108 protein-coding genes and 1 tRNA gene (2 of these 109 cut by a window edge) are annotated in these 113,211 nt (G+C 70.1%); 72 read left to right on the plus strand and 37 right to left on the minus strand.

Translation table 11 applies throughout. The features are described 5' to 3' along the window. From H7694_RS05580 to H7694_RS05590, 3 genes are all read left to right on the plus strand, one after another. Nucleotides 1–34: the final stretch of a GuaB1 family IMP dehydrogenase-related protein gene (locus H7694_RS05580; RefSeq protein WP_193598540.1), read on the plus strand. 1,424 nt of this gene lie to the left of the window's left edge; 34 of the gene's 1,458 nt are visible here — the last part of the coding sequence; its start codon lies beyond the left edge, outside the window; it ends in the stop codon at nucleotides 32–34. A gap of 137 nt (nucleotides 35–171) precedes the next feature. Beyond that, on the plus strand, nucleotides 172–1,497 hold the full coding sequence (locus H7694_RS05585) for a hemolysin family protein (RefSeq protein ID WP_193598541.1): 1,326 nt from the start codon (nucleotides 172–174) through the stop codon (nucleotides 1,495–1,497). Beyond that, nucleotides 1,494–2,555, plus strand: a complete 1,062-nt coding sequence (locus tag H7694_RS05590; RefSeq protein ID WP_193598542.1) for a hemolysin family protein — start codon at nucleotides 1,494–1,496, stop codon at nucleotides 2,553–2,555. Before H7694_RS05585 ends, H7694_RS05590 begins: the two co-directional genes overlap by 4 nt. 63 nt (nucleotides 2,556–2,618) lie before the next feature. On the opposite strand, the gene H7694_RS05595 is transcribed toward H7694_RS05590, so the two are convergent. Beyond that, nucleotides 2,619–3,686, minus strand: coding sequence for an NADH:flavin oxidoreductase/NADH oxidase (locus H7694_RS05595; RefSeq protein WP_193598543.1), 1,068 nt, complete (start codon nucleotides 3,684–3,686; stop codon nucleotides 2,619–2,621). A 50-nt stretch (nucleotides 3,687–3,736) separates the two neighbouring features. On the opposite strand from H7694_RS05595, the gene H7694_RS05600 reads away from it, so the two are divergent. From H7694_RS05600 to H7694_RS05615, 4 genes are all read left to right on the plus strand, one after another. Continuing rightward, a complete protein-coding gene (locus tag H7694_RS05600) occupies nucleotides 3,737–4,597 on the plus strand; it encodes an NAD(P)H-hydrate dehydratase (protein WP_193598544.1) in 861 nt (286 codons plus the stop codon). A gap of 58 nt (nucleotides 4,598–4,655) precedes the next feature. Further along, nucleotides 4,656–5,939, plus strand: a complete 1,284-nt coding sequence (locus H7694_RS05605; protein ID WP_193598545.1) for a glycosyltransferase 87 family protein — start codon at nucleotides 4,656–4,658, stop codon at nucleotides 5,937–5,939. Nucleotides 5,940–5,954: 15 nt separating this feature from the next. After that, on the plus strand, nucleotides 5,955–6,272 hold the full coding sequence (locus tag H7694_RS05610; protein WP_193598546.1) for an MTH1187 family thiamine-binding protein: 318 nt from the start codon (nucleotides 5,955–5,957) through the stop codon (nucleotides 6,270–6,272). Nucleotides 6,273–6,344: 72 nt separating this feature from the next. Next, complete coding sequence (locus H7694_RS05615) at nucleotides 6,345–7,028, plus strand: NUDIX hydrolase (RefSeq protein ID WP_193598547.1); 684 nt, start codon at nucleotides 6,345–6,347, stop codon at nucleotides 7,026–7,028. A 31-nt stretch (nucleotides 7,029–7,059) separates the two neighbouring features. Here the strand turns inward: H7694_RS05615 and metX are convergent, their stop codons facing one another. The 4 genes from metX to H7694_RS05635 all read right to left on the minus strand — a co-directional run bounded on the left by metX (nucleotide 7,060) and on the right by H7694_RS05635 (nucleotide 12,247). Then, the gene (gene metX / locus H7694_RS05620) at nucleotides 7,060–8,265 is read right to left on the minus strand and encodes a homoserine O-acetyltransferase MetX (RefSeq protein ID WP_193598548.1); all 1,206 of its coding nucleotides are present in this window, start codon (nucleotides 8,263–8,265) and stop codon (nucleotides 7,060–7,062) included. Between the two features lie 161 nt (nucleotides 8,266–8,426). Continuing rightward, complete coding sequence (locus tag H7694_RS05625) at nucleotides 8,427–9,410, minus strand: hypothetical protein (protein ID WP_193598549.1); 984 nt, start codon at nucleotides 9,408–9,410, stop codon at nucleotides 8,427–8,429. A gap of 230 nt (nucleotides 9,411–9,640) precedes the next feature. Then, nucleotides 9,641–10,699, minus strand: coding sequence for an IS110 family transposase (locus tag H7694_RS05630; protein WP_193597519.1), 1,059 nt, complete (start codon nucleotides 10,697–10,699; stop codon nucleotides 9,641–9,643). Between the two features lie 228 nt (nucleotides 10,700–10,927). Continuing rightward, the gene (locus tag H7694_RS05635) at nucleotides 10,928–12,247 is read right to left on the minus strand and encodes a bifunctional o-acetylhomoserine/o-acetylserine sulfhydrylase (RefSeq protein WP_193598550.1); all 1,320 of its coding nucleotides are present in this window, start codon (nucleotides 12,245–12,247) and stop codon (nucleotides 10,928–10,930) included. Between the two features lie 149 nt (nucleotides 12,248–12,396). On the opposite strand from H7694_RS05635, the gene H7694_RS05640 reads away from it, so the two are divergent. From H7694_RS05640 to H7694_RS05650, 3 genes are read left to right on the plus strand one after another with little or no spacing between them, the layout of a single operon-like run. Beyond that, complete coding sequence (locus H7694_RS05640; protein WP_193598551.1) at nucleotides 12,397–13,182, plus strand: SDR family oxidoreductase; 786 nt, start codon at nucleotides 12,397–12,399, stop codon at nucleotides 13,180–13,182. Further along, nucleotides 13,182–13,880: a uracil-DNA glycosylase gene (locus H7694_RS05645; protein ID WP_193598552.1), complete on the plus strand. Its 699-nt coding sequence runs from the start codon at nucleotides 13,182–13,184 to the stop codon at nucleotides 13,878–13,880. Before H7694_RS05640 ends, H7694_RS05645 begins: the two co-directional genes overlap by 1 nt. Beyond that, nucleotides 13,877–14,377, plus strand: coding sequence for a GNAT family N-acetyltransferase (locus H7694_RS05650; RefSeq protein WP_193598553.1), 501 nt, complete (start codon nucleotides 13,877–13,879; stop codon nucleotides 14,375–14,377). Before H7694_RS05645 ends, H7694_RS05650 begins: the two co-directional genes overlap by 4 nt. 12 nt (nucleotides 14,378–14,389) lie before the next feature. Here H7694_RS05650 and H7694_RS05655 read toward each other — a convergent pair whose 3' ends face one another. The 6 genes from H7694_RS05655 to H7694_RS05680 are packed head-to-tail and all read right to left on the minus strand — an operon-like array spanning nucleotide 14,390 to nucleotide 20,339. Beyond that, a complete protein-coding gene (locus tag H7694_RS05655; protein ID WP_193598554.1) occupies nucleotides 14,390–15,184 on the minus strand; it encodes an ABC transporter ATP-binding protein in 795 nt (264 codons plus the stop codon). Further along, nucleotides 15,181–16,041 (minus strand): ATP-binding cassette domain-containing protein, encoded by an 861-nt coding sequence (locus tag H7694_RS05660; protein WP_193598555.1) that lies wholly within the window; start codon nucleotides 16,039–16,041, stop codon nucleotides 15,181–15,183. The genes H7694_RS05655 and H7694_RS05660 overlap by 4 nt, the downstream gene beginning before the upstream one ends. Beyond that, entirely contained in the window at nucleotides 16,038–16,904 is an 867-nt protein-coding gene (locus H7694_RS05665) for an ABC transporter permease (protein WP_193598556.1), read from the minus strand. The genes H7694_RS05660 and H7694_RS05665 overlap by 4 nt, the downstream gene beginning before the upstream one ends. Then, nucleotides 16,904–17,857, minus strand: coding sequence for an ABC transporter permease (locus H7694_RS05670; RefSeq protein WP_193598557.1), 954 nt, complete (start codon nucleotides 17,855–17,857; stop codon nucleotides 16,904–16,906). Before H7694_RS05670 ends, H7694_RS05665 begins: the two co-directional genes overlap by 1 nt. Nucleotides 17,858–17,860: 3 nt before the next feature. Next, the gene (locus H7694_RS05675; protein WP_227468309.1) at nucleotides 17,861–19,390 is read right to left on the minus strand and encodes an ABC transporter substrate-binding protein; all 1,530 of its coding nucleotides are present in this window, start codon (nucleotides 19,388–19,390) and stop codon (nucleotides 17,861–17,863) included. A gap of 34 nt (nucleotides 19,391–19,424) precedes the next feature. Continuing rightward, entirely contained in the window at nucleotides 19,425–20,339 is a 915-nt protein-coding gene (locus H7694_RS05680; RefSeq protein ID WP_193598559.1) for an alpha/beta fold hydrolase, read from the minus strand. Between the two features lie 159 nt (nucleotides 20,340–20,498). Here H7694_RS05680 and H7694_RS05685 point away from each other — a divergent pair, with 159 nt between their 5' ends. Further along, nucleotides 20,499–21,203 carry a tyrosine-protein phosphatase gene (locus H7694_RS05685; RefSeq protein ID WP_193598560.1) on the plus strand — a complete coding sequence of 235 codons (705 nt, stop codon included), beginning with the start codon at nucleotides 20,499–20,501 and terminating at the stop codon, nucleotides 21,201–21,203. Nucleotides 21,204–21,278: 75 nt separating this feature from the next. Then, nucleotides 21,279–21,740: an SIP domain-containing protein gene (locus tag H7694_RS05690; RefSeq protein ID WP_193598561.1), complete on the plus strand. Its 462-nt coding sequence runs from the start codon at nucleotides 21,279–21,281 to the stop codon at nucleotides 21,738–21,740. 60 nt (nucleotides 21,741–21,800) lie between these two features. Here the strand turns inward: H7694_RS05690 and H7694_RS05695 are convergent, their stop codons facing one another. The 4 genes from H7694_RS05695 to H7694_RS17780 all read right to left on the minus strand — a co-directional run bounded on the left by H7694_RS05695 (nucleotide 21,801) and on the right by H7694_RS17780 (nucleotide 25,944). Then, complete coding sequence (locus H7694_RS05695; RefSeq protein ID WP_193598562.1) at nucleotides 21,801–22,253, minus strand: Fe-S oxidoreductase; 453 nt, start codon at nucleotides 22,251–22,253, stop codon at nucleotides 21,801–21,803. Then, nucleotides 22,250–23,056, minus strand: coding sequence for an arginase family protein (locus H7694_RS05700; protein ID WP_193598563.1), 807 nt, complete (start codon nucleotides 23,054–23,056; stop codon nucleotides 22,250–22,252). The genes H7694_RS05695 and H7694_RS05700 overlap by 4 nt, the downstream gene beginning before the upstream one ends. Nucleotides 23,057–23,116: 60 nt before the next feature. Continuing rightward, nucleotides 23,117–23,854 carry a PspA/IM30 family protein gene (locus H7694_RS05705; protein ID WP_193598564.1) on the minus strand — a complete coding sequence of 246 codons (738 nt, stop codon included), beginning with the start codon at nucleotides 23,852–23,854 and terminating at the stop codon, nucleotides 23,117–23,119. Nucleotides 23,855–23,925: 71 nt separating this feature from the next. After that, entirely contained in the window at nucleotides 23,926–25,944 is a 2,019-nt protein-coding gene (locus H7694_RS17780; protein ID WP_264674913.1) for a TPM domain-containing protein, read from the minus strand. 122 nt (nucleotides 25,945–26,066) lie between these two features. Here H7694_RS17780 and H7694_RS05715 point away from each other — a divergent pair, with 122 nt between their 5' ends. From H7694_RS05715 to sufU, 5 genes are all read left to right on the plus strand, one after another. After that, nucleotides 26,067–26,906, plus strand: coding sequence for a DUF3097 family protein (locus H7694_RS05715; RefSeq protein WP_193598566.1), 840 nt, complete (start codon nucleotides 26,067–26,069; stop codon nucleotides 26,904–26,906). Nucleotides 26,907–26,983: 77 nt separating this feature from the next. After that, nucleotides 26,984–27,709: a tRNA (guanosine(46)-N7)-methyltransferase TrmB gene (gene trmB, locus H7694_RS05720; RefSeq protein WP_193598567.1), complete on the plus strand. Its 726-nt coding sequence runs from the start codon at nucleotides 26,984–26,986 to the stop codon at nucleotides 27,707–27,709. Beyond that, nucleotides 27,706–28,575, plus strand: coding sequence for a CPBP family intramembrane glutamic endopeptidase (locus H7694_RS05725; protein WP_227468310.1), 870 nt, complete (start codon nucleotides 27,706–27,708; stop codon nucleotides 28,573–28,575). Before trmB ends, H7694_RS05725 begins: the two co-directional genes overlap by 4 nt. A gap of 83 nt (nucleotides 28,576–28,658) precedes the next feature. Next, nucleotides 28,659–29,957, plus strand: coding sequence for an aminotransferase class V-fold PLP-dependent enzyme (locus tag H7694_RS05730; protein ID WP_193598569.1), 1,299 nt, complete (start codon nucleotides 28,659–28,661; stop codon nucleotides 29,955–29,957). Then, nucleotides 29,957–30,397: a Fe-S cluster assembly sulfur transfer protein SufU gene (gene sufU / locus H7694_RS05735; RefSeq protein WP_193598570.1), complete on the plus strand. Its 441-nt coding sequence runs from the start codon at nucleotides 29,957–29,959 to the stop codon at nucleotides 30,395–30,397. The genes H7694_RS05730 and sufU overlap by 1 nt, the downstream gene beginning before the upstream one ends. Nucleotides 30,398–30,422: 25 nt before the next feature. On the opposite strand, the gene H7694_RS05740 is transcribed toward sufU, so the two are convergent. Next, complete coding sequence (locus tag H7694_RS05740; protein ID WP_193598571.1) at nucleotides 30,423–31,022, minus strand: CueP family metal-binding protein; 600 nt, start codon at nucleotides 31,020–31,022, stop codon at nucleotides 30,423–30,425. A gap of 257 nt (nucleotides 31,023–31,279) precedes the next feature. After that, nucleotides 31,280–31,352 (minus strand) — tRNA-Arg (locus H7694_RS05745). Between the two features lie 127 nt (nucleotides 31,353–31,479). Between H7694_RS05745 and H7694_RS05750 the strand changes: the two genes are divergently transcribed. Together H7694_RS05750 and H7694_RS05755 are read left to right on the plus strand one after the other, a co-directional pair. After that, nucleotides 31,480–31,695: a DUF2945 domain-containing protein gene (locus H7694_RS05750; RefSeq protein ID WP_193598572.1), complete on the plus strand. Its 216-nt coding sequence runs from the start codon at nucleotides 31,480–31,482 to the stop codon at nucleotides 31,693–31,695. A gap of 11 nt (nucleotides 31,696–31,706) precedes the next feature. Further along, complete coding sequence (locus H7694_RS05755) at nucleotides 31,707–32,285, plus strand: DUF488 family protein (RefSeq protein WP_193598573.1); 579 nt, start codon at nucleotides 31,707–31,709, stop codon at nucleotides 32,283–32,285. Here the strand turns inward: H7694_RS05755 and H7694_RS05760 are convergent. The 6 genes from H7694_RS05760 to H7694_RS05785 all read right to left on the minus strand — a co-directional run bounded on the left by H7694_RS05760 (nucleotide 32,245) and on the right by H7694_RS05785 (nucleotide 38,273). Beyond that, on the minus strand, nucleotides 32,245–33,039 hold the full coding sequence (locus H7694_RS05760; RefSeq protein WP_227468311.1) for an SGNH/GDSL hydrolase family protein: 795 nt from the start codon (nucleotides 33,037–33,039) through the stop codon (nucleotides 32,245–32,247). The two genes, H7694_RS05755 and H7694_RS05760, sit on opposite strands and share 41 nt — an antisense overlap. Nucleotides 33,040–33,157: 118 nt before the next feature. Continuing rightward, the gene (locus H7694_RS05765; RefSeq protein WP_193598574.1) at nucleotides 33,158–34,066 is read right to left on the minus strand and encodes a carbohydrate ABC transporter permease; all 909 of its coding nucleotides are present in this window, start codon (nucleotides 34,064–34,066) and stop codon (nucleotides 33,158–33,160) included. After that, entirely contained in the window at nucleotides 34,063–35,085 is a 1,023-nt protein-coding gene (locus H7694_RS05770) for a carbohydrate ABC transporter permease (RefSeq protein WP_193598575.1), read from the minus strand. Before H7694_RS05770 ends, H7694_RS05765 begins: the two co-directional genes overlap by 4 nt. After that, on the minus strand, nucleotides 35,082–36,500 hold the full coding sequence (gene ngcE / locus H7694_RS05775; protein ID WP_193598576.1) for an N-acetylglucosamine/diacetylchitobiose ABC transporter substrate-binding protein: 1,419 nt from the start codon (nucleotides 36,498–36,500) through the stop codon (nucleotides 35,082–35,084). The genes H7694_RS05770 and ngcE overlap by 4 nt, the downstream gene beginning before the upstream one ends. An 85-nt stretch (nucleotides 36,501–36,585) precedes the next feature. Continuing rightward, the gene (locus H7694_RS05780; protein ID WP_193598577.1) at nucleotides 36,586–37,338 is read right to left on the minus strand and encodes a sugar isomerase domain-containing protein; all 753 of its coding nucleotides are present in this window, start codon (nucleotides 37,336–37,338) and stop codon (nucleotides 36,586–36,588) included. Further along, nucleotides 37,335–38,273 carry a MurR/RpiR family transcriptional regulator gene (locus H7694_RS05785; RefSeq protein WP_193598578.1) on the minus strand — a complete coding sequence of 313 codons (939 nt, stop codon included), beginning with the start codon at nucleotides 38,271–38,273 and terminating at the stop codon, nucleotides 37,335–37,337. Before H7694_RS05785 ends, H7694_RS05780 begins: the two co-directional genes overlap by 4 nt. A 90-nt stretch (nucleotides 38,274–38,363) precedes the next feature. Between H7694_RS05785 and H7694_RS05790 the strand changes: the two genes are divergently transcribed. Genes H7694_RS05790 through H7694_RS05800 form a run of 3 tightly spaced genes read left to right on the plus strand, consistent with a single transcriptional unit; the run spans nucleotide 38,364 to nucleotide 41,828 of the window. After that, nucleotides 38,364–39,347 (plus strand): N-acetylglucosamine kinase, encoded by a 984-nt coding sequence (locus tag H7694_RS05790; protein WP_193598579.1) that lies wholly within the window; start codon nucleotides 38,364–38,366, stop codon nucleotides 39,345–39,347. A 44-nt stretch (nucleotides 39,348–39,391) separates the two neighbouring features. Further along, complete coding sequence (argS, locus tag H7694_RS05795) at nucleotides 39,392–41,059, plus strand: arginine--tRNA ligase (RefSeq protein ID WP_193598580.1); 1,668 nt, start codon at nucleotides 39,392–39,394, stop codon at nucleotides 41,057–41,059. Between the two features lies 1 nt (nucleotide 41,060). Continuing rightward, nucleotides 41,061–41,828, plus strand: a complete 768-nt coding sequence (locus H7694_RS05800; RefSeq protein WP_193598581.1) for a DUF2993 domain-containing protein — start codon at nucleotides 41,061–41,063, stop codon at nucleotides 41,826–41,828. 257 nt (nucleotides 41,829–42,085) lie between these two features. On the opposite strand, the gene H7694_RS05805 is transcribed toward H7694_RS05800, so the two are convergent. Together H7694_RS05805 and H7694_RS05810 are read right to left on the minus strand one after the other, a co-directional pair. Beyond that, nucleotides 42,086–42,406: a GIY-YIG nuclease family protein gene (locus H7694_RS05805; protein WP_193598582.1), complete on the minus strand. Its 321-nt coding sequence runs from the start codon at nucleotides 42,404–42,406 to the stop codon at nucleotides 42,086–42,088. Nucleotides 42,407–42,587: 181 nt separating this feature from the next. Continuing rightward, complete coding sequence (locus H7694_RS05810; RefSeq protein WP_193598583.1) at nucleotides 42,588–43,631, minus strand: YhjD/YihY/BrkB family envelope integrity protein; 1,044 nt, start codon at nucleotides 43,629–43,631, stop codon at nucleotides 42,588–42,590. A gap of 120 nt (nucleotides 43,632–43,751) precedes the next feature. Here H7694_RS05810 and lysA point away from each other — a divergent pair, with 120 nt between their 5' ends. From lysA to prfA, 5 genes are all read left to right on the plus strand, one after another. Then, entirely contained in the window at nucleotides 43,752–45,140 is a 1,389-nt protein-coding gene (gene lysA, locus H7694_RS05815; RefSeq protein ID WP_193598584.1) for a diaminopimelate decarboxylase, read from the plus strand. 77 nt (nucleotides 45,141–45,217) lie between these two features. Further along, nucleotides 45,218–46,531, plus strand: coding sequence for a homoserine dehydrogenase (locus tag H7694_RS05820; protein WP_193598585.1), 1,314 nt, complete (start codon nucleotides 45,218–45,220; stop codon nucleotides 46,529–46,531). A 29-nt stretch (nucleotides 46,532–46,560) separates the two neighbouring features. Further along, nucleotides 46,561–47,523, plus strand: a complete 963-nt coding sequence (gene thrB, locus H7694_RS05825) for a homoserine kinase (RefSeq protein ID WP_193599097.1) — start codon at nucleotides 46,561–46,563, stop codon at nucleotides 47,521–47,523. 163 nt (nucleotides 47,524–47,686) lie between these two features. After that, the gene (rho, locus tag H7694_RS05830; protein ID WP_193598586.1) at nucleotides 47,687–49,777 is read left to right on the plus strand and encodes a transcription termination factor Rho; all 2,091 of its coding nucleotides are present in this window, start codon (nucleotides 47,687–47,689) and stop codon (nucleotides 49,775–49,777) included. Between the two features lie 22 nt (nucleotides 49,778–49,799). Then, a complete protein-coding gene (prfA, locus tag H7694_RS05835) occupies nucleotides 49,800–50,879 on the plus strand; it encodes a peptide chain release factor 1 (RefSeq protein WP_193598587.1) in 1,080 nt (359 codons plus the stop codon). Between the two features lie 46 nt (nucleotides 50,880–50,925). On the opposite strand, the gene epsC is transcribed toward prfA, so the two are convergent. Both epsC and cysK read right to left on the minus strand, forming a co-directional pair. Further along, on the minus strand, nucleotides 50,926–51,495 hold the full coding sequence (gene epsC / locus H7694_RS05840; protein WP_193598588.1) for a serine O-acetyltransferase EpsC: 570 nt from the start codon (nucleotides 51,493–51,495) through the stop codon (nucleotides 50,926–50,928). A 38-nt stretch (nucleotides 51,496–51,533) separates the two neighbouring features. Further along, nucleotides 51,534–52,481, minus strand: a complete 948-nt coding sequence (cysK, locus tag H7694_RS05845; RefSeq protein WP_193598589.1) for a cysteine synthase A — start codon at nucleotides 52,479–52,481, stop codon at nucleotides 51,534–51,536. 102 nt (nucleotides 52,482–52,583) lie between these two features. On the opposite strand from cysK, the gene prmC reads away from it, so the two are divergent. From prmC to H7694_RS05930, 17 genes are all read left to right on the plus strand, one after another. Continuing rightward, nucleotides 52,584–53,441 carry a peptide chain release factor N(5)-glutamine methyltransferase gene (prmC, locus tag H7694_RS05850; protein WP_193598590.1) on the plus strand — a complete coding sequence of 286 codons (858 nt, stop codon included), beginning with the start codon at nucleotides 52,584–52,586 and terminating at the stop codon, nucleotides 53,439–53,441. A 99-nt stretch (nucleotides 53,442–53,540) separates the two neighbouring features. Continuing rightward, complete coding sequence (locus H7694_RS05855) at nucleotides 53,541–54,284, plus strand: L-threonylcarbamoyladenylate synthase (RefSeq protein WP_193598591.1); 744 nt, start codon at nucleotides 53,541–53,543, stop codon at nucleotides 54,282–54,284. Continuing rightward, entirely contained in the window at nucleotides 54,281–55,474 is a 1,194-nt protein-coding gene (locus H7694_RS05860; RefSeq protein WP_193598592.1) for an MraY family glycosyltransferase, read from the plus strand. The genes H7694_RS05855 and H7694_RS05860 overlap by 4 nt, the downstream gene beginning before the upstream one ends. Then, nucleotides 55,474–55,983 (plus strand): hypothetical protein, encoded by a 510-nt coding sequence (locus H7694_RS05865; RefSeq protein WP_193598593.1) that lies wholly within the window; start codon nucleotides 55,474–55,476, stop codon nucleotides 55,981–55,983. Before H7694_RS05860 ends, H7694_RS05865 begins: the two co-directional genes overlap by 1 nt. 182 nt (nucleotides 55,984–56,165) lie before the next feature. Further along, entirely contained in the window at nucleotides 56,166–56,906 is a 741-nt protein-coding gene (gene atpB / locus H7694_RS05870) for a F0F1 ATP synthase subunit A (RefSeq protein WP_227468312.1), read from the plus strand. Between the two features lie 43 nt (nucleotides 56,907–56,949). Further along, nucleotides 56,950–57,186: an ATP synthase F0 subunit C gene (gene atpE / locus H7694_RS05875; protein WP_025103147.1), complete on the plus strand. Its 237-nt coding sequence runs from the start codon at nucleotides 56,950–56,952 to the stop codon at nucleotides 57,184–57,186. A gap of 27 nt (nucleotides 57,187–57,213) precedes the next feature. Then, nucleotides 57,214–57,756: a F0F1 ATP synthase subunit B gene (locus tag H7694_RS05880; protein WP_193598595.1), complete on the plus strand. Its 543-nt coding sequence runs from the start codon at nucleotides 57,214–57,216 to the stop codon at nucleotides 57,754–57,756. Then, nucleotides 57,756–58,544, plus strand: a complete 789-nt coding sequence (locus tag H7694_RS05885) for a F0F1 ATP synthase subunit delta (protein ID WP_193598596.1) — start codon at nucleotides 57,756–57,758, stop codon at nucleotides 58,542–58,544. The genes H7694_RS05880 and H7694_RS05885 overlap by 1 nt, the downstream gene beginning before the upstream one ends. A gap of 51 nt (nucleotides 58,545–58,595) precedes the next feature. Next, nucleotides 58,596–60,236: a F0F1 ATP synthase subunit alpha gene (atpA, locus tag H7694_RS05890; protein ID WP_193598597.1), complete on the plus strand. Its 1,641-nt coding sequence runs from the start codon at nucleotides 58,596–58,598 to the stop codon at nucleotides 60,234–60,236. Nucleotides 60,237–60,254: 18 nt separating this feature from the next. Beyond that, nucleotides 60,255–61,151, plus strand: coding sequence for a F0F1 ATP synthase subunit gamma (locus H7694_RS05895; protein ID WP_193598598.1), 897 nt, complete (start codon nucleotides 60,255–60,257; stop codon nucleotides 61,149–61,151). A 26-nt stretch (nucleotides 61,152–61,177) separates the two neighbouring features. After that, nucleotides 61,178–62,632 (plus strand): F0F1 ATP synthase subunit beta, encoded by a 1,455-nt coding sequence (atpD, locus tag H7694_RS05900; RefSeq protein WP_193598599.1) that lies wholly within the window; start codon nucleotides 61,178–61,180, stop codon nucleotides 62,630–62,632. Between the two features lie 2 nt (nucleotides 62,633–62,634). Beyond that, on the plus strand, nucleotides 62,635–62,895 hold the full coding sequence (locus tag H7694_RS05905; RefSeq protein WP_193598600.1) for a F0F1 ATP synthase subunit epsilon: 261 nt from the start codon (nucleotides 62,635–62,637) through the stop codon (nucleotides 62,893–62,895). A gap of 73 nt (nucleotides 62,896–62,968) precedes the next feature. Continuing rightward, a complete protein-coding gene (locus H7694_RS05910; RefSeq protein WP_193598601.1) occupies nucleotides 62,969–63,709 on the plus strand; it encodes a YaaA family protein in 741 nt (246 codons plus the stop codon). 103 nt (nucleotides 63,710–63,812) lie between these two features. Beyond that, nucleotides 63,813–64,430: a DUF4870 domain-containing protein gene (locus tag H7694_RS05915; protein WP_193598602.1), complete on the plus strand. Its 618-nt coding sequence runs from the start codon at nucleotides 63,813–63,815 to the stop codon at nucleotides 64,428–64,430. A gap of 88 nt (nucleotides 64,431–64,518) precedes the next feature. Beyond that, a complete protein-coding gene (locus tag H7694_RS05920; protein WP_193598603.1) occupies nucleotides 64,519–65,502 on the plus strand; it encodes an aldo/keto reductase in 984 nt (327 codons plus the stop codon). A gap of 72 nt (nucleotides 65,503–65,574) precedes the next feature. After that, entirely contained in the window at nucleotides 65,575–66,369 is a 795-nt protein-coding gene (locus H7694_RS05925) for a PP2C family protein-serine/threonine phosphatase (RefSeq protein ID WP_193598604.1), read from the plus strand. A 58-nt stretch (nucleotides 66,370–66,427) separates the two neighbouring features. After that, nucleotides 66,428–69,118 carry an FtsK/SpoIIIE domain-containing protein gene (locus H7694_RS05930; RefSeq protein ID WP_193598605.1) on the plus strand — a complete coding sequence of 897 codons (2,691 nt, stop codon included), beginning with the start codon at nucleotides 66,428–66,430 and terminating at the stop codon, nucleotides 69,116–69,118. Between the two features lie 42 nt (nucleotides 69,119–69,160). On the opposite strand, the gene H7694_RS05935 is transcribed toward H7694_RS05930, so the two are convergent. Further along, complete coding sequence (locus H7694_RS05935; RefSeq protein WP_193598606.1) at nucleotides 69,161–70,156, minus strand: asparaginase; 996 nt, start codon at nucleotides 70,154–70,156, stop codon at nucleotides 69,161–69,163. Nucleotides 70,157–70,235: 79 nt separating this feature from the next. Here H7694_RS05935 and H7694_RS05940 point away from each other — a divergent pair, with 79 nt between their 5' ends. Continuing rightward, complete coding sequence (locus tag H7694_RS05940; protein WP_193598607.1) at nucleotides 70,236–70,733, plus strand: OsmC family protein; 498 nt, start codon at nucleotides 70,236–70,238, stop codon at nucleotides 70,731–70,733. A gap of 12 nt (nucleotides 70,734–70,745) precedes the next feature. Here H7694_RS05940 and H7694_RS05945 read toward each other — a convergent pair whose 3' ends face one another. After that, the gene (locus tag H7694_RS05945; protein ID WP_193598608.1) at nucleotides 70,746–71,522 is read right to left on the minus strand and encodes a lysophospholipid acyltransferase family protein; all 777 of its coding nucleotides are present in this window, start codon (nucleotides 71,520–71,522) and stop codon (nucleotides 70,746–70,748) included. Between the two features lie 122 nt (nucleotides 71,523–71,644). On the opposite strand from H7694_RS05945, the gene H7694_RS05950 reads away from it, so the two are divergent. Both H7694_RS05950 and dxr read left to right on the plus strand, forming a co-directional pair. Further along, entirely contained in the window at nucleotides 71,645–72,598 is a 954-nt protein-coding gene (locus tag H7694_RS05950) for an FKBP-type peptidyl-prolyl cis-trans isomerase (protein WP_193598609.1), read from the plus strand. 62 nt (nucleotides 72,599–72,660) lie between these two features. Next, on the plus strand, nucleotides 72,661–73,743 hold the full coding sequence (gene dxr / locus H7694_RS05955) for a 1-deoxy-D-xylulose-5-phosphate reductoisomerase (protein ID WP_193598610.1): 1,083 nt from the start codon (nucleotides 72,661–72,663) through the stop codon (nucleotides 73,741–73,743). Nucleotides 73,744–73,794: 51 nt separating this feature from the next. Here dxr and H7694_RS05960 read toward each other — a convergent pair whose 3' ends face one another. Next, a complete protein-coding gene (locus H7694_RS05960; RefSeq protein WP_193598611.1) occupies nucleotides 73,795–75,411 on the minus strand; it encodes a Mur ligase family protein in 1,617 nt (538 codons plus the stop codon). Nucleotides 75,412–75,506: 95 nt separating this feature from the next. On the opposite strand from H7694_RS05960, the gene H7694_RS05965 reads away from it, so the two are divergent. Beyond that, a complete protein-coding gene (locus tag H7694_RS05965; RefSeq protein ID WP_193598612.1) occupies nucleotides 75,507–76,823 on the plus strand; it encodes a M50 family metallopeptidase in 1,317 nt (438 codons plus the stop codon). Nucleotides 76,824–76,841: 18 nt separating this feature from the next. On the opposite strand, the gene H7694_RS05970 is transcribed toward H7694_RS05965, so the two are convergent. Then, the gene (locus H7694_RS05970) at nucleotides 76,842–78,719 is read right to left on the minus strand and encodes a chorismate-binding protein (protein WP_193598613.1); all 1,878 of its coding nucleotides are present in this window, start codon (nucleotides 78,717–78,719) and stop codon (nucleotides 76,842–76,844) included. A 261-nt stretch (nucleotides 78,720–78,980) separates the two neighbouring features. Here H7694_RS05970 and ispG point away from each other — a divergent pair, with 261 nt between their 5' ends. From ispG to H7694_RS05990, 4 genes are all read left to right on the plus strand, one after another. Further along, complete coding sequence (ispG, locus tag H7694_RS05975; RefSeq protein ID WP_193598614.1) at nucleotides 78,981–80,111, plus strand: flavodoxin-dependent (E)-4-hydroxy-3-methylbut-2-enyl-diphosphate synthase; 1,131 nt, start codon at nucleotides 78,981–78,983, stop codon at nucleotides 80,109–80,111. A gap of 42 nt (nucleotides 80,112–80,153) precedes the next feature. Beyond that, a complete protein-coding gene (locus tag H7694_RS05980; RefSeq protein WP_193598615.1) occupies nucleotides 80,154–81,011 on the plus strand; it encodes a hypothetical protein in 858 nt (285 codons plus the stop codon). Nucleotides 81,012–81,132: 121 nt separating this feature from the next. Next, the gene (locus H7694_RS05985; protein WP_193598616.1) at nucleotides 81,133–82,467 is read left to right on the plus strand and encodes an FAD-binding oxidoreductase; all 1,335 of its coding nucleotides are present in this window, start codon (nucleotides 81,133–81,135) and stop codon (nucleotides 82,465–82,467) included. A gap of 23 nt (nucleotides 82,468–82,490) precedes the next feature. After that, the gene (locus H7694_RS05990; RefSeq protein ID WP_193598617.1) at nucleotides 82,491–83,327 is read left to right on the plus strand and encodes a sigma-70 family RNA polymerase sigma factor; all 837 of its coding nucleotides are present in this window, start codon (nucleotides 82,491–82,493) and stop codon (nucleotides 83,325–83,327) included. 105 nt (nucleotides 83,328–83,432) lie between these two features. On the opposite strand, the gene H7694_RS05995 is transcribed toward H7694_RS05990, so the two are convergent. Beyond that, entirely contained in the window at nucleotides 83,433–84,851 is a 1,419-nt protein-coding gene (locus H7694_RS05995; RefSeq protein ID WP_193598618.1) for an RNB domain-containing ribonuclease, read from the minus strand. A 103-nt stretch (nucleotides 84,852–84,954) separates the two neighbouring features. On the opposite strand from H7694_RS05995, the gene H7694_RS06000 reads away from it, so the two are divergent. The 10 genes from H7694_RS06000 (at nucleotide 84,955) to rbfA (ending at nucleotide 96,459) form a co-directional block, all read left to right on the plus strand. Beyond that, entirely contained in the window at nucleotides 84,955–85,725 is a 771-nt protein-coding gene (locus H7694_RS06000) for an isocitrate lyase/PEP mutase family protein (RefSeq protein ID WP_193598619.1), read from the plus strand. Between the two features lie 35 nt (nucleotides 85,726–85,760). Continuing rightward, complete coding sequence (locus H7694_RS06005) at nucleotides 85,761–85,994, plus strand: hypothetical protein (RefSeq protein ID WP_193598620.1); 234 nt, start codon at nucleotides 85,761–85,763, stop codon at nucleotides 85,992–85,994. Nucleotides 85,995–85,997: 3 nt separating this feature from the next. Continuing rightward, nucleotides 85,998–86,402 (plus strand): TA system VapC family ribonuclease toxin, encoded by a 405-nt coding sequence (locus tag H7694_RS06010; RefSeq protein WP_193598621.1) that lies wholly within the window; start codon nucleotides 85,998–86,000, stop codon nucleotides 86,400–86,402. Between the two features lie 58 nt (nucleotides 86,403–86,460). Then, on the plus strand, nucleotides 86,461–88,215 hold the full coding sequence (locus H7694_RS06015) for a proline--tRNA ligase (protein WP_193598622.1): 1,755 nt from the start codon (nucleotides 86,461–86,463) through the stop codon (nucleotides 88,213–88,215). A 106-nt stretch (nucleotides 88,216–88,321) separates the two neighbouring features. Continuing rightward, nucleotides 88,322–89,356, plus strand: coding sequence for a TIGR00730 family Rossman fold protein (locus H7694_RS06020; protein WP_193598623.1), 1,035 nt, complete (start codon nucleotides 88,322–88,324; stop codon nucleotides 89,354–89,356). Between the two features lie 147 nt (nucleotides 89,357–89,503). Continuing rightward, on the plus strand, nucleotides 89,504–91,558 hold the full coding sequence (locus tag H7694_RS06025; protein ID WP_193598624.1) for a PhoX family protein: 2,055 nt from the start codon (nucleotides 89,504–89,506) through the stop codon (nucleotides 91,556–91,558). 202 nt (nucleotides 91,559–91,760) lie between these two features. Continuing rightward, nucleotides 91,761–92,750, plus strand: coding sequence for a transcription termination factor NusA (gene nusA / locus H7694_RS06030; protein ID WP_193598625.1), 990 nt, complete (start codon nucleotides 91,761–91,763; stop codon nucleotides 92,748–92,750). Between the two features lie 72 nt (nucleotides 92,751–92,822). Continuing rightward, nucleotides 92,823–93,095: a YlxR family protein gene (locus H7694_RS06035; protein ID WP_193598626.1), complete on the plus strand. Its 273-nt coding sequence runs from the start codon at nucleotides 92,823–92,825 to the stop codon at nucleotides 93,093–93,095. Nucleotides 93,096–93,189: 94 nt separating this feature from the next. After that, nucleotides 93,190–95,946: a translation initiation factor IF-2 gene (gene infB, locus H7694_RS06040; protein ID WP_227468313.1), complete on the plus strand. Its 2,757-nt coding sequence runs from the start codon at nucleotides 93,190–93,192 to the stop codon at nucleotides 95,944–95,946. A 63-nt stretch (nucleotides 95,947–96,009) separates the two neighbouring features. Then, entirely contained in the window at nucleotides 96,010–96,459 is a 450-nt protein-coding gene (rbfA, locus tag H7694_RS06045) for a 30S ribosome-binding factor RbfA (protein WP_193598627.1), read from the plus strand. Between the two features lie 121 nt (nucleotides 96,460–96,580). Here the strand turns inward: rbfA and H7694_RS06050 are convergent, their stop codons facing one another. Beyond that, the gene (locus tag H7694_RS06050) at nucleotides 96,581–97,477 is read right to left on the minus strand and encodes an A/G-specific adenine glycosylase (protein WP_193598628.1); all 897 of its coding nucleotides are present in this window, start codon (nucleotides 97,475–97,477) and stop codon (nucleotides 96,581–96,583) included. A 131-nt stretch (nucleotides 97,478–97,608) separates the two neighbouring features. Here H7694_RS06050 and truB point away from each other — a divergent pair, with 131 nt between their 5' ends. From truB to H7694_RS06080, 6 genes are all read left to right on the plus strand, one after another. Continuing rightward, on the plus strand, nucleotides 97,609–98,502 hold the full coding sequence (gene truB / locus H7694_RS06055; protein WP_193598629.1) for a tRNA pseudouridine(55) synthase TruB: 894 nt from the start codon (nucleotides 97,609–97,611) through the stop codon (nucleotides 98,500–98,502). Beyond that, entirely contained in the window at nucleotides 98,499–98,867 is a 369-nt protein-coding gene (locus H7694_RS06060) for a hypothetical protein (RefSeq protein ID WP_193598630.1), read from the plus strand. Before truB ends, H7694_RS06060 begins: the two co-directional genes overlap by 4 nt. Nucleotides 98,868–98,894: 27 nt before the next feature. After that, complete coding sequence (locus H7694_RS06065; protein WP_193598631.1) at nucleotides 98,895–99,332, plus strand: hypothetical protein; 438 nt, start codon at nucleotides 98,895–98,897, stop codon at nucleotides 99,330–99,332. After that, nucleotides 99,329–100,276 (plus strand): bifunctional riboflavin kinase/FAD synthetase, encoded by a 948-nt coding sequence (locus H7694_RS06070; RefSeq protein ID WP_193598632.1) that lies wholly within the window; start codon nucleotides 99,329–99,331, stop codon nucleotides 100,274–100,276. The genes H7694_RS06065 and H7694_RS06070 overlap by 4 nt, the downstream gene beginning before the upstream one ends. A gap of 172 nt (nucleotides 100,277–100,448) precedes the next feature. Further along, nucleotides 100,449–102,608, plus strand: coding sequence for a DEAD/DEAH box helicase (locus tag H7694_RS06075; RefSeq protein WP_193598633.1), 2,160 nt, complete (start codon nucleotides 100,449–100,451; stop codon nucleotides 102,606–102,608). 220 nt (nucleotides 102,609–102,828) lie between these two features. Then, on the plus strand, nucleotides 102,829–103,857 hold the full coding sequence (locus H7694_RS06080) for a 6-phosphofructokinase (RefSeq protein WP_193598634.1): 1,029 nt from the start codon (nucleotides 102,829–102,831) through the stop codon (nucleotides 103,855–103,857). Between the two features lie 238 nt (nucleotides 103,858–104,095). Here H7694_RS06080 and H7694_RS06085 read toward each other — a convergent pair whose 3' ends face one another. Further along, nucleotides 104,096–104,875 carry a hypothetical protein gene (locus H7694_RS06085; protein WP_193598635.1) on the minus strand — a complete coding sequence of 260 codons (780 nt, stop codon included), beginning with the start codon at nucleotides 104,873–104,875 and terminating at the stop codon, nucleotides 104,096–104,098. 502 nt (nucleotides 104,876–105,377) lie between these two features. Further along, complete coding sequence (locus tag H7694_RS06090) at nucleotides 105,378–107,468, minus strand: S9 family peptidase (protein ID WP_193599099.1); 2,091 nt, start codon at nucleotides 107,466–107,468, stop codon at nucleotides 105,378–105,380. A 197-nt stretch (nucleotides 107,469–107,665) separates the two neighbouring features. Between H7694_RS06090 and H7694_RS06095 the strand changes: the two genes are divergently transcribed. From H7694_RS06095 to H7694_RS06110, 4 genes are all read left to right on the plus strand, one after another. Next, nucleotides 107,666–109,132, plus strand: coding sequence for an inorganic phosphate transporter (locus H7694_RS06095; protein WP_193598636.1), 1,467 nt, complete (start codon nucleotides 107,666–107,668; stop codon nucleotides 109,130–109,132). Next, complete coding sequence (locus H7694_RS06100) at nucleotides 109,129–109,464, plus strand: peptidase (RefSeq protein WP_193598637.1); 336 nt, start codon at nucleotides 109,129–109,131, stop codon at nucleotides 109,462–109,464. Before H7694_RS06095 ends, H7694_RS06100 begins: the two co-directional genes overlap by 4 nt. Nucleotides 109,465–109,566: 102 nt before the next feature. Continuing rightward, nucleotides 109,567–110,484 carry a phosphodiesterase gene (locus tag H7694_RS06105; protein WP_193598638.1) on the plus strand — a complete coding sequence of 306 codons (918 nt, stop codon included), beginning with the start codon at nucleotides 109,567–109,569 and terminating at the stop codon, nucleotides 110,482–110,484. A 50-nt stretch (nucleotides 110,485–110,534) separates the two neighbouring features. Further along, nucleotides 110,535–111,995 (plus strand): aspartate ammonia-lyase, encoded by a 1,461-nt coding sequence (locus H7694_RS06110; RefSeq protein ID WP_193598639.1) that lies wholly within the window; start codon nucleotides 110,535–110,537, stop codon nucleotides 111,993–111,995. A gap of 93 nt (nucleotides 111,996–112,088) precedes the next feature. Here H7694_RS06110 and H7694_RS06115 read toward each other — a convergent pair whose 3' ends face one another. Continuing rightward, nucleotides 112,089–112,958 (minus strand): fumarylacetoacetate hydrolase family protein, encoded by an 870-nt coding sequence (locus H7694_RS06115; protein WP_193598640.1) that lies wholly within the window; start codon nucleotides 112,956–112,958, stop codon nucleotides 112,089–112,091. A 164-nt stretch (nucleotides 112,959–113,122) separates the two neighbouring features. Next, nucleotides 113,123–113,211, minus strand: partial view of a hypothetical protein gene (locus H7694_RS06120; protein ID WP_193598641.1) — the 3' portion only. The gene runs 88 nt beyond the window's last position; only the last 89 of its 177 coding nucleotides appear in the window; its start codon lies beyond the right edge, outside the window; it ends in the stop codon at nucleotides 113,123–113,125.

Consider the following 113,211-nt stretch of genomic DNA (forward strand, 5'->3'; position numbering starts at 1 on the left):
GTACGAGGAGGGCAAAGCCGTCCCGCTGATGTGATCGGGGCGGTTCACCGCTCGGGTCGCGGCGCGCGTCACAGTCGGATTCTGTAAGATCGTGCGCACCATGGACGACCCTCCTTCTTGCAGTATCTCGCCCCACCGCCCGATCCTCCGCTTCTGTGAGGACCACAGCTGATGGAATACCTGCTTCTGGGCGTGGGGCTTCTGCTCATCGTGGGGACGGGTCTGTTCGTCGCCAGCGAGTTCGCGCTCGTCAATCTCGACCGGGCCGATCTGGAGGCGCGTCAGGCGCGGGGCGAGACCCGGCTGGCGCTGACGATCAGCGCACTCAAGATCACCTCGACCCACCTCTCCTCGGCGCAGCTGGGCATCACCCTGACGACGCTGCTCACCGGCTACACGATGGAGCCGGCGATCTCGACGATGCTCGAGCCGCTCCTCGAGGCCTGGAACGTACCCGAGGCCGTCGCCGTGCCGGTGTCGGTGACCGTGGCGATGCTCATCGCGACGATCCTGTCGATGATCATCGGCGAGCTCGTGCCGAAGAACTTCGCCCTGGCGCTGCCGCGGGCCACGGCCAAGGTCGTGATCCCGTTCCAGACCGTGTTCACCATCGTCTTCAAGCCCGCGATCCTGCTGCTCAACGGCAGCGCCAACGCGGTGCTGCGCGGCATGGGGATCGAGCCGAAGGAAGAGCTCTCGGGTGCGCGCAGCGCCGAGGAGCTCTCCTCTCTCGTGCGCCGCTCGGCGAGCCAGGGAGTGCTCGAGAAGGACACCGCGACGCTGCTCGATCGCAGCCTCACCTTCGCCCGTCTCACCGCGGATGACATCATGACGCCGCGCCCGAGCATGCACGCGATCTCGGTCGGCGACTCGGCCGACGACGTCATCCGGCTGGCGCGCAGCACCGGCCACAGCCGCTTTCCCGTCTACGACGACGACCTCGACGACATCACCGGCGTCGTGCACGTGAAGGCCGCCGTCTCCGTGCCGCGCGAGAAGCGTCGTGAGGTTCCCGTCGGCGCGCTGAGCACCGAGCCGCTGCGGGTGCCCGAGACCGTGCACCTGGACGTGCTCGTCGCAGAGCTGCGCTCGAAGGGCTACCAGATGGCGGTCGTCGTCGACGAGTACGGCGGCACCGCCGGCATCGTCACCCTCGAGGACCTCATCGAGGAGATCGTCGGCGAGGTGTTCGACGAGCACGACCGCTCGCGCGCGGGCATCGTGCGCCGAGTGGACTCCATCACGTTCCCCGGCGGACTGCGCCCCGACGAGCTGCTCGCCCGCACCGGGATCGCCGTCCCCGAAGGGGATGTCTACGACACCGTGGGCGGATACGTCATGAGCCTGCTCGAGCGGGTCCCTGTGCTCGGTGACGAGGTGCGCGTGGAGACCGGGACGCTGGCCGTCGTGCGGATGGACGGACGCCGCGTCGACCGCATCCGCTACACCGCCGACCCCCTCGACACCGAGGACGACGAGACGGAGGCCGGCCGATGAGCGACTGGATGGGAATCGTCTGGCTGGTCGTGCTGCTGCTGGCCAACGCCTTCTTCGTCGGCGCCGAGTTCGCCGTCATCTCGGCGCGGCGCTCGCAGATCGAGCCGCTCGCCGAGCGCGGTTCGCGTGCGGCGAAGACCGCTCTGTACGCCATGGAGCATGCGACGCTCATGCTCGCCACCTCGCAGCTGGGCATCACGATCTGCTCGCTGCTGATCCTGAACGTCTCGGAGCCGGCGATCCATCACCTGCTCGAGGTCCCGATGCACGCGGTCGGCTGGGATCCGGCGGTCATCACCGTGGCCGCGTTCGTGATCACACTGTCGCTGGTGTCGTTCCTGCACGTGGTGTTCGGCGAGATGGTGCCGAAGAACCTCGCGTTCTCGATCCCCGACCGCGCGGTGCTGCTGCTGGCGCCGCCGCTGGTGTGGGTCTCGCGGGTGTTCCGGCACGTGATCTGGGCTCTGAACGGTTCCGCGAACGCCGTGCTGCGCCTGTTCCGCGTCGAGCCGAAGAACGAGGCCGCGTCGACCTTCACCCTCGACGAGGTCGCGACGATCGTCGACCGCTCCCGCCGGGAGGGCGTGCTGATGGACGCCTCCGGTGCGGTCGCCGCGGCCGTGGAGTTCACCGACAAGAAGGCCCGCGACATCGCCGTGCCGCTCGCCGAGCTGATCACCCTGCCCGAGTCGGCAACGCCCGGCGACGTCGAGCGTGCCGTGGCGCGCTACGGCTTCTCGCGCTACGTGATCGTCGACGACGAGGACGCCCCGATCGGCTACGTGCACCTCAAGGACGTGCTGCGGGCATCCGAGGGCCCCGAGGACGACGAGCACGTGGACGAACCGCTGCCCTCCAAGCGCATCCACCACATGGTGCCGGTGCAGGAGGACACCGATCTCGAGGATGCACTGGCGGTGATGCGACGCGCCGGCCGCCACCTGGCGAAGGTGCGCGACGCCGCGGGTGAGACCACCGCGGTGCTGTTCCTCGAGGACATCCTCGAGGAACTCGTCGGCGAGGTGCAGGACGCCACTCGCCGCGGTCACGGTCGCTGAGACCGGGCACCCCGCATTCCACGCGCGCGGGCATCGCAGCAAGCGGTACCCGCGCGCGCACGTTCAGCGCCAGTGGGCGCGCAGGTACTGCGGCGGCCAGGCGACCTCGGCATCCAGCTCGTGTGCGGCCCGCAGCCCGAAGTGCGGGTCGCGCAGCCATTCGCGGCCGGCGAAGACGGCATCCGCCGCCCCCGACGCCAGCGCCTCCTCGGCGTGTGCGCCCGAGGTGATCAGACCGACTGCGGCGGTGCGCACCCGGCCGCCGGCGCGGACGGTCGCCGCGAGCGGCACCTGATACCCCGGCCGGTAGTCGATGCGGAGACCGGCGACGATCCCGCCGCTGGAGACGTCGACGAGGTCGGCGCCGTGCTCGGTCGCCCACACGGCGACCTGCGCCGCCTCCTCGGGCGTGAAGCCACCCTCGGCCCAGTCGGTCGCCGACAGGCGCACGAACACCGGCAGTGCGTCGCCGGCGGCCGCCCGCACGGCATCGACCGCGCGCAGCAGCATCCGGGCGCGGTTCTCCAGCGAGCCGCCGTACTCGTCGTCGCGCGTGTTCGACAGCGGGGAGAGGAACTCGTGCAGCAGATAGCCGTGCGCGCCGTGCACCTCGAGCACGTCGAACCCGGCCTCCACCGCGCGACGGGCGGCATCCGCGAACGCGGTGACCACCCGTTCGATGCCCTCGGCATCCAGCGCGGCCGGTGCGGCCAGCCCGTCGAAGGCGATCGCCGAGGGGGCGACGGTGGGCCAGCCGCCCTCATCGCGCGGCACCGAGCCGCGGTTCTCTGCCCACGGCCACCAGGTCGACGCCATGCGCCCGGCGTGCGCGAGCTGGATGCCGATCAGTCCGCCCCGCTCGTGGACGTCGGCGACGACCTCCGCCCAGGCGTCGCGCTGCTCGTCGGACCACAGGCCGGTGTCGCGCGGCGAGATGCGCCCCTCGGGGACGACCCCGGTGGCCTCGGCGAGCACAAGGCCCGCCCCGCCGGAGGCGAACTGGGCCAGGTGCGTGCGGTGCCAGCGCTGTGGAACGCCGTCCACGGCGCTGTACATGCACATGGGCGAGACCCACAGCCGGTTTCGGAAGGTGCGCTCGCGCAGAGCGAGAGGGGAGAAGAGCAGACTCACCCTATGACGCTACCGCCGCGGGGAGCGGAGGGGCGCGCTAGCGTTGAGGGATGATCCGCGCGTGGACGAGGGGTGACACCATCGCGTTCCTGCGTGTGCCCACGGCGGCGGACGACAAGTACTCCCGCGGCGTCGTCGCCCTGCACACGGGGTCGGCCGCCTACCCGGGCGCCGCTGTGCTCGGTGTCGAGGCGGCGTGGCGCGCCGGGGCCGGGTACGTCCGGTACACGGGTGGAGCGGCGGATGCCGCGCTCGCGCGCCGCCCCGAGACCGTCGCGGGCTCCGACATCGGCCGCACCCGGGTGGGGGCGTGGGTGATCGGCTCGGGAACGGATGCCGCCGGCCGCACCCCCGACGAGCGGGCGATGCTGCTGCGGATCCTGGCAGGCACGGCACCGGTCGTCGTCGACGCGGGGGCACTCGACCTGGCGCGCGAAGCGGCGGCGCCGACCGTGCTCACCCCGCACGCCGGAGAGCTGCGCCGGCTGCGCGAGGAGCTCGGGCTCACGGCGCGATCCGGGGTCGACGGGCGGGGGCCGGCAGCGGAATCGTCCGAGGCCGCGCTCGCTACCGAGGCCGAGGAGACGGCGCAGGCGCTCGGGTCCGTCGTGCTGCGCAAGGGCGCCGTCACCCTCGTCGCCGCGCCGGGTCAGCAGACGATTCGCGTCGACAACGGACCGGCCTGGCTGTCCACCGCGGGCACCGGAGACGTGCTCGCCGGTGTCATCGGGGCGCTGCTGGCGGCGAATCCCGGGCGCGAGCTCTCCGAGACCGCGGCAGCGGCGGCCTGGCTGCACGGGCACGCGGCGACCGTGGCATCCGGGGCACGTGACGGTGCGCCCGGGCATCCGATCGTCGCGCTCGACGTGGCAGAGGCGCTCCCGGCCGCCATCGGGGAGCTGCTCTCGTGATCGCTGCTCTCGTGACCTCTACTTTCGTGTCCTCGCTCTCCACCGCGGTGCGGCGCGGATGAGCCGGACGAGGGGCCGTATCGCTCTGCTGTGGGGAGGCTTTCTCGCCGCGCACGCGATCGTCGCCGTCCTGGGCTGGGTGCTGCCCAGCCAGCCGATGGGCGACGTCGTGCTCGTCTACCTGCCGTGGTCATCCTCGGCGCTCGGCGGCGGTGCCGTCGTCGGGCTGACCGAGGCATGGGTGTACCCGCAGCTGGCGCTCGCACCGATGCTCATCGCGCAGCTGCTGGCCGTGCCGTTCATGTCGCTGCTGGGCGCAGAGGGCGCCTACCTGGTCGGCTGGGCCGCGCTGGCGACTCTCTGCGATCTGCTCGGCTTCGCCGCACTCGTGGGAAACGGCCGGACCCGCAGGCGGCGCACGGCCGCCTGGTTCTGGACGGCGGCGCTGCTGCTGCTCGGTCCGATCGCCCTGTACCGGATCGACGCCGTCACCGTGCCGCTCGCGGTGGCCGGCGGGCTGTGGCTCGCGCAGCGTCCCCGCGTCGGCGCGGCCGTGCTGACCATCGGCGCGTGGATCAAGGTGTGGCCGGGCGCCCTCGTACTGGCGGCCCTGGCCGTCGGCCGCCGCGCCGGACAGGTGGCCCTGTTGGCGGCATCCGTCACCGCCGCGATCGCCGTGATCCTGCTGATGCTCGGAGCCGGTGAGAACCTGCTGGGATTCCTCACCGCGCAGACCGGGCGCGGCCTGCAGATCGAGGCCGTCGCCGCCACACCGTTCCTGTGGCTCGCGGTCGCCGGGCTCGCCACGATCGACTACAGCTTCGACATCCTCACCTACCAGATCACCGCACCCGAGGCGGATGCCGTCTCGGCACTCCTCACACCGCTCATGGTGCTCGTCGTCGGGCTCATCGTCGCCCTCGGGGTGCTCCGCGCGCGGCGCGGCGCTGCGTGGCAGCGGCTGCTGCCGCCCCTCGCCCTCGCGCTGATCGCGGCGCTCATCGTCACGAACAAAGTCGGATCGCCGCAGTTCCAGACCTGGCTCATCGTGCCGGTGATGCTGTGGATCGTGTTCGACCGGCCCCGTGCCCGCACGGCCGTCGTACTCGTGCTCATGCTGTGCGCGCTGACCTTCGCGGTGTACCCGCTGACCTACGACGAGCTGCTGGCAGCCGACTTCTGGGCGGTGCTCATCGTGACGGTGCGCAACATCCTGCTCGTCGCGCTGCTCGTGCATGCCCTGCGCGTCGTGCTGCGCGTGCCCGGCGCTGCCGCCGCAACCGAGACCACCCGCCGATCCGTCGCCGCGGACCGGCCGACTGAGCGGCCCAGAGGCCGCTGACCCACTGGAGGACCCATGCTCGTCGCCTTCTCCGTCGCCCCGTCAGGTACCGGCCGGGAGGACGGCTCGGTTCACGACGCCGTCGCCGCCGCCGTGCGCGTGGTGCGCGAATCCGGTCTCGCGCACCGCACCACCAGCATGTTCACCGAGATCGAGGGACCCGACTGGGACACCGTCATGGACGTCGTCAAGCGCGCGACCGAGGCCGTGCTGCCCTTCGGATCACGCGTATCGCTCGTGCTGAAGGCCGACATCCGCCCCGGCTTCGACGGTGAGCTCGACGGCAAGATCGAGCGGCTGGAGGCCGCGATCGACGCGGCACGTGAGGACTGAGCGCCGATGAGTGCGGACGTTCCCGCGGCTGGGATGCCGGGGGTGCCCGGGCCGGGGGCGTCTGGGTCGGGTATGCCTGGGCTGGGGGAGCCTGGGCCGGGGAAGCCGCCGCCGGAGAAGCCGATCCGCGTCGCCGGCACCGCCGTCGTGTTGCGCGACGGGCCCGCAGGGCCGGAGGTGCTGCTGATGCGCCGGCCGCGTGCGGGTTCGTTCCCCGATGCCTGGGTGTTCCCCGGGGGCAGCCTCGAACCCGCCGATCGTGCGGGAGCTGCGACCGAGGCGGATGCCGCTCGCAATGCGGCCGTGCGGGAGACGTTCGAGGAGGCCGGCATCCGCATCCGCGATCTCGTCGCTCTGTCGCGGTGGACACCGCCGGCCGGGACACCCGTCAGGTTCCGCACCTGGTTCTTCCTGGCGCGGGAGTTCGGCGACGAGGTGGTCCCGAACGCCGGCGAGGTCGAGGAGGTGGCGTGGCTGACCGCGGGCCAGGTCTTCGACGGGCATGCCGCCGGTTCGATGATCCTGCTGCCACCCACCTGGGTGACCCTGCACGCGCTGCTCGCGCACCGGACGGTCGACGACGCGTACGCGGCAGTCGGCGAGCCCGAGCACTTCGCCACGCACATGCAGACCTCTGCGGAGGGGACCTTCGCCGTCTGGCACGGCGACGAGGCGCATCCCGAGGCGCCCGGTGCTGCAGGCGCACGGCACCGGCTGCTGATGGGCGCGCTGCCGTGGACGTACCAGCGCGGCTGAGCCCGCGCGCGCGACCGGGTCTGCGCCGGTGTCAGGCCGCGAAGAGGCGCTCGAGGTGGGTGCTCACGGCATCCGTCTCGATGAGGAATCCGTCGTGCCCGAAGTCGCTGGAGAGCACGACGGCCTCGTCGTCGATGAGGTTCGGGATGCTGCGCGCGATGCGCTGCTGCCCGTCGACGGGGAAGAGCCGGTCGGTGTCGATGCCGACGACGAGGGTCTTCGCGGTGACGGCGTGCAGGGCCTCTTCGACGCCGCCGCGGTCGCGACCGACGTCGTGCGAGTTCATCGCCTCGACGACCGTGAGATAGCTGTTCGCGTCGAAGCGGCGGGTGAACTTGTTGCCGTGGAAGTCGAGGTACGACTCCACCGCGAACCTTCCGCCACGTCCGAGGGGTGACACGCCGGACTGCCAGGAGCGCTGGAAGCGCTGGTTGAGTTCGATCGGGCTGCGGTAGTTCAGCAGCGCCATCCGTCGCGCCAGCGCCAGCCCGCGGTGCGGGCCCTCGCCGAGTCCGGCGTCGTAGTATTCGCCGCCGGCGAAGCGCGGGTCCATCCGCACCGTCTCGAGCTGCACGAAGTTCAGGGCGAGCTGATCGGCCGTGGTCACCGGGGGAGAGGACAGCACAGCCAGCCGTTCCACCCGCTCGGGTTCCATGACCGCCCACTCCAGGGCGTGCATGCCGCCCATCGAGCCGCCGATCACGGCCGCCCAGCGGCCGATGCCCAGTTCGTCGGCCAGCCGGATCTGCGCGGAGACCTGGTCGCGGATGGTCAGGTACGGGAAGCGCGAGGCCCACTCGCGGCCATCCGGGGCGATGCTGGCCGGACCGGTCGATCCCTGGCATCCGCCGAGCATGTTCGGGGCGATGACGAACCACCGGTCGGTGTCGATCGCGGCCCCCGGACCGACAACCGGCTCCCACCAGCCGGCGGTGGGATGTCCCGCGCCGGCGGCGCCGCGCACGTGGCTGTCGCCCGTGAGGGCATGCAGGATCAGCACGGCGTTGTCGCGGGCCTCGTTCAGCTCACCCCACGACTCCCAGGCCAGGCGCGTGGCGGGCAGCACCTGTCCGTTCTCGGTGTGGAAGTCGCCCAGGAACGTGAACCGCCGATCGCCGGCGGGATCGCCGTCGCGCCAGGCGCCGGTCGCCGGCGGGCGTGCACGCAGCAGACGTTGATCGGCTTCGGTCACGAGCGCCGACGGCACCGTGTCCTCAGAGGTCGTCTGCCAGTCCATGCTCCCATTCTCGCCGGTGCGCCGCCCCCGCACCCGCACGTTACACACCCCGCCTTCCGCCGAAACCCCTCATGATTGTCGAAACCCCTCGTGAGCGGCGTAAATCACGAGGGGTGTGGACGCTCAGGTGGGGTTTCGGCGGAGTGGGTGGGATGGGGGATTCAGCCGGGCGGGCGGATGCCGAACGCCTGAAGTCGTCGTGCGAATCCGTCGAGGGTGCCGATGTGCTCGGATCCCCACCGCGTCGTGCGCCGTCCGGTCACGCCGCGGACGATGTCCTCCCGGATCTTCTCGTCGAAGACGATCTGCTCGGGTGCGCGGCCGCCGGTCATGTCGGCGCGGACGTACTTGCCTCCGCCGTCGAACTCGCCGAAGGCCTGCGAGCGGGGGAAGCCGAAGTCCATCCAGTAGTCCTCCTGATCGGGTCCGACCACGTGCACCTGCAGTTCGATGTCCCGGTAGCCAAGGCGGTTGAGCTGCAGGCGGCTGACGCTCTCACCCGGCAGCTGCGCGCGGCCGTCGGCGAATTCCACGATCCGCCGGGCCTGCCGGATGCCGCGGGTGTGTCGCATGTCGGCGCGATCGGTCAGCCGTCGGCGCCACTCCGCGGCGCGATCCTCGTCCTGGACGTGACCGGCCACCGCCTCGCGCCGCAGGGCGGCATCGGTGACGGACAGCCCGACCTCCTCGCGAGCGAAGCACGCCATATCGAGCACGGTGCGATCCAGAGAGGTGCAGCGGATGCCGTCGATCTCGACGATGTCGGCGTCGGAGATCGCGACGTCATGCCACGACACTCCCGTGCGTGTACGGGTGTGGCGTTCGCCGAGGATGACCACGTGCACCGCGGTCGGGGCGAGCCGGTACAGCGGGAGCCCGTGCAGCACCGCGGCCGATGGCCCCCAGAAGACCGGCCCGGCCGCATCCGCGTTGAGGTCGAACGCGAGCACCTGCAGCAGATGGCGACCTTCGTTCCAGAGCCCGTGCCATTGCGCAGCATCCACGTACCTGCCCCGCCGGACGCGGATCAGCAGTTCCGCGGCGACCCGTGCTGAGATCTCCCGATCTGTGAGACCGTCGCGCAAAAGGTCGTCGCGCGTGCGCAGCATCCTGCGCGCCGTGATGAGGTCGAGCTCGTTCGCCATGCCCGACACCCTGCCCCCGGCGCCGGTGCTTCAGCGGCCCGATCCCGCCCATTGTGGACAACTCATCCACGTCCCGCACCTGTGCAGAGCGAATCTCCCGCCCCCGCCGAAACCCCTCAGCAATGTCGAAACCCCTCCTGAATCACGCGATTCAGGAGGGGTTTCGGCAACCACGAGGGGTTTCGGCGGAAGGCGCCGGGGTGGAGAGGGTGGGGATGCTCCTATGGATGTCAAGTCCGGATCAGGGTGTAGTAGATCTCTCGGGCGATGAGGCGTTTGAGGCAACGGATGATGTCTTTCTTGGTGAGGCCTTCTTCGGTGCGTCGGCGTGCGTAGGCCTGGGTTCTCGGATCCCAGCGCAGACGGCAGAGGACGATGCGGTAGAGGGCCGCGTTCGCTTGTCGATCGCCGCCGCGATTGAGTCGGTGTCGGTGGGTCTTCCCGGACGATGCGGGGATCGGAGCGGCCCCGCAGAGCATCGCGAACGCGGCCTCGGAGCGGAGACGGTCGACGTTCTCCCCTGCAGTAACGAGCAGCTGCCCGGCGACGTCAGCACCGACGCCGTTCAGCTCCAGCAGGGCGGGGTTGATCGCGGTGACGAGGGGTTCGATGATCGCGTCGAGTTCGACGATCTCCTCGACCAGCGAGGCGTGCCGTCGCGCCAGCGCGCGTAGGGCGATCTTCGTCGCCTGCTCAGGCTCGCCCGCACGGGCCGTGTCGGGGCGTAGCGCCGCGCAGGTGCACAGCAGCTCCCGATCCGAGAGGTGCCGAAGACGCTCGCGGAGCTCGTCGGGTGCAGTGACCAGCAGGGTCTTGATGCGCCGGGTGCAATCAGCGCGCTGGTCGACCGCACTCCGTCGCGCGACACGCAGATTTCGGAGCGCTTCGACCTTCCCGGTGCGGTCTTTTGGAACTCCGGTGCGGACCCGAGCCAGCCCTGCACGGGCTGCAGCCTCCGCATCCAGCGGGTCGGACTTCCCCGCGAACCGACGGGCCTTCCGGTCAGGCCGGTCGATCTCCAACAGATCAACCCCAGCACCGCGCAGATACCGGGCAAGCCCGGCACCGTATGCGCCGGTGCCCTCGATCGCTGCCAGCAGCACGACCCCGAACGCCACGGCCCAGCTCAGCAGCGCCGCATACCCAGTCATGTCAGCAGGGAATTGCTGGCAACCCAGCAGCCGGCCAGTCGTATCGATCACCGCGGCCGTATGCGTGTCCCCGTGGGTATCGACTCCGACAGTTACCTCGATCTGGTCATCTTCGACTTCTCGTGCGATGGTGGTCATCGCCGTTCCTCTCACTCAATCGGACAGAACGGCACGCACCGCCGAGAGCGAGTGGACAAGACAGTGATGGGTGCCTGCTGGCACAGGCTCCTATGAGGTCACAACCCTCGCACGGTGAGTGCAAGGCAGCCCCGCAGCGAACGACCGACAGATCCCGTTCAAGACCCGAAGTCAGTCAGACGCAGAGTCAGGACGACCGCTGCGGGGCTCCCACCACCATCATCACTGTCAGACGCGGGCGGCCTCGGCGACCGCGCGCGCGGCGGCGAGCGCCTGCTCGAGGTCGGACTTGAGGTCCTCGACGTTCTCCAGGCCCACCGACAGGCGCACCAGGCCCGGGGTGACGCCGCTGGAGAGCTGCTCCTCCGGGGTCAGCTGCGAGTGCGTGGTCGACGCGGGGTGGATGACCAGCGAGCGCACGTCACCGATGTTGGCGAGGTGGCTGAACAGCTTGAGGTTGTCGACGAACGCACGGCCGACGTCGACGCCGCCCTTGAGCTCGAACGACAGCACCGCGCCGACGCCCTTCGGGGCGTACTTGTTCGCGTTCGCGTACCAGGGCGACGAGGGCAGGCCCGCGTAGCTCACCGAGGCGACGTCGTCGTGGTTCTCGAGCCACTCGGCGATCTCCTGCGTGTTCTGCACGTGACGCTCGATGCGCAGCGACAGGGTCTCGATGCCCTGGATGAGCTGCCAGGCGCTCGCCGGGGCGATCGCCGGACCCGTGTCGCGCAGCAGCTGCACGCGCGCCTTGATGATGTACGCGATGCCGTCGCCCAGCACACCCGAGTAGCTGACGCCGTGGTACGAGGGGTCGGGCTCGGTGAGGCCGGGGAACTTGTCGGCGTGCTCGGACCACGGGAAGGTGCCGCCGTCGACGATCGCGCCGGCGATGACCGTGCCGTGCCCGCCGAGGAACTTCGTGGCGGCGTGGATGACGATGTCGGCGCCGTGCTCGAACGGGCGCACGAGGTACGGGGTGGCGATGGTGTTGTCGATGACCAGGGGCACGTTGTTCTCGTGCGCGATGTCGGACACCGTGCGGATGTCGAGCACGTTGATCTTCGGGTTGCCGATGGTCTCGGCGAAGAACAGCTTCGTGTTCGGGCGCACCGCGCTGCGCCACGCCTCGGGGTCGTCCTGGTCCTCGACGAAGGTGGTCTCGATGCCGAGCTTGGCCAGCGTGTAACGCAGCAGGTTGTAAGTGCCGCCGTAGATCGCGGACGAGGCGACGACGTGGTCGCCCGCACCGGCGATGTTCAGGATCGCCAGCGTCGCGGCCGACATGCCCGAGGCGAGCACGAGAGCGCCGGTGCCGCCCTCGAGAGCGGCCAGGCGCTGCTCGACGACATCCTGCGTGGGGTTCTGGATGCGCGTGTAGATGTTGCCGCTCTCGGCGAGCGAGAACAGGTTCGCGGCGTGCTCGGTGTCACGGAACACGTACGAGGTCGTCTGATAGATCGGGGTGGCACGCGAGCCGGTCACGGGGTCCGGAGCGGCGCCGGAGTGGATCTGCTTGGTCTCGAAACGCCATTCTGCTGCGCTCATCGGAACTCCCAGGGGGCGAGGATGTCGGGTGGAGGGCGGATGCCCTTCCAGCGACAGTACGGAAGCAGCATGAAGCGGACAAACGGCGGGAAATGTTACGTAACACACCGAATGCCCGGTCTGCGACCGGAAAGTCGTACGGTGGAGGCATGCTGAACAGACGTGCCGTGGTGACCGGGGCGAGTACCGGAATCGGAGAGGCCACCGTGCGTGCCCTGCGCGCGCAGGGCTGGGAAGTCGTCGGAGTCGCGCGCCGCGCGGACCGGCTGGAGGCGCTCGCCGTCGACACCGGCGCCTCAGCGATCGCCTGCGATCTGACCGATGCGGATGCCGTGCAGGCGCTGGTCGCCGAGCTCGAGCGGAGCGGGCCCGTGCACGCGCTCGTGCAGGTCGCCGGCGGCGCCCGGGGCACCGACAGCGTCGAGGGCGGCTCGATCGAGGACTGGCAGTGGATGTACGACGCCAACGTGCTGTCCACGCAGCGCCTGGTCGCGGGTGTTCTTCCGCTGCTGCGGCGTGCCGCGGCCGAGACCGGCCACGCCGACACCGTCTTCGTCACCTCGACGGCCGCACAGGTCGCCTACCCGGGCGGGGCCGGCTACAACGCGGCGAAGGCCGCCGAGGCGATGCTGGTCAAGGTGCTGCGCCAGGAACTGAACGGCGAGCCGATCCGGGTGGTCGAGATCGCCCCGGGACTGGTGCACACGGAGGAGTTCACGCTCAACAGGCTCGGCGGTGACCGAGTCGCCGCCGACGCGGTGTACGCCGGCGTCGATGAGCCGCTGCTCGCCGAGGATGTCGCCGACATCATCGCCTACGCGCTGAACGCGCCGCGCCGCGTGAACCTCGACCTCGTGACGATGCGTCCGGTGGCGCAGTCCGCCCAGCACCTGCTGGCGCGCGGTCCGCTGCACGTGCGCACCGACGTCGACTGATGCCGCACACCCTCGCCGAGCTCGCCGGTACCGGGCAGATCGATCCGGGCTGGGCGGCGGCGCTGGCGCCCGTGCAGCCGCTGATCTCCGAGCTCGGGGAGCGGCTGCGCGCAGAGCAGGCCGCCGGGCGCGGATACCTCCCGGCCGGGGCGAACGTGCTGCGAGCCTTCCAGCGACCGCTGGACGACGTGCGCGTGCTGATCACCGGCCAGGACCCCTACCCCACGCCCGGCCACCCGATCGGCCTGTCGTTCGCCGTGGACGCCCATGTGCGCCCGCTGCCACGCAGCCTGGGCAACATCTACAAGGAGCGGCACACCGATCTCGGCATCCCTCCCGCACCGCACGGCGACCTGACCGCATGGAGCGACCAGGGCGTCATGCTGCTGAACCGCGTGCTCACCGTGCGACCGGGCACGCCCGGGTCGCACCGCGGCTGGGGGTGGGAGACGATCACCGAGCTCGCGATCCGCACCCTCGTCGAGCGCGAACGCCCGCTGGTGGCGATCCTGTGGGGCGCGGACGCACGCGGCCTGCGGCCGCTGCTGGGCGCCACGCCGGTGATCGAGTCGGCACATCCCTCACCGCTGTCCGCGAGCCGCGGCTTCTTCGGCTCGCGTCCGTTCTCCCGCGCCAACGCGCTGCTCGAGCAGATGGGCGCACAGCCGGTGGACTGGCGCGTGGGCGGTGAGGAGTGAGCGCGCTGCACGTGCGGCCGGTGGCAGATGCCGATCTGCCTGGCATCCGCGACATCTACAACCACTACGTGCGCACCTCCACCGTCACCTATGACGAGGTCGAGTCGACCACCGAGGGCTGGGCGCACAAGAAGCAGCAGATCATCGCCGCCGGCATCCCGTTCCTCGTGGCGGAGTCCGGTGGCGAGCTGCTCGGGTACGCGCTCGGCCAGCCCTGGTCGCCGAAGTCGGCCTATCGCTTCACGATCGAGAACTCGATCTACCTCGCCCCGTCCGCGGCCGGTCGCGGCATCGGCTGGGCGCTGCTGGCCGAGTTCCTGGAGGCCTGTCGTGCCGCCGGGCTGCGCCAGGTCGTCGCGGTGATCGCCGATCGGGGAGCGGATGCGTCGATCGCCCTGCACCGCAAGGCCGGCTTCACCGATGCCGGCAGGCTGACGGATGTGGGCGTGAAGTTCGGCGAGTCGCAGGGCGTGTACTTCCTGCAGAAGGCGCTCTGACCGCCGCGGCCATCAGTCCCCGGGATGCGGGATGACCGGGATCGCCGCCAGCAGCGCCTTCGTGTAGTCCTCGGACGGATGCCGCAGCACGGCATCCGTCGTCCCGCGCTCGACGATCCGGCCGTCCTTCATGACCGCGACCGTGTCGGCGAGGTTCTGCACCACGCCGATGTCGTGCGAGACGAGGATCAGGGTCAGGCCCTCTTCGCGGCGCAGCCGCTCGAACAGGCCGAGGATCTGGGCGCGCACGGTGACATCGAGCGCAGACAGCGGCTCGTCGCCGACGAGGATGCGGGGCCGGTGCGCGATGGCACGGGCGAGGGCGACCCGCTGACGCTGGCCGCCGGAGAACTCGTGCGGATGCCGTTCGGCCATCTCGGCCTCGAGCCCCACCTGCCGCAGCACCTCGCGCACGCGGGCGCGCCGGTCACCGGGGATATCGAGCGCCCACAGCGGCTCGGCGATGATCTGGCCGGCGGTCATGCGCGGGTCCAGCGACGCGTACGGGTCCTGGAAGACGAGGCCGGTCTGCCTGCGCAGCCAGTGCAGGCTGCGTGATCGCGCGGTGGCGTCGACCTCGCGCCCGTCGACGATCACGCGGCCGCTCGTCGGCCGGTCCAGGCCGAGCAGCAGCCGCATCAGCGTCGATTTGCCCGAGCCGGACTCGCCGATGATCCCCACCGACTCGCCGGCCTCGATGGTCAGGTCGGTGGGATGCAGCGCGACGCTGCGGCTGCTGCGCTCGAACAGGGTGCGCTTGGGCACGGGGAAGCTGCGGCTGAGCCCTTCGGTGACGATCAGGCTCATGACGCACCTCCGCCCTCGCCGCCGGCATCCGGCTCGCCGCCGGCATCCTGCTCGCCCCCGGAATCCGGCGCGCCGCCGGCATCCGGCCGCCACAGGGTCGCGGTGGCGTCGCGCAGCAACGCCTGCGTGATGGGGGAGGCCGGCGCACTCAGCAGCTGCGCGACCGGGGCCTGCTCGACGACGCGGCCGTGCTCGAGCACGACGGCGTGGGTCGCGACCTGCGAGAGCACGGCGAGGTCGTGGGTGATGAACACCAGCGACATGCCCTGCTCCTCGACCAGTGACAGCAGCAGCGCGAGCACCTCGGCCTGGATCGTGACGTCCAGGGCCGTGGTCGGCTCGTCGGCGATGAGCAGCTTGGGCCGGCACGCCAGCGCCATCGCGATGGCGACCCGCTGCCGCTGTCCGCCGGAAAGCTGGTGCGGATAGCGGTCGACGATCGTCTCGGGGTCGGGCAGGCGCACCCGGGCGGCCTCGGCGATGGCCCGTCCGCGGGCCTCGCGCCGGCCGATGCCCTCGTGGATGCGCACCGACTCGGCGATCTGCCTGCCCGCGGTGCGGATCGGGTTCAGCGCCGTGCGCGGCTCCTGGAACACCATGCCGATGTCGTCGCCGCGCAGCTTCGCCAGCTCGCGGTCCGGCATCCCGATCAGCTCCACGCCGTTCCACCGGATGCTGCCGCTCGCGGCCGCTCCCTCCGGGAGCAGTCCCAGCAGGGCGAGCGCGGTGAGCGACTTGCCCGAACCCGATTCGCCGATCAGCCCGAACCGCTGTCCGTCGGCGACGGCGAAGGAGACGCCGTCGACGACGCGACGGCCACCGATCTCGATGACGAGGTCGTTCACCTCCAGGCTCACGCGACCACCTCCGGTACGTGCACCTGCGCGGCCCGGCGCGACAGCGTCGGATCGGTCGCCTCGCGCAGCGCGTCGCCGAGCAGATTCAGCCCGAGCACCGTGAGGGTGATGGCCAGCCCCGGCCAGACGACGGTCAGGGGATGCACGCCGATGTAGCGCTGCAGATCGGCCAGCAGCGTGCCCCACGACGCCTCGGTGAGCGAGGCGCCGAAGCCGAGGTACGACAGGCCCGCCTCGGCGAGCACGGCGACCGCCATCGACCACGACAGCTGCACGATGAACACCGGGGCGACGTTGGGCAGCAGGTGCCGCACGAGGTTCTGGCCCGTGGTCAGCCCGCTGGCCCGGCCGGCGACGACGAAGTCGCTGCGCTGCACGTGGCGCAGCTCGGGGCGGGTGACCCGGGCGATGCTCACCCCGAAGCCGATGCCGACCGAGAACACCACCACCCAGAGGGATCCGCCCCACACCGCGGAGATCATCATGGCGATCATCAGCACGGGGAACGCGATGAGGATGTCGACGAGTACGGCGACGGTCTCGCGCATCCACCGGGCCGTCAGCGCGCCGAGCGCCGCGAGCGCGACGCCCACGAGCGTCGCGACGATGCCGGAGCCGACCGCGACGAACATCGTGGTGCGGGCACCCGCCATGATGAGGCTGAGGATGTCGCGGCCTGTGCCGTCAGTGCCGAGCAGGTGCGGCCAGCCCGGTGCACCCCAGCGCGAGCGGACATCAGAGAGCATCGGATCGAACGGCGTCCAGAACAGCGACACGAGGGCGGTCAGGGCGATCAGCAGCACGACGGCGACACCGAACCTGCCGGTCGCCGACGAGAGCAGCGTGCGCAGCCAGCGGGGCATCAGACGGCCTCCTCGCGCTGGCGCGGATCGACTGCGTGATGGATGAGGTCGACGATGAAGCCGATGATCAGCACGAACGCGGTCAGCACGAGCAGCTCGCTCTGCACCTTCACCAGGTCGCGGGTGCCGACGTCGGCGACGAGCATCCGCCCGATCCCCGGCAGCGTGAACAGCTGCTCGATCACGACCGAGCCGACGATGATCCCTGCCACCTGCAGTCCCAGCACCGTCACGATCGACAGTCCGACGGCGGGGATGCCGTGCCGCACGAGCGCCTGGCGGCGGGTGAGCCCCTTGGCGGCGGCCGTGCGCACGAAGTCCTGTCCTGCCGCCTGCAGGGTGGCGCTGCGCACGAAGCGCATGAGCATGGCGCCTTCGATGATGCCGATGGTCAGTGCCGGAAGCAGCAGCGACTCGACCGCCCGGTCGGGCGTCGACCAGCCCGTGCGGGGAAAACCCTGCGCGGGCAGCCAGCCCAGCCAGTGCGCGAAGACGACCACGAGCATCATGCCCGCCCAGATCACCGGCACCGCCGCCACCGCCTGGGCTCCGACGCTCATCGCGGTGCCGCCTGCGCGCCCGCGCAGCATGGCGGAGAGGATGCCGAACGGCACGGCGATCAGCAGCGCGATCGCGAGGGCCATCAGACCCAGCGGGACGGTCACCTGCGACTTCTCGATGAGCTCATCGCTCACCGAGGCGCCGCTGAGCTGCGAGGTGCCGAGGTCGCCGCGCAGGATGCCGCCGATCCAGTCCGCGTACTGGGTGGTCAGCGGCCGGTCCAGGCCGAGCGACTCGCGCAGGGCCTCGACGGTCTCACGGCTGGCCTGCGTGCCGGCGATCAGCTGCGCGACATCGCCGGGGAAGACGCGCAGGGTGAGGAAGATGATCACGCTCGACACGAGGAGCCCTGCGATCAGCAGGGCCCCCCGTGTGAGCGTGTACCGGAGCACCGGTCAGCCGGCGGTCTTCGTGACGCCCGCGAGGTCGATGCGCGAGTTGATCGAGTCCTGCGGGAAGCCCTCCACACCCGGCACCAGCGCGGTAAGCGTCGCGCCGTTGTACAGCCAGTCCGCGGCGTGGTCCTCCGAGACGATGCGGGCGGCCTCGGCGAGCAACTCGGCGGATGCCTCGGGATCGAGCTCGGCACGCGCCTGGGCGTAGAGCTCCTGCACCTCGGCGTCGTCGTAGCCGAAGTAGTAGTCGGGGTTCGCCCAATTGCCGAAGTCGCGCGGCTCGACGTGCAGCACGAAGCTCAGCTCGTAGTCGTGGTTGGTGTAGACGTCCTCCAGCCAGGTCGCGAACTCCACCCGGTCGACCTCGAGGGCGACGCCCACCTTGGCGAAGTCCGAGACGAGCACCTGTGCGACGGTCGTGCCGTAGAACGAGGGGATCGTCAGGGTGAGATCGAGCTCGTCGTGACCGGCCTCCTTCAGCAGCTCCGTGGCGCGGTCGGGGTCGTAGGGAGCGACCTCGGAGAGGTCCTCGTAGCCGGGGTCGAGCTCGGGGATCGGCCCGTAGAGGGTCTGACCGGCGCCGATCGCCTCGATGAGGGCCTCGTGGTCGATGGCCAGGCGCAGCGCCTCGCGCACCCGGACGTCGTCGAGCGGCGCCTTGGCGTTGTTGAACGCGAGCGTGGCCTTGTCGGTGGTACGCCCCGTCGTGATGGTGAACTCGCCGGTGTCCTCGAGCTGCGAGACGAGCGTGGGGTCGACGGCGGTGAGCACGTCGAGGGTGCCGTCGAGCGCGGCGTTCACACCGGCGGTGAAGTCGTCGATGTACTGCAGCGTGACCTCGGCGACGCCGGCCTTCTCGCCCCAGTACTCGTCGTACCGGTCGAAGGTGATCGCGCTGCCCTTGGTCCACCGGCTGAGCGTGAACGGACCGGTGCCGTTCTCGGCCGTCTTCAGATCGGTCGTGTCACCGGTCTTGAACACCAGGCCCGCCGGTCCGGTCAGCGAGAAGAGGAAGTTCTGGTCGGGGGCCGTCAGCGTGATGACGACGGTGGTGGCATCAGGTGCGGTGATCGCCGACACGGCGGCGAACTCGGCGTTGCCCTGCAGGGCGGCATCCGTCCTGACCGCCTCGTAAGACGACACGACGTCGGCGGAGGTGAGGGCGGTGCCGTCGTGGAAGGTGATGCCCTCGTTCAGTGTGAAGGTGTACGTCAGTCCATCCGCCGAGATCTCGTACGAGCTGGCGAGCCGCTCGACGATCTGGTTGTCCTGCGTACGGGTGACCAGTCCCTCGTAGATGTTGTCGACGAGGATCTGCTCGAGCGCGGCACCGCTGGTGCGGCGGATGTCGAGGTTCGTCGGCTCGAGCACGAGTCCGACGGTCAGGCTCGCGTCAGGGTCGACCTCGCCGGTGGCGGTGGCGGCCGGCTCGGGAGTGCTCGTGCACGCGCTGAGCACGAGGACGCCGACGGCGAGGATGCCGACAGCGGCCAGGCGGGCCGAGCGGCGAGCGGTGCGGAAGGGAGACAAGGAGTGTCCTCTCGGAGGGGCGGAGGCTCCGCGGTCAGCGGAGAGTTCGGGTGAGGGCGTCGGAGGCCGCGGATGCCAGGGAGGCGGGATCGGTCTCCTGCACGTTGTGTCCGGCATCGACGGTGATCACAGTGGCGGACGGGATGCGGCGGGTCAGCTCGGCGACGTCGGCATCCTGCAGGAAGCCCTTCGTGCCGCGCACGAGGGTGACGGGGGCGCTGACGGCGGCGAGTGCGGCCCAGGGGTCGGCGATGTCGCGCGCACGGTTCGCGGCGTTGAGCGCGTCGAAGGCGTGCCCGATGATCTGCGCGAAGTGGTGCTTCCACTCCACCCGGCCGTCCTCGCGCACGCGCGTGTTGAGGAAGACGCCGCGTTCGGTGTCCTCGCGGCTGCCGCCGAATCCGAAGCTCTCGGCGCGGGCGACGGCCTCGTCACGCGATTCGAAGTCGGTCACGGTGTAGAACTCGCGCAGCACCGACGGCGCAGCGTCGGTGTCGAGTCCGGGCACGACGTCGACGAGCACGAGCTCGCCGACCAGCTCGGGGTTCCGGGCCGCGACGACGGCGGCGGTGAGTCCGCCCAGGGAGTGGCCGACGAGCACCTGCGGCTGCGTCGTCCACTCGGTCATCGCCAGGATGACGTCGGATGCCAGGGATGCGGGGGAGTAGTCGTGATCGGCACGCCAGGAGGAGTCGCCGTGACCGGCCAGGTCGATGACCAGCGCGGGGCGTCCGAGCAGCACCACGACGGCATCCCAGGTGTGGGCGTTCAGGCCCGCGCCGTGCAGGAAGGTCACCTCGGGGGCGCCCTCGCCGAAGCGCAGGGCGCTGAGCGAGCGGCCGTCGGCCAGGGGCAGTGCGATGCGCTCGACCGCGGGAGCGGGAACGCTGAATCTGGCGGCCTGCGCGGGCAGGTAGCGGAACTCGCTGGTGTCTGTTGCCACGGCCATATTCTGCTATTACGGCGGTGTGCGCAGGAAATCTCCGGGCAGAACGACAGCCCGGAAGGTGAGTATCTGAGCAGAAGAACGACACATTTGTTCCCACGCTTCGCGATCTGCATTTGATGGCGTCCCCGTGGTATTCGTGACCTCGAATAGGCTGGAGGCATGACCGTTCTCGCGATTCCCGGTGCGGCCAATGTGCGCGATGTGGGCGGCATCCCGGTCGGGTCCGCGCGTGTGCGCGAGGGGCGCCTGCTGCGATCGGGGCAGCTCGCCGCGCTCACACCGGAGGGCCGGCGACTGCTGCGGGAGCGGGTGCGGCACGTGGTGGATCTGCGCGACGATGCCGAGGTGAGAAATGAGCCGTCGGCGCTGACCGAGGTGAACACGACCCGCATTCCACTCTTCCTGGGCTCGGTCGGCTCGTTCTTCGAGCAGAACATGGATCTCGCGGGCATGTACCGCCACCTCGTCGACGAGTCGGCATCCCGGCTGGTAGATGCCGTCCGCATCATCGCCGCCGGCGAGCCGACCCTCGTGCACTGCACGGTCGGCAAGGACCGCACGGGCGTCACGATCGCGCTCGCGCTGAGCGCGGTCGGCGCGGATCGGGATGCCGTGGTCGACGACTACGCGCTGACCGCGTCGCAGCTGCCCGTCGAGCGCAATCGCGCCGTCGTGTCGTATCTGCGCGCGCACATGCCGGATGCCACCAACGCCGTGGAGCTGGCCACCAAGTCTCCGGCGCCGGTGATGGCCGGTCTACTGGCCGACATAGACCGGCGCTTCGGATCGACCGCCGACTACCTGCTCGGCGCCGGTCTGTCCGCCGCCGAGCTGGATGCGCTGCACGAGACGCTCCTCGGATAGCGACGGCCGGTCCGGGCGGAGACATCGCCGGGGAAGGTTAGGCAACCCTTCATCGGGTGTTATGATGAATGCATCATGAGCACCGTCGACACGTCCGCAGGCACACGAGCCGCACGCCGGGCATCACGTCGACCCCAGGTGCACCACCTCATCGCCGCCGACGAGAACTCGTTCGCCGAGCTCGAGGTCGCACTCGCCACGCTGCCGCTGTGCGCCGTCGGCCGTGTGTTCATCGAGGTGCCCGAGGCCGCCGACATCCGCACCGTCACCGCTCCGCCGCGCATGACCGTCACCTGGCTGCCGCGGCTGCGCCGCAGCGGCGCACGTCGTGCGACCGGCGAGGCACTCACCTGCGCTGTGACGGCATGGGCCGACGAGATGCTGTGTGATGACTCGGAGTCGGCGCTGCGCACCGAGGCGACGCTTCTCGGCGGGTACGTGGGCACGGCCGACATCGTCGAGCACCTCACCGAGCGTCACGGCGTCTCGCCGGCGCTGATCCACGCTCCTGCGCGGTACGGGCTGCCGGTCTTCTGAGCAGTCAGGGCTTCTGATCCGTCAGCGCTTCTGATCCGTCAGCGGCTCGGCGTCTGATCCTCAGCCGTGCGATGCCGGGCGCGAACGGCGCACGTAGCCGCCGTCCTCGAGCCCCGCTTCGATCTCGAAGCGGTTGCGCAGCGGATCGCGACCGGCGAACAGGTACAGCACCGGCATGAGGAACCCGTAGCGCAGCCACTGCTGCTGATGCACGGACTCGTGCCGCAGCACCGCCTCCGACGGTTCGACGTCGCCGGTCAGGTAGCAGCCGCCCACGCACACGCCGCCGCGCGCGAAGGTCCAGTTCGGCAGCCCGCGGAACACCCAGAGTCCATTGCGGCGCTCCACGGCGCCGGTGCTCCACAGCGAGCCCCACACCCAGCCGACCGTCGTGCCCCACCAGTAGCCGAGGCGGCTGATCGGGGAGCGGAGCAGGATCCGCGGGATGCGGCGGTCGAAGCGCCGGCCGCGCTCGAGGATGCGGTCGGCGTCGGCGCGCCAGCCGGCGTTCACGCCACCGCGCCGATGAGCCGCAGGATCGAGCCCATGTCCTGCACGGCATCCGCGGGGCTGCGAGGCGCGAACCCGGCGATCGTCGCTCCCGCCAGCGGCAGTTCGGCGCGGACCTGCTTGATCGCCGCGACCAGCTCGGCGGTCGAGATCCCGAACGGCGCTGCCTCCGAGACGCCCTCCAGCTCCGAGGGATCGATGACGTCGACATCGATGTGCACCCACACACGCGACGCACCGGTGGCGCGGACGGCGGAGAGCACGGCATCCGCATCCGCCGCATCGGCGGCGGACAGGCTGGTGACGCGAGCGAGCGGCTCCTGCTCACCGACGTCGATGCTGCGCGCGCCCAGCAGGACGATCCGCTCGGGAGGGATGCCGGGGGAGAGGGCGAGGTGCGGTTCTCCCTCGCCCATCACGGCGCGCAGCGCCATGCCCGAGAACGCACCGGAGCGCGACGAGCCGGGGTCGTGCAGGTCGGGGTGCGCGTCGCACCACAGCACGGCCACGTCAGCGGTGTCGATCGCATCGAGGGCGAAGACGCTCACACTGCAGTCGCCGCCCACGACGACGCTGTGATCAGCCGTATGCGTGAGGTTCTCGCCGATCAGCTGGCGGACGCGCTGCAGCGAGCTGAGCCTGCGCACGCCCGTGCCGAGCGACTCTCCTGCTTCGAGCGGCACGTCGAGGATCGTGGTGTCCCTGCTCGGCAGGTCACCGGCGATCGCGGTGGCGCCGTCGACGAGCAGCATGGCGCGGGGTGCGGGCGAACCCTGCCATTGCGGGGCGATGAGGAATCGGGTCATGGTCTCTCCCGGGCGGAGAAAAGGGGGTGGATGCCGGCGCACCGGCATCCACCCACCGGGTCATTCTGCTTCGAGCGCAGCCTGCGGGCGGCCGGACTTGAGCTCGGCGAGGCGGGCCTCGACCTCGGTGAGCTCACCGAGGTCCTCGAGGCTCTCGAACTGGGCGTCCAGCGACGAGGCGGCAAGCTCCGCCTTGCCCTGGGCGAGGGCCTCCTGACGACGGATCTTGTCCTCGAAGCGGCCCAGTTCGCTGGTCGGGTCGAGCACGTTGATCGAGCCGATCGCGTCCTGCACCTTGGTCTGCGCCTCGGCGACCTTGGCGCGCGCGAGCAGTTCGCTGCGCTTGGCCCTGAGCTGCTCGAGCTTCTCCTTCATGCCGTTCAGGCCGCTCTTGAGCTTGTCGACGATCTCGGTCTGTGCGGCGATCTGCGGCTCGGCGGCGCGGGCGTCGCGCTCTTCGCCGATCTGACGCTGCAGGGCGATCTTGGCGAGGCTGTCGAACTTGTCGGCGTCGGCGGTGCTGCCGGCGGCGCGCAGCTCGTCGGCCTTACGGCTGGCAGCGAGGGCCTTGTTGCCCCACTCACGGGCGGCGCGGACGTCCTCTTCGTGGTCGCGCTCGAGCAGGCGCAGGTTGCCGATGGTCTCGGCGATGGCCGACTCGGCATCCGCGATGTTGTTCGTGTAGTCGCGGACCAGCTGGTCGATCATCTTCTGCGGGTCCTCGGCCTGGTCGAGGAGGGAGTTGATGTTGGCACGGACGAGCGTGGAGATGCGTCCGAAGATGGATTCCTTGGCCATGGTGTTGGTTCCTTTGTCTTCTCGGATGGATGTCTTGCCGTGGTCGTGTGGAGAGGGCTGATCGGGTCAGGTCAGAAGCGGCCCCCGCCTCCGCTGCTGCCGATGCTTCCGCCTCCGCCGCCGAAGCCGCCGACGGAGAATCCGCCTCCGCCTCCGCCGCCGAAGAAGCCGCCGCCACCGCTGCTGCCGCCGCCCCAGCCGCCTCCGCCGCCGAAGCCGCCGCCGCCCCAGCCGCCTCCGCCACGGTGGCCGCCGGTCACCTGGCCGATCAGGATGCCGCCGAGCAGTGCACCGAGTGTGTCGCCGCCGCCCCGGCCTCCGCCGCCGAAACCGCCGCCGCCCCAGCTGTTCACGTCGTTCTCGGCCAGCCGCAGCGCGTGAGCGGCGAGGGTGTCGGCCCGCTGAGCGAGGGCGAGTGCCTGCACCGGGTCGGCATCGGCGAGGCTCCGGGCCTGGCTCTGCGAGTTCTGCGCCTCGACCAGGCGCGTGCGCGCCTGGGAGCCGACGGCACCGCGCCGGTTGAGGATGAAGCGCTCGGCCGCGGAGATCTGCAGATCGGCGCGGTTGATGACGTCGGCGAGCATGGTGCGGGCATGCTGGATGCGGGCCTGCTCGTCGCGCACCCGCGCGATGACGCCGTCGATGGTCGTGTTCGCGGCATCGAGTGCGCGCAGAGCGGCGAGCGGGTCGCGCCCGGTGCCGCCCAGTCGGGTCCGCGCCTGCTGGATCGCCTGTCCGCTGGCTTCGACGGCCCGTGCGAGCGAGCCGTCCCTGTCGGGGAGGGCGGCGGCGGCCCGCATGTCGGCATCCAGTTCGGCGATCAGCGCCGTCGCCCGCTCATCGGCGCCGCGCAGGTCGCCCTGCAGGCGCTCGACGGCATCCTCGAACTGGGTGGCCTGCTGCACCGCACCCTCGGCGGCGCGCACCGCGACGGCGGCATCACCGGTGTCGCCGGCGGCGATGTGCTGCTCGGCCGCCTGGATCTGCTCGTCGGTGAACGCCATCCGCGACCGCGCCTGTGCGGTGTTGTCGCTGACCGACGAGATCGCGTCGGGTGAGTAGGAGGAGGCGAGCTCGGCGAGGATCGCATCGGCGCGGTCGATCTCGGCGCCTGCGGCGGCGCGGAGCCGGCGCACGTTCTCCAGCGCGGCGGGTGCGTTCTGCTCGAGGCGACGCAGCTCGTCGAACTCCGCCTTGCGGTCCTCGAGCGCCTGAGTGGACTCCGAGCACAGCTGCAGGACGCGCTGGTTCCACGCGAGCCTGTCCTGGTCGGAATCGGGGATCTCGTCGTCGAGCTGCTGCTTGAGCGAGAACGCCTCGTCGAGGTTCGTCCGGGCGGTCTTGAGAGCTGCGACGAACGGGCCGATCACGTCGTCGCCGAACTGCGCCCGCGCGTACTCGAGCTCCTGCTCGCTGGAGCGCACCAGGTCGTCGGTGCGCACCAGGGCGATGTCGGCCTGCTGCGCCACCTCGTCGATCTGCGCCTGTCGTTTCGCCGCCTCGGCGGCACGCCGGCGTGCTCGCACGACGAGGAGCACGATCATGATCACGACGACAGCGACCGCGACGACGACGCCGACGATCATCCATGTCTGCGAGGTGCGCTGCGGGCCGAGCACGTAGATGTCGTACGCCTCGTCGGCTGCGGCGACCACCGCGCCGCTGAAGTCGCTCTCGCGCAGATCCGGGATCATCGCGTCGAGGATGCGGTCGCGCTCGGCCTCGGTCATCACACCGTCGTTCGGCCGCCACATCGTGAAGGTGCGTCCCTCGGTGGCGACGGAGATGAGGTACTGGGTGGTCGAGAGGCCGTTGCCCTGAGCAGTGGCATCCGTCCAGGCCTCGGTGTCAGAAGGATCGGTGAACTCGGGCACCAGCACGATGAACAGGTCGACGCGGGCCTCGTCGCGCAGCCGCTCCAGCGTGCTCTGCGCCTGGGCCGCGTCGACGTCGGAGACGACGCCGCTGTGGTCGGTGATGTACCCCTCGCCGAGAGGTGCGGGTGCGGTCGCGGATGCCGTTGCGAGCGAGAGTCCGCCGAGAACGGCGCCCAGCGCGATCGCGGCCACCGTCAGCCACCGTCTCCGCATAGTGATCCCTCCGACCGGCAGCCGATCCCCCATGGGACGAGTCTAAGCATTCGTGCCGACACGCGACAGCATCAGGAGGGGATCGCCGTTCGCCCTCAGCGCAGACGCATACGCTGGAAGGCATGGACGACAGGTACGGCAGTGACGTTCTCGCGGCAGGATGGCGCGACCGCGGCTCCGTGAAGGCGGTCGAGGTCGCCGCCGTGGCGGATCTCGTCGTCGAGGTGGCCGACGACGGCTATTGCGGTGCGATCACCCGCGTCGAGTCCGGGCTGGTCGAGCTCGAGGACTGGAAGGGCAGGCGGCGCAGCTTCCCGTTGGGCGGGGGTTTCCTCATCGAGGGGCGGCCGGTGCGACTGGTTGTGCCCGCGGCGAAGCAGCAGGGTCGGCGCCGCACGGCATCCGGCTCGTTCGCCGTCGCCGACGACCGGGCGAAGACGGCGCTGCCCAGCCGCATCCTCGTCGAGGGGCGTCATGACGCCGAACTCGTCGAGAAGGTCTGGGGTGCCGATCTGCGCGTCGAGGGCGTGGTCGTGGAGTATCTGCAGGGGATCGACCTGCTCGACGAACTGCTGGCGGAGGCGCCGCCGAACGCGACGCGCCGCTACGGGGTGCTCGTCGACCACCTCGTGCCCGGCTCGAAGGAGACCCGCATGGTCGAGAAGATCCTGCGCGGTCCGCACGGTGCGCACCTGAGGATCGTCGGACACCCGTACATCGACGTCTGGCAGTGCGTGACGCCCGCCGCCATGGGCATCCGCGCCTGGCCGCAGATCCCGCGCGGCACCGACTGGAAGACCGGCATCTGCCGCGCCTTCGGCTGGCCGGCCGAGGATCAGGCCGACATCGCCCGCGCCTGGCAGCGCATCCTGTCTCGGGTGACGACGTTCCGCGACATCGAGCCTGCGCTGCTCGGACGGGTCGAGGAGCTCATCGACTTCGTCACGGCGCCGGCATCATGAGCGGCCGCTCGCGCGGTCCGGCTCCCGAACCCGTCGGAGGGCCCGGTGCGGCAGGAAGGCGCCGGTACCCTGGAGGGATGCCAGAACCCCGCACCTTCCGCGACGAGCCGGTCTCGTTCGTGCGCCGCAGCGGCCGCATGTCCGACGCCCAGGAGCGGGCCTTCGCGGAGCTCGCGCCCCGCTACCTGCTGACCGTGCCGCGTGACGTCGCCTTCACCTCGGTGCACCCGGACGCCCGCCTCGACCCGGCATCCGCCTACGGACGCACCGCCCCGCTGATCGTCGAGATCGGCTCCGGCCAGGGCCACGCGATCGTCTCGGCGGCATCCTCTCGCCCCGACCACGACTTCCTCGCCGTCGAGGTCTTCCGCGCCGGTCTCGCGCGCACCATGCTCGACGCCGACAAGGCGGGTGCACGGAACCTGCGCCTGATCGAGGCGAATGCCCCCGAGGTGCTCTCGACGTTCCTGCCCGAGGGTGCGGCGTCGGAGGTGTGGATCTTCTTTCCCGACCCGTGGCACAAGAAGCGTCACACCAAGCGGCGCCTGGTGCGGGCCGGTTTCCCGGCCACGGCGGCACGTGCCATCGCCCCGGACGGGCTGCTGCGGCTGGCCACCGACTGGGAGGACTACGCGCTGCAGATGCGCGAGGTGCTCGACGAGGCGCCCGAGTTCGAGCGCGCCTTCGAGGGCGAATGGGCCGAGCGCTTCGACGGCCGGGTCATGACCGCCTTCGAGCGCAAGGGCATCGCCAAGGGCCGCGACATCCGCGACCTCGTCTACCGCAGGATCCAGCCGGCGTGACACCCGACGCGTGGCGACGGATCGGTGCGGCCTTGCTCGTCTGCCTGGCGGCTCCCGCGTTCTTCGTGCTCGGCTGGGACGTCGTCGGGTGGGTGCTGCTCGCGGCCGCCGTCGGCGCCGCGGCGCTGATCGAACGCGGCGCCCCCGCGACCGTCACGGTCTCGGCCGGTGCACGGCCGGGGCGGATGCCGCTGGGCACCACGCGCCGCCCTTCACTGACCCGCGATCTCGCCCTCATCGCCGTCGGGATGCTGATCGTGCACGCGATCTCGCTCGAGGCGAAGCTCGACGACCTGTCGATGCTGCGGTTCACGCTCGCCCTCGGCGGTGCGGTGCTCGTGCCGTACCTCGTCTCGCGGTTCGTGTTCCGCGACCGGGCGATCTCGTTCCCGTGGCGCGCACGCCGGCGCTGGAACCGCTGGCAGTGGGCCTGGCTGATCGGCGTGCTCGTGCTGGGCTGGCTGATCCTGCCGTTCTACTTCATCACCAGCGGCGTCTACCAGAACTGGCCGGTGGTCGACAGTCCCGACCTCATCGCCCGGTTGTTCGTCGGCGTCGGCGCGGTGGGCATCTGGGACGAGCTGTTCTTCATCTGCACGGTGTTCGCGCTGCTGCGCCGCCACATGCCAGACGGCGCCGCCAACGTGCTGCAGGCGATCGTGTTCGTGTCGTTCCTGTGGGAGCTCGGCTACCGCGCCTGGGGGCCGGCGCTGACCATCCCGTTCGCCCTGCTGCAGGGGTGGATCTTCCTGCGCACGCACTCGCTGGCCTATGTGGTCGCTGTGCATCTGCTCTTCGACGCGGTGGTGTTCGCCGTGCTCGTGCACGCGCACAACCCCGGTCTGCTGCCGTTCTTCCTGGTCTGAGCGCCTGTTCGGGTCCGTCTGGCGACGATCTTCTCCGGCCTGCGGGCGGCGCCGTCACCGCCCGCAGGTGGGATGCTGGAAGCATGCAGAATTCCGCCGTGACGGTCGACGCCCTCAGCGAGACGGAGGTCCGTCGCATCCGTGAGGACTTCCCGATCCTGAGCACGCAGGTGAACGGGCATCCGCTCACCTATCTCGACTCCGGGGCGACGTCGCAACGGCCCCTGGCGGTGCTGGATGCGGAGCGGGACTACCTCACCACGCTCAACGCGGCCGTTCACCGCGGCGCGCACACCCTTGCCGCCGAGGCGACCGAGGCGTTCGAGGACGCCCGCTCCGCGCTCGCGCGATTCGTGGGCGCCGACGACGACGAGATCGTGTGGACCTCGAACGCGACCGAGGCTGTGAACCTGGTCGCCTACGCGCTCTCGAACGCGTCCGTGGGGCGAGGCGGGGCAGCCGCCGAGTCGCTGCGCCTGCGTGAGGGCGACGAGATCGTCACCACCGAGATGGAGCACCACGCCAATCTCATCCCGTGGCAGGAGGTCGCCGCGCGCACCGGTGCCACGCTGCGCGTGATCCCGCTCGACGACGACGGTGCGCTGCGCATGGATGAGGCGGCCCGCCTGATCGGCCCGCGCACCCGCCTGGTCGCCGTCACCCACGTCTCCAACGTGCTCGGGGTGATCAACCCCGTCGAGGACATCATCGCCGCCGCCCGCGCCGTCGGCGCCCTGGTGCTGCTGGACGCCTGCCAGTCCGCACCGCACCTGCCGCTGGACGTGCGCGCGCTCGACGTCGACTTCGCGGTGCTGTCGGGGCACAAGATGCTCGGCCCCACCGGCATCGGAGCACTGTACGGCCGGCGCGAACTGCTCGAGATCATGCCGCCGTTCCTGACCGGCGGGTCGATGATCACGACCGTCACGACCACCGAGGCGCAGTACCTGCCGCCGCCCCAGCGCTTCGAGGCGGGCACGCAGCGGGTCTCGCAGGCCGTCGCGCTCGCCGCTGCCGTGCGCTACCTGGAGGGGATCGGGATGCCGCGCATCGCCGCCCACGAGCACGAGCTCGGCACGCGCCTGGTCGAGGGGCTCTCGGCGATCGACGGGGTGCGCGTGCTCGGAGCCGGCATCGACCGGCCGCGGGTGGGCCTGGCGAGCTTCGACGTCGCCGGCATCCACGCGCACGACATCGGTCAGATCCTCGACGACTCCGGCATCGCGGTGCGCGTCGGCCACCACTGTGCGCAGCCGTTGCATCGCCGTCTGGGCATCACCGCCTCGACCCGCGCGAGCACCTACGTGTACACCACGCGCGACGAGGTGGATGCCGTGATCGCCGGTGTCGCGCGCGCCATCGACTTCTTCCGGAGGGCATGATGTCCGCATCCGACATGCAGGGGCTCTACCAGGAGCTCATCCTCGATCACTCGCGCACACCGCACGGCTTCGGGCTGCGCGGTGAGATCGCCGCGCAGTCGCATCAGCTCAACCCCACCTGCGGCGATGAGATCACCCTGCAGATGCACCGCGCCGCCGACGGCACGATCGAGGCCGTCGCCTGGGAGGGACACGGCTGCGCGATCTCGCAGGCCTCGGCATCGCTGTTCGCAGAGCTCGTCGAGGGGATGCAGGAAGCCGACGTGTCACACCGCATCGATGTGTTCCGCGAGGCGATGCGCTCGCGCGGGAAGATCGAGCCCGACGCCGAGCTGCTGGGCGACGCCGCAGCCCTCGGCGGAGTCTCGAAGTACGTCGCCCGGGTCAAGTGCGCGATGCTCGCCTGGGTCGCCGCCGAGGACGCCCTGCGCAAGGGCTGACGGGGGCGGCGTCCCGCCGCCTCGCTCAGCTGAGCTGCAGCGTCGTCAGGCAGGTGGGAGAGTCGGCGTCGGTCGCGAACGCCTGACTCGCCCGCAGCCCCTCGCTCTCGACGGTGATCGTGCCCTGGATGCCGCGCGGCAGCCACAGTCCCACGAAGCCGTTGTCGTTGGTGGTGCGCATCTCGTCGAGCACGACCGTGCCGTCGGAGGCGGTGACGATCACCCGGACGTCGGCGTTCGACAGCTCGCCGAGGCAGGTCGTCAGGCTGTGGAAGAAGCAGTCATGAGTGCGGTCGGCGTACGGCGCGACCGACGTGTAGAACACGTCGTCCGGTAGGGGCAGGGATGCCGTGCGCCCCTGGTCGTCGGAGAGCTCGACGTGATCCGGTCGAACCGAGGCGATCAGATCCGCCGGACGGCCGGCCACCGGGAGTGCATCGAGCCGGTCGACGACCTCGCGGGCGTCCAGGCCGTCCAGGTCGTGCGCGGCCAGCAGCTCGGATGCGGCGGACGCGGTGGATGTGGCATCCGGTTCGCTCTGCGCGGCCGGCGCCGCGCACCCGGCGAGGAACAGGGCCGCCAGCGCGGCGACGGTGACGGCGGGGACGAAACGGCGAGCGGTCATGCTGGGAACGTAGCCGGGTACCCTATGAGGGTATTGGGAGATGTTGTAGGCGGGGCAGGTGCATCGGTTTGTGAGGCGGGGTTCGTGCCCCTCGCGTCCCTCGGCGCCCCTCCACGCGCCGCTTGTCACGGAGGATTGTCGCGTCTCCGAGGTCGGCGGCGCGTGGAGCCTCCTGGCCGGCGGGGCCCGTCTGACGGTGGGGGTAGAACGCGCAAGAGGGGGACGACCCTTCGGGCCGTCCCCCTCTTGCGCGTTCGTGCCCCCGACAGGAATCGAACCTGCGACCTACGGTACCGGAAACCGGCGCTCTATCCGCTGAGCTACGGAGGCGAACCGTACGAGCCTATCATTCACCGGGCGAGGCTCCGTGCCGCGACGCGTCCTGTCAACCGGGTGGCCACAGACCCCCCGGAGGACGAGAATCCAGGGCAGAGACAGCGATCGAGAGGAGCACGGAATGTCGCATCGATTCCACAAGGGAGATCACGTCTCGTGGAACTCCGAGGCCGGGCGCGTGCGGGGCCGCATCACGAAGGTGCACACCGCCGACTTCGACTACAAGGGCCATACACGGCGCGCCAGCGACGACGATCCCCAGTACGAGATCAAGAGCGACAAGACCGACCACATCGCCGCACACAAGGGCGACGCCCTGACCCTGCTCGATGACTGAGACGCTGCTCGATGACTGAGCCGCGCTTCCTCAGCGTCGGGCACTCCACGCATCCGATCGACGAGTTCCTCACCCTCCTCACCGGTGCCGGTGTGCAGGCGCTGGCAGACGTGCGTCGTCTTCCCGGCTCCAACCGGTATCCGTGGTTCAACGAGGACGCCCTCGCTGAGAGCCTCGCCGGTGCAGGCATCCGCTACCGCCGCATCCCCGGCCTCACCGGGCGCCGGAGGCGGCAGCGCGACGTCCCCGACGACGTGAACGGCTTCTGGACGAACCGCAGCTTCCACAACTACGCCGATCACGCCCTCGGTGAGGAGTTCGGCGAGGGCCTCGACGCGCTCCTCCGCTTCGCCGACGACGGCGACCCGGTGGCGGTGATGTGCTCCGAGGCGGTCTGGTGGCGCTGCCACAGGCGCATCATCGCCGACCACCTGCTCGCCCGCGGCATCCCGATCGGCCATCTCATGCCGGAAGGGCACGTGGCCCCCGCCGAGCTCACCCGGGGAGCCGTGGCGCGCCACGGAACCGTCGAGTACCCGGCGGCGGAGGCTACTTCGCCGGCTTCTGCGGAGTCCCGTCAGCCTCGGTGACCGGAGCCGAGCTGAACTCGTCCAGCGCGGCGGCGACCTTCTGCGCGAGGTAGGCGTGCCCGGCGTCGGAGGGATGCTTGCGCCCCGCACCCACATCGATCAGCCGCAGGTAGTTCGCCTCGGTGATCCAGTCGGCCTGGACGGGCGAGATGTACCACCAGCCGCGCGCCGCCGCGAGCCGCGCGAGGTCGCGGTCGATGCGTGCCGTCGATGCCCCGACGGGGAGCTCGTGGGGCGCGGGCCCCAGCACGACGATGGGGGTCTGCGGGAAGACCGTGATCAGAGCGTCCCAGGCGGCGTTCACCGCGGCGGGGAAGCCGGCGGCATCCTCACGCCTGTCGTTGATCGACCCCTGGATGATCACGAGGTCGGGCGCGATCCCGGCATCCAGCGCGCGGATGCGCGTGCCGAAGTCGGGACCGTCGACGCCCGGCTTCTGGTAGCCGCTCGCCCGCACCCCGTCGACGACGGTCTCGCCGCCGATGAGATCGGCGAGCAGGTAGGCGTAGCCGCCCGTGGGCTCGGTCGCCGCGGAGCCGTAGGTCCACGAGTCGCCGAACACGAGCACCTTCGGCTGCTCCGGAAGCACCAGCGGCGCGGGGGAGACACCGCCCTGCGCCGCAGCGATCGGCACGGTCTCGGCCGGCGGCATCCAGGGTCGCACGATGCCGAGCACGATGGTGAGGAACACCACCGCCGCGCCCGCGACTGCGAGGGCCATGCGGCGCCGTCGGGTCGGCGGATGCAAAGTCATGGGACGAGAGTAGGCGAAGTCATCGCGGATGCGAATTCCGATCGTGTCACGATGCGCGAACACGATCGCCCCTCCGCCGCGTGGGCGGGGAGGGGCGATCGGGCGGGCATCACGGAGGTTACTTCGAGGTGCCCTGCGCGACGGATCCCTGCAGCTGACGCTGGAACAGCACGTAGACGATCAGCACCGGGATGATCGTGATCATCACGGCGGCGAACATCTGCCCGAAGTCCAGCGCGTAGCCCGCGGACGACGCATAGGACGCCATTCCCTGCGAGAGCACGTAGCTGTCCTTGTCGGTGTTCAGCGAGATCGGCAGCAGGAACTGGTTCCACAGGCCCAGGAAGTTCATGATGGCCACCGCCGCCATGCCGGGCTTGGCCATCGGAAGCATCACCTGGAAGAAGGTGCGCCACTCGCTGGCACCGTCGACGTAGGCGGCCTCCTGGATCTCGTACGGCAGCGACTTGAAGAACGAGAACAGGAAGAACACGGTGAACGGCAGGGCGAACGCCACGTACGTGATGATCAGACCGGTCAGGGTGTTCAGCAGGCCCATGTTCTGCAGGATGAAGAACAGGGGCACGATGGCGAGGAAGATCGGGAACGTGAGCCCCGCCAGCATCAGGTAGTAGATGAGCCGGCTGCCGGGCAGCGAGAACCGCGCCAGCACGTAGGCGCACATGGCGCCGAGCATCATGACCAGCACCAGCGAGACGCCCACCACGATGACCGTGTTCAGGAACATCAGGCCGAAGGAGTTGTCCACCCACGCGCTGATGTAGTTGTCGAAGTTCCACTCAGCCGGCAGGCCGAACGGTGAGGCGAAGATCTCGGTCGTCGACTTGAACGACCCGATCAGCGTCCACACCATCGGCAGGATCACGACGATCGACCAGAGCGCCATGACCACGTGCGAGACGCCGCCGACGACCTTGTCGCCAGTGGTCGACTTCACCGTACGGGTGGGCGTCGGCGTCTTCGAGGTGCGGTCGATCGTGACCGCGGCGCGCGTCTGCGTGCTCATGCGCGTACTCCTTCATCCTTGCCGCCGATCAGGCGGAACGCGCCGATGACGAGAGCGGCGAACAGCAGGGTGACGACCGCGAGGATCACGCCCATCGCGGTGGCCAGGCCGAACTGACCTTTCTCGAACGCGGTGCGGAACAGGTACTGGCTCATCACCAGGGTGCTGTTGCCCGGTCCGCCGGTGGAGTTCAGGCCGGCCATGTAGACGAAGGCGTCGAGGGCGAGGATGCCCAGGTAGATGTACGCGGTCTGCACGTTGTCGCGGATCTGCGGCAGCAGGATCGAGATCACGGTGCGGAATCGTCCTGCGCCGTCGATGCGGGCGGCTTCGAGCGTCTCGGCGGGGATCCCCTTGATCGCGGCGATGAACAGGATCATGTAGAACCCGACCATGCTCCACACGATCACGAAGATCGTCGCGCCCATGGCGGTGCGCTCGTCGCCCAGCCACGCGGGCAGGTCGGTGACGCCGAACAGGGCCAGGATGCCGTTGAGCAGGCCGCCTGAGGGGGTGTAGATCATGTTCCACAGGATCGCGATGACGATCGCGGGGATCACGTAGGGGAAGAAGGAGACGACGCGGTAGAAGCTCGACCCCTTCAGACCTCGCACCTGACCGTGGCTCGGGCCGCCGACGGTGATCATGCTGGCGAAGATCAGCGCGATCACGATGGTGATCAGCGGCACGACGATCGCGAGGACGATGTTGTTGCGCATCGCCAGGAGGAAGGTGGAGTCCTGGAACAGCCGGACGTAGTTGTCGAAGCCGACGAAGTCCATCGTCGCGGAGAAACCGGTCCAGTTCGTCATGCCGTAGTACAGGGCCTGCAGGAACGGCGAGATCACGAAGATCAGGAAGATCGCCAGGGGCAGGCCCAGGAACACGACGAGGAACGAGACGAAGTCGAAGGTCAGCCGGCGCCGCCCGAGGCGGGACGGCTTGCGCCGTCCCGCCTGGGCTGCGGTGACCGCGGCCGTCTCAAGCCCCGGTCCACCGCTGACGGTGGAGTAGCTCACTTGATCTCGATCTTCTCGATGGAGCTGTCGTTGCGGATCTTGTCGGTGAGGTCCTGCAGCTGCTTGGTGATCTCGGCGACCGTCATCTTGCCGTCGAGGAACGAGTTCCAGATCGGCAGCTGGTCGGAGTTCATGCCGTACAGGTTGAAGGACTTGATCGTGAAGACGTTCTCACCGGCCGCCGCGAGCATCTCGGACTGCGAGACGAGAGCGGTCGAGCCGAAGCCGTCGGCGGGGACGGTGCCCTTGACGATGGTCGGCGCGAGCTTCGACTTGGCGAACGCGGTGGCGGACTCCTTCGACAGCATCGTGCGCAGCAGCTCCTTGCCGCCGGCGACGTTCTTCGCCTTCGAGGGGACGATGAACGGCTCGCCCGCCTCGGCGCGCATGGTGCCCGCCGGGGTGCTCTGGTTGCCGTCCAGGGGAAGCTCGGCGATGCCCTTCATCTTGAAGTTCTCGGCCGTGGTCTTCTTCATCTCGTTCTCGATCCACGAGCCCGAGGGGTACAGCAGCGCCTCCTGGTCGAGGCTCCACTGCGCCTGGGCCTGCGTGAACTGCGTGCCCGCGCCGCCCGGCTTGACGTAGCCGGACTGGATCAGCTCGTGCAGGACGGTGAGGATGCCCTGCAGCGCCGGGTGCGACCAGCAGCCCTCTTCGAGGTTCTCCAGCGGGATGCGCACGTCGTCGCCGGCCTGGATGACCGCGGAGTCCACGACCATGGTCTGGTAGTAGGTCGCCGCCTCCTTGCCCCAGAGGAAGAGGTACTTGCCCTGCTCCTTCGCCGCGGCACCGAGCGTCTTGAGGTCCTGCCACGAGGTGGGCACCTCCCAGCCGTTCGCCTCGAACAGGCTGGAGGAGTACCAGATGCCGTACACGGTCATCACGTAGTTCAGTGCCACGAAGCGGCCGTCGAACGTGCCGGGCGCCTCGACGCCGCCGAAGAGCGTGTCGCGGATCTTCTCGCCCTCGAGGTTGTCCGAGTCGAGCACGTCGTCGAGCTCCTCGAGCTGCTCGAGGATGGTGCTCCAGCCGATCGAGTTGGCACCCGAGTTGTCGATGAGGTCCGGCGGGTTGCCGCCGACGAAGCGCGGCTGCAGCTCCTGCGCGATCTTCGTCGAGGACGACACCTTCACGGAGACGCCGCCGAGCTTGTCGTTGCCCTCCATGATCTTGGCCGAGTTCTCGACGTAGTCGATGCCGTAACCGCCGTCGAAGATGACCGCGTCGACCTTCGAGTTCGCCGCGACGCCGAACGGGTTGTCGGCGGTGACCTCGCCGGCCGGGGTGTCATTGCCACCCCCGCCGCCGGGGGCGGCGCAGGATGCGAGGCTCATGCCGAACGGCAGCAGCAGCGCCGCCGTCGCGGCACCGCGCAGCAGGTTGCGGCGACTGATGGATGCTTCGTTGAGGTCCATCTTCATACCTTCCGTAGTGATTGTTGATCGGTGTGTTGGGTTGTCGGGCCTCGGCGAGCTCAGGGTCCCAGGTGAGCTCGGAGGATCAAGCTCCCCGTCGGATGCGGCCCGCGTAACGGTCCTCAAGGACGGAGTTGTGGTCATCGCCGCCGGGGATGTTGGCGGAGATGTACATCGGGGGAGTGTCGCCGCGATCGGCGATCGTGCGCGCGACGCCGAGCGTCAGCAGCTGCGCGATGAAGGCGGCGGTGATCGACGAGATCGCGCCGGCGGCGATGCCGTCGCCGATCTCGAGCGTCGCGTCGCCGTAGGGGGCGAGGTTGTCGATCACGACGTCGGCGACCTCGCTGAGGCGCTTGCCGCTGGGGTGCTTGGGCTGCACGCGCGTCGTGTGCTCGAGGCTGGTGACGGCGATGACCTTGTGACCGCGCTCTTGCGCCCACAGTGCCGTGCCGACGATCGAGCCGTTCACGCCCGAGTTCGAGGCGATGAGGAAGACGTCGCCTTCGCCGACCGGGACGGTCGCCATCAGCTCGTCGACCACCCACGGCTCGCGCTCCAGTGAACCGGTGAGCACGTCGAGTTCGCGCTCGCCGTGCAGGACGATGTCGCGCAGTGCGAACTTGTTGGTGGGGATGAGTCCCCCGGCACGGCCGGCGATCTCCATGGCGAAGGCCTCGGAGTGGCCGGTGCCGAACGCCTGGATGACCCCGCCCGCGTCGAGCGCGTCGACCATCAGTGCGACCGCGGCATCGAGCGCACCGGACTCGGCGTCGGCGGCGAGACGCTCGAGGCGCCTGCTGGCCTCGCGCAGCAGGTCGGTCGGGGTGGCGGTCATCGGTTCTCCTCTGCGACGGCGACGGGCTTCGGGGCGGGAGCGCGAGGCGGCCGGCGGTGGCCGGAGACAGCCATGGCGCTGGCGGCGAGGTGCGTGGAGGCCTCGCCGAACATCCGCTGCGCGACGAGCAGGTAGAGCAGGTCGAGCACGAGCAGCTGCGAGTGCTTGACCGAGAGGTCATCCGGTCGCAGGTAGTGCGAGGGCTCGGCGGTGGCGAGCGAGACATCCGCGAGGCCCGCCAGCCACGAGTCGACGTCGTGGGTGATGGCGACGGTGAACGCGCCGGCCGCACCCGCCTGAGAGAGCATCTGCACGGTCTCGTCGGTGCGGCCGGTGCTCGAGATCCCGATGGCGACGGATGACGTGTTCTGCATCACCGCACTGGTGAGACCGTCGTGCACGTCGGACCACGCGTGTGCGCTCACGCCGATGCGGTACAGCCGGCCCTGGAACTCGCGCGCGATGACACCGCTGCCTCCGACGCCGTAGATGTCGACGTGCTTGGCGGCGGCGATGGCGTTGGCGACCTGCATCACGCTGTCGAGGTCGAGGCGGGCCGCCGTGCTCTCCAGGCTCTCCACATGCAGGGCCACGAGGGTCTGCAGCACCTTGCCGGGGGCGTCGTCGACGCCGAACTCCTCGCCGATGTCGGCCTGCCAGCTCTCATCGGCGTCGCCGCGGCCGATCTCGCTCGCGACGCCGACGCGGAACTGCGTGTAGCCGTCGAAGCCGAGTGCGCGGCAGAAGCGTGTGACGGTGGCGGGGGAGGTGCCGGCGCGCTCGGCGAGCTCGGTGATGGTCAGCTCGACCGGAGCGGCGGGGTGCACCGTGACGACGTCGGCGATCCTGCTCATCGCCGCAGGCATGGTGTGACGACCGGCCGCGATGCGGCGCGCGATCGTCATTCCGTTGCCGAACTGTCTGGTCCGTGGCACCATTGCCTCCTGAATTCCCACCCGGGTTTTCGTCGTTGTGATGAAAACTATTCTCATGCGACGAAAACGTCAAATAGGACAACATCACGAATGAGTCACGAAGCGCTCCTGCTCGGAATCGACGCCGGCGGGACGTCCACCCGGGCGGTGCTCGCCGACCTGACCGGCCGGTGCCTCGGCTACGGCCGGGGCGGGCGTGGCAACCCGATCTCGGCCGGTCCCGACCGCGCCGCGGACGGGGTGCTGGATGCCATCGGCGTCGCCCTGTCCGGTACTGAGCACTCCCTCTCCGACATCACGGTGATCGTCGCGGCGATGGCGGGGATGCGGGCCTCCGGCGGTGCCGACTGGCTGCTCGACAGACTCGTCGCGAACGGCTTCACCGGACGGCTCGTGTTCGAATCCGACCTGCTCGCGACCTACTTCAGCGGCGCGGCATCCGTCTCGGGATACGCACTGGTGTCGGGCACCGGTGCGTGCGTGATCCGGGTGCGGGACGGCCGGATCGATGACGTCGCCGACGGTCTGGGCTGGCTGCTCGGCGACCGGGGGAGCGGGTTCTGGATCGGCCGGGAGATCGCCCGCGCCGCCGTGCAGGACCTCGACGGCACCGGCCCCGCCACCGGTCTCACCGACCGGGTGCTCGCGCACTACGGACTGTCGCGCTCCGGCGCCCGCATCGACGGCCGGCCGCGCGAGCTCGAGGAGCTCGTCGGGGCGCTGTACGCCCGCCCGCCGATCGAGCTCGCCGTCCTCGCCCCGTTTGCGTTCGAGGAGACGGATGCCGTCGCCGACGGCATCCTCTCCGCCGCCGGAGTGCACCTCGCCGACAGTCTCAGCGCCGTGCTGGCGGGCCCGGGGCCCCTCGTGATCGGCGGCAGCGTGCTGTCGCGCACCGGACCGGTGCGCGACGCGTTCCTGACCAGGCTCGGTGACGCCGCAGCGGAACTCGACCTGCGCCCTGTCGGCGACGGGGCCGTGGGAGCTGCCGTACTGGCCATCCGGGCGGCCGGCGGCACCCCCGACGAGGCCGTGCATGCGCGCCTCACGGAGACGATCGCCGCCTTCCGCTGACCGGCGCCGGAGCCGCGGGGCGCGGGCCGTAGACTTGAGGGTCTATGAACCCTGAAACCCTCGCCGCAGCCGTCCTCGCCGTTCTGTCACCCATCGCGGCATCGCGGCGACCCGGTGAGGAGCTGGGGCTGACGGCATCCGATGTCGTGCTCGAGCGCCCGCGCAACCGGGACCACGGCGACTGGGCGTCGAACATCGCGATGCGCCTGGCGAAGCGGTTCGGAACGAACCCGCGCGAGCTCGCCCAGGAGATCGCCGACGGGCTGACGGCCGTCGAGGGGATCGCGGCCTCCGAGGTGGCAGGGCCCGGGTTCATCAACATCCGGCTGGATGCCGCGGCCGCGGGTGCCCTCGCGAAGACCATCGTCGATGCGGGAGCCGCCTACGGGACCAACGACTCGCAGGTCGGGGTCTCGGTGAACGTCGAGTTCGTCTCGGCGAACCCCACCGGCCCGCTGCACATCGCGCACACCCGCTGGGCGGCGCTCGGCGACTCGATCGTGCGGCTGCTGCTCGCCAGCGGCGCCAACGCCGTGCGCGAGTACTACATCAACGACGCCGGCGCGCAGATGGAGCGCTTCGGCCGCTCGGTGCTCGCCGCGGCCAAGGGCGAGCCGACCCCCGAGGACGGCTACCCGGGCGAGTACATCGCCGAGCTCGCGCAGCGCGTGCTCGCCGCACACCCCGGCCTGCTCTCGCTGCCCGAGGACGAGCAGCTCGTCGTGGCACGCGATCAGGCCTACGAGTACCAGCTCGCCGAGATCGTCCACTCCCTCGAGCGCTTCAACGTGCCCTTCGACGTGTGGTTCTCCGAGCGCACCCTGCACGCCGCATCCGAGGACGGCGGACCGAGTCTGATCGACCAGGCCGTCGACCGTCTGCGCGTGCAGGGACACGTGTTCGACGAGGAGGGCGCCGTCTGGGTGCGCACCACCGACTTCACGGACGACAAGGACCGCGTCATCCGCCGCTCCAACGGCGAGTACACCTACTTCGCCGCCGACGCCGCCTACTACCTGAACAAGGGTGACCGCGGGTTCCAGAACAAGATCTACCTGCTCGGCGCCGACCACCACGGCTACGTGAACCGGCTGAAGGCCGTGGCGGGGGCCGCGGGCGATGACCCCGAGACGAACATCCAGGTGCTGATCGGCCAGATGGTGTCGATCAACGGCGCCCGGCTGTCCAAGCGCGCGGGCAACATCATCGAGATGGACGACCTGCTCGACTGGCTGGGGTCGGATGCGCTGCGGTACTCGCTGGAGCGCTCTCCGGCGGACTCGCCGCTGGACCTGGATCCCGAGCTGCTGCAGAAGCGCACCAACGACAACCCGGTCTTCTACGTGCAGTATGCGCACGCGCGCACCCACAACGTCGCCCGCAACGCCGCCGACTCGGCGGTGGACCGCTCGGAGTTCGCGCCCGAGCTGCTCACGCACGAGACCGAGAGTGCGCTGCTGGGCGCCCTGCAGGAGTTCCCGCGCCTGGTCGCCTTCGCCGCCGAGGTGCGCGAACCGCACCGCATCGCCCGCTACCTGGAGGAGCTGGCCGGGCTCTACCACCGCTGGTACGACAACTGCCGGGTCATCCCCAAGGGCGACGACCCGATCGAGTCGGTGCACCGCACCCGCCTGTGGCTGAACGACGCCACCGGCCAGGTGCTGCGCAACGGTCTGGAGCTGCTGGGCGTGTCCGCACCCGAGCGGATGTGACATGACGGGCGAGCCGATCGGGACGGCGAAGCGGCGGCGGGCGCGCTGGCCGTGGGTCCTCCTGATCGTCGTCGTGCTGCTGGCGGCGCTCGTCGTGGTGGCGGAGGCGGTCGCCCGCACGGTGGTTCCGTCCACCGTGCGATCGCTGGTCATCTCGGAGCTCGAGCTGCCGGCGGATCAGCAGCTCGACGTCGAGGCCCGCGGCATCCTTCTTCCGCAGCTGATCGGCGGCAGTCTCGATGAGCTGCGACTGTCGTCGGATGCCGTGACCATCGGCGGTATCACCGGCGCCGCGGATGTGACGGCGACGGGTGTGCCGCTGCGCGGCGGCGAGCTCGGATCGGCGACCGGCACGGTGGCGATCGGGCAGGGTCAGTTCGCCCGCCTGCTGGAGAACTCGCAGCTGCCGGGCGCCGAGCTCACGCTGGATGAGCCGAACGTGACGCTGCAGGGCAGCGTCCCGCTGTTCGCCCGTGACATCCCGTTCGGGTTCACCTTCACACCGGGAGCGGACGGTGGTGACCTGCTGATCATGCCCGTCTCGGTCACGCTTGGCGGCAGTGAGATCGAGCTGAGCCGCCTGGCGACGCTGCTCGGTGAGGCGGGGAAGCGTCTGGCCGAACCGCAGCGCGTGTGTATCGCCGACCGGCTTCCGGCCGGGATCACCCTCACCGGTCTGCGCATCGAGGGCACCCGCGCGGTCGCCGACATCAGCGCCGACGGCCGCATCGCCGTCGACCCCGCCCTCCTAGACCCCGGCACCTGCTGACCCACGTGTGAGATTGGATGCAGCGGTTGGGTCCCTGAGGCTCTCGAAGGGCCCCAACCGCGGTGTGGGCGTCCGTGTGTGCGACTGGGTGCTTCGAGAGCCTCAGCATCCCAGTCTGCTCAGTGCGGCATCTGTTGGGTCCCTGAGGCTCTCGAAGGGCCGTGCTCGTGGGTTCGGCTGGGTGCTTCGAGAGCCTCAGCATCCCAGCCTGCTTGGGTTCCTGAGGTTCTCGAAGGGCCCTAACCGACAAAGGGCCGTCAGTCAGGGGTATCGCGAACAGACGGTTCTCGATCCCGCATCGCGATCGCCAAGGCCGGCAATTGATCTCCGCGGAGACGAATCAGCGCTTCCTTCTTCTTCCGATTCCATCCCTGGATCTGCTTCTCGCGGACGAACGCAGCGTCGACGGTCTCGAACTCTTCGGCGTAGACAAGGCTGACCGGCCGTCGCTTGCGGGTGAATGCCGCCGCGCGCTCATCGTCATGGTTGTGCTCCCACACTCGAGAGTCCAGCTCGCCGTTGGTGCTGCCGGTGTAATACGCACCGTCGCGGCACTTGAGAATGTAGGTCCACGGCATCTGTCCATCGTCCTACCGGTGGCGGATGCTGCGGGAGGCTGTGGATAACTGCCTGGGGCCCTTCGAGAGCCTCAGGGACCAGGTCGGCCCTTCGACAGGCTCAGGGACCCAGGTGGGACGGGGTTTTTGAGGGATGGGTTGCTGAGCCTGTCGAAGCATCCCATCCCGACGCACGTGAGGGTCAGCGGGCTCGCTCTTGGGCGACGTCATGCTGTGCGTCGCGCAGCGCGGCGGTGGCGACACGGACGTCCTGCTCCGCCTGGTGCAGCGCGTTCTCAGCCAGCGTCTCGGCGCTGTACCGTGCGGCGACCCGGTCGCCGCGCTCCGCGACCGAGACGACGATGAACGCACTCGCGAACAGGATCACCTGAGCCGACAGGTTCAGCCACAGCAGCAGTGCCAGCAGCGAGGCGAATGACGCGAGCAGGGGATTGGCGCGAGCCCCGCCGACGAACAGCCCGGACAGCTCCTGCAGCACCAGCAGTGCGCCACCGCCGAGCAGGGCACCGGCCCACAGCGCGCGGCCCGTCGCCCGCACGCCGGAGAGGATGCGGAACGCTGCAGCGATGACCACTGCGTTCAGCGCCAGCACGATGAGCAGCGAGAGAAGCCGCACCGTCCAGAACACGACCGGCGAATCCTCCGGCAGCCCCACCCACGCGGCGACCTGCCGCACCACCAGCTCTCCGGCGAAGGTCACGCCGGCTGCCCCGACGAACACGCCGCCCACCAGCACTGCGAGAAGCAGGTTGCGCAGGATCAGCTTGTACCAGGTGATGTCGGCGGCGGAGGTGCCCGCGATGATGCGCATCGCGATGCGCAGCGCACCGATCGCTCCGAGAGCGGACGCGATCAGACCGACCAGCGAGATCGTCCCGGCGATCGACAGGCCGGTGGGAGCCCCGAGCTTGTCGAGATCGACGATGCCCTCTTCGCCATCGGTCGAGATGAGCCCGGGAACCGCCGAGTTGACGGCGGACACCACCGCGGTCCACGCCTCGTCATCTCCCGTCAGCCACAGCGCCGCGACCGAGAACCCCAGCAGCACGCCCGCGAAGACACTGAAGAGCGTGCGGTAGGTGACGGCATCCGCCAGCGCCGGCCCGCGTTTGCCGCTGTACAGCAGGGCGGCTCGCACGATGCGCCATCTCAGGGCCCACCGGATCACGGCGGACGAGGTCCGGGCGAAGAAGCCCTCACGACGAGTACCGGTTGAGCCGTTCATCTGCCTCACCCTAGCCACGGGACGTGATCTTGGCAGGGGGTTGACCGGGGGTGCCTTAGAATCGGGGCAACCTCGCCGTGCGCGCTGCGCCCGAGATTCCCGCCCCACGATTGGTGCCCTGTGCATTCAGCTGTCTCCTCCATCGCCCCCGAGTGGCTCGTCGTCCCGGACGACGCCAACGACCTCGTCCCCGGCGTCTGGCCGGCCTCGGCCGTGCGCGACGCGGACGGCGAACTGGTCATCGGCGGCGTCACCGCGGGCGAACTGGCCCGCACCTTCGGCACCCCGCTGCAGGTGCTCGACGAGACCGAGGTGCGCCGCCGCGCCGCGCAGACCCGGTCCGCCTTCGACGCGGCCGCCGCCGCGCACGGCACCACCGCCCGCGTCTACTACGCGGGCAAGGCGCTGCTGAACACGACGATCGTGCGCTGGGTGACGGATGAGGGACTGAACGTCGACGTCTGCACCGGCGGAGAGCTCGAGGTCGCCCTGGCAGCCGGAGCGGATGCCGCGCGGCTGGGCTTCCACGGCAACAACAAGTCCGTCGCCGAGCTGGAGCGGGCCGTCGAGGTCGGCATCGGCACCATCGTCATCGACAGCGAGATCGAGATCGAGCGCCTCGCAGCGATCGTCTCGCGCACCGGCACCACCCAGCGGGTGATGCTGCGCGTGAACAGCGGCGTGCACGCCGAGACCCACGACTTCCTCGCCACCGCCCACGAGGACCAGAAGTTCGGCACGCCCCTGGCACTGGCTCCCACCCTGGTGGCGCGCATCCGCGACATCGAGGGGCTCGAGTTCGCCGGCCTGCACTGCCACATCGGCTCGCAGATCTTCGGCGTCGCCGGATTCCGCGAGTCGGCCTCCCGCGTGCTCGACCTGCACCAGGAACTGCTCGCCGGCGGCGACATCCCGCAGCTCAACCTCGGCGGCGGCTTCGGCATCGCCTACACCCGCGCCGACACCCCGACGCCGATCGCCGAGCTCGCCGAGGGCATCGTCGCGGCGGTCGCCGAGGGCTGCGCGGCACGCGGCATCCCCGTGCCCGCGCTGTCGTTCGAACCCGGCCGAGCGATCGTCGGCAACGCCGGCGTCACGCTGTACGAGGTCGGCACGATCAAGGACGTCGCGCTCGACACCGGCAGCCGTCGCTACGTGAGCGTCGACGGCGGCATGAGCGACAACGCCCGCCCCGCACTGTACGGGGCGCAGTACTCCGCCCGGCTCGCATCGCGCGCCGGCTCCGGCGAGCCTGCGCTGACGAGGGTGGTCGGCAAGCACTGCGAGTCCGGCGACATCGTCGTCGACCATGAGCACCTGCCCGCCGACGTCGCACCGGGCGACCTGCTCGCCGTCGCCGCGACCGGCGCGTACTGCGCGCCGCTGTCGAGCAACTACAACCACGTGCCCCGCCCGCCCATCGTCGCCGTCGCAGACGGCGCGGCCCGTGTGATCGTGCGCGGCGAGACACTGAACGACCTGCTGGGCCGCGACGCCGGAATCGAATGACCCGGCCCGGGGAGCGACGCGGCTGCGACGCATCCCGAAACCGACAAGACCTGTACCCGACGTGCTGAGGAGCGCAGATGACTGAGTACCGACGACTTCGCGTGGCGCTGCTGGGCGCCGGAGCCGTGGGCTCCCAGGTGGCATCCCTGATGCTGCGACACGGTGACGAGCTGGCTGACCGCGCCGGTGCGCGCCTCGAGCTCGCAGGCATCGCCGTGCGCGACGTTAACGCCCCCCGCGACGTCGACCTGCCCCGCGAGCTGTTCACCACCGACGTCGAGTCGCTCATCACCGGAGCCGACATCGTCATCGAGCTAATGGGCGGCATCGAGCCGGCCCGCTCGCACATCCTGCTTGGCCTGGGCTCCGGCGCCGACGTCGTCACCGCCAACAAGGCGCTGCTCGCCACCCACGGCCCCGAGGTGTTCGAGGCCGCCGACCGGGTCGGCGCGTCCGTCTACTACGAGGCGGCAGCCGCCGGCGCCATCCCGATCATCCGGCCGCTGCGCGACTCACTCGCCGGCGACCGCGTGGTGCGCATCATGGGCATCGTCAACGGCACCACCAACTACATCCTCGACCGGATGGACAGCGAGGGCGCCGACTTCGCCGACGTGCTCGCCGACGCCCAGCGCCTCGGCTACGCCGAGGCCGACCCGACCGCCGATGTCGAGGGCTACGACGCCGCGCAGAAGGCGGCGATCCTCGCGAGCCTCGCCTTCCACACCGCCGTCCCACTCGAGGCCGTGCACCGCGAGGGCATCACCTCGATCACCGCCGCGATGATCGAGCAGGCCCGCGAGGCCGGTTTCGTCATCAAGCTGCTCGCCGTGTGCGAGCGACTGAACGGCGAGGATGCCGAGTCCATCTCGGTGCGCGTCTACCCGGCACTCGTGCCTCGGACCCACCCGCTGGCCTCCGTGCACGGTGCGAACAACGCCGTGTTCGTCGAGGCCGAGGCCGCCGGCTCGCTGATGTTCTACGGCGCCGGTGCCGGCGGCGTGCAGACGGCATCCGCCGTGCTCGGCGACGTCGTCTCGGCGGCCCGCCGCCACATCGCCGGCGGTGTCGGCGTGGGCGAGTCGACGCGCGCCAACCTGCCGGTCGTCTCGATCGGGCACGTCGTGACCCGGTACCAGATCACCCTCGAGGTCTCCGACGAGCCAGGCGTGCTCGCCACGATCGCCGGACTGCTCAGCGAGGGCGGCGTCTCGGTCGCGAGGCTCGTGCAGACCGTCGTTCCCGTCGCCGAGGGCGAGGAGGAGACCGCACGGCTCATCATCGGCACGCACCGCGCCGCCGACAGCGCCCTGAGCGCCGCCGTCGCACGCCTCGCCGGCAGCGATGTCGTCGAGCGCGTCGTGTCGGTGCTGCGCGTCGAGGGGGAGTGAGGATGGGCGTCACCGTCGTGCCGGCGGACATGGAGCCGGTCGTCACCGCCGCTCCCGCGATCGACGGCGCCGTGCGCACCGTCATCGTCACCGTCCCCGCGACCAGCGCGAACCTCGGCCCCGGCTTCGACACTCTCGGCCTCGCGCTGAGTATCTACGACACGCTCACCGTCTCGTCCTTCCCGGATGACCGGCTCGACATCGAGGTGGCCGGTTCCGGCGCCGATGAGATCCCGCGGGATGCGAGCAACCTCGTCGTCCGCACCATCGCGCATGTCTACGCCGACGTCGAGCGGAAGATGCCAGGGCTGCACGTCCACGCCGAGAACGGCGTGCCGCACGGCCGCGGACTTGGCTCGTCGGGCGCCGCGGTGACGGCAGGCATCCTCATCGCGAAGGGCCTGCTCGCCGGTGACGTCGACCTCGATGACGAGGCGCTGCTGCGCCTGGCGACCGAGCTCGAGGGGCACCCCGACAATGTGGCGCCGGCGCTGTTCGGCGGCCTGACCATCGCGTGGATGGGCGAACGAGGCCCGCAGCACAAGAAGCTGCTCGTGAACCGCGGCGTCGCACCCCTGGTCTTCGTGCCCGGGTTCACGATGTCGACCTCGCTGGCCCGCTCGCTGCAGCCGCCGCACGTGCCGCGCGAGGACGCCGTGTTCAACGTGTCGCGCTCGGCGCTGCTGGTCGCCGCGCTCACCCAGAGCCCCGAACTGCTGCTCGACGCCACCGCCGACCGCCTGCACCAGGACTACCGCGGTGCGGCGATGCCCGAGACGCTGCGTCTCGTGCAGGCGCTGCGCGCCGAGGGCTTCGCCGCCGTCGTATCGGGTGCCGGCCCCAGCGTGCTGGTGCTCGCCGACGGCCCGGGTGCGCGGCAGACGGCCGTCGAGATCGCGGATGCCGTCACGGACACTCCGTGGGACGCGCACATGCTCGCCGTCGACGTGCGTGGTGGTACAGTTAGGGATCGAGCGGAGGGCTCCACGTAACTGCGTGAATCTGGCCCCATCGCACTTCTGCGAGATCCGCACGCGATCCCCAGCACCACCCAGGTTCTGGCCGGCAGACGCTCTGCGTCGGCGCGTGTGATACGCGCAGCTTCCGCTGCGCTCTCTGGATTGCTCTTTTCCCACGACATATGAGGGAGTACTCGTGGAGAACTTCTCCGAGACCCAGAACGACCAGCCGACCGCTGAGACGGTCGCACCCGAGACCACCACGGCTCCGGCACGCAAGCGCGCGCCCCGCCGGGCCACGTCGGCGTCCACCGCCGCTGCGGCGGCCGAGACCGCCGCCACGGCATCCGAGGCCCCGGCTGCTGCCGCCGCTGCCCCGGCCGCTGAGGCACCGGCCGCCGGCTCGGAAGCCGCCGCCGAGAAGCCGAAGGCCCCGCGTCGCAGCCGTGCCAAGAAGGCGGATGCCGAGACCCTCGACATCCCCGCAGCCGACGCGCCGGCGGAGTCCGGTGAGGAGGCCGCACCGGCCAAGCCCGCCCGCAAGCGCGCCTCGCGCGCCGCGAGCAAGGACGCCGCCAAGGATGCCGCAGGCGCCGAGGCGCCCGCCGCGGATGCCGCACCGGCAGGCAAGCCCGCCGACGCGAAGTCCGACGGCACCGCGTCCACCGAGGCCAAGACCACCAAGGGCGACGAGAACGCGGATGCCGCAGAGCCGGCCAAGCGCCCGGCGCGCGGTCGTCGCGGATCCAAGGCCGCCGATGCCGCCGCATCCGACTCCGGTGCCGAGACGCCTGCCGCCGAGCCGGCGCAGAAGCCCGCCGAGCAGGCGAACGCCGAGCAGAACTCCGCCCCTGCCGAGCAGGGCGGCTCCTCCGAGGGTGACTCCTCGGACGGCGAGGGATCCGGCCGTGGCCGCAGCCGCAGCCGCAGCCGCAGCCGCGGACGCGGCAACGGCAGCCAGAGCGGCCAGGGTGGCCAGAGCGGCCAGGGCGCGCAGGACAGCGGGCACGGCGATGACGAGCAGTCCTCGGGCCGCAGCCGGCAGCGCAACAAGCGTCGCGGCGGCGGCAACACCACCGCCGACGAGTTCGAGACCGAGATCGGCGAGGACGACGTCCTCATCCCGGTCGCCGGCATCCTCGACGTGCTCGACAACTACGCGTTCGTGCGCACCACCGGGTACCTCGCCGGTGCCAGCGACGTCTACGTCTCGCTCGCCCAGGTGAAGAAGTACAACCTGCGCAAGGGCGACGCCGTCGTCGGCGCCATCAAGCAGCCGCGCGAGGGCGAGCAGCAGGGCCGCCAGAAGTACAACGCCCTCGTCAAGGTCGACTCGATCAACGGGCTCTCGCCCGACGACGCCGCCAATCGTGTCGAGTTCGGCAAGCTCACTCCGCTGTACCCGCAGGAGCGCCTGCGCCTGGAGACGGCCCCCGAGAAGCTGACGCAGCGCATCATCGACCTGGTCGCACCCATCGGCAAGGGCCAGCGCGGCCTCATCGTCGCGCCCCCGAAGGCCGGCAAGACCATCGTGCTGCAGCAGATCGCCAACGCCATCGCGCAGAACAACCCCGAGGTGCACCTCATGGTCGTTCTCGTCGACGAGCGTCCCGAAGAGGTCACCGACATGCAGCGCACGGTCAAGGGCGAGGTCATCGCTTCGACCTTCGACCGTCCCGCCGAAGACCACACCACGGTCGCCGAGCTCGCCATCGAGCGCGCCAAGCGCCTGGTGGAGCTCGGCCGCGACGTGGTCGTGCTGCTCGACTCCATCACCCGTCTGGGCCGTGCGTACAACATCTCCGCACCGGCTTCCGGCCGCGTGCTCACCGGTGGCGTGGACGCCTCGGCGCTGTACCCGCCGAAGCGCTTCTTCGGCGCCGCGCGCAACATCGAGAACGGCGGCTCGCTGACCATCCTCGCCACCGCGCTCGTCGAGACCGGATCCAAGATGGACGAGGTCATCTTCGAGGAGTTCAAGGGCACCGGCAACAGCGAGCTGCGCCTGTCGCGTCAGCTCGCCGACAAGCGCATCTTCCCGGCCGTCGACGTCAACGCGTCGAGCACCCGCCGCGAGGAGATGCTGCTCTCGGCCGACGAGGTCAAGATCACCTGGAAGCTGCGCCGCGCCCTCGCGGGCCTCGACCCCCAGCAGGCGCTGGAGGTCGTGCTCGGCAAGCTGAAGGAGACCAGCTCGAACGTCGAGTTCCTCTTCCAGATGCAGAAGTCGATCCCCGCGCCGCAGTCGTCGGGCTCGAGCCACGGCCACGAGAACAACATCCGCTGACCTTCCCGGAAAGGAAAGCGGCGTGTTCGAGTCCGTCCAGTCGCTGATCGACGAGCATCGCCGGGTGCAGGAGGAGCTCTCCGACCCGGCGGTGCACGCGGACGCCGCGCGGGCGAAGCGCGTCAACCGTCGCTACGCCGAGCTGAGCCGCATCGTCGCCGCGCACGAAGCGTGGGTCACGGCATCCGACGATCTGGATGCCGCCCGCGAGCTCGCGCGCGAGGATGACGCGTTCGCCGCCGAGGTCCCCGCGCTCGAGGAAGGGCTGCGCACCGCACAGGAGAAGCTGCGCCGTCTGCTCATCCCGCGGGATCCGGACGATGCCCGCGACGTGATCATGGAGATCAAGGCGGGGGAGGGCGGCGCCGAATCGGCGCTGTTCGCCGCCGACCTGCTGCGGATGTACGTGCAGTACGCGGCACACCGCGGCTGGAAGACCGAGCTGCTCGAGCGCAACGAGTCCGACCTGGGCGGTTACAAGGACGTGCAGGTCGCGATCAAAGGCGCCACGAGCGACCCCTCGCAGGGCGTCTGGGCGCACCTGAAGTACGAGGGCGGCGTGCACCGCGTGCAGCGGGTTCCCGCGACCGAGTCGCAGGGCCGCATCCACACCTCGACGACCGGCGTGCTGGTCTTCCCCGAGGTGGATGAGCCCGAGGAGATTCAGATCGACCCGAACGATCTGAAGATCGACGTCTACCGGTCATCGGGCCCCGGCGGACAGTCCGTCAACACCACGGACTCGGCCGTGCGCATCACGCACGTGCCCACCGGAATCGTCGTGTCGATGCAGAACGAGAAGTCGCAGCTGCAGAACCGCGAGGCGGCCATGCGCGTGCTGCGCGCACGGCTGCTGGCCAAGCAGCAGGAAGAGCTGGATGCCGCGGCATCCGACGCCCGTCGCTCGCAGATCCGCGGCATGGACCGCTCCGAGCGCATCCGCACCTACAACTTCCCCGAGAACCGCATCGCCGATCACCGCACGGGATACAAGGCCTACAACCTCGACCAGGTGATGGACGGCGCGCTCGACCCGATCATCGAGTCGGCCATCCAGGCCGACGAAGAGGCCCGTCTGGCCGCACTCGGCGACGAGTCCTGACACCACCCGCACTGCGGGTGGTGTCAGGTTGGAGTGGAAACTCGGCTCAGATCGAGTACTCGGGTGCGGCGAGCAGCGCGCGCATGTGCTCCTCGCTGCCGCGCGGGCGTGGCTTGGCGGGCACGCCGACCAGCACGCTGTCGGCGGGCGAGTCCTTCGTGACGACGGCGTTCGCGCCGATGACCGTGCGAGCGCCGATCGTCACCGGACCGAGGATCTTCGCCCCGGCTCCGACGGCGACGCCGTCCTCGAGGGTCGGATGCCGCTTGCCGGAGTCGCGGGTGCGTCCGCCCAGCGTCACGCCGTGGTAGAGCATGACGTCGTCGCCGATCTCGGCCGTCTCGCCGATTACGACGCCCATGCCGTGGTCGATGAAGAACCGTCGCCCGATGCGCGCGCCGGGGTGGATCTCGATGCCGGTCAGCCAGCGGGAGATCTGCGAGCCGGCCCGCGCGAGGAAGCGCAGGCGCCGTCGCCACAGCGCGTGCCATACCCGGTGCGCCCAGATCGCGTGCAGCCCCGGGTACAGCACAGCCACCTCGAACGCGGTGCGCGCTGCGGGATCCCGCCTGCGCGCGGCCGCGATGTCCTCACGGAGGCCGGCGACGACGCCCATGCCACTCTCCTCGTCAGACCGTGCGACTGAAGCGCGCGTCAGGCCTTGGGCTCGTCGCGCAGGTCCTCGAACAGGGCGGTGGAGATGTAGCGCTCACCGGTGTCGGGCACCACGACGACGATCGTCTTGCCGTTGTTCTCGGGGCGCGCGGCGACCTGCAGAGCAGCCCACACGGCGGCGCCGGCGGACATGCCCACGAGCAGGCCCTCCTTGGTGGCGAGCTCGCGCGCCGTGCGGATCGAGTCGTCGAACTCGACGGGGATGACCTCATCGAGCACGTCGCGGTCGAGCACGTCGGGGACGAAGTTCGGCCCGATGCCCTGGATCTTGTGCGGCCCGGGGTGACCCTCGGTGAGCACGGGGGAGTCCTTCGGCTCGACGGCGATGACCTGCACGCCGGGCTTGGCGGCCTTCAGCGCCTGACCGGTGCCGGTGACGGTGCCGCCGGTGCCGATGCCGGCGACCAGGATGTCGACCTCGCCGTCGGTGTCGCGCAGGATCTCCTGCCCGGTGGTCTCACGGTGGATCCGCGGGTTGGCCTCGTTCTCGAACTGACGCACCCAGACGGCCCCGGGGGTCTCGGCGATGATCTTCTGCAGCTCGTCGATCGAGCCGGTCATGCCCTTGGTGGGGTCGGTGAGCACGATCTCGGCGCCGAACGCCTTCAGCAGCACGCGACGCTCCTTCGACATGGAGGCAGGCATCGCGAGGATCACGCGGTACCCGCGGGCTGCGCCCACCATCGCCAGCGCGATGCCGGTGTTGCCGCTGGTCGCCTCGACGATGGTGCCGCCGGGCTTGAGCTCGCCCGACGCCTCGGCGGCGTCGACCATGGCGATGCCGATGCGATCCTTCACGCTCGATGCCGGGTTGTAGAACTCCAGCTTCGCGAGGACCGTCGCGCCCGCGCCTTCGGTGACGCGGTTCAGCCGCACCAGCGGGGTGTTGCCGAACGCGGTGGTGATGTCGGAGTGGATGCCGGGCATGGCGGACCTTTCGTCTACGGGATCAGCGAGTTCAGCCTACGGTGTGAGCCATTCGCAGCCGCCGAATATGTCCGACTGTGCCCGCACTTTACGCTGGGTGTCATGCCCGTGACTCTCGCCGCGCGTCTGCGCGCCATCGCACAGCAGCTCGCCGAGGCGGGTGTGCCCGACCCGCTCGTGGACGCCGAGCTGCTGCTCGGGCATGTGCTGGGGCTGCGCCGCGGCGAGCTGCAGGCCGCGGTCATCCGCGGTGATGCGCTGCCGGATGCGGATGCCGGACGACTCGACGCGCTCGTCGCGCGCCGGGCCGCGCGCGAGCCGCTGCAGCACCTCACCGGCGTCGCCGCGTTCCGCCACCTCGAGCTGGCCGTCGGGCCCGGCGTCTTCGTGCCTCGGCCGGAGACCGAGACCGTCGTGCAGTTCGCCATCGATGCGCTCATGGAGAATCCGTCTCCGGCGCCGATCGCGATCGATCTCGGCACGGGCAGCGGGGCGATCGCACTGGCCATGGCGACCGAGGTGCCGCACGCCAGGGTCCACGCCGTCGAGCGGTCGCCGCAGGCGCACGCCTGGGCGGCCCGCAACATCGCCGACGTGCCGAACCTCGCTCTCGTTCTCGGTGACCTGGCGACGGCCTTCGACGAGTTGCGAGGTCTCGTGGACGTCGTGATCTCCAACCCCCCGTACGTCCCTGACGACGCGGTGCCGCGCGACCCGGAGGTGCGCCTGCACGACCCCGAGCAGGCGCTGTACGGCGGGCCGGACGGGCTCGACGTCGTCCGGGTGATCAGCCGCCGTGCCCAGGATCTGCTGCGCCCGGGCGGGCTGCTCGTGCTCGAGCACGGAGAGCAGCAGGGTCCGCCGATCAGGGAGCTGCTGCAGGAGGACGGGTGGCGTGCGGTCGCCACGCACGAGGACCTCACCCGCCGCGACCGCGCCACGACAGCGCTGCGCGGCTGACACCTGCTCGTCGTCCGACGGACTCCGGCCGCTCGTCGTGACCGGGCGGGCCGATCGTCGTGACGCGCTCAGAGGCGACCACCGTAGAATGGGAACGCCATGTCTACTGTCTTCGACTGCCGCGACGAGGGTCAGCTCCTCGCCGGCATGCGCCACGCCCGCCAGGCCATCGCCAGGGGCGAGCTGGTCGTCCTGCCCACCGACACCGTCTACGGTGTCGCCGCCGACGCGTTCTCGCCCGCCGCGGTGCAGCGGCTGCTGGATGCCAAGGGCAGGGGCCGTGAGATGCCGCCGCCGGTGCTCGTCGCCGGTCAGGACATGGTCGCAGCGCTCGTCGAGGAGATCCCCGTCCCCGTCCAGCAGCTCATTGACGCCTTCTGGCCGGGTGGCCTGACCATCGTCCTGCCCGCACAGCCCTCGCTGACCTGGGATCTGGGCGAGACCAAGGGCACGGTGGCCGTGCGCATGCCCGACCGCCGGGTGGCGCTCGAGCTGCTGGCCGAGACCGGGCCGCTCGCCGTCTCCAGCGCCAACCTCACCGGCCGCGACGCGGCGGTCATCGCCTCGGACGCCCAGGAGATGCTCGGCGACAGCGTCGCGGTGTACCTCGAGGAGGGGTACAGCGAGAACGGCATCCCCTCGACGATCGTCGACGCGACCTCTCTGGTCGGCACCGCCGACGACGAGCACGCCGTGGTGCGCATCCTGCGCGAGGGCGCGGTGAGCCGCGAGCAGCTCGAGGAGGTGCTCGGCGACCTTCTGGAGCCGGCCGAGCAGCCCGGCGACGTCACCCCTGAGGACGTCGCGGTCGACTCGGGCGGGAAACCGGTCGACGCAGAGTGAAGCAGTATCTGTTCACGATCATCCTCACGGCGTCGATCACCTTCGCGCTGACGTGGGCGGTCTGGCGGCTGAGCCTGCGGTTCAAGCTCTACCCGGGCATCCGTGAGCGCGACGTGCACAAGACCCCGACGCCGCGGCTCGGGGGAGTGGCGATGTTCCTCGGCATCGCCTGCGCCATCCTCATCTCTGCGGCCAACCCGTTCTTCGAGCGGATGTGGTCCCCGCCGCAGGCGCTCTGGTCGATCCTCGCCGCGGCCCTGCTCATCGCGATCGTCGGAGTCATCGACGACCTGTGGGATCTCGACTGGATGATCAAGCTCGCCGCGCAGTTCCTCGCGGCCGGCGTCATCACCGCGGGTGGCGGACTGCAGGTGCTCTCACTGCCGGTGGGCGACATGATCCTCGTCTCACCGTGGGTGAGCATCTCGATCACGATGGTCGCGATCGTCGTCGTCATGAACGCCGTGAACTTCATCGACGGGCTCGACGGTCTGGTCGCCGGTGTCTGCCTGATCGCGAACGGCATCTTCTTCGTCTACTCCTACGTCCTCACGCGTGACTCCGGCGCGACCAGCTACTTCAACCTGGCCACCTTCCTCGCCGCTGTGCTCATCGGGGCCTGCGTCGGATTCCTCCCGTTCAACTGGAGCCCGGCGAAGCTGTTCATGGGCGACTCGGGTGCGCTCGTGCTCGGACTGCTTATGGCGACGTCGGCGATCGCCGTCACCACGCAGGGCGACGTCAACGCCTTCGACCCCGAGCGCTTCGGACGCTCGCAGCTGCTGGGTGCGTTCATCCCGATCGTGCTGCCGCTGGTGATCGTCATGCTGCCGCTGCTCGACTTCGGCCTCGCGGTCTTCCGCCGCATGCGGGCGGGCAAGTCGCCGTTCGCCCCGGATCGCAAGCACCTGCACCATCGGATGCTCGACCTGGGCCATCGCGACCGCGACGCCGTGCTCGTCTTCTACTCCTGGACGGCGATCATCTCGCTCGCCGTGCTGCTGATGTACATCGCCACGCGCCAGGACTGGCCGGGCGGGTACCTGGTCGGGATCGTCTTCGGCGTCGTGGGCATCGCCGCCTGCCTCGTGGTCACCCTGCTGCCCTCGCACGGTCGCCGGAGGCACGCCGATCTCGACGACTCGCACCCGACCGAACCCCAGCCCGCCACGACACACCTGGAGCCCTGATGACCCCGAGCCCCGTATCCAGCACGCCGATCCTGCGCCGCACCCTGATCTGGTCCGCCGTCGCCGCCGCCGTGCTCGCCGTGATCGCCGCGGTCATCGGCCTGGCCACGGCCGGGACGAACGGACTGTGGAGCGGGCTGACCGGTGTCCTGCTGGCCTTCCTGTTCCTCGGGATCACCGGCGGCAGCATCCTGTTCGCCAACCGCTGGTTCGGCGACCCCCTCTACGTGCAGCTGTTCTTCGCGATCGTGCTGGGCGGCTGGCTGCTGAAGATCGGCGTCTTCGTGGTGCTGATGATCGTGCTCCGCGGGCAGCCGTGGATCGAGCCGCTGGTGTTCTTCCTCTCCCTGGTCGCGGGCATCGCGATGTCGCTGATCGTCGACGTGATCGTGCTCACCCGCATGCGCCTCCCCAACGTCAGCGACATCTCCCTGCCGACCTCGAATCCCGAGGATGACGCGGAGCAGTCGACCGGCGACGCATTTGGTACACCAAAGCAGCCGGGATGAATCTGATAGTGTTTACGCGTGCCCGCCGCTCGTTTTGCGAGCGCTTGCGCCGTGATGCACACCGTCCCTCGTCGCCCCGGTCCTGACCGGTGACCCCGAAGCTGGAGCCCGCGCTGTTGAATCCCGTTGCGACAATGATCCTTCGTCCGATTGCCGGTGACGGTGAGTTCCACGGTCCTTCGATGGAAGACTTCTTCCCGCCGATCCTGTTCGAGGTCTTCGGCGTCCCGATGCACCGCATCCACCTGATCCAGCTGCTGTCGGTCATCGCCGTCGTGCTGATCATGTGGCTCGGCACGCGCCGCATGCAGGTCGTGCCCGGCCGGTTCCAGAGCCTGGTCGAGCTCGGCATCGGCTTCGTGCGCAACGGCATCGCGCACGATCTGCTCGGCCGCAAGGACGGCGAGCGGTTCGCCCCGCTGCTGGTGACGATCTTCTTCATGATCCTGTTCATGAACATCACGGGCATCATCCCGTTCCTGAACATGCCCGGCACCGCGATCATCGCCGTGCCGCTCACCCTCGCGGTGATCAGCTACGTGACCTTCATCTACGCCGGCATGAAGAAGAGCCCGCTCGGGTTCTGGAAGAACTCCCTCTTCCCCTCCGGCGTGCCGTGGCCGGTGTACATCATCGTCACCCCGCTCGAGTTCATCTCGACGTTCATCATCCGCCCCGTGACGCTCACGCTGCGACTGATGATGAACCTGGTCGTCGGGCACATGATCCTCGTGCTCTGCTTCTCGGCCACAGCCTTCTTCATGTTCACCGCAGGCGGCGGCTGGGCGGCGCTCGGCGTCGGCACGCTCGCCTTCGGCGGCGCGTTCACGATCTTCGAGATCCTGGTCGTCGTCCTGCAGTCCTACGTCTTCACCGTCCTCACCGCGATCTACATCCAGCTCGCGGTCGCAGAAGAGCACTGAACGGGTCAGCCCACAAGCTGACCAGAATCGAAAGGAAAAACCCGTGGACGCAACTACGGTTCTCGCTGAAATCAACGGCCACCTCGCAGCGGTCGGCTACGGCCTCGCCGCCATCGGTCCCGCCATCGGCGTGGGCATCGTCGTCGGAAAGACGATCGAGGGTGTCGCCCGTCAGCCCGAGCTCGCCGGTCGCCTGCAGGTCCTCATGTGGATCGGTATCGCCTTCACCGAGGCGCTGGCGTTCGTCGGCATCGCCGTCGGATTCATCCCCTTCCCGTAATCCGCAGCGACTTCTGAAGGAGACAGGATGCTGAACGCTCTTGTCACGAACTTCGCAGTGGAGGAGCCGCAGAACCCGCTCCTCCCTGCGTGGTACGACATCGTCTGGTCGGCGCTGTGGTTCCTCATCATCCTCATCGTGGTCTGGAAGGTCGCCCTTCCGCGCCTGACCGCGATGCTCGATGAGCGCTCCGCCGCCATCGAGGGCAACATCGCCAAGGCGGATGAGGCGCAGAAGCAGGCCGAGGCCGCTCTCGACGAGTACACCCGCCAGCTCGCAGAGGCGCGCACCGAGGCGGGCACGATCCGCGACGCCGCCCGTGAGGACGGCAAGAAGATCGTCGCCGAGGCCAAGGAGTCCGCCTCCGCCGAGGCCGCGCGCATCACCGCCGCAGCTCACACGCAGATCGAGGCCGAGCGCCAGGCGGCGTTCGTCTCGCTGCGCAGTGAGGTCGGCACGCTCGCGATCGACCTCGCCGGCGGCGTGGTGGGGGAGTCCCTCACCGATGACGCTCGTGCGACGGCCGTCGTGGACCGTTTCCTCGCCGACCTCGAGAAGGCAGCCAAGTAATGGGAAGCGCGACCACTCAGGCACTCGCGGCATCGACGGACGCGCTTGCCGCAGCGTCGGGCCTGACCCTCGACAGCGCGGCCGAGCTGTTCGCAGCCGCCCGCGCACTCGGGGAGTCGGCCCAGCTGAGCGGCGCGCTCGCAGATCCCGCGGCACCGGCTCAGGCACGCACCGCGCTGGTCTCGAGCGTGTTCGCCGGCGCCTCCGCGCCGGTGCGCTCGGTGCTGACCGCCGTCGCGGGCGAGCGCTGGTCGAGCGCATCCGATCTCGTCGACGGTGTCGAAGAGCTCGCGATCCGCACCGCGGCCATCGCCTCGGCGAACGACGACGTGGCGGGGGAGCTCTTCGGCTTCTCGCGCGTCGTCGCCGCGAACCCCGAGCTCGAGCTCGCCCTGGGCACCCGCCTCGGCGACTCATCGGCCAAGGCCGCTCTGGTCGAGAACGTGCTCGGCGCGTCGGCGGTCCCCGCCACCGTGCTGATCGCCGCCTCGCTGGTGCGCCAGCCGCGTGAGCGCCGCGTCCGGCAGCTCCTCAGTCGCGCCATCGGCATCGTCTCCGCGCAGGCCGGCCGTACGGTCGCGACCGTCTACACGGCCGCGCCCATCGCGGCTGCGCAGCAGACCCGTCTTCGTGACGCTCTGGCACGCCGTTACGGGGGAGAGATCTCCATCAACCAGGTGGTCGACCCCTCCATCGTCGGAGGCCTGCGCGTGCAGATCGCCGATGACGTCATCGACGGCAGCATCTCCGCCCGCCTCGCAGACCTTCGCCAGAAGCTCGCGAGCTGACACAGACTGACGCGGGGAACCGCGCACACCCAGACACACAAAGGGAAGACAATGGCAGAACTATCGATCAGCCCCGACGTCATCCGTGACGCGCTGAAGAACTTCGCAGCCGCCTATGAGCCCACCGGCGCCGCGGCGACCGAGGTCGGCACCGTCATCGACGCGGCCGACGGCATCGCGCACGTCGAGGGGCTGCCCGGCGTCATGGCCAACGAGCTCGTCACCTTCGCCGACGGCACCAAGGGCCTCGCGCTGAACCTCGACGAGCACGAGATCGGCGTCGTCGTCCTCGGCGACTTCACCGGCATCGAGGCGGGCCAGGAAGTCACCCGCACGGGCGAGGTCCTCTCGGTCCCCGTGGGCGACGGCTACCTGGGTCGCGTCGTCGACCCGCTCGGCAACCCGATCGACGGCCTGGGCGCCATCGCCACGGACGGCGTGCGCGAGCTCGAGCTGCAGGCACCCGGCGTCATGCAGCGCAAGTCGGTTCACGAGCCGCTGCAGACCGGCGTCAAGGCCATCGACGCCATGATCCCCGTCGGCCGCGGCCAGCGTCAGCTCATCATCGGCGACCGCCAGACCGGCAAGACCGCCCTGGCGATCGACACGATCATCAACCAGAAGGCCAACTGGGAGTCGGGCGACGCCAACAAGCAGGTCCGCTGCATCTACGTCGCCATCGGTCAGAAGGGCTCCACCATCGCGTCCGTGAAGGGCGCGCTGGAGGAGGCGGGCGCGCTGGAGTACACCACGATCGTGGCGGCTCCCGCATCCGACCCGGCCGGCTTCAAGTATCTGGCGCCCTACACCGGTTCGGCCATCGGCCAGCACTGGATGTACGACGGCAAGCACGTCCTGATCATCTTCGACGACCTGTCGAAGCAGGCCGAGGCCTACCGTGCCGTGTCGTTGCTGCTGCGTCGCCCGCCGGGGCGTGAGGCCTACCCGGGCGACGTGTTCTACCTGCACTCGCGTCTGCTCGAGCGCTGTGCGAAGCTCTCCGACGAGCTGGGCGCCGGCTCGATGACCGGTCTGCCGATCATCGAGACCAAGGCGAACGATGTGTCGGCGTACATCCCGACCAACGTGATCTCGATCACCGACGGCCAGATCTTCCTGCAGTCCGACCTCTTCAACGCCAACCAGCGTCCCGCGGTCGACGTGGGAATCTCGGTCTCGCGAGTCGGTGGTGACGCTCAGGTCAAGTCGATCAAGAAGGTCTCCGGAACGCTGAAGCTCGAGCTCGCGCAGTACCGTTCGCTCGAGGCGTTCGCGATGTTCGCATCCGACCTCGACGCCGCTTCGCGTCGCCAGCTGGCACGCGGTGCGCGCCTGACCGAGCTGCTCAAGCAGCCGCAGTACTCGCCGTACCCGGTGGAGGAGCAGGTCGTCTCGATCTGGGCAGGCACCAACGGCAAGCTCGACTCGATCGAGGTCGCGGACGTGCTGCGCTTCGAGCGCGAGCTGCTCGACTACCTGCGTCGCAACACCGGCATCCTGGACACGCTGCGCGAGACCAACGTCCTCGACGACGACACCGTCGCCGAGCTCGACAAGCAGACGGACGCGTTCATCCTGGAGTTCCAGGGCGGCAAGGGGCAGTCCATCAGCGCCCCGGGCAACGAGCAGGTCTCGGCTGCCGACGCCACCGAGGTCAGCCAGGAGAAGATCGTCAAGGGTCGTCGCGCGTAACGCGCGGGGTACGCATCCATGGGCGCACAACTCCGGGTCTACAAGCAGAAGATCTCTTCTGCTCAGACGACCAAGAAGATCACGAAGGCGATGGAGCTCATCGCGGCTTCGCGCATCCAGAAGGCGATGGCACGCGTCACGGCGTCCACCCCCTTCGCGCGTGCCGTGACCAGGGCCGTATCCGCCGTCGCGACGCACTCGAGCGTCGACCACCCGCTCACCCGAGAGCCCGACACGATCCGCCGCACGGCGGTCGTGATCTTCTCGAGTGACCGTGGTCTGGCCGGCGCGTTCAACTCCCAGGTGATCCGCGAGGGCCTGGAGCAGGGCGAGCGGCTGCGCGATCTGGGCCGTGAGCCGGTGTACTACCTCGTCGGCCGCAAGGCCGTCGGCTACTTCCAGTTCCGCGGCATCACCGCGGCCTCGGAGTGGACCGGCGACACCGACACGCCGTCGTTCCACACCGCCGAGGAGATCGCGCACACGCTGCGCGAGGCCTTCCTGCGCGGTGGCGAAGAAGGCGGCGTCGACGAGATCGTGCTCGTGTTCAACCGTTTCGTCAGCATGATGACGCAGGAGCCGACCGCACTGCGGCTGCTCCCGCTCGAGATCGACGAGGCCGACGAGAGCGCGGCGGGCAGGACCGTCTACCCGCTGTACGAGTTCGAGCCCGACGCCGAGACCGTGCTGGACGCGATCCTGCCGGTGTACATCCAGAGCCGCGTGTTCAACGCGCTGCTGCAGTCGTCCGCTGCGAAGCAGGCGGCTACGCAGAAGGCGATGAAGTCGGCGAGCGACAACGCCGACAAGCTGATCACCGACTACACCCGCCTGCGCAACAACGCGCGTCAGGCCGAGATCACCCAGCAGATCGCCGAGATCGTCGGTGGCGCCGACGCCCTCGCATCGAGCTGACAGACCCTCAGGAAAGAGACGAAGAAATGACCCCCACCGCTACGGCTGACCAGCCCGCGACCGCGGTCGTCGGGCGCGTCGCGCGCGTCAACGGTCCGGTTGTCGACATCGAGTTCCCGCACGACTCGATCCCCGACATCTACAACGCGCTCAAGACCACCATCACCATCGGCGAGGACTCCACCGAGATCACGCTCGAGGTCGCCCAGCACCTGGGTGACGACCTGGTGCGCGCCATCGCCCTCAAGCCGACGGACGGCATCGTCCGCGGCCAGGAGGTCCGCGACACGGGCGAGGCCATCTCGGTTCCCGTCGGTGACGTCACCAAGGGCAAGGTCTTCAACGTGATCGGCGAGGTCCTCAACGCCGAGCCCGGCGAGCAGATCGAGGTCACCGAGCGCTGGCCGATCCACCGCAAGGCGCCCAACTTCGACCAGCTCGAGTCGAAGACCACGATGTTCGAGACCGGCATCAAGTCGATCGACCTCCTCACCCCGTACGTGCTGGGTGGAAAGATCGGTCTGTTCGGCGGCGCCGGCGTCGGCAAGACGGTCCTCATCCAGGAGATGATCCAGCGCGTCGCGCAGGACCACGGTGGTGTGTCGGTGTTCGCCGGTGTCGGTGAGCGCACCCGTGAGGGCAACGACCTGATCCACGAGATGGAGGAGGCGGGCGTCTTCGACAAGACCGCCCTCGTCTTCGGCCAGATGGACGAGCCGCCGGGGACGCGTCTGCGCGTCGCGCTGTCGGCTCTGACCATGGCGGAGTACTTCCGCGACGTGCAGAAGCAGGACGTGCTGCTCTTCATCGACAACATCTTCCGCTTCACGCAGGCCGGTTCCGAGGTGTCGACGCTGCTGGGCCGCATGCCCTCCGCCGTGGGTTACCAGCCGAACCTGGCCGACGAGATGGGCCTCCTGCAGGAGCGCATCACCTCGACCCGTGGTCACTCGATCACCTCGCTGCAGGCGATCTACGTGCCGGCCGACGATTACACCGACCCGGCTCCGGCGACCACCTTCGCGCACCTCGACGCCACCACCGAGCTCTCGCGTGAGATCGCATCGAAGGGTCTGTACCCGGCCATCGACCCGCTGACCTCGACGTCGCGCATCATGGACCCGCGCTACCTGGGCGAGGACCATTACCGCGTCGCCACGACGGTCAAGCAGATCCTGCAGAAGAACAAGGAGCTGCAGGAGATCATCGCGATCCTCGGTGTCGACGAGCTCTCCGAAGAGGACAAGATCGTCGTCGCCCGTGCGCGCCGCATCCAGCAGTTCCTCTCGCAGAACACCTACATGGCGAAGAAGTTCACCAACGTCGAGGGCTCGACCGTGCCGCTCAAGGACACCATCGAGTCGTTCGACGCGATCTGCCGTGGTGACTTCGACCACGTCGCCGAGCAGGCGTTCTTCAACGTCGGTGGCATCTCCGACGTGGAAGAGGCCTGGGCGAGGATCCAGAAGGAGAACGGCTGACCATGGCGCTGCATGTCAGCCTCGTCTCCGCCGACGCGGAGGTCTGGACGGGAGAGGCGTCGCTCGTCGTCGCCAAGACCGTCGAGGGCGAGATCGGCTTCATGTCCGGTCACGAGCCGGTGCTGGCCATCCTCGCCGAAGGCCAGGTCCGCATCACCCAGGCCGACGGCACCAAGGTGCTGGCCAACGCGCAGGACGGGTTCCTCTCCATGGAGGACGACGTCCTGACCATCGTGGCCGGCAACGCCGCCCTGGTCGCCTGACACCCAACCGCTGACGCGCCCGGTGGGGTCCCGAGAGGGACCCGCCGGGCGCGTCGCCGTCTGCGTGGAGCACATGAAGATCCTCCTTCCACCCTCCGAGACCAAGCGGCCGGGCGGCACCGGTGCGCCGTTGCGGCTCGATGAACTCGCGCTGCCCGCCCTGCAGCCCCAGCGCGAGCAGGTCGTCGATGCGCTCGTCGCCCTGGCAGCGGATCCGGATGCCGCGCGCCGGGTTCTCAAGCTCAGCGAGCGTCAGCTCGGCGACATCGAGAACAACCGGATGCTGCGCACCGCACCCACCATGCCGGCGGTCGACCGCTACACCGGGGTGCTCTACGACGCCCTGGGGGCGGCTGACCTGGACGGCGCCGCACGGCGCTGGCTGGGCGGGCATGTGCTCATCCACTCGGCGCCCCTCGGCCCGGTCGGTGCGCTGGACGGCATCCCCGCCTACCGTCTGGCGGCGGGCACCTCCCTTCCCGGTCTCGCGTCGCTGCGCCGGCTCTGGGCGGAGGCGACGGCCGGCACCCTGGAGGACGAGGGATTCCTGCTCGATCTGCGCAGCGAGGCGTACGTGGCTCTGGGGCCGGTGGCGCAGTCGGGCGCCTCGGCCTACGTGCGGGTGGTGACCGGAACCGGTCGCGCACTGAACCACTTCAACAAGAAGTCGAAGGGCGAGCTCGTGCGTCTGCTGGCGCAGACCCGGCCCCGGATCAGCGGTGTGCCCTCGCTGCTGCGCTGGGCGGACGAGCACGGTGTGGTGCTGCGACACGCCGCCGAGCAGAACGAGCTCGAACTCGTCGTCGAGGGGTGAACAACCAGCGGCGAACAGCCAAAATGTGCTGGCCGCGCGGGCATGGCTATGCCAGAGTGGAGCATGCTCCGGCAAGGCCGGGGCTCCCAAGGAAGGACATCACATGTCGAACGACGCACCCGGCGCCCCCGAGCCGAACAGCGGAGAGCCGAACGAGGCCGCTCAGACTCGTCCCCCCGCTCCTCCCGCGCCGCCCGCAGCGCCCACCGGACAGCCCCAGGCAGGCTCCCCGGTTCCGCCGCCGCCCGCCGGCGGCCCGAGCGGCGCTCCTGCCTACGGCGCTCCCGGCACGCCCCCGCAGCCCGGCTACGGCGCCCCGCAGCAGGGATACGGCGCTGCGCAGCCCGGTTATGGCGCACCCGCGGGTGCCCCCTATGGCTACGGCGCGCCCGTGCAGAGCAACATCACCCTGAACCTCTGGCTCTCGGTCTTCTTCAGCTGGATCCCTGCGCTGATCTTCTACCTGATCGAGAAGGACAAGGTCGCGCCCCAGTACCACCGCGCGAACGCGAAGAACCTGAACTATCAGCTGATCGTCACCATCGCGTACGCCGCCGTCGGCGTGCTCAGCGTGATCACCTTCGGCCTCGCCTCGCTGCTGTACCTGGTGCTGCCGATCGCCCAGCTGATCATCGGCATCATGCACGCCGTGAACGTGCCGCCGCAGCTGGCCGCGGGCCAGGAGGGCAAGTTCTACCTCGCCCCCGACTGGGTGAAGTGATCTGACGCACAGCATCCGCGCAACGCATGGAGGGCCCCGACTTCGGTCGGGGTCCTTCATGCGTTCCGGCATTCGATACGGTGGATGCATGGGAACTCCGCAGCGTCGCGTCGGCGCCTCCGGTCTCGTCGTGTCCGCGACCGGCCTCGGGTGCAACAACTTCGGCCGGGCCGGCACGGTGACCGAGACGCTGCAGGGCACGAGGGCGGTGATCGACGCGGCTCTGGCGAACGGCGTCTTCTTCTTCGACACCGCCGACATGTACGGCGCTGAGGCCGGCCGCAGCGAGGAGCTGATGGGCGAGGTGCTCGAGGGGCGCCGTGACCGCGTGGTCCTTGCCACGAAGTTCGGCCACGAGCGCGACATGGGCTACGACTTCCCCGGCGGGCGCGGTTCCCGGCGCTACGTGCGGCATGCCGTCGAGCATTCCCTGCGGCGGCTGCGCACCGACTGGATCGACCTGTACCAGCTGCACCTGCCCGACCCTCTGACCCCCATCGCCGAGACCATCGACGCCCTCGACGAGCTGGTCGCCGAGGGAAAGATCCGCTACTACGGGCACTCCAACCTCGACGGCTGGCAGATCGCCGAGGCCGAATTCACCGCGCGTGCGCGCTCGACGGGTCGATTCATCTCGGCGCAGAACCATTACTCCCTGCTGGCACGCGCCGCCGAGCGTGAGGTGCTGCCCGCCGCCGAGCGCTACGACCTCGGATTCTTCCCGTTCTTCCCGCTGAAGAACGGACTGCTCACCGGCAAGTTCACCCGCGAGGGCGGTCCCGCCGGCAGCCGCATCATGGACACGCGCCGGCACATCTGGGCGGATGCTCCGTGGGATGCGCTCGAGGCGTACCAGGCGTTCTGCGACGAACGGGGCATCACGATGCTGCAGGCCACCTTCGGGTGGATGCTCGCACGGACCGCCGTCTCGAGCGTGATCGCCGGTGCCACGACGCCCGAGCAGATCGAGGCCAACGCCGCGGCCGCCGATGCCTGGACGCCCACCGCCGCAGACCTCGACGAGATCGACAGGCTGTTCCCGCTGCCCGACGACCCCGCTACGCGGATGTGAGCACCGGCTCCCTTACGATGAACCTGTATCCCCAGGACGCCTCGACGTCCGCGCATTCGACGGAGATCGACCGTGCCTGAGACGACAACGCAGACGTATCGCGTCAGCGACGACCTGCAGCTCGCGTGGGCCGGCACGACCGACCGCGGTCGCCGCCGCGAGAACAACCAGGACGCCTACCTCGCCGTCTACCCGCTGTTCGTCGTCGCCGACGGCATGGGAGGGCACGCGGGCGGGGAGATCGCCAGCCAGAGCACGATCACGCGCCTGCAGGAGGTCGTCGACGCAGGGGACGTCTCCGAGGCGTCCATCGAGGCCGCGCTGCACCTGGCCGTCGACGACATCCACAGCCACCCGGAGACGACCGACGAGGGCACCGGCACGACGCTGACCGGGGTTTTCCTGCAGCACGCGGATGACGGCGCCTGGCAGTGGGCGGCCCTCAACATCGGTGACTCGCGGGTATACCTCAAGCGCGACGACCGCCTCGTGCAGGTGACCACCGACCACTCGGTGGTGCAGGAGCTCATCGCGTCGGGCAAGATCAGCCCGGAGGAGGCCGACGGGCATCCCTACAGCAACGTCATCACGCGGGCGGTCGGCGCGAGCGAGCTCGTGCCGCCGGACTACATCACGGTCGATCTGCGCGACGAGGACCGGCTGGTGATCTGCTCGGACGGGCTGACCAAGGAGCTCACCGACTACGGCATCCTGCACTTCCTGCGCGAGAACGACGATCCCGGTGACGCCGTCGACGCCATGCTCGACGCCGCGCTCGAGAACGGCGGCCGCGACAACGTCACGCTGATCGTGCTGCGCGTGCTGCTGACCGGTTCTCCCTCCACAGGAGCCGATTCCGAGGATTGACGCGTTCGGCCTGTGGACAGGGCCGATCCGGGCACCCGGATGCGCTCGAATGGAGCGCATGGATGCCACCACGATCGTGCTGCCCTCGCCGCCTGCCGATGCGCGTCGCCCGCCGCTGCCGCTTCTCGCGGCTGTCGTGCCCGTCGCGGCAGGGATCGTGCTGTGGCTGGTCACCGGATCGCTGCTCGCGCTCTGCTTCGCCGCGCTCGGACCGCTGATGCTCCTCGCCTCGTACTTCGACGGCCGTCGGGCGCGCGGGCGCGAACGACGCAGGGCGGATGCCGAGGCCGATGCCGCGTGGCAGCGCGCTGAGACCGAGCTCGAGCGCCTTCATGCCCAGGAGCACGCCGCCGCGTGGCGGCACGACCCGGACGTCCTCGAGTGCCTGCGGGAGGCGCCGTTGCGCGGTCCGGAACCGCCGCACGGCGAGACCGCGCTCGTGGTCGGCCGCGGCGAGCGTGCCAGTCGCGTACAGGCCACGGGCGGGGAGGACGAGCGCTCGCGCGAGTTTCGGGGCCGCGCGAGGCGGCTCGAGGATGCGCCGGTGACGGTCGCGTTGGGCGGCGGTGTGTGCATCCGCGCTGCGGCCCCGGTGGCGGGGGCCGTCGCGCGCGCCATCATCGTGCAGCTGTGCCTGCGGTTCGGTCCGGCGCAGCTCGGGCTGCGGGGCGATGGGGTGACGAGATGGGGTCTGGACGCCTTCCCGCACGCGGGTCGCCGGCGTGCGACGTTCCGGCTGCGGCTCGGTGACGGCGACGAGAACGCCGATGCGGTCATCTGCATCCGGATGCCGGGGGAGGAGCCGCCCGAGGGCGTCACGACGGTCGTGGACTGCACGGTGCCGGGGAACGCCCGCGTGCGCACGCCGGACGGCAGCAGGGGTGTCGCGGCGGAGGCGCTGTCCGTGCAGCAGGCTCGTGTCATCGCGGCAGGGATCGCCGCACGGGTGGGCGACGAGGCGGTGATCCCGGATCGGATCGGCCTCGACGAGCTGGGCGCGGCCGATCGCGCCGGACTCGCGGCGGTGTTCGGCCGCGGCGAACGGGGTGATCTCGCCGTGGACCTGGTCGATGATGGACCGCACGCGATCGTCACCGGGATGACGGGCACGGGGAAGAGCGAGCTGCTGACCAGCTGGATCGCGGGGGTCGCCGCGGTCCACCCGCCTGAGGAGGTCGCGTTCGTGCTCATCGACTTCAAGGGCGGCACGGCGTTCGAGCCGCTGCGCCGGCTGCCTCACGTCGTGGCCGTGGTGACCGACCTGGATGCCGAGGGAGCACGACGCGGTGTCGGCAGCCTCACCGCCGAGCTGCGCAGACGCGAGGCGGCGCTGGCCGCCGCAGGGGCGCGGGACATCGGGGAATGCCCGCAGCCGGCCAGGCTGGTCATCGTCGTCGACGAGTTCGCCGCACTGCTGCAGGAGCATCCCGATCTCGGTGCCGTGTTCACCGACGTCGCCGCACGCGGGCGTGCCCTCGGCATGCATCTGATCCTGGGCACGCAGCGGGCCAGCGGCATCATCCGCGACGCGCTGGCCGCCAACTGCCCGCTGCGGATCAGCCTCCGCGTGGCCGAGGCAGCGGACAGCCGGTTCGTGATCGGCTCGGACGCCGCAGCCGAGCTTCCCGGCGGCGCCGAGTCCCGCGGGCTCGCGTTCGTGCGACGACCGCGCGACGCCGATGCGCAACCGGTCCGGATCGCCCTGACCGCCGAGGCGGACCTGTCCGCCATCGCCGCGCGCTGGCAGGGACACGGCGCGCAGCCGAGCCCTTGGCTCCCGCCACTGCCGACTGTGCTGCCGCTCCCGGCCATGTGGGACGACGGGCGGGCTCTGCTCGGGCGCGCGGACGAGCCGCATGCTCAGCGGCAGCCCTGGGTCGCGCTGGAGCCAGGGGATGGGCTGGCGATCATCGGCGGCCCAGGATCCGGCAAGAGCACGGCGATCGCGACGCTCGCCGCACAGCTGGAAGATGCGGTGATCGTCCCCGACGATCCGGAGGAGGCCTGGGATGCCGTGGCCGAACTGGCATCGGGGCGGCACGGTCCGGTGCTGTGCGACGATCTGGACGTGCTCGTGGGCGTGTACCCGCCGGACTACGCGCAGCTGTTCCTGAGCAGGTGGGAGAGCATCGTCCGCGCTCCGGCGAGTACCGTCATCACCCTCTCGCGCACTTCCGGTCCGCTCGGCCGGCTCATCGACGGGCTGAGCAGGCGCGCTCTGCTGAGGCTGACCAGCAAGGTGGAGCACATCGCCGCCGGAGGCGAGGCCGGCGCCTTCGACAGGACACGGCCGTCCGGCCGGGCCTGGCTGGACGGCGACGAGGTGCAGCTGTGCATCGCGGACACCGCCGCCGATGCACAGCAGCGCACCGAGCCCGCTGATCCGGAGCGCTGGACGCCGGCGGGGCCGGTCACCGGGGTCGTCACCACCGCCGCCGGGGTAGTGCGCACCGTACTCTCCGCCGCGCACCCGGCGTATCGCGTCCTGAGCCTGTCCGAAGCGCAGGCGGATGCCACCACGGCGAGCGATCGCCTGATCATCGTCGGCGATCCCGAGGACTGGCGCAGCCAGTGGGGCAGGCTTCAGGCCGTGCGGACCTCCGGGGAGCTGGTCATCGCCGCGGAATGCGCGAGCGAGCTCCGCCAGCTCGCCGGCGTCCGCGAACTTCCGCCCTACGCCCGACTGCACGCCGACCGCGCCTGGAGTGTGCTGCCCGGCCGGCCGCCCCGCCGCGTGCTGCTGGGTTGAGTCCGCCCAGAACGACGAGCCGGCTCAGAACGGCCGCCCGGCTCAGAGCGAGGCGCTGGGGCGGATGCTGCCGACCGGCTCGCCGCCGCCGAGCACGTCGAGCGGAAGCGCCGCAGTCAGCGTCGCGACCTCGGCGTCGGTGAGGGCACCTGCGCGGGCCAGCAGCGTCGCCGCCACCACGGTCGCGGCGCGTCCGCTGCCGTCGAGCATCTTCAGCGCCGCGGTGGCGCCGTTCGGGGCGACCATCACCATCACGCCCTCGGCTCCGCCCTTCGCGAAGACTCCGAGCGTCTCGATCGCGATGGTGTCGGGCTCTCGGGGGCCGGCGATGGTCCACGGGTTCTCGCGCACGGCGCGCACCAGCGTGCCCGCCACCCGGTGCAGGGCGAAGGGCGAGCGCTCCGAGGCGGAGCCGATGCGGTGGATGCCGCGCGCGAGACCGGTCAGGGTCATGGCGTGCACGGGTGCACCGCAGCCGTCGACCGAGGTGTGTGCGATCTTCTCACCGGTGAGCCGCTCGATGACGTCGCGGATGTGCTGCTGCAGCGGGTGCGCCGGGTCGAGGTACCCGTCCGTCGGCCATCCGGTCGCAACGCAGGCGCGCAGCATCAGGGCGTGCTTTCCCGAGCAGTTCATCCGCACGCGCGCCTGGTCGGCATGGTCGGCGATCATCTCGCGGCGCGTCGCGGCATCCGAGGGCCAGGCCGGCGGGCAGCCCAGATCGTCCTCGGTGAGTCCACCGGCCGCCAGCACCTCGCGGACGACCTCCACATGGCGGTCGGTGCCGGTGTGGCTCGCCGTGCCCAGCGCCAGCTGCTCGCCATCCAGGGCGGCACCGGCGGTCACGGCCGCAACCGCCTGCAGCGGCTTCAGGCTCGAGCGGGGCAGGATCAGGGCATCCGGATTCCCATGCCGGGCGACCACCTCGCCCTCCGGTGAGAGCACGACCGCGGCACCCGCATGGCGGGACTCCACGAAGCCGCTGCGCTCCACGACGGCGAGTTCGACAGCATCACGGACAGTCAGGGTCTCCAGCACCCGACAAGCCTACTGCGCCCCACCGCGGGCCCCCGCGCGTCCGGCCCCACCCCGCGGGCGCAGATGCGAGACTGGCCGAATGGCACAGCATCCACTCGGTGAGCACCACTACGCCCTCTCGGTCACCTGGACGGGGAACCGCGGAACCGGCACGACCGGCTACCGCGACTACGCACGCGACGTGACGATCTCGATCGAGGGCAAGCCCGAGCTGCTGGCCTCCTCCGACCGGCCCTTCCGCGGCGACCCCGCCCGCTGGAACCCCGAGGACCTGCTCGTCGCGGCCCTCGCCGAATGCCACCTGCTCGCGTACCTGCATGCCTGCGTGACCGCCGGCGTGGTGGTGACCTCGTACCGAGACGACGCGACCGGGATCATGCGCGAGGACGGCCGCGGCGGCGGCGCCTTCGCCGAGGTGACCCTGCGCCCGCAGGTCACCGTCGCCGACGCGAGCATGGTCGAGGCTGCGCAGCAGGCGCACCGTCAGGCGAACGAGTGGTGCTTCATCGCGAACTCGGTCAACTTCCCCGTGCACCACGAGGCGAGCGTCACCGTCGGCCCCGTACTGGGTCCCTGAGCCCTCGAAGGGTCAGCGCCGCTCGTGCGGCAGCGCCTGCTTGATCTTCTCGATCGTGCCCTGAGCGGGCGGCTCGTTGTACACGCCCGCCAGCTCCTGGCCGCTCAGCGCGTGGATCGCCGCCATGATCTCGTCGGTCGCGAGGCGACGCGCCTTGCCGCTGGTGGCGGGACCGTGCTTGGAGACGTCGATGGGCTCACCGAACCGCACCGTGACCCGCTCGCTGAGCGACGGCGTCTTCGCACCGACCGGCATCACCCGGTCGGTGCCGATCAGACCCACCGGCACCACCGGTGCCCCGGTCTGCAGTGCGAGGAAGGCGACGCCCGTGCGGCCCTTGTACAGCCGTCCGTCGGTGGACCGGGTGCCCTCGGGATACAGGGCGACGGCCAGGCCCTCGTCGAGCAGCTGACGCTGCTGATCCAGCGCATCCAGGGCGGCCTGCCCCGCGCCGCGGCGAACCGGGATGGCGCCCACCGAGGTGAAGAACTCGCGTGAGAGGGCGCCCTTGAAGCCGGTGCCCTCGAAGTAGCTCGACTTCGCCAGGAAGTGCACCGGGCGGGGAGCGGCGACCGGGATCGCCATCGAGTCGATGAACGACAGGTGGTTGCTCGCGAGGATCACGGCGCCCTCACGCGGCACGTTATCGCGGCCCTCGATCCGGGGCCGGTAGATGATGCGAGCAAGCGACGCGGCGATCAGGCGGCCGATCGCGTACCGCAGCCCCGCGCGTCGCGGTGACGGCGATTCCGGATCGTTCTCGGGCGCGGTCGGCGACTCAGAGCTCATCCGGAAAGCGTATCGGCCGACGCATGCCGCAAGTGGCATGGCGGATCCGACACGGCATACAGCACGGACAAAGCCGGATGCGGGAGGATGGGATCTTCCACCAGTGATTCCGAGGTCTCATCTTGCGTCTGCGTCCCCTCGCTCTTCTCTCCACCGTCGCCGTGTCCGCGCTGCTGCTGACCGGCTGTTCCGACAGCGCCGCCCCTGAGCCGTCGTCGACCGACTCCACCGCGAGCGGCGACGTCTGCGAGCAGGTCGCCAAGCCCGGTACTGTCTCCGACAGCGTCACCGTCGAGGGTGACTTCGGCGCCGTGTCCACCGCGAAGTTCGAGCTGGGGCAGGACGTGACCGAGCTGCAGCGCACCGTCGTCACCGAGGGTGACGGCGCGAAGATCAAGGAGGGCGCGTACGTCTCGTACGCACTCAGCGCCTTCGACGTCGCCACCGGCGATCGTGTCGGCGACGTCGGCTACGTGTCGGGCGAGCTGCTGCCGCAGCAGGTGCTGGCAGACCCGACGCTGGCCCAGGTCATCGGCTGCGCGAGCGTCGGCTCGCGCCTGGCCGCGGTCTTCCCCGGCCAGGAGGGCGGGGCCGGCGCTCAGGTGTACGTGGTCGACGTGCTCGACACCGTGCCGCTGGCGGCCTGGGGCGAGGACAAGCCCGCGGCCGAGGGCATGCCCGAGGTGAAGCTGGCGAAGAACGGCGAACCCGCCGTCAGCATCCCCGACGGCGACGCCCCCGCCGAGCTGAAGGTCTCCGTGCTCAAGGAGGGCGACGGCGAGCCCGTCGCCGACGGCGACACCACCCTGCTGCAGTACTTCGGCGTGAACTGGGCCGACGGCAAGAGCTTCGACTCCTCGTGGTCGCGCGGTGAGCCGATCTCGATCCCCGGCAACACCTACGTGCCCGGATTCGTGCAGGCCCTCGAGGGGCAGAAGGCCGGTTCGCAGGTGCTCGTGGTGATCCCGCCGGAGCTCGGCTACGGCGACCAGGCCTCCGAGGCCATCCCGGCGAACTCGACCCTCGTGTTCGTCATCGACATCCTCGCGACGCAGCACGCACCCGCCGCGCAGTGATCCCGCCGGTCGTGCGGCCGCTCCCTCCGCGGAGCCGCCGCACCGCCGGATAGGCTGGCGGCATGCGTCGCGTCATCGTCCTCGGCTCCACGGGCTCCATCGGCACCCAGGCGCTGGACGTGATCCGCGCCAATCCGCGGCGCTTCGAGCTGGTCGGGATCTCGGCGGGCTCGAATGCAGAGCTCGTCACCCAGCAGGCCGAGGAGTTCCACCTCGAGCACACCGCCCTGGGTGCAGCCGAATCCGAGCAGCTGGTGCGCGATGTCGAGGCCGACGTCGTGCTCAACGCGATCACCGGCTCCATCGGCCTGGGCTCCACGCTGGCAGCACTGAAGGCGGGCCGCACCCTGGCGCTGGCGAACAAGGAGTCGCTCATCGTCGGCGGCGAGCTGGTGCGCTCCGCCGCGGCTGAAGGACAGATCGTGCCCGTCGACTCCGAGCACTCGGCACTCGCCCAGGCGCTGCGCGCCGGAACACGTGGCGAGGTGCGGCGCCTGGTCGTCACAGCATCCGGTGGTCCGTTCCGAGGCCGCACCCGGACCGAGCTCGCCGAGGTCACCCCGGAGCAGGCACTCGCCCACCCCACCTGGGACATGGGGCGGATGGTGACCACCAACTCCGCCACGCTCGTGAACAAGGGCCTCGAGGTCATCGAGGCGCACCTGCTGTTCGACGTGCCCTACGACGACATCGAGGTCGTCGTGCATCCGCAGTCGATCGTGCACTCCATGGTCGAGTTCGTCGACGGCTCGACCATCGCCCAGGCCTCACCGCCCGACATGCGCCTGCCCATCTCGCTCGGGCTGGACTGGCCGCACCGCGTCGGGGGAGTGGGGCGACCGCTCGACTGGCGCCAGGCGACCAGCTGGACCTTCGAGCCGCTCGATGACGAGGCCTTCCCGGCCGTCGCCCTGGCGAAGACCGTCGGGCGCGCGGGAAAGACCTTCCCCGCCGTCTACAACGCCGCCAACGAGCAGGCCGTCAACGCGTTCCACGAGGGGCGGCTGAGCTTCCTGGGCATCGTCGACACCGTCCAGCGCGTCGTCGACGCGCACGACGCCCCGGACGAGCTGAGCGTGGACACGCTCGCGGCGGCTGAGACCTGGGCCCGCAGCCAGGCGGATGCGCTGATCGCATCCGCCTGACCGGCGGCATCCCACCGTCTCGCCGGGCCGCGTCGGCCCGGCCGGTGAAGGTCAGACGCGGTCGTCGTACGGGACCGGCCAGTGCGGCTCGGGCGCCGGCCAGCCGGCGGCGATGAGCGCCCGCCGGGCGAGCTCGCGGGCGGAGTACGGGGTGCGCACACCGCGGATGTCACGGTAATCCTGGTGGCCGGGGCCGGCCCACAGGATGGCGTCGCCGTCGCCGACCATGCCCACTGCGGCGACGATCGCCTTCTCGGGCGGTGAGTACTCGTGGATCTCGGCATCCGGCTGCGCGCGCCGCGCCCCCTCGATCAGAGTGGCGCGGATCGACGCCGGATCCTCGAAACGCGGGTGGTGATCGGTGACCACGAGGATGTCGCTGCCCTCGACGGCCGTGCGGGCCATGTCGAACCGCTTGGTGGCGTCCCGGTCGCCGTCGGCGCCGAACAGCATCAGCACCTTGCCCGGCGTCACGCGCCGCACGGCGGCGAGCGTCTTCTCGAACGCGTCGGGGGAGTGGCCGAAGTCGACGTAGACGGCCGGGCCGGACTCGCCGGAGATGAACTGGGTGCGACCGGGCAGGTGGGCGACGATCTGGCCGTCGCGCTGGAACGTCTCGACGAGTCGCTCCCACGCATAGCCCGCCTCGAGCAGCATCACGATCGCCAGCCCCGCGTTCGCGGCCATGTGCTGGCCGATCACCGGCACCAGGGTGGTGAGGCTGCGCCCCGACGGGCCGGTGAGCGTGAAGACCGTGCCGGCCTGACGCTCGTCGTCGATCGTGACCACCCAGTCCGCAGCCTCCGCGGCGGCCGGGTCGGCCGCGATCGACGGTGTCCCGACGGTGACCACCGGGATGCCGGAGTGCTCGACCACCCGTGCGCCGAACGGCGAGTCGAGGCTGATCACACCGCGGCGTGCGCGCTCTGGGGTGAACAGCGGCAGCTTCGCCTGGAAGTACTCCTCCATGTCGGCGTAGTCGTCGAGGTGGTCGTGGGAGAGGTTCGTGAAGCCGGCCACGTCGAACACGATGCCGTCGACGCGGTGACGCGACAGCGCCTGGGCGCTCACCTCGACGGCGACAGCCTCGACGGCCCGCTCGCGCATGAGTGCGAGCAGCGCGTGCATCTCCGACGCCTCCGGCGTCGTCAGCCTCGAGACGATGACCTCTCCGGCGATGTGCCGCTCGGCCGTCGACGACAGGCCCGAGACGACGCCGAGCTGGTCGAGGATGCCCTGCAGCAGGTGCGAGACGCTGGTCTTGCCGTTCGTGCCCGTCGTGCCCAGCAGCAGCGGGAGCGGATCGGTCGCCCCGGTGCCGTAGACCCAGGCGCTCAGGTCGCCCAGCACGGCTCGCGGGTCGTCGACGACCACGATCGGCAGACCGGCGGACGCGGCGATGTCGGCGCCGTCGGCATCCGTGATGATCGCCACCGCACCCTGCTCGGCCGCCGTCTGCGCGAGCTCGGCGCCATGCCTGTTCACCCCGCGGATGGCGACGAAGGCCTCACCGGCCCGCAGGTCGGCGGTGGCGAGGGTGATGCCGCTGAGCTGGACGCCGGTGAGGTCACCGCGCACGTCACGGGCGAAGCGGTCGGCGAGCTCGGTCAGCGCACGAAGGGGTGGCTCGGCGGGACGGAGCACAGGAGGCAGAGATGTCGTGGTCATATCCCGTCCATGATCTCACGCGGGATCATCCCGGCCCGGCCGACGGGGCGGGCGGGCACAGCCGATTCCTCGATCTGAGGCACTACCGTGGTCGGGTGGAGATCCTGCTGTATCTGGGCGGCATCCTGTTCATGCTGGTCGGACTCGGCCTGTCGATCGGGCTGCATGAGGTGGGCCATCTGGTGCCCGCGAAGCTGTTCGGCGTGCGCGTCGGGCAGTACATGATCGGCTTCGGGCCGCGGCTGTGGTCCAAGCGCATCGGCGAGACCGAGTACGGCTTCAAGGCGCTGCCGCTGGGCGGCTTCATCTCGATGTCGGGCATGTACCCGCCCTCCGATCGTGCGGGAGCGGCCAAGGGCCTGTTCGCCTCGCTCGTGCAGGACGCCCGCACGGCCAACGACGAGACGATCGCCGAGGGCGCCGAGGAGCGCGTCTTCTACCGCCTGCCGGTGTGGAAGCGCATCATCGTCATGCTCGGCGGGCCGGCCATGAACCTCGTCCTGGCGATCGCGATCTTCACCCTGATGGCGTCGGGCATCGGCATGCAGCAGGCGAGCACGACGATCTCGGCGGTCAGCGAGTGCGTGATCCCCGCGGGCGCCACCACCCAGCAGGAGTGCACGGATGCCGATCCCGTGGCCCCGGCCGCGCAGGCCGGCTTCGAACCCGGCGACCGGCTGGTCAGCGTCGGCGGCGAGCCGGTGGCGACGTTCGCCGAGGCCTCGGAGATCATTCAGGCTGCCCCCGGTCGCGCTCTCGACGTGGTCGTCCTCCGCGACGGGGCGGAGACGAAGCTGACCCTCACCCCCGTCGCCGCGGAGCGAGCCGAGATCGGGGCGGACGGCCGCCCGGTCACAGGCGCGGACGGCGAACCGGTCACGCACACGGTGGGCTACGCGGGGGTCACCTCGCAGTACGAGTTCGTGCGTCAGCCGATCGGCACCGGCGCCGAGCTCGCATTCCAGCAGACTGGAGCCGTCGCGGGCCTGGTCGCGAATCTGCCCGTCAAGCTGTGGGATGTCGGCGTGTCACTGGTGACAGGCGCCGAGCGCGATCCGAACGGCCCGCTCAGCGTGGTCGGCGTCGGTCGTATCGCCGGCGAGGTCGCCGCCACCGACGCCCCGGTGCTGAACCGGCTGGCGGTGCTGCTGAATCTGCTCGCCGCGTTGAACATCGCCCTGTTCGTGTTCAACCTGATCCCGCTGCTGCCGCTCGACGGCGGCCACGTCGTGGTCGCGCTGTGGGACGGGCTGAAGCGGCTGTGGGCGCGGATGACCGGCAGGCCGCAGCCGCAGCCCGTGGATGCCACCCGGCTGGTGCCGGTCACGGTCGTCGTCGCGGTGCTGCTGATCGCGATGGCGGCGCTGCTGATCGTCGCCGACCTGGTCAAGCCCATGAACCTGCTCGGCTGAGCACGCCCCGGCTTGCGCTCAGACGAGCGCGTGCGCGACGAGCCGCTCCAGCGTGGCGATGCCGTCACGCGACAGGATCGACTCCAGGTGTCCCTGGATGGAGGCGAACCGCTCGCCGCGCAGCGCGTAGACGTCACCCGTGACGGCATCCGCCGAGACCTCGGCCGCCCCCACGCGCGTGGTGCCCGGTTCGACCCGGGCCGTGAAGGTGTTGTAGAAGCCGACCGAGGCATCCTGCCCGAACACCGGCACGACCTTCTGCACGCCTTGGTAAGGGGAATCCAGCGGCACCAGATCGATGCCGACGCCGTCGGCGAGGATCTGATGGCTCAGGCACACCGCCAGCAGCGGTGTGCCCGCCTCGCGACGGCGGGCGACGACCTGCTGCATGCGCGCGATGCGCGCCGACGCGGCATCGCGCGGATCACCGGGCCCCGGGCCCGACACGACCAGGTCGGCCGCATCGATGGCCGCGTCGGTCACGGCATCCCAGTTCGCGATCTCCACCTCGAGCCCGAGATGACGCAGCTGGTGGGCCAGCATGGTCGTGAAGCGGTCCTCGGCATCCACCACGAGCGTGCGCAGACCGGTGAAGTGCCCGGCAGAGTGCGCATCCTGCGGCTGCATCCAGAAGTCCGCGAGGCGGGTGTTGCGCGAGGCGAGCAGGGCGGCGATCTCCGGATCGTCGGCCAGCCGCGCCGGCGCGGGCGCGTCGTCGTCACGTGCCTCGGCGGCGTGGTCACGCTCGATCGCGCCGATCGCGCCGAGCACCCCGGCGGCCTTCCCGTGGGTCTCGCTGACCTCGCCCGCCGGGTCGGAGTGCCGCACGAGAGTCGCCCCGACCGGCACGCGCAGGTGCCCGTCCGCGACGTACGCGGTGCGGATGAGGATCGGCGCGTCCAGGTCGTGACCGCCCTCGGCGTTGGGCGTGAACAGTGCCGCCACGCCCGAGTAGTAGCCACGAGGGGAGCGCTCGTGGCGGCGGATCACCGCGCACGCGTTCTGCATCGGCGAGCCGGTCACCGTCGGTGCGAACATCGTCTCGCGCAGGATGTCGCGCGGGTCGAGACGGCTGCGCCCGCGCAGCATGTACTCGGTGTGCGTGAGCCGCGACATCTCCTTCAGATGCGGACCGGTGATGCGACCGCCGTCGGAGCACACCTGGCTCATCATCTTCAGCTCTTCGTCGACGACCATGAACAGCTCCTCGGTCTCCTTGGTGGAGCTGAGGAACTCGGTCAGCGATTCGCGGGTCGCTCCGCCGGCGGGGTGACGGAAGGTGCCCGAGATCGGGTTCATGGTGACGATGCCGTCGCGGGCGACCACATGAGCCTCGGGGCTGGCGCCCACGGCGATCTCGCCGGGGGTGACCACCACGAATGTCCAGTAGGCGCCGCGCTCGTGCTCGAGCAGAGCCCCGAACCAGGTCAGCGCGGCGATGCGGTCGTTGCACTCGAAGCTCGCGCGGTAGTCGCGGCGAATGACGAAGTTGGCGCCCTCGCCGCGGCCGATCTCGTCGGCGATGACCCGCTCGACCATCTCGGCGTACTCCTCGTCGGAGATGTCGAAGCCACCACCGCGCAGGTCGATCGGGTCGGTGGGCAGGGCGGACATCAGCTCTGCGGCATCCAGCCTCTCGTGCTCGCCGACGAGCAGGCAGCGCAGCGGCGTGCCGTCGTCGAGGGCCTCGAAGCCCCGTTCGCGCACCTGCCGGTACGGCACCATCGCGAACACCTCGCGGCGACCGTCGGGGCCGTCGAGGGGGATCTCGGCGAGCAGGTCGACGTCGACGACGTCGCCGGTGAGCAGTTCGACGCCCCCGTCGCGGGCGATGAGCACGAACGAGGCGGCGGGGTCGGCGGCAAGGGCTCGGATGCGATCGGGCAGAGCGGTCATCGGTGTCTCCAGGTTGGGGATTCCGGTGCGGAGAACACGAAGACCGCCCCGGAAGGCGGTCGTGGTCTCGTAGGTACGCGAAACACCGCCTAGAAGGCGGGCCACCAGGTGCGGGTCGCGGACATACCGCGAAAGTACCACACCGGCGCCCCGGCGCCGCCCCGGGTGACGGCGCAGGATGCCGGCGGCCCGGCGGCGCGCATCCAGCCTGCGTCGATCCTGCGGCGGTAGCCTGTGATGGTGCCTGCAGTGAATCTTGGGATGCCGCGCGTCCCCGAAGTCCTCGCTCCTCGTCGCAAGTCCCGTCAGATCCGGGTCGGCAAGGTGCTGGTCGGCGGCGACGCCCCCGTCAGCGTCCAGTCGATGACGACGACCAAGACGACCGACATCAACGGCACCCTGCAGCAGATCGCCGAGTTGACGGCATCCGGCTGCGAGATCGTGCGCGTGGCCGTCCCCTCGCAGGACGACGCCGATGTGCTGCACATCATCGCGAAGAAGAGCCAGATCCCGGTGATCGCCGACATCCATTTCCAGCCTAAGTACGTCTTTCAGGCCATCGACGCGGGCTGCGCGGCGGTGCGCGTGAACCCCGGCAACATCCGCAAGTTCGACGATCAGGTCGGCGCGATCGCCAAGGCGGCCCAGGCCGCGGGTGTGTCGCTGCGCATCGGCGTCAACGCGGGATCGCTGGATCGCCGCCTGCTGGAGAAGTACGGCAAGGCCACCCCCGAGGCGCTCGTCGAGAGCGCCGTCTGGGAGGCGTCGCTGTTCGAGGAGCACGACTTCCACGACTTCAAGATCTCGGTCAAGCACAACGACCCGGTCGTGATGGTCAAGGCGTACCGTCAGCTCGCAGAACGCGGTGACTGGCCGCTGCACCTCGGTGTGACCGAGGCGGGACCGGCGTTCCAGGGCACCATCAAGAGCGCCACGGCGTTCGGCATCCTGCTCGGCGAGGGCATCGGCGACACGATCCGCGTGTCGCTGTCGGCCCCGCCGGCCGAAGAGGTCAAGGTCGGCCACCAGATCCTGCAGTCGCTGAACCTGCGCGAGCGCAAGCTCGAGATCGTCTCGTGCCCGTCGTGCGGGCGCGCACAGGTCGACGTGTACTCGCTGGCCGACGACGTCACCGAGGGTCTGAAGGACATGACCGTGCCGCTGCGCGTGGCCGTCATGGGCTGCGTCGTCAACGGTCCCGGCGAGGCCCGCGAGGCCGACCTGGGTGTCGCCTCCGGCAACGGCAAGGGGCAGATCTTCGTCAAGGGCGAGGTCATCAAGACGGTGCCCGAGTCGGAGATCGTGGCCACCCTCATCGAGGAGGCCAACCGCATCGCCTCCGAGATGGGCGCCGACGCACCCACCGGCACGGCGCAGGTCGTCACCGGCTGAACCGCGACGTAGGCGGCAGTGCCCGTCGCGTAGCGTGGGAACATGCAGCCCACGCGCGTCTCGTTCCCCGATGGCTCCCTCACCGGCGAGGGTGAGGTGCTGATCGTCGATCGCGACAGTGCGGTCATCGTCGTGGACGCCACGCCGTTCCACCCCGTGGACCACACCTGGCCGGACCAGCCAGGGGACTCCGGCACGCTGACCGTCGACGGCATCCGGCTCGAGGTGTCCGAGGCCGTCATGGCGGCGCTCAGCGACGAGGGCGAGCTCTTCGTCGCCGGCGACATCCCCGTCAAGCGCGGCGCCGCAGGATGGACGTGGCTGGTCGCGCATCGCATCGACGGCGGCATCCCCGAGGAGATCGCCCACGGAGTGACGGCCGCGCTCGCCGTGGACGGCGAACGGCGCGCCGAGCTGAGCCGTGGCCACACCGCCTGCCACCTCGCCTCGCTGGCGCTGGATGCCGCTCTGGCCGACCTGTGGCGCAAGGAGATCGCCGTCGACCCGCTCGGGCACCCCGACTTCGAGGGCAGGGCGAACCAGACCAGCCGCATCCACGCCGACGGCAGTGTCGACGAGTACCGCCTGGGCAAGAGCCTGCGCAAGGCCGGTTTCGACCCGGAAGGCTTCGCCGAGACCCTGGCCGCACGAGAGGCGCGCATCGACGAGCTGCTGGCCGAGTGGGTGGCATCCGGCGGGGCGAGCCGGGTCGACGCCGACGGGCCGAGCATCATCGACCGCCGCTTCTGGCGCTGCGAGCTGCCCGAGGGTGAGGTCGGCTTCCTGTGCGGGGGCACGCACGCGCATTCGCTCGCAGAGTTCGCCTCGATCACGGTCTCGCTCGACCTGACCGACCCGCAGCTGCTGGTCATGACCACCACGGCCGTTCCCGCCGGCTGAGCGGGGGCGCCGCGCTGATCCTGACCCCTGCCGATCCTGACCCCTGCCGATCGGTCACATTCCCGTCGGTCCCGTCGTCTCCTTCATGACGCGCCAGAGCGGCGCACCACAAGGAGGCATCATGGGTGCAGTACTCGAGAGCGGTCCGGTCGGTTTCGCCGGGCACATCATCACCCCCGAGTCGGATGACTACGCCGCGGCGTCGCGGAACGCGCTGACCGGTGGTGCGCCCGCGGCGATCCTGCGTCCCCGCGACGTCGACGATGTCCGCCGCGCGGTGTGCTTCGCCGCCGCATCGCGGCTTCCGCTCGCCGTGCGGGGCGGCGGCCACTCCGCCGCCGGACTCGGCATGGCCGACGGCGGGATCGTGATCGACCTGCGCGCCCTCGACCAGGTCGCAGTCGAGCCCGGTGGCCGGGTGCGGGTGGGTGGCGGTGCGCTGTGGCGGCAGGTCGCCGGGGCGCTCGCGCAGCACGGGCTGGCGGTGTCATCGGGCGACACCGCCGATGTCGGAGTCGGCGGGCTGACGCTCTCCGGGGGCATCGGATGGATGGTGCGCAGCCACGGCCTGACACTCGACCACCTGCGCGCGGTCGAGATCGTCACCGCCGCGGGTGAGGTGCTCATTGCGGATGCCGCTCATCATCCCGATCTGTTCTGGGCGGTGCGCGGCGGGGGCGGTGCCTACGGCGTCGTGACGGCGTTCGAGTTCCAGGCGCGGACCGTCCCGGATGTCGCCCACGCCGAGCTCACCTTCCCGGCCTCCGAGGCCACCCGGATCGTCTCCGCATGGACCCGCGCCATGCGCACCGCGCCGCAGGGGATCAGCTCGACGCTCGTGCTGGCCGACCCGCTCGCCGGAGGGATCGAGGCCCCGGTGCGCATCACCCTGGTGCGCTCGGACGGCGAGGATCTCGACGAGACGATCGCGCACCTGGCCGATGCGGCGACGCTGCTCGCGGGGGAACAGACCCGCAGGTCCTATCTCGACATCCTGCATCCCGGTGTCGAGCTGCCGGCCGGCCTGCGCGCATCCGTGCGCAACGCCTTCGTGCCCGCCGGCACGGCCGATGCCGCCGCACTGACGGTGGCACGTCTGGCCTGCGAACCGCAGCCGGCCGCCATCGTGCTGCACAGCCTCGGCGGCGCCTTCGGGGAGGTCCCGGCTGAGGCGACGGCCTTCGCGCACCGTGATGCCGAGCTGATGATCACGACGTTCGCGGTGAGCCCCGAGGCGACGGCCGGTGCCGTGCGCGACCGCCTGAACCTGTTCTGGGACGAGCTGGGACCCCACGTGCGCGGGGCGTACGCGAACTCACTCGACGGGACCAGTCACGAGGCGGTCGCCGACGTCTATCCGGGGGCGACGCTGAGCCGGCTGGCCACGGTGAAGTCGGCGTACGATCCGCAGGCGCTGTTCACCCGGCACTTCGGGCCGTCGGGGGTCGGACGCTAGTGTCGGAGCCGGGGGAGGCCACCATGACGGACGACACGCTGCTGGCGGCGGAATTCGAGGTGCACCGGCGCTATCTGACGTCGGTGGCGTACCGCATGCTCGGCAATCGCGCCGACGCGGAGGACGCCGTGCAGGAGTCCTGGCTGCGCCTGGACCGTGCCGTCGGTGTCGACGACCTGCGGGCCTGGCTCACCAGGGTCGTGAGCCGTATCTGCCTGGATCAGCTGCGCAGCCGCTCGCGACGGCACGAGAGTCCCCTCGAGACGCTGCCCGATCTCGAAGCGCCGCGCGGGTCCGAGCCCAGTGCGCAGGCGGAGGCATCGGACCGGATCAGCTACGCGCTGATGCTGGTGCTCGAGCAGCTCGCCCCCGACGAGCGGCTGGCCTATGTGCTGCATGACGTGTTCGGGCTGCCGTTCGACGAGATCGCCGATGTGGTGGGGCGGACTGCGCAGTCGGCCCGCAAGCTGGCCAGCCGTGCACGCAACCGCATCCGCGGTGCGGGACCGTCGGGCTCACCGACCCGTCCGGAGCGTGAGAGGCGGCGCGCTGTCGTCGAGGCATTCCTCGCCGCGGCGCGGGACGGCGATCTCATCGGGCTCGTCGGTGTCCTGCATCCGGACGTCGAGTTCCGGATCGACCAGCGCGACGACGGCATCCGCATCGTGCGCGGTGCCGAGCTCGTCGCCGGCGAGGCCGCCGAGTTCCGCCGCTTCGCGGTGGGCTACTCGTTCGAGATCGTTCAGGCAGGAGAGGGCTTCGCGGTGCTCGCCTCGGACGGCGGCACTCCGTCGTCGCTGCTGTTCTTCACGATCGATGGCGACAGGATCACCGCGATGGACGCGCGCTCCCTGGAGTGACGCCGAGACTTGCCTTCCAGCACGAGACAGTGCTCCCGGCACCCAGGGTCATGCTGGACGAGAAGTCTCATGCTGGATGAGAAGTCTCGCGGGCGAGGGACTGCCTCAGGCGGCGAACTCGACCGTTCCGCGTGCGACGTCGGTGCCGGCGAGGCGCAGCTGCACCGTCTCGCCGGGAGCCGCGCCGGCACCGACAGGGGCCGTCGCCGTCACAGCCGGATCGGCGATCTGCACCGCCGCACGGTTCTCACCGCGCAGTTCGATGACCGTCGCCTCGATCGTCTCCCCGACGAACGGATGCAGCAGGGCCGCCTCCACGCGGTTGATGGTCTCGGAGTTCAGGCGCGACGCACGCTGCCCCGACTCCTGCATGAGCGCCGGCAGCTCGGCCAGCGACGCGCGCGCCCACTCCGGGGCCGGCCGGCCCTGCGAGACGGCGAGGCAGATGGCCAGCGACCAGCGGTCGACGAGCCGGCGCAGGGGAGCGGTGGCATGAGCGTACGGCGCGGCGATCGCGGCCTGCTCCAGATCGCCCTGCGGCAGCGAGCCGTCGAAGGTCACATATCCCGCGCCGCGGAACAGCGAAGCGGCCTGCTCCAGCACAGGCAGGGTGAGCGGGTCGGCGGTATCCAGCGCGCGCAGGTACTCGCCGTAGTCGCCCTGCGTCCACGGTCGCCCGAGCGCCTCGGTCTGATGGCGGAACCGCTCGAAGGCGCGCTCGTCGGGCTGCGGCATGGTCCGCAGCACGCCGACCTTCGCGTCGATCATCAGCTCTGCCGCGGCCATGCCGGTCATCAGCGACAGCTGTGCGTTCCAGTCCTCGATCGGCAGCGGGCGACGTCGCTCGATGTCGTAGCGGCCGTCCTCACGCTGCACGACCTCCTCGTCGGGCAGGTTCAGGCTCGCCCCGCCGCGCACGGCCTCCTGCGCTCGCCGCAGTTCGCCGATCTCGCGCAGCAGCGACAGCTCCGCGTCGCCACGGTCCGCGGCCGCCTGCGCCGACACGTACTCCAGCTGGGCGCGCGAGCGGATCATCGCCCGCTCGAGCCGGAAATCCGTCTTCGCACCCGTGTCGTCGAGAAGGAAGGTCCACACCAGGGCGGGCCGTTCGACCCCGGGCAGCAGTGACGCGCGATCCTCCGACAGCACACGCGGATGCAGCGGCACGGTGCCGTCCGCGAGATAGAGCGTCTGCCCGCGCAGCCGAGCCTGCGCGTCGACGGCCCCGCCGGGCGTCACGAACCCCGGCACGTCGGCGATCGCGTACCGCACCTGGTACCCCGACCCCGCGCGCTCCAGGTGGAAGGCCTGGTCGAGGTCCCGGGAGCCCTCGGGGTCGAGCGTGGCGAACGGCACGTCGCGCAGGTCGAGCTCCGGTGTCGGCGCGCTCGCCGCTTCGGCTTCGGCGATCGCCTCGGCGGCGAAGTCGACCGGGGCCTCGATCTCGGCGCGCAGCTGCGCCAGGGCTGCGGCCAGCTCGCTCTGCTCGGCGGACGGTGCGACATGTGATCGGCGCTGAGGCATGCCGCCAGCCTATGCCGCGCCCCCACGCACGGCTATGACGCGCGCGGCGTCATCCTTCGCCTCACCGGCCCCGCGGACCGGATGCGGCGCTAGCGTGAAGATCATGAGCACCGCAGACAAGGCACAGACTCTCACCGACCTCTACTCCGCACCGGAGATCCTCCGAGTCGTCAACATCTGGGACGTGGTGTCGGCCAAGGCCGTCGCCGCGCTGCCCGAGACGAAGGCCCTCGCCACCGCGGGCCACTCCATCGCCGCGACGTTCGGCTATCCGGACGGGCAGATCCCACGTGAGCTGATGCTCGACATGGTCGGCCGCATCGCGGCATCCGTCGACCTGCCCGTCTCGGCCGACCTCGACGACGGCTACGGCGATGCGGGCGAGACCACCCGCCTGGCCATCGGCGCGGGTATCGTCGGCGCCAACATCGAAGACAGGCTGAAGCCGCTCGACGAGTCCGTCGCGCAGGTGGAGGCGATCGTCAGGGCCGCAGAGGCGGAGGGCGTCGCTTTCGCGCTGAACGCGCGCACCGACGCGATCGTGCGCGGCGGCGACAAGCCGCTCGCCGACAAGCTGGCGGATGCCGTCGAGCGCGGCCGCGCCTTCCTCGACGCGGGCGCGACGGCCGTGTTCGTGCCTGGCGTCCTCGACGCGGATGCCACCCGCACCCTGGTCGACGGGATCGGTGTGAACAAGGTGAGCGTCATCGGCCTGCCCGGCGCACTGACTGCCGCAGAGTACGAGGCGCTCGGCGTCACCCGCATCTCGTACGGTCCCGTCACGCAGCGCGTCGCACTCACGCGCCTGCAGGATCTCGCCACCGATCTCTACGCGAACGGCGTCATTCCCGAGGGCACCCGCGCGCTGAACTGATCGTGCATCAGATGTGATGCTGGTATGATGCAGGGATGAGGACGACGGTCGATCTGCCACCCGCAGTTCACGCGCGCACGCTGGAACTGGCGCGCGCGCGGGGGATCTCGCTGTCGGCCCTCCTGTCCGAGCTGACCGTGCGCGGCCTGGCGCAGATCGACGAACCCGTACGGCTTGCCACCGACGAGCGCACGGGGCTTCCGATGCTGTCGCTCGGCCGGCGGCTGACATCGGAGGATGTGGCCGAACTCATCGACGAGGTCGCCTGAGCGATGGTCGAGTTCCTGCTCGACGCGAACGTGCTCATCGCGCTGGCGGTTGTCGAGCATGAACACCACGACGCGGCTGAGGACTGGTTCACCACGGTGGACAGGGCCTGGCTGTGTCCTGTCGTGGAGGGTGCGCTCCTGCGCTTTCTGCTCCGTGTGGGGGAGACTTCGGCCACAGCGGCTGCTCTGCTCCATGAGTTCCATGCGCATCCCCGCATCGGATTCACCCCGGATACGCTCTCCTACGGTGAGGTCGTAGTGGATGACGTTCTCGGGCACCGACAGCTCACCGACGTGTACCTGGCAGCCGTCGCTGAGTCGCGCGGATGGAAGCTCGCCACGTTCGATCAGGGACTCCACCGGCTTCGACCGGCGCAGACCAGGCTGATCGGCGATCGGCATCGGTGAGGAGTCTCAGTCGCAACCGCGACATAGGCGTCCCTACGCGGTCGATACAATCGACCCCGTGGTCACACGTCTATCGAACTTCTTCCTCCGCACGCTCCGCGAAGACCCGGCCGGCGCCGAGGTCGCCAGCCACAAGCTGCTGATCCGCGCCGGGTACATCCGGCCGCAGGCCGCAGGCATCTTCGCGTGGCTGCCGCTGGGCCTGCGCGTGAAGGCGAAGATCGAGACCGTCATCCGCGAGGAGATGGCCGCCGCCGGAGCGCAGGAGGTGCACTTCCCGGCGCTGATGCCGCGTGAGGCGTACGAGGCGACCGGCCGGTGGGACGAGTACGGCGACCTGCTGTTCCGCCTGCACGACCGCAAGGGCGGCGACTACCTGCTCGCGCCCACGCACGAAGAGGCCTTCACCCTGCTGGTTAAGGACCTGTACTCCTCGTACAAGGACCTGCCCCTGACGATCTACCAGATCCAGGACAAGTACCGCGATGAGGCCCGTCCTCGCGCCGGCCTGCTGCGCGGGCGCGAGTTCACCATGAAGGACGCGTACTCCTTCGACGCCTCCGACGAGGGTCTGGACGCCAGCTACCAGGCGCAGCGCGACGCCTACGAGCGCATCTTCCAGCGGCTTGGCCTCGAGTACGCCATCGTGCAGGCGGATGCCGGTGCGATGGGCGGCTCGCGCAGCGAGGAGTTCCTGCACCCGACGCCCGTCGGTGAGGACACGTTCGTGCGCAGCGAGGGCGGCTACGCCGCCAACGTCGAGGCCTACACGACCACCGCGCCCGAGCCGGCCGGCTGGGACGGCGTGCCCCAGGCGACGATCTTCGACTCGCCCGACACCCCCACCATCGAGACGCTCGTCACGCACTCCAACGCCGTGCTCGACGGCGAGTACACCGCAGCCGACACACTCAAGAACGTCGTGCTCGCGCTGAAGCACCTCGACGGCTCGCGCGAACTGGTGATCGTCGGCATCCCCGGCGACCGCGAGGTCGACATGAAGCGCGCCGAGGTCGCGTTCGCTCCCGCCGAGGTCGAGGCGGCGACGGATGCCGACTTCGAACGGCACCCGCTGCTGGTGCGGGGCTACATCGGCCCCTGGTCCGCGACCGGCCCCGTGCTGGGCGAGGAATCCGCCACCGGCATCCGCTACCTCGTCGACCCCCGCGTCGCCGACGGCACCGCCTGGATCACCGGCGCGAACATCGACCAGAAGCACGTGCACTCCGTCGTCGCGGGTCGTGACTTCACCGCAGACGGCACCGCCGAGATCGCGAACGTCCGCGAAGGCGACCCGGCCCCCGACGGCTCGGGCCCTGTCACGCTCGCGCGCGGCATGGAGATCGGCCACGTCTTCCAGCTCGGCCGCAAATACGCCGAGGCCCTCGGCCTGAAGGTGCTCGACCAGAACGGCAAGCTCGTCACGGTCACCATGGGCTCCTACGGCATCGGCGTCACCCGCATCCTCGCGATCATCGCCGAGCTGAACAACGACGAGAAGGGCCTGATCTGGCCGGCATCCGTCGCCCCGTTCGACGTGCAGGTCGTCGCCGCGGGCCGCGACCAGGTCGCCTTCGACGTGGCCGAGGACATCGCGAACCAGCTCGAGGCCGCGCGTCTGGATGTGCTCTACGATGACCGCGTGAAGGTGTCGCCCGGTGTGAAGTTCGGCGACGCCGAGCTGGTCGGCGTGCCGAGGATCGTGATCGTCGGCCGCGGTGCGGCCGACGGCCAGGTCGAGCTGTGGAACCGCGCGACGGGGGAGCGCGAGACCGTCTCGGTGGCGGATGCCGTCACACGTCTCACGTCCTGAAGCCGATTCACTCCTGAAGCCGGCTCATGGCCGCGACGGGCGTGCGTGACCTGACGCGCCCGCCCGTTCGGCCGGAGTCCGGCGGCGGCTGTGACAGGCTGAGGGCATGACCGATGCCACGCTGACGGACGAACTGCGCCAGGAGCTGACCGCCCTGCTCGACCAGGCAGGGGTGCGCATCGAGCGCGGGCTCGTCGCCCGGCTCCTGCAGACCTCGCTGCGGCTGGGCATGGAGAGCACCGACCGACTCGACCTGAAGATCGCCTCGGCCGCGCTGAGCGAGATGCGCGACGCCTTCCGCCTGTTCCAGCCGTTCCACCACGTGCCCAAGGTCACGGTGTTCGGCTCGGCTCGCACGCGGCACGACGACCCGCTGTACGTGCAGGCGCGCGATGTCGCTGCCGAACTCGCCGACGACGGCTGGATGGTCGTCACCGGCGCCGGACCCGGGATCATGCAGGCCGCCGCGGAGGGCGCCGGCTCGAAGATGTCACTCGGGGTGTCGATCCGCCTGCCGTTCGAGGAGCGGGCGAACACGATCATCGAGCAGGACGCCCAGGTCGTCTCGATGAAGTACTTCTTCACCCGCAAGCTCATGCTCATGAAGGAGTCGCGGGGCTTCATCTGCCTGCCCGGCGGCTTCGGGACCATGGACGAGATGTTCGAGCTGCTCACCCTGCAGCAGACCGGCAAGGCCGAGCCGATGCCGATCGTGCTGCTCGACGCGAAGGGCGGCGCGTTCTGGCACGGGCTGAAGACCTTCGTCGACGACCACCTGGTCTCATCGGGCGTGATCTCGCCGCACGATCTGGATCGCGTGCTCATCACCGACTCGGTGGAGGCCGCGGTCGACGACATCACGAGCTTCTGGCGCAACTACGATTCGCTGCGCTGGGTGGGTGACCGCCTGGTGCTGCGGCTCGTGCACGAACCGACGGATGCCGACGTCGAGAGCCTCAACGAGCGATTCGGATCGATGTGTGCGGAGGGGCGCATCGAGCGCTCCGAGGCGCTCGAGGTCGAGCGGGCGGACGGGGATGCCGTCGAGCTGCCGCGACTGGTGATGAACCTCGAGCAGCGTGCCGTCGGATCGCTGTACGCCCTCATCCGGGCGATCAACGACCTGCCGTCGGCGGTCTGACGCCGGCGGCTACGCCGCCGAGGCGATTCCCGTGCCGGTGTCAGCGGCATGTCGTGCCCGATCGGCCACGCCCGTTCAGCCCGTGTTCACGCGGAGGTCATCCCGGGCGAGGAAGCTGACCCGCGCAGCATCCGACGAGGAGGATCGATGACTCTGACCGAACCCACCCGACGAAGGCTTCCCATGGCGGACCACGTGCGCGGCAAGCGCTCCGCGGTCACCTGCGAGCTCAAGTGCGCCAACGCCTGCCTCGGACCGGAGTGCAACACCTCCGCCAACGAGGACTTCCGCTCGATCGCCTCGGCGGTCTTCTCCCGCCGTGCGCTGTTCGGCCTCGGCGCCGCCGCGGCAGTCGCGGTCGCCGTCGGCGCCGGCCGTCAGGCGCCCGTCTCGGCTCCGTCGGCCGCCGGCGTCGCCGGCCCCGGCGCGTCGTTCGCGCGGCCCGGCCGCGCCGGTCTCGCCTTCACACCGATCGCCCCGGTGCCGGCCGAGGTGGATGCGGTGACCGTGCCCGACGGCTACACATGGAAGCCGATCATCCGGTGGGGCGACCCGCTGTTCTCGAGCACCCCGGCGTTCGACATCGCCGCGCAGAGCCCCGAGGCGCAGGCCGGCCAGTTCGGTTACAACTGCGACTACCTCGACATCATCGCCGACCCGAGCGGGAAGGCCGGCGTGCTGGTGAACAATCACGAGTACGTCAATCCCGGCCTGATGTTCCCGCCGACCACGGATGCCGCAGAGCTGCGCCGCCGCGGCGACATCTACAAGGCCGCCCAGGGCATGTCGGTCGTCGAGATCCGCCGTCGCCGGGTCGGTGACCCGTGGGAGTACGTCGTCGACGGGCGCCGCAACCGCCGGATCACCGTCGAGACCGTGTTCGAACTGACCGGGCCCGCGGCCGGATCCGACCTCGTCAAGACCGCAGCCGACCCCGAGGGACGCTGGGTCCACGGCACCCTCGGCAACTGCGCCGGCGGCACCACGCCGTGGGGCACCGTGCTCTCGGGTGAGGAGAACTTCAACGGCTACTTCGCCTGGGCCGCCGACACCCCCGCGCAGAAGCGGTACAGCGGGACGAGCACCACCTCGACCTCCACCGGATGGGAGGCGTACGACCCCCGGTTCGACGCGCACGACCCCGGCTACGTCAACGAGCCCAACCGCTTCGGGTACATCGTCGAGATCGACCCGCAGGATCCGACGGCCACGCCGCGCAAGCACACCGCGATGGGGCGCTTCAAGCACGAGGGCGCCAACGTGACCGTGGCCGAGGACGGCCGGGTCGTCGCCTACATGGGCGACGATGAGCGCAACGACTACCTGTACAAGTTCGTGTCGAAGAACCGCGTCTCGGGCTCGCGCCGCAAGAACCTCGAACTGCTCAGCGAGGGCGACCTGTACGTGGCGAAGTTCCGCGGCAACTCGCCGGCCGGGCAGATCACCGGAACCGGCGCGCTGCCCGCAGACGGCGCCTTCGACGGCACCGGCGAATGGATCCCGCTGACCCGCGACGGCCAGAGCGTGGTGCCCGGGTTCAGCATCGAAGAGGTGCTCGTGCACACGCGCCTGGCGGCCGACGCCGTCGGCGCCACGAAGATGGACCGTCCTGAGGATGTGGAGCCGAACCCGGTCACGGGCAAGGTCTACGTCGCCCTGACGAACAACTCGCGTCGCACCGCGCTCGACGAGGCGAACCCGCTCACCGGCAACCGCTACGGCCACGTGATCGAGCTCACCGAGACGGCCGGTCAGGGCGGCCGCACCTTCGGCTGGAGCATCCTGCTGCTGTGCGGCGACCCGAACAGCTTCGAGGGCGCCTACTTCGCGGGCTACCCGAAGGAGCTCGTCTCGCCGATCTCGTGCCCCGACAACGTCGCCTTCGACTCGGCGGGTGACCTGTGGATCTCCACCGACGGCGCACCGGGCACGATCGGCTACGGCGACGGACTGTTCAAGGTGCCCCTCGAGGGACCCGAGCGCGGCCGGGTGCAGCAGTTCCTCTCCGTGCCGCGGGATGCCGAGACCTGCGGTCCGGTCATCCACGACAAGGAGGGGCTCGTGTTCGTGGCGGTGCAGCATCCGGGCGAGGACGGCACCTTCGACCAGCCGCGATCGCTGTTCCCGGACTACGGCTCCACCGCCCCGGGCGACGTGGCGAACGCGCCCCGCCCGTCGGTCGTGCAGGCGTACCGCGCCTGAGACGCGGGTCACGGTACACGCGAGCACGGCGCCGCGGGAGCGATCGGCTCCCGCGGCGCCGTCGTGTCGTGTCCGGCGGCGCCGTCGTGGGCGTACTCCACGGCATCCGGCGGACTCGTCGTCCCCCTGCGGTTTCGGCTATTCTGGACGGATGCCCGCGGAGCATTCGTCCGCGGGGAGAGCTGAATAGAGGAGACCGCTGATGGACATCGAACTCGCACTGCTTCGCGGAATCGAGAAGGAGAAGGCGATCCCCTTCGAGGAGCTCGTCTCGATCATCGAGCAGGCCATCCTCACCGCGTACGGCAAGCACGTCTCGGCAGACGGCGTGGTGCCCGAGGGTGTGCGGGTCGAACTCGACCGCAAGACCGGCCACGTCGCCGTGCTCCAGCCCGTCCACGACGATGAGGGCGCCGTCATCGGCGAGGAGGAGGCCACGCCTGACGACTTCGGGCGCATCGCGGCCTACGCGGCCAAGCAGGTCATCGGCCAGCGGCTGCGCGACATCGCCGACGACGCGGTGCTCGGCGAGTTCCGCGGTAAGGAGGGCGACATCGTCGCCGGCGTCATCCAGCAGGGTCCCAACCCGCGCATGATCCACGTCGACCTCGGCACGGTCGAGGCGATCCTCCCGCCCGAGGAGCAGGTCCCCGGCGAGGAGTATGCACACGGCACGCGGCTGCGGGTCTACGTGACCAGCGTCGCGAAGGGCGCCAAGGGCCCGCAGATCACCGTGTCGCGCACGCACCCGGGCCTGGTCCGCAAGCTGTTCGCGCTCGAGGTGCCCGAGATCGCCGCCGGTCTCGTCGAGATCGTCTCGCTCGCCCGTGAGGCGGGCCACCGCACGAAGATCGCCGTGCGCGCCAACGACCCGTCGGTCAACGCCAAGGGATCATGCATCGGCGAGATGGGCCGGCGCGTGCGCGCGGTCACCGAGGAGCTCTCGGGCGAGAAGGTCGACATCGTCGACCACCACCCCGACCTCGCCACCTTCGTCGCCAACGCGCTGTCGCCGGCGAAGGTGACCTCGGCGTTCGTTCTGGATGCCGGGACCAAGGCCGTGCGTGCACTGGTGCCCGACTACCAGCTGTCGCTCGCGATCGGCAAGGAGGGCCAGAACGCCCGTCTCGCCGCGAAGCTGACCGGCGCGAAGATCGACATCCAGCCCGACAGCGTGATGAACGAGGGGTGACGCCCGCCGAGCATCACGCGCCCCGGCGCGCGCACGGTGCGGCGGGCATCGATCCAGGTGGCGAGGTGTAGGATGGAACCTGTACGGACGTGTGTCGGTTGCCGCGGACGTGCCTCTCGATCCGCCCTGATCAGGGTGGCCCAGCACAACGGTGAGCTCGTCTTCGACGAGCGAGCGGTGCTGCCGGGGAGAGGGGCGTGGCTGCATCCGTCACACGAATGCCTGGATGCCGCACTGCGGCGCCGGGCTTTCGCACGAGCATTGCGCGTATCACCGGCCACCGGGTTCCCCGAGGCCGAGGACACGCAGACCACCGAACGGTACTTCCACCGAAACAAAGGCTGAACGGCTATGGAAACAAAGTGAACGGCTCGAAATGAGACCCGTCCGCGACTAGTGGTCTGCCCTGCCAGGGCGGACTGACCCTGACAGGAGAATTGTGGCTGGTAAACCACGCGTGCACGAGATCGCCGCTGAACTCGGCGTCGACAGCAAGTTCGCACTCGCGAAGCTCAAGGAGCTCGGCGAGTTCGTGAAGAGTCCCTCATCGACCATCGAGCCGCCGGTGGCGCGCAAGCTTCGCGCTGCCATCGCCGCCGATCCGTCGGCGAAGCCGGCCGCCAAGGCCGACGAGAAGCCCGCCGCCAAGGCGCCCGCTTCCGCTCCCAGGCCCGGCGCCCCCGTGCCCGGCCCGAAGCCCGGCCCCGCCAAGCCCGCAGCGCCTCAGGCTCCGGCCGCCGCGCCCGAGCAGTCCGCCCCCGAGCAGGCGGCGCCCGCAGCCGAGGAGAAGCCCGCGGCTCCGGCCCCGGGTGCGGCCAAGCCCGCAGCCCCCAAGCCGGGCGGCGGTGGCGCACCCAAGCCGGGTGCTCCGCGCCCCGGCAACAACCCGTTCTCGTCCGCGCAGGGCATGGGTCAGCGTCCGGCGGGTCCCCGCCCGGGCAACAACCCGTTCGCCTCCGCGCAGGGCATGGGCCAGCGTCCGACCCCGGGCAACATCCCGCGGCCGCAGGCTCCGCGTCCCGGCTCCCCGCGCATCGGCGCGCCTCGCCCCGGTCGTCCCGGTGGCGCGCGCGGCGGTCAGGGTGCTCGTCCCGGCGCACCGTTCCAGCAGCGCTCCGGCGGCCCCGGTCGTCCGGGTGCAGGTGCCGGCGCCGGTGCAGGTGGCGGTTTCCAGCGTCCCGGTGGCGGCGGCGGCTTCGCCGGTCGCCCCGGTGGTGGTGGCGGCCGTGGCCGCGGTCCCGGCGGTGGCACCGCCGGTGCCTTCGGCAAGGGCGGCGGCAAGAGCAAGCAGCGCAAGTCGCGTCGGGCGAAGCGGCAGGAATTCGAGATGCGGTCGGCGCCGGTCGTCGGCGGCGTCAACGTCTCCAAGGGCAACGGCGAGACGATCCGCCTGCGTCGCGGTGCATCGATCGCCGACTTCGCGGACAAGCTCGAGGCACTGAACGGCTACACCGTCCAGCCCGGCACGCTCGTCACCATCCTGTTCAACCTGGGCGAGATGGCCACGGCGACCGAGTCGCTGGACGAGGCGACCTTCGAGGTCCTCGGTGCCGAGCTCGGCTACAAGATCCAGATGGTCTCGCCCGAGGACGAGGACAAGGAGCTCCTCGAGGGCTTCGGCCTCAACCTCGAGCAGGAGCTCGAGGAGGAGGACGAGGACGACCTCGAGATCCGTCCTCCCGTGGTCACCGTCATGGGTCACGTCGACCACGGTAAGACCCGCCTGCTGGACGCGATCCGTCAGACGAACGTCATCGAGGGCGAGGCCGGCGGCATCACCCAGCACATCGGTGCGTACCAGATCTGGACCGAGCACGACGGCATCGAGCGTGCGGTCACCTTCATCGACACCCCGGGTCACGAGGCGTTCACCGCCATGCGTGCCCGTGGTGCGCAGGTGACCGACATCGCGATCCTCGTGGTCGCCGCCGACGACGGCATCATGCCGCAGACGGTGGAGGCGCTGAACCACGCCCAGGCGGCCCAGGTGCCGATCGTGGTCGCGGTCAACAAGGTCGACAAGCCCGAGGCCAACCCCGCCAAGGTGCGCCAGCAGCTCACCGAGTACGGTCTGGTCGCCGAGGAGTACGGCGGAGACGTGATGTTCGTCGACGTGTCGGCCCGTCAGGGCACCGGCATCCAGGAGCTCATCGACGCCGTCCTGCTGACGGCCGACGCGGGCCTGGACCTCACAGCCAACCCGAACAAGGCGGCGCGAGGCGTCGCGATCGAGGCGAAGCTCGACAAGGGCCGCGGTTCGGTCGCCACGGTGCTCATCCAGTCCGGAACGCTGCGCGTCGGCGATGCGATCGTCGCGGGCACCGCGTACGGCCGCGTCCGCGCCATGCTCGACGAGAACGGCGAGACCGTCACCGAGGCGGCGCCTTCGCGTCCGGTTCAGGTGCAGGGTCTGAACTCCGTGCCCCGCGCCGGTGACACCTTCATCGTCACCGACGAGGACCGCATGGCTCGCCAGATCGCCGAGAAGCGCGAAGCCGTCGAGCGCAACGCCCAGCTGGCCAAGGCCCGCAAGCGCATCTCGCTCGAGGACTTCACCCGTGCTCTCGAAGAGGGCAAGGTCGAGACGCTCAACCTCATCATCAAGGGCGACGTGTCCGGTGCCGTCGAGGCGCTGGAGGAGTCGCTGCTCAAGATCGAGGTCGACGACTCGGTGCAGCTGCGCATCATCCACCGCGGTGTCGGCGCCATCACCGAGTCGGACGTCAACCTCGCGACGATCGACAACGCGATCATCGTGGGCTTCAACGTCCGTCCGGATGCGAAGGCACGCGAGGCGTCCAACCGCGAAGGCGTGGACATCCGCTTCTACTCGGTGATCTACTCGGCCATCGAGGAGATCGAGAACTCCCTCAAGGGCATGCTCAAGCCGGAGTTCGAAGAGGTCCAGTCGGGTGTCGCCGAGATCCGCGAGGTGTTCCGCTCGTCGAAGTTCGGCAACATCGCCGGTGTCATCGTCCGCTCGGGAACGATCACGCGCAACGCCAAGGCGCGCGTCATCCGCGACGGCGTCGTCATCGCCGATGGCCTGGCCATCGAGTCGCTGCGCCGCTTCAAGGATGACGTCACCGAGGTCCGCACGGACTTCGAGGCCGGTATCGGCCTGGGCAAGTACAACGACATCCAGATCGGCGACGAGATCGAGACCACGGAGATGGTCGAGAAGCCTCGAGGCTGATCCGAAAGACAGCGATGAGGGGCGCCTGCGGGCGCCCCTCATCAGTCACACAGGGAGTGGGAAATGGCTGGAGAACGACAGGCCCGGCTGGCGGATCGCATCCGCGTCATCCTCGCCGAGCGCCTCGAGAAGGGGCTGCGCGACCCGCGCCTCGGGTTCGTGACCATCACCGACGTGCGCGTCTCAGGTGACCTCCAGCACGCATCCGTGTTCTACACGGTGCTGGGCTCCGATGAGGAGCGCGTCGCGAGCGGTGCGGCGCTGAACTCGGCGACCGGGATGCTGCGCAAGGAGGTCGGACGCCAGCTGAACGTGCGTCTGGTGCCGACTCTCGAGTTCATCCCCGACGCGCTGCCCGAGACGGCGGGGCACATCGCCGACCTGCTTCGCCAGGCGCGCGAGCGCGACGCCGAGGTGGCGAAGCTCGCCGCCGGTGCCACGCACGCCGGAGACGCGGACCCCTACGTCCGCGACGCCGACGACGAGGACGACGAGGACCACCTCGACCGCTGACCCCTCCTTCCTTCCGCCGAAACCCCTCCTGAGCGTCGAGACCCCTCGTGAATCGCGCGAATCACGAGGGGTTTCGGCAACTGTGAGGGGTTTCGGCGGAGTGCGCGGGGGAGTCGCGGAGTCAGCGGGGGAGGAGCAGGGCGTTGTCGGCGGCCTCGACGAGGCCGTCGGCGATGAGCGAGTCGATCGCGCGGTCGCGCTGAGCGGCATCCGGCCAATCGGCCAGCACCTCATCGGCGGGCAGCCGATGGCCGTCGGCGTTTCGCAGAGCGCGCAGCACGCCACCGCGCGCCTGCCGATCCGAACCCTCGTACTTCGCCTGCCTGCGTCGGCCGTCACCCGTGTCGGGGCGGCCCTCGCGCAGCCAGGCGCAGCTCGCCGCGAGAGGACACTGCTCGCAGCGAGGTGATCGCGCCGTGCACACGGTCGCGCCGAGCTCCATCATCGCCGCGTTGAAGACCGCCGACTCCGCGTCGTCGTCCGGCAGCAGTGCTGCCATGCGGTGCAGATCGCGCTTCGAGGGGGCATCCGGCTGCGAGCGTCCGTCGAAGGCACGCGCGATCACCCGGCGCGTGTTCGTATCGACCACCGGATGCCGATCGCCGTAGTGGAACACCGCCACGGCGCGTGCGGTGTACTCGCCGATCCCCGACAGCGCCAGCAGAGCGTCGACGTCGCGCGGCACCGTGCCGTCGTGCCGTGCGACGACCTCCACCGCGGCGCGGTGCAGCCACAGTGCCCGGCGCGGGTACCCGAGGTTCGCCCACTGGTGCACCACCTCGGCGGGCGTGGCGGCGGCCATCGCATCCGGGGTCGGCCAGCGTTCCAGCCACGCCTCCAGATGGGGGATGACCCTGGCGACCGGGGTCTGCTGCAGCATGAACTCGCTGACCAGCGTGCCCCAGGCCCCGTAGGCGGCGTGGAATTCCGGACGGCGCCAGGGCAGATCTCGGGCCTCGCGCTGATACCACGCCGACACCACCGCCGGATCGGGGGAGATGGCGAGATCCACGGGCATCCCGCCAGCCTAGACGGCCCGCCCTCGAACCCGTCCATATGACGCAAAGTGCCGCTATCGTGCAGGTTTTGCGGGACTTTGCGCCATATAGACGCGGGGGAGCGGTGCTCGCGGCTCGGTAGGCTTGAGGAGTGGCATCACACGGCATCCTCCTCGTCGATAAGCCCGGCGGGCTGACCAGTCATGACGTGGTCGCCCGCACCCGCAGGGCGTTCGGCACCCGCAAGGTCGGCCACGCCGGCACGCTCGACCCCATGGCCACCGGCCTGCTGGTCATCGGCATCGAAGGCGCCACCCGGCTGCTGACCTACATCGTCGGCGCCGACAAGACCTACACGGCGACGATCCGCCTGGGCGCCCGCACCACCACCGACGACGCCGAGGGAGAGATCGTCGCGACGGCGGATGCCGCGGCCTGGGCACACGTCGACGACGCGGCCGTGCAGCGCGGCATCCGCGCCCTCACCGGCGCGATCTCGCAGGTTCCCAGCTCGGTCTCGGCCATCAAGGTCGGCGGCCGCCGCGCCTACGACCTGGTGCGCTCGGGCGAGGGCGTCGAACTCGCCGCCCGGCAGGTGACGGTGTCGCGGTTCGAGCTGCTGGCGCAGCGCCGTACCGACGGCTTCCTCGACCTCGACGTCGTCGTCGACTGCTCCTCGGGCACCTACATCCGGGCTCTCGCCCGCGATCTCGGCGACGGACTGGGCGTCGGCGGGCACCTCACCGCGCTGCGCCGCACCCGGGTCGGCGGCTTCGACGTGGCGGATGCCGTGGGCATCGACGACCTCGCCGGTGCGCGCACGCTCACCCCCGCCGAAGCGGCATCCCGCGTGCTGCCCGTCCTGCACGTCACCGCGGACGAGGCCCGCGACCTGCGTCAGGGCAAGCGGCTGGTGGGGCAGCGCGACAGGCTCACGGCATCCGAGGTCGCCGCCGTCGATCCCGACGGTGCTCTCGTCGGCGTCGTCGAGGCCAGAGGACACGACATCAAGAGCGCCATGAACATCGCGGAGGTGCAGGCGTGATCCTGTGGTTCACCGTCGTCCAGATCGCGGTGGCCTGTGCTGCCGGTCTGTTCTGCCTGACCGCCGGCTTCGCCGGCCGGCGCCCCAGCGACTACACCGTCGGCAGCGTGCTGCTGATCGAGGTGCTGCTGATCGCACAGGTCGTCGTCGCGATCGTCGCCCCCTTGGCGGGGAACCCGCCCACCGGCGATCTGCTCGAGTACTGGGTGTACCTGATCGGCGCACTGCTGCTGCCGGTCGGCGGGGTGCTGTGGGCGCTGCTGGATCGCAGCAGGTGGAGCACGGTCGTCCTCGGCGTCGTCGGCTTCGCGCTGGCGATCATGCTGTGGCGCATGCAGACGATCTGGACCGTGCAGATCGCATGAGCGCGGCGGATTAGGATGGTGGACGCAATGTCCCACACCGATGTCTCGCCCCAGGCCCCCGCGCGCACCCGGATGACGGGAATCGGCCGGGTCCTCGTCATCGTCTACGCGGTCATGGCGCTCGGCGCCACCGGACGCAGTTTCGTGCAGATCGTCCGCCGCTTCGACGAGGCGCCCCTCGCATACTCGCTGTCGGCCCTCGCCGCGGTCGTCTACATCCTCGCCACCCTCGCGCTGATCCTCGCGCATCGGCGCGGCTGGTACGCGGTCGCCTGGATCGCGATCGTCTTCGAGCTCAGCGGCGTGCTGATCGTCGGTTCGCTCAGCCTGCTCGTGCCGTCGCTGTTCGGGCATGACAGCGTGTGGTCGTACTTCGGCATGGGCTACGTCTTCATCCCGGTCGTGCTGCCCGTGCTGGGCCTGTGGTGGCTGCGCGTGCATCCCCCGAAGCAGGTGACGGCATGATCGTCTTCCGCGACCCGGCCGAGGTGCCGGCAGGATTCGGGCCGAGCGTCGTCGCGATCGGCAAGTTCGACGGCGTGCACGTCGGGCACCGCGTGGTGATCGAGCGCATGAAGGTCGACGCGCAGTCGGCGCACGCCAAGTCCGTCGCCGTCACCTTCGACCGCAACCCGCTCGAGGTGCTGCGCCCCGAGCTGTGCCCCGAGAACGTCGTCGCCACCCAGCGCAAGATCGAGCTGCTGGGCGAGCTGGGGATCGACGCCACCCTGGTGCTCACCTTCGACCGCGCTCTCGCCTCGCTCGAGGCCGAGGAGTTCGTCAAGCGCATCCTCGTCGACGCCCTGCAGGTCGTCACGGTGCTCGTCGGCCGCGACTTCCGGTTCGGGCGCGGCGGCAAGGGCGACCCCGAGCTGCTGCGTGAGCTGGGCCCGCAGTACGGCTTCACCGTCGACGTCGTCGAGGACGTGCACCCGGCCGGCGCCGATCGGCGGGTGTCGTCGAGCTGGATCCGCGAGCTGCTCGCGGCCGGCGATGTCGCGGGTGCCGCCGAGGTGCTGGGCCGGCCCGTCACCGTGACCGGCGAGGTCGTGCACGGACTCAAGCGCGGACGCGAACTCGGATTCCCCACCGCGAACCTGTCGGAGGTCATCGACGCACTCGCGCCGGCCGACGGGGTGTACGCCGGCTGGCTGGACGACCACGTCACCGGCATCCGGCATCCGGCCGCGATCTCGGTCGGCACCAACCCGACATTCGACGACGTGGAACGTCGTCAGGTCGAGGCGCACGTTCTCGGCGAATCGGGGCTCGACCTGTACGGTCACCGCGCCACGGTCGAGTTCACCGACCACCTGCGCGGTATGACCGCCTTCGACGGCATGGACGCGCTCATCGCGCAGATCGCTGCCGACGTCGCCGAGGCGCGCAGGCGACTCGGACTGACCTGACCGGCGCATTCCGCGCGGGATGCCGTAAACTGGCGCCGGGCACTCGTCGACGGCCGCAGCACGCGCGCAGACCGAGAGCCGCACTCCGCAAGGTCCTGGCTGGCGCCACACGCGGATCACAGTAGGAACCGAAGGGCTCTTCGGCACTTCGGCACTCACGCTCAGGAGGAGCATGCCGACCACGGCAACGGCCGCACCGCGGCGCAAGAAGACGTCTCGTCGTGACGAGGAGGCGCCGCTGATCCCGATCCTCGCGCGCAAGGTGCGAGAGATCGAGGCGAAGGCGCAGCGCGCCAAGCTGGGGCCCACCAATCGGGTCAAGTTCCAGGTGATCGCCTTCCTGGTGCGCGAGGAGCGCGCCCGCGTGAAGGCGGATGCCGAACTGACGGATGCCGCGCGCAGCGAGCTGCTCAAGCGTCTGGACGGCGTCGCGACGATCCTCGCCAAGACGGCCGCCCGCGACACGTCGCTGATCCAGCTGCTCGAGGCCGACCAGGCGACCTCGCCGGTCGCCAAGCGGATGCGCCGCGACTGGCTGCTCGAGTCGGGTGCGGAGCTCGCCCCCGAAGAGCTCGTCATCACCGACATCGCACCGGTGCGGGTCACGCCCGTCGTGCCCGCCGCTCTCGCCGAGAAGCAGGTCACCCCGCCCTCGGTCGAGTCGCGCCAGCTGGCCAACCCGTTCCTCGCCCCCGACCTCACTCCGCGCGCCGCCGCCGCACCGCGACGTCGCCTGGACGGCTGGGAGCTGATGGGGCCGCTGTACAAGGCGTTCGAGTCGGGTGCGGGCGGGGGAGCGGCCACCATGGAGCTGCCACCCACTCCCGAGTTCGACCAGGTCTCGCCCAAGGGGCGCGACATGATGGTGCACCAGTCGCGTTTCGTCGAGGCCGTTCGTGCCGGACACCGCAGCTTCCTGCTCGCCGATGAGCCGGGTCTCGGCAAGACCGCCCAGTCGGTGCTCGCGGCATCCGTCGCGAACGCCTACCCGCTGCTGGTGGTGGTGCCGAACGTCGTGAAGATGAACTGGGCCCGCGAGGTGGAGCTGTGGACGCCGCAGCGCCACGCGACCGTGATCCAGGGCGACGGCACCGACATCGATGCCTTCGCCGACGTGTTCATCGTGAACTACGAGATCCTCGACCGGCACCTGTCCTGGCTGGGCGCGATCGGCTTGAAGGGCATGGTCGTCGACGAGGCGCACTTCATCAAGAACCTCTCCTCGCAGCGTTCGCAGAACGTGCTCGCCCTCGCGTCGCGCATCCGTGAGCGCGAGCGCGATCCGCTGCTGCTCGCCCTCACCGGAACCCCGCTGATCAACGACGTCGAGGACTTCGACGCAATCTGGCGCTTCCTCGGCTGGACCAACGGCGAGAAGCCCGGCCCCGAGCTGATGGAGAAGCTCGACGCCACCGGCCTGACCCCGGCCGACAAGTCGTTCTACGGCGAGGCGCGCGAGGCCGTCATCTCGATGGGCATCGTCCGTCGCAAGAAGAAGGACGTCGCCGCCGATCTGCCGGACAAGCTCATCGCCGATCTGCCCGTGCAGCTCGACGACGAGTTCGGGCGCAGCATCCGTCAGGCCGAGCGCGAGCTGGGCGAGCGGATGGCGGCGAAGTACCGTCGGATCGTCGAGGCGCGCGCCGCGGCGGGCACCTCGAGCGCGGTCAGGACGTCGGCCGGGCGGATCGACGACGACATCGTGCGTCTCGTCGCGCACAACGAACTCGAGGAGTCGAAGGCCGCAGGCACCGGCGGCGACAACGTCTTCACGATGGTGCGCCGGATCGGCCAGGCTAAGGCGCTGCTGGCCGCCGACTACGCCGCGCAGCTGCAGCGCTCGGTCGAGAAGGTCGTCTTCTTCGCCAAGCACATCGACGTCATGGATCAGGCCGAGGCGCACTTCGCGGCATCCGGCATCAACGCTGTGTCCATCCGCGGCGACCAGTCGACGCCCGCCCGTCAGGAGGCGATCGATGCGTTCAACACGGATCCGTCCGTCGGAATCGCGGTCTGCTCGCTGACCGCAGCCGGTGTGGGGGTGAACCTGCAGGCGGCCTCGAACGTCGTGCTGGCCGAGCTCAGCTGGACGGCGGCCGAGCAGACGCAGGCGATCGACCGTGTGCACCGCATCGGTCAGGACGAGCCGGTGACGGCCTGGCGGATCATCGCGGCGCACACGATCGACACGAAGATCGCCGAGCTCATCGACCAGAAGCAGGGTCTCGCGGCCCGGGCACTCGACGGCGAGGCCGTCGAGGAGTCGGCGAGCGAGTCGGTGCAGCTGGCGGCACTCATGCACCTGCTGCGCGAGGCGCTCGGCGGAGCTTGATCGTCATCATCCTCGAAGAGGGCGTTAAGAACTTCGGTTCTTGGCGCCCTCTTTCGTGTCGGATGACATGATTCGCCCAAGAAGCGCCGGATCGATCTCGGTGCGGAGCAAGATCGTACGTTTTCACGTGGTGTGAATGGCGTCGCGCGGGGTTCCGCACTAGGGTCGAAGTCGGGCAGCGTCGCCTTTTCCCTCTTTCCCGAAGCACGAAGGCAGCAGCATGAAGATCGGCATTCTCACGAGCGGCGGCGACTGCCCCGGCCTGAACGCGGTCATCCGCGGAATCGTGCTCAAGGGCACGACCACCTACGACCTCGAGTTCGTCGGCATCCGCGACGGCTGGCGCGGCGTCGTCGAGGGGGACTTCTCGCCGCTGACCCGCCATGAGGTGAAGGGCCTGTCCAAGGTGGGCGGCACCATCCTCGGCACCAGCCGCACCAACCCGTACGAGACCAGCCGCGGCGGCGCCGAGAACATCGCGAACACGCTCGCGGCGCACGGCATCGACGGCATCGTCGCGATCGGCGGCGAGGGCACCCTGGCCGCCGCCGACCGACTCGCCAAGGACGGCATCAACGTGCTCGGGGTGCCGAAGACGATCGACAACGACCTGCGCGCGACCGACTACTCGTTCGGGTTCGATACCGCGGTGAACATCGCCACGGATGCCATGGACCGCCTGCGCACCACCGGCGACTCGCACCAGCGCTGCATGGTCGCAGAGGTCATGGGCCGTCACGTCGGCTGGATCGCCCTGCACGCGGGTATGGCAGCCGGCGCCCACGTCATCTGCATCCCCGAGGTGCCGATGTCGATGGACGAGATCTGCTCGCTCGTCTCGCGTGCCAACGACCGTGGCCGTGCGCCGCTGGTCGTCGTGTCCGAGGGCTTCACGCTCAAGGGTATGGACGAGGCGTACAGCGACAAGGGTCTGGATGCCTTCAACCGCCCGCGTCTCGGCGGCATCAGCGAGGTGCTTGCGCCTGAGATCGAGCGGATCACCGGCATCGAGACCCGTTCGACCGTTCTCGGGCACATCCAGCGCGGCGGCTCGCCCTCCGGCTTCGACCGCGTGCTCGCCACCCGCCTGGGGCTGAGCGCCGCCGACGCGCTCGTCGACGGCGCCTGGGGTCAGATGGTCGCTCTGCGCGGCACCGACATCGTGCGGGTGCCGTTCGAAGAGGCCCTCGGCGAGCTCAACACCGTGCCGCTGTCGCGCTACGAGGAGGCCGCAGCCCTGTTCGGCTGACCCGCCGCGCCCTGAGCGGTTCGGCATGCGCCCCTTCACCGATGTCTCACAAGATATGGGTGCGGGGCAGGCTCACCCGCCGCTTCTGAGACATCCTCCTCGTGCGTGTCACACAAGGTGCGGGTGCAGGGCGGCCCCACCCGCCAGTTCTGGGACATCCCTCTCTCATCGAGCGTGTCCCACAAGATGCGGGTGCCGGGCAGCCTCACCCGCAGGTTCTGAGACATGCGTGCGCACGTCACCGAAGTCCGGGATGCCAGCCGGCGGCGACGAGAGCCCTCGCGACCTTGTCGACGGCGATCCGAGGATCCGGACGCACGTGATGGCTGAGGATGCGCACATGATCCCAGTTCTGCCGGCGAATCGCGTCCCAGCGGTCGGCATCCTTCGCGAACTGCTCATCGGATGCATGCTGCCGGCCGTCGTACTCCGGGGCGACGCGATACTTCCGATACGCGAGGTCCAGACGCGCGATGAACGCGCCGGTCGAATCGCGCAGCTCGACGTTGAGATCCGGTTCCGGCAGTCCCGCACGCGTGAGCAGCAGCCGCAGGCGGGTCTCCTCAGGGCTCTCCGAGCCGACGCGGATCTCCTGCAGTGCGCGGACGAGTCGACCGCGCACATCACCGCCGGCGAGGACCTCCTCCCAGAGATCATCGATCGTAAGCAGTGAGTTGCGCGGGTGGACGAGGAAGTCGCCGGCGACGATGAGGTCGTCCACGCTCCAGTGAGCGACGGCCTGCCGCCACATGCGAGCGGGGTGTTCCACGGGGAGGCCCTGCACCGCCCACCGTGCCGGCTCCCGCTGTTGAAGGCGGTGGCCGATCACGCCTCGCCGTCGCGGCTGGGGATGCGGCCGCCGCACCGAGACATGCACCGCCCGTCTGGGGGCTGACGTGAAGGGCAGCGGCGTGCCCAGCAGCGCCAGACCGGTCTCGTGGCTGAAGAACTGATGCTCGGTCAATGCAGGAGCGATGCCTCTGATGTCGTCGAGCAGGACTCTCTTCAGCTCCTCCATGCGTGCTGCGGGCGTCGCATCCGTCAGGGGTGCCCTCGTCGTGAGCGCCGCAGGCGGAACCCGGACTCCTCGTGTCGGGGCGAGCAGATCCGCGGCTCTCAGGCGCGAGGCACTGACCCCGAGACGACGGGCAGTCGCCACGGCGAATGGGTCGGTGCGGAGGTTCAGTGGAAGGGGCGTCCGGTGAGACATGGCTCGATCTCAGCCCATCGCGGTGGGTCGTGGGATCCGCATTCCAGCGCCTGTGCACAACCGCGTCGATCCGCTCTCCTGTGCAGGAGGAACGCGCCACTGCGGCATGTCCGAGAAGGTGCGGGTCGTCGGCGCGGTGAGTAGCGCCTTCTGGGACATGCACCCGGATGGTGTCGCAGAAGATGCGGGTGCCGGGAACCGGCACCCGCATCTTGTGGGACATGGTGGGAATGAGGCGCGGGCCTGCAGTCGGCCGGCAGTTTCGACCGAGACACGCCGCGGGAAGACGCGCCCCTCCAGCAGGCCGGCTTCAGCCGGCGAGGCCCAGCACGTCGAGCATCCAGGCGATCTCGAACGCCCGCTCGCGCCAGGCGTTGTACCGTCCGCTCACGCCGCCGTGCCCGGCGGACATCTCGCACTTGAGGATGACGTCCTGCGCGCCGGCGTACCGCAGCGCGGCCACCCACTTGGCGGGCTCGACGTACAGCACCCGGGTGTCGTTCAGCGAGGTCATCGCCAGGATCCGCGGATAGGCGGTGCCGGGTCGGATGTTCTCGTACGGCGTGTACGTCTTCATGTAGGCGTAGACCTCGGGGTCGTGCAGCGGGTCGCCCCACTCGTCCCACTCCACGACGGTCAGCGGCAGCGACGGGTCGAGGATCGACGTCAGAGCGTCGACGAACGGCACGCTGGCGAGGATGCCGGCGAACAGCTCGGGCGCGAGGTTCGCCACCGCTCCCATCAGCAGACCGCCGGCGCTGCCGCCCTCGGCGACCATCCGTTCGGGGGTCGTCACGCCGGTGTCGACGAGGTGGCGACCGCAGGCGATGAAGTCGGTGAAGGTGTTGCGCTTGCTGAGCTCCTTGCCGTCCTCGTACCAGTGCCTGCCCATCTCTCCACCGCCGCGCACGTGGGCGACGGCGAAGACGACGCCGCGGTCGAGCAGCGACAGCCGCATGGTCGAGAAGCCGGGGTCGATCGAGTGCTCGTACGAGCCGTACCCGTACAGGTGCACCGGGCGCACCTCCCCACCCGGATCTCCGAACGAGCGCTTCCAGACCAGCGAGATCGGCACCCGCACTCCGTCGGGCGCGGTCGCCCACTCGCGACGCTGCCCGTACTCCGCCGGGTCGTACCCACCCAGCACGGGCTGCTGCTTGCGCACGTGCTTCACCCCGGTCGACGGCTCGAGGTCGAGCACGGTCGACGGCGTCACGAACGACGCGTAGCCCATCCGCAGGAACGGCGAGTGCCACTCCGGGTTGCCGCTGAAGTACGCCTCGTACAGCGGCTCGTCGAACCCGACGACGTCGAGTTCACCGGTGCGGTAGTCGAGCAGCGCCGCGTGCGGCATCCCGTCGGTGCGGAACTCCACCGTCGCGAAATCGCGGAAGCAGTCCACATCGAGCAGCCGGCGCCCGGGAGTGTGGGGGAGCAGCACCTGCCGGTCGCCCTGCGGGTCGGATGCCGCCACCGAGACGAGCTCGAAGTCCAGGGCCCCGTCATTGTGCAGGATCAGCAGTCGGTCCTCGCCGTCGACGACGGCGTGGTCGACGGCGTACTCGACTCCGTCACGACGCGGCCAGACGACCTGCGGGGCCGAGGTCGGGTCGGCGAGATCGACGAGCAGCTCCTCGCTGGTGATCTTCGATCCGAGCCCGATCACGAGGTACTTCCGGCTGCGGGTGATGCCGGCGCCCAGCCAGAACCGCTCGTCGGGCTCATGGAACAGCTTCACGTCATCGTCGGCGGGGGTGCCGATGCGGTGCAGCCAGAGGGTGTCGGGCCGCCACGCGTCATCGCGCGTGGTGTAGATCACCGACTGCCCGTCGGGGGTCAGGAACGCCTGCCCTGTGTTCTCGATCACGTCGGCGAGCCGCTCGCCCGAGCCGAGGTCGCGCACGTGCACCGTGTACAGCTCCGAGCCCTCGAGGTCGACCGACCACAGCATCCGCGAGCCGTCCTCCGACATGTCGAACGCGCCCAGCGAGAAGAACTCGTGACCCTCGGCCTCGGCGTTACCGTCGAGCAGCACCACCTCGCCCTGCACGGGGACACCCGGCTCGAGAACGGGAGGCGTCCAGACGTCGCCGATCGCCGCGGTGCGGCACTGGATGCCGTACTGCGCGCCCTCCTCGGTGCGGGCGTAGTACCACCAGTCGCCGCGACGGGTCGGCACCGACAGATCGGTCTCGAGCACCCGCGCCTTGACCTCCTGGAACACGGTCTCGCGCAGAGCGCCGAGGTGCTCGGTGCGGGCCTCGGCGTAGTCGTTCTCGGCTTCGAGGTGCGCGATCACCTCGGCATCCTCCTTCGCCCTGAGCCATTCGTACGCGTCCTCGAACGCGTCGCCGTGGTGGGTGCGGGTGATCGGACGTCGGGCCGCGGCGGGCGGCGGCATGCGGGAATCGCTCACTCCTCAACGCTAGCGGAGCGGTCCCCGCCGGGGCCGAGGGTGCGGGGTGAAGTTGACCGACGGGGACCCGGGTGGGAGGATTCAGGCGGGCCCGTTAACGGAACATGAACCCACGGTGAACTCTTCGTTCGTCACGCCGCCGCGGCGGCATCCCCTCCTGGCAATCCCAACGAAAGAGAACGGTGGAAACCGCAGCCCTCGTCGTCGTGCTGGTCATTGCGCTGGCGCTCTTCTTCGATTTCACAAACGGATTCCACGACACCGCGAATGCGATGGCGACGCCCATCGCGACCGGTGCGCTGAAGCCCAAGACCGCCGTGCTGCTCGCGGCCGTGCTGAACCTCGTCGGCGCGTTCCTGTCGACCGAGGTCGCCAAGACCGTCTCGGGCGGCATCGTGAACGAGGGCGACATCTCCAACGCTCTGCTGCCGCAGCTGATCTTCGCCGGACTCATCGGCGCCATCACGTGGAACATGCTCACGTGGCTGCTCGGCCTGCCCTCCAGCTCGTCGCACGCCCTGTTCGGCGGTCTCATCGGCGCCACCCTCGTCGGTGTCGGCGTCTCGGGCATCAACTTCGGTGTCGTGATGTCGAAGGTCGTGCTTCCGGCTGTGATCGCCCCGCTGACCGCCGGGATCATCGCCTACACGGCGACGAAGGTGGCTTACGGGCTCACGCGTCGCTATGACGGCAAGCCCGACGGGCGCTCCGGCTTCCGCTGGGGTCAGATCTTCACCTCGTCGATGGTCGCCCTCGCGCACGGCACGAACGACGCGCAGAAGACGATGGGCGTGATCACGCTCGCGCTGATCACGGTCGGCTGGCAGACCGGCGACCCGAACAGCGAGAGCTACCACAACCCCGAGTTCTGGGTGATCGCAGCCTGTGCGTTCACGATCGCGCTGGGCACCTACCTCGGTGGATGGCGCATCATCCGCACACTCGGCAAGGGCCTGACTGAGGTCAAGCCGGCGCAGGGCTTCGCGGCCGAGAGCTCCACGGCCGCCACGATCCTCGCCTCGAGCGCCCTCGGCTTCGCGCTGTCGACCACCCAGGTCGCCTCCGGCTCGGTGATCGGATCGGGCCTGGGCCGCCGCGGCGCCAGCGTGCGCTGGCGCACGGCCGGGCGCATCGCGATCGGCTGGCTGCTCACCCTTCCGGCCGCCGGCGGTGTCGGTGGCCTCGCCGCACTGATCGTCGTCTGGCTGGGCGGCTGGGGCGTCGCGATCGACGCCGTCCTAGCTCTGATCGTGATCTTCGGCCTGTTCCTGCGCTCCCGCCGGGATGCCGTCACGCACGCCAACGCGATGAGCGACGTGGCCGCGTCCGGTCACGCCGTCGACCTTCCCGACGTACCTGGTCCGACCCGTCGCACCAGCCGCATCGAGCTGATGCGCGCGCTGGAGCGCGCCGAGCGCAAGGCCGATGAGGCTGAGCGTGCGGCACGTCGCGCCAAGAAGCTCAAGAAGGCGGGCGGCTCGCCCAGCGAGGTCAAGGCCGCGCGCAAGGCCGCCGAGAAGGCGGCGCAGAAGTATCAGGATGCCGAGAAGGCGGCGCAGGAGTGGGAGACCCTCAGCGCCAGCCGACGCGCGCGGGCCAAGCTCGCCGAGTGGGATCTCGCGATCGACGAGCAGGAGGACGCCCGATGAGCGTGGTGATCGACTGGGGCGCATTCCTGAACGTGTTCCTCGCCGCGATGATCGGCGCCGTCGCGACCGTGGTGTTCTACGCCCTCGGTCTGCGGATGCTGGTGCGCGCCGGTCGCGTGCCCGTCGTGACGCCGGCGGAGTTCACCGACGCGATCACCGTGCTCTCCGACAAGGAGATCCGCCGTGCGGAGAAGGCGGCGGCGAAGGCCGCACGCAAGAGCCCGCTGAGCGAGGGGCAGAAGACGCTGGCGTTCGGCGCGGCGATCCTCTTCTTCGTACTGTGCGGCGCGGCCGTGCTCGGCGGCATCCTACTCATCGTCATCGGCTTCTGATCGCGACGCACCGTCGGACGCGTCCGACGGCGGCGCAGCGCACGCACGCCGCCCCGGTCGCGCGTCATCGTGGATGTCGTCGTCCGGCCGTAGGCTGAGCGCATGGTCGATCTGCCCGTCTTCGGGCGCCACCAGCCGGCGTCCCACACGATCATCCACCTCAGCGACCCGCATTTCCTGGCCGACGGCGCCAGGCACGCCGGTGGCGCGGACAGTGAGGGGAACTTCGACCTCACGCTCGCGAGCGTCAGCCGGGTGCATCCGCATCCGTCCGCGATCGTCGTCACGGGAGACCTGACCGATCTCGGCGAGCCCGACGCCTACCGGCGTCTGCGCGCGGCGCTCGAGCCGGTGGCGGCGCAGCTGGGCTGCCCGATCATCTGGGTCGCGGGCAACCACGACGAGCGCCCCGCGCTGCGCGAGGGACTGCTCGACGGGCCGCCCACCCAGGATCCGGTGACAGGGGTGTGGGATCTCGACGGTCTGCGCCTGATCGCGCTCGACACGAGCATCCCCGGTTGGCATCACGGCGATGTCGACGAGCAGCAGCGCGAGTGGCTGGCCGGCGTGCTGTCCGAACCGGCTCCGCACGGCACGCTGCTGGCGATGCACCACCCGCCCCTGCCGGCGCACGTGCCGCTCTTCGACATCCTCGAGCTGCGCCACCAGGATGAACTGGCCGAGGTCATCCGCGGCACCGACGTGCGCGGCATCCTCGCCGGGCACCTGCACTACTCCTCATCCGGGATGTTCGCGGGCGTGCCGGTGAGCGTCGCCTCGTCGACCTGCTACACGATGAACCTCGGCAGAGCGGCCACCGAGGTCAACGGGATGGATGCCGCCCAGTCGTTCCAGCTCGTCCACGTGCGCCCCGAGACGATCACGCACACCGTGGTTCCGGTGGCCGATGCGCCCACCGGCGACTACTTCAGCGAGGAGTGGCTGCAGCAGATGGCGCGGCTGTCGCCGCAGCAGCGACTCGAGGTCTTCTCCCGCAAGCCGCCCGTGGCGCAGGCGTAGACTGGTGGCATCCCCCGAGTACTGATCGCCACTACCCACAAGGATGTGACATGGCCGTTGACGCGCCTGCCCTGACCCGTATTGAGACCGACTCGATCGGAAGCCTCGAGATCCCCGCTGACGCGTACTACGGCGTCCACACGCTGCGGGCCGAGCAGAACTTCCCGATCACGAAGAGGCCGATCTCCGTCTACCCCGACCTGATCCGGGCCCTCGCGATGGTCAAGCAGGCCAGCGCCCGCACGAACCGCGAGATCGGCGTGCTCGACGAGGTGCGCGCAGACCTCATCGACCGCGCTTCGCAGCGCGTCATCGACGGTGAGTTCCACGACCAGTTCGTGGTCGGCGTGATCCAGGGCGGCGCCGGTACGTCGACGAACATGAACGCCAACGAGGTCATCACGAACATCGCGCTCGAGATGGCCGGGCGTGAGAAGGGCGACTACGCGTACCTATCGCCGATCGACCACACCAACCGCAGCCAGTCCACCAACGACGTGTATCCGACGGCCGTGAAGATCGGCCTGTCGCTGAACCTGCGCTCGTTGCTCGACGAACTCGACCTGCTGCGCCGGTCGTTCCTGGGCAAGGCGGGGGAATTCCACGACATCCTCAAGGTGGGGCGCACCCAGTTGCAGGACGCCGTTCCGATGACGCTCGGTCAGGAGTTCCACGGCTTCGCCACGACGCTCGGCGAGGACCACAGCCGGCTCACCGAGAACGCCTCGCTGCTCACCGAGATCAACATGGGCGCGACCGCCATCGGCACCGGCATCACCACGCACCCCGACTACGCGGCGACAGTGCTGCGCCACCTGCGCGAGATCAGCGGGCTGAACCTCAGCACCGCCAGCGACCTGGTCGAGGCGACCAGCGACACCGGCGCCTTCATGTCGTTCTCGGCATCACTCAAGCGCAACGCGATCAAGCTGTCGAAGATCTGCAACGATCTGCGTCTGCTGTCGTCCGGTCCGCAGGCGGGCTTCGGCGAGATCAACCTGCCCGCCATGCAGGCCGGCTCGAGCATCATGCCGGGCAAGGTCAACCCGGTCATCCCCGAGGCGGTCAACCAGGTCGCCTTCGCGGTGGCGGGCGCCGACGTCACGGTCACCATGGCGGTCGAGGGCGGGCAGCTGCAGCTCAACGCCTTCGAGCCGGTGATCGCGCACTCGATCTTCCAGTCCATCACCTGGATGCGCCAGGCCATGTGGACGCTGCGCGTGAACTGCGTCGACGGCATCACCGCCAACCGCGAGCGTCTGGGCGCCATGGTCGGCGCCTCGGTGGGCGTCGTCACCGCGCTCACGCCGTTCATCGGCTACGCGGCCTCGGCGGCACTCGCGAAGACCGCGCTGCTGACCAACCGCAACATCGCCGACCTCGTCGTCGAGGCCGGCCTGATGTCGCGCGAAGAGGTCATGAAGCAGATCTCGCCCGCGCGGCTGTCGGGCCTCGAGGCCGTCACCTCGGTGATCCCGGTGATCGCCGCCGAGGACCTTCCGGAGAACTGATCCCCACGCCCACGAGCTGCGTCCTCACAGCACAGAAGGCGGATGCCGTACGGCATCCGCCTTCTGCATGTCCGGCGCCCGCGGGCGCGGGGATCAGTCCAGAATGCGGCAGTGCGTGGTGAGCTCTCCGATGCCCGCGATCCCGACCGTCACGGTGGAGCGGTCGCGCAGGAAGATCTGCGGGTCGCGGGAGTAGCCGGCACCACCGGGGCTGCCGGTGGAGATCAGCGTGCCAGGCAGCAGCGTGACCGAGGTCGACAGGTGCGCGATGAGGGTGGCGACGGAGCGCACCATCTGGCCGGTGCTGGCGTCCTGCACGGTGTGACCGTCGACGACGGCCCAGATGTGCAGATCCTGCGGGTCGGGGATCTCGTCGGCGGTCACGACGACCGGGCCTGTCGGCGTGAAGCCGTCGAAGGACTTGCACCGCGACCACTGCGCCTCGGCGAACTGGATGTCGCGCGCGGTCACGTCGTTGACCGCCGTGTATCCCCAGACCGCGTCGAGGGCGTTCTCGGCGGTTACGTCCTTCGTCGGCCGCCCGATGATGACCCCGAGCTCGGCCTCGTAGTCGATCGACTCGCTGAGACTGCGGGGCCAGCTCGTGGTGCGGCCGTGGCCGGTGAGCGAGTTGGGCCACAGCGTGAAGACGGTCGGGGCGGTGTCGGTCTTCAGCCCGAGCTCGCTGGAGTGGGCGGAGTAGTTCAGGCCGACCGCGAGGATCGCGGGCGGGTCGATGACGGCGGAGTCGAACCCGAACCCGTCCAGCGGATGCCGTGGGGCGGACGCCTCGCCGACGGCGGCGCGGACGCGGTCGAGCAGGTCGTCGCCACCCTCGATGAGCTCCTGCAGGGTGCGCGGGGCGGGGGAGAGGAGGTCGCTGACGAGGATCGCATCCTCGCCGTCGATGACCGCGAGGTGGAGGGAGTCGGTGTCGCTCGCGCGCAGATGGGCAAACCGCATGCCCTCTACGCTACCGGCAGGCATGCCGGAGCGCGGCGAGGCTCCCTCTAGGCTTTCCCTATGAGCTTTGGAGGACAGCCCCCGGCAGACGCACCGCCGCCTCCCTCGGGGCCGCCTTCCCGGCGAGCAGGGCGGCCTGCCCACGGCATCCGGCCGCAGCCGATCTACGGGCGGCCTCCGCAGCCCTTCCACGACAGGCCTCCCCAGCCCGCGTACGGCGCGCCCTCGGCGGCGGGAGCACCGCACGGCTCTG

This window comes from Microbacterium sp. YJN-G, assembly GCF_015040615.1.
In the GTDB taxonomy this organism is placed as follows: domain Bacteria; phylum Actinomycetota; class Actinomycetes; order Actinomycetales; family Microbacteriaceae; genus Microbacterium.

Coding starts and splice junctions, on each gene's coding strand:
- H7694_RS05645 (WP_193598552.1), top strand. CDS start 13,182: ATGCCGCACACCCTCGCCGAGCTCGCCGGTACCGGGCAGATCGATCCG.
- H7694_RS17780 (WP_264674913.1), bottom strand. CDS start 25,944: ATGCGGAGACGGTGGCTGACGGTGGCCGCGATCGCGCTGGGCGCCGTT.
- H7694_RS05765 (WP_193598574.1), bottom strand. CDS start 34,066: ATGAGCACGCAGACGCGCGCCGCGGTCACGATCGACCGCACCTCGAAG.
- H7694_RS06020 (WP_193598623.1), top strand. CDS start 88,322: ATGACCGATGCCACGCTGACGGACGAACTGCGCCAGGAGCTGACCGCC.
- H7694_RS05810 (WP_193598583.1), bottom strand. CDS start 43,631: ATGAACGGCTCAACCGGTACTCGTCGTGAGGGCTTCTTCGCCCGGACC.
- H7694_RS05705 (WP_193598564.1), bottom strand. CDS start 23,854: ATGGCCAAGGAATCCATCTTCGGACGCATCTCCACGCTCGTCCGTGCC.
- H7694_RS05895 (WP_193598598.1), top strand. CDS start 60,255: ATGGGCGCACAACTCCGGGTCTACAAGCAGAAGATCTCTTCTGCTCAG.
- trmB (WP_193598567.1), top strand. CDS start 26,984: ATGCCAGAACCCCGCACCTTCCGCGACGAGCCGGTCTCGTTCGTGCGC.
- H7694_RS05600 (WP_193598544.1), top strand. CDS start 3,737: ATGATCCGCGCGTGGACGAGGGGTGACACCATCGCGTTCCTGCGTGTG.
- ngcE (WP_193598576.1), bottom strand. CDS start 36,500: ATGGACCTCAACGAAGCATCCATCAGTCGCCGCAACCTGCTGCGCGGT.
- H7694_RS05685 (WP_193598560.1), top strand. CDS start 20,499: ATGACCGTTCTCGCGATTCCCGGTGCGGCCAATGTGCGCGATGTGGGC.
- H7694_RS05940 (WP_193598607.1), top strand. CDS start 70,236: ATGGCACAGCATCCACTCGGTGAGCACCACTACGCCCTCTCGGTCACC.
- atpD (WP_193598599.1), top strand. CDS start 61,178: ATGACCCCCACCGCTACGGCTGACCAGCCCGCGACCGCGGTCGTCGGG.
- H7694_RS05615 (WP_193598547.1), top strand. CDS start 6,345: ATGCCTGGGCTGGGGGAGCCTGGGCCGGGGAAGCCGCCGCCGGAGAAG.
- sufU (WP_193598570.1), top strand. CDS start 29,957: ATGTCCGCATCCGACATGCAGGGGCTCTACCAGGAGCTCATCCTCGAT.
- H7694_RS05885 (WP_193598596.1), top strand. CDS start 57,756: ATGGGAAGCGCGACCACTCAGGCACTCGCGGCATCGACGGACGCGCTT.
- H7694_RS05715 (WP_193598566.1), top strand. CDS start 26,067: ATGGACGACAGGTACGGCAGTGACGTTCTCGCGGCAGGATGGCGCGAC.
- H7694_RS05605 (WP_193598545.1), top strand. CDS start 4,656: ATGAGCCGGACGAGGGGCCGTATCGCTCTGCTGTGGGGAGGCTTTCTC.
- H7694_RS05915 (WP_193598602.1), top strand. CDS start 63,813: ATGTCGAACGACGCACCCGGCGCCCCCGAGCCGAACAGCGGAGAGCCG.
- H7694_RS06100 (WP_193598637.1), top strand. CDS start 109,129: ATGAGCGTGGTGATCGACTGGGGCGCATTCCTGAACGTGTTCCTCGCC.
- H7694_RS06050 (WP_193598628.1), bottom strand. CDS start 97,477: ATGCCCGTGGATCTCGCCATCTCCCCCGATCCGGCGGTGGTGTCGGCG.
- argS (WP_193598580.1), top strand. CDS start 39,392: ATGAACCCTGAAACCCTCGCCGCAGCCGTCCTCGCCGTTCTGTCACCC.
- H7694_RS05590 (WP_193598542.1), top strand. CDS start 1,494: ATGAGCGACTGGATGGGAATCGTCTGGCTGGTCGTGCTGCTGCTGGCC.
- H7694_RS05865 (WP_193598593.1), top strand. CDS start 55,474: ATGACCCCGAGCCCCGTATCCAGCACGCCGATCCTGCGCCGCACCCTG.
- H7694_RS06075 (WP_193598633.1), top strand. CDS start 100,449: ATGCCGACCACGGCAACGGCCGCACCGCGGCGCAAGAAGACGTCTCGT.
- H7694_RS06110 (WP_193598639.1), top strand. CDS start 110,535: ATGGCCGTTGACGCGCCTGCCCTGACCCGTATTGAGACCGACTCGATC.
- metX (WP_193598548.1), bottom strand. CDS start 8,265: ATGGACTGGCAGACGACCTCTGAGGACACGGTGCCGTCGGCGCTCGTG.
- H7694_RS05790 (WP_193598579.1), top strand. CDS start 38,364: ATGAGTCACGAAGCGCTCCTGCTCGGAATCGACGCCGGCGGGACGTCC.
- H7694_RS05740 (WP_193598571.1), bottom strand. CDS start 31,022: ATGACCGCTCGCCGTTTCGTCCCCGCCGTCACCGTCGCCGCGCTGGCG.
- H7694_RS05690 (WP_193598561.1), top strand. CDS start 21,279: ATGAGCACCGTCGACACGTCCGCAGGCACACGAGCCGCACGCCGGGCA.
- H7694_RS05805 (WP_193598582.1), bottom strand. CDS start 42,406: ATGCCGTGGACCTACATTCTCAAGTGCCGCGACGGTGCGTATTACACC.
- H7694_RS05630 (WP_193597519.1), bottom strand. CDS start 10,699: ATGACCACCATCGCACGAGAAGTCGAAGATGACCAGATCGAGGTAACT.
- H7694_RS06035 (WP_193598626.1), top strand. CDS start 92,823: ATGGAACCTGTACGGACGTGTGTCGGTTGCCGCGGACGTGCCTCTCGA.
- H7694_RS05855 (WP_193598591.1), top strand. CDS start 53,541: ATGTCTACTGTCTTCGACTGCCGCGACGAGGGTCAGCTCCTCGCCGGC.
- H7694_RS05960 (WP_193598611.1), bottom strand. CDS start 75,411: ATGACCACGACATCTCTGCCTCCTGTGCTCCGTCCCGCCGAGCCACCC.
- H7694_RS05800 (WP_193598581.1), top strand. CDS start 41,061: ATGACGGGCGAGCCGATCGGGACGGCGAAGCGGCGGCGGGCGCGCTGG.
- H7694_RS06025 (WP_193598624.1), top strand. CDS start 89,504: ATGACTCTGACCGAACCCACCCGACGAAGGCTTCCCATGGCGGACCAC.
- H7694_RS05640 (WP_193598551.1), top strand. CDS start 12,397: ATGCTGAACAGACGTGCCGTGGTGACCGGGGCGAGTACCGGAATCGGA.
- H7694_RS05945 (WP_193598608.1), bottom strand. CDS start 71,522: ATGAGCTCTGAGTCGCCGACCGCGCCCGAGAACGATCCGGAATCGCCG.
- H7694_RS05680 (WP_193598559.1), bottom strand. CDS start 20,339: ATGGCCGTGGCAACAGACACCAGCGAGTTCCGCTACCTGCCCGCGCAG.
- atpA (WP_193598597.1), top strand. CDS start 58,596: ATGGCAGAACTATCGATCAGCCCCGACGTCATCCGTGACGCGCTGAAG.
- H7694_RS05585 (WP_193598541.1), top strand. CDS start 172: ATGGAATACCTGCTTCTGGGCGTGGGGCTTCTGCTCATCGTGGGGACG.
- H7694_RS06070 (WP_193598632.1), top strand. CDS start 99,329: ATGATCGTCTTCCGCGACCCGGCCGAGGTGCCGGCAGGATTCGGGCCG.
- H7694_RS05730 (WP_193598569.1), top strand. CDS start 28,659: ATGCAGAATTCCGCCGTGACGGTCGACGCCCTCAGCGAGACGGAGGTC.
- H7694_RS05820 (WP_193598585.1), top strand. CDS start 45,218: ATGACTGAGTACCGACGACTTCGCGTGGCGCTGCTGGGCGCCGGAGCC.
- H7694_RS05635 (WP_193598550.1), bottom strand. CDS start 12,247: ATGAGCGCAGCAGAATGGCGTTTCGAGACCAAGCAGATCCACTCCGGC.
- ispG (WP_193598614.1), top strand. CDS start 78,981: ATGCCGCGCGTCCCCGAAGTCCTCGCTCCTCGTCGCAAGTCCCGTCAG.
- H7694_RS05930 (WP_193598605.1), top strand. CDS start 66,428: ATGGATGCCACCACGATCGTGCTGCCCTCGCCGCCTGCCGATGCGCGT.
- H7694_RS06000 (WP_193598619.1), top strand. CDS start 84,955: ATGAGCACCGCAGACAAGGCACAGACTCTCACCGACCTCTACTCCGCA.
- rbfA (WP_193598627.1), top strand. CDS start 96,010: ATGGCTGGAGAACGACAGGCCCGGCTGGCGGATCGCATCCGCGTCATC.
- H7694_RS06105 (WP_193598638.1), top strand. CDS start 109,567: ATGGTCGATCTGCCCGTCTTCGGGCGCCACCAGCCGGCGTCCCACACG.
- H7694_RS05655 (WP_193598554.1), bottom strand. CDS start 15,184: ATGAGCCTGATCGTCACCGAAGGGCTCAGCCGCAGCTTCCCCGTGCCC.
- H7694_RS05760 (WP_227468311.1), bottom strand. CDS start 33,039: ATGACTTTGCATCCGCCGACCCGACGGCGCCGCATGGCCCTCGCAGTC.
- H7694_RS05905 (WP_193598600.1), top strand. CDS start 62,635: ATGGCGCTGCATGTCAGCCTCGTCTCCGCCGACGCGGAGGTCTGGACG.
- nusA (WP_193598625.1), top strand. CDS start 91,761: ATGGACATCGAACTCGCACTGCTTCGCGGAATCGAGAAGGAGAAGGCG.
- prmC (WP_193598590.1), top strand. CDS start 52,584: ATGCCCGTGACTCTCGCCGCGCGTCTGCGCGCCATCGCACAGCAGCTC.
- H7694_RS05920 (WP_193598603.1), top strand. CDS start 64,519: ATGGGAACTCCGCAGCGTCGCGTCGGCGCCTCCGGTCTCGTCGTGTCC.
- H7694_RS05750 (WP_193598572.1), top strand. CDS start 31,480: ATGTCGCATCGATTCCACAAGGGAGATCACGTCTCGTGGAACTCCGAG.
- H7694_RS06005 (WP_193598620.1), top strand. CDS start 85,761: ATGAGGACGACGGTCGATCTGCCACCCGCAGTTCACGCGCGCACGCTG.
- H7694_RS05910 (WP_193598601.1), top strand. CDS start 62,969: ATGAAGATCCTCCTTCCACCCTCCGAGACCAAGCGGCCGGGCGGCACC.
- epsC (WP_193598588.1), bottom strand. CDS start 51,495: ATGGGCGTCGTCGCCGGCCTCCGTGAGGACATCGCGGCCGCGCGCAGG.
- H7694_RS05625 (WP_193598549.1), bottom strand. CDS start 9,410: ATGGCGAACGAGCTCGACCTCATCACGGCGCGCAGGATGCTGCGCACG.
- H7694_RS06090 (WP_193599099.1), bottom strand. CDS start 107,468: ATGCCGCCGCCCGCCGCGGCCCGACGTCCGATCACCCGCACCCACCAC.
- H7694_RS05970 (WP_193598613.1), bottom strand. CDS start 78,719: ATGACCGCTCTGCCCGATCGCATCCGAGCCCTTGCCGCCGACCCCGCC.
- H7694_RS06080 (WP_193598634.1), top strand. CDS start 102,829: ATGAAGATCGGCATTCTCACGAGCGGCGGCGACTGCCCCGGCCTGAAC.
- H7694_RS05995 (WP_193598618.1), bottom strand. CDS start 84,851: ATGCCTCAGCGCCGATCACATGTCGCACCGTCCGCCGAGCAGAGCGAG.
- H7694_RS06010 (WP_193598621.1), top strand. CDS start 85,998: ATGGTCGAGTTCCTGCTCGACGCGAACGTGCTCATCGCGCTGGCGGTT.
- cysK (WP_193598589.1), bottom strand. CDS start 52,481: ATGCCCGGCATCCACTCCGACATCACCACCGCGTTCGGCAACACCCCG.
- H7694_RS05700 (WP_193598563.1), bottom strand. CDS start 23,056: ATGACCCGATTCCTCATCGCCCCGCAATGGCAGGGTTCGCCCGCACCC.
- thrB (WP_193599097.1), top strand. CDS start 46,561: ATGGAGCCGGTCGTCACCGCCGCTCCCGCGATCGACGGCGCCGTGCGC.
- H7694_RS06115 (WP_193598640.1), bottom strand. CDS start 112,958: ATGCGGTTTGCCCATCTGCGCGCGAGCGACACCGACTCCCTCCACCTC.
- atpB (WP_227468312.1), top strand. CDS start 56,166: ATGGAAGACTTCTTCCCGCCGATCCTGTTCGAGGTCTTCGGCGTCCCG.
- H7694_RS05990 (WP_193598617.1), top strand. CDS start 82,491: ATGACGGACGACACGCTGCTGGCGGCGGAATTCGAGGTGCACCGGCGC.
- H7694_RS05755 (WP_193598573.1), top strand. CDS start 31,707: ATGACTGAGCCGCGCTTCCTCAGCGTCGGGCACTCCACGCATCCGATC.
- H7694_RS05980 (WP_193598615.1), top strand. CDS start 80,154: ATGCAGCCCACGCGCGTCTCGTTCCCCGATGGCTCCCTCACCGGCGAG.
- H7694_RS06085 (WP_193598635.1), bottom strand. CDS start 104,875: ATGGAGGAGCTGAAGAGAGTCCTGCTCGACGACATCAGAGGCATCGCT.
- H7694_RS05610 (WP_193598546.1), top strand. CDS start 5,955: ATGCTCGTCGCCTTCTCCGTCGCCCCGTCAGGTACCGGCCGGGAGGAC.
- H7694_RS05880 (WP_193598595.1), top strand. CDS start 57,214: ATGCTGAACGCTCTTGTCACGAACTTCGCAGTGGAGGAGCCGCAGAAC.
- dxr (WP_193598610.1), top strand. CDS start 72,661: ATGCGTCGCGTCATCGTCCTCGGCTCCACGGGCTCCATCGGCACCCAG.
- H7694_RS05665 (WP_193598556.1), bottom strand. CDS start 16,904: ATGCCCCGCTGGCTGCGCACGCTGCTCTCGTCGGCGACCGGCAGGTTC.
- H7694_RS05985 (WP_193598616.1), top strand. CDS start 81,133: ATGGGTGCAGTACTCGAGAGCGGTCCGGTCGGTTTCGCCGGGCACATC.
- H7694_RS06065 (WP_193598631.1), top strand. CDS start 98,895: ATGTCCCACACCGATGTCTCGCCCCAGGCCCCCGCGCGCACCCGGATG.
- H7694_RS05780 (WP_193598577.1), bottom strand. CDS start 37,338: ATGACCGCCACCCCGACCGACCTGCTGCGCGAGGCCAGCAGGCGCCTC.